Origin of the sequence: Collinsella sp. LCP19S3_B7 (assembly GCF_052121795.1) — a bacterium.
GTDB lineage: Bacteria > Actinomycetota > Coriobacteriia > Coriobacteriales > Coriobacteriaceae > Collinsella.
Genome location: NZ_JBQKDO010000010.1, coordinates 1 through 93,692, shown reverse-complemented (window position 1 = coordinate 93,692; position 93,692 = coordinate 1). Strand labels below are relative to the sequence as shown.

Annotated in this window: 88 protein-coding genes and 1 tRNA gene; 74 read left to right on the top strand and 15 right to left on the bottom strand. The window is 60.8% G+C overall.

The features are described 5' to 3' along the window. Positions 1-263: 263 nt before the first annotated feature. The 11 genes from glf to aroF all read right to left on the bottom strand — a co-directional run bounded on the left by glf (position 264) and on the right by aroF (position 11,709). Positions 264-1,388 carry a UDP-galactopyranose mutase gene (gene glf, locus ACTQW0_RS05910; protein WP_441567307.1) on the bottom strand — a complete coding sequence of 375 codons (1,125 nt, stop codon included), beginning with the start codon at positions 1,386-1,388 and terminating at the stop codon, positions 264-266. A 153-nt stretch (positions 1,389-1,541) separates the two neighbouring features. Further along, a complete protein-coding gene (locus ACTQW0_RS05905; protein ID WP_441567305.1) occupies positions 1,542-2,423 on the bottom strand; it encodes a hypothetical protein in 882 nt (293 codons plus the stop codon). Between the two features lie 119 nt (positions 2,424-2,542). Then, positions 2,543-2,992 (bottom strand): DUF4869 domain-containing protein, encoded by a 450-nt coding sequence (locus ACTQW0_RS05900; protein ID WP_427748113.1) that lies wholly within the window; start codon positions 2,990-2,992, stop codon positions 2,543-2,545. Between the two features lie 129 nt (positions 2,993-3,121). Beyond that, the gene (gene aroQ / locus ACTQW0_RS05895; RefSeq protein WP_154516148.1) at positions 3,122-3,559 is read right to left on the bottom strand and encodes a type II 3-dehydroquinate dehydratase; all 438 of its coding nucleotides are present in this window, start codon (positions 3,557-3,559) and stop codon (positions 3,122-3,124) included. 100 nt (positions 3,560-3,659) lie between these two features. Further along, positions 3,660-4,898 (bottom strand): shikimate kinase, encoded by a 1,239-nt coding sequence (locus tag ACTQW0_RS05890; RefSeq protein ID WP_441567302.1) that lies wholly within the window; start codon positions 4,896-4,898, stop codon positions 3,660-3,662. Further along, the gene (pheA, locus tag ACTQW0_RS05885; protein WP_441567300.1) at positions 4,899-6,044 is read right to left on the bottom strand and encodes a prephenate dehydratase; all 1,146 of its coding nucleotides are present in this window, start codon (positions 6,042-6,044) and stop codon (positions 4,899-4,901) included. It lies immediately after the preceding gene. 169 nt (positions 6,045-6,213) lie between these two features. Continuing rightward, on the bottom strand, positions 6,214-7,311 hold the full coding sequence (gene aroC, locus ACTQW0_RS05880) for a chorismate synthase (protein ID WP_441567298.1): 1,098 nt from the start codon (positions 7,309-7,311) through the stop codon (positions 6,214-6,216). Between the two features lies 1 nt (position 7,312). Then, positions 7,313-8,632 carry a 3-phosphoshikimate 1-carboxyvinyltransferase gene (gene aroA / locus ACTQW0_RS05875; protein ID WP_441567296.1) on the bottom strand — a complete coding sequence of 440 codons (1,320 nt, stop codon included), beginning with the start codon at positions 8,630-8,632 and terminating at the stop codon, positions 7,313-7,315. Next, positions 8,626-9,732 (bottom strand): 3-dehydroquinate synthase, encoded by a 1,107-nt coding sequence (gene aroB, locus ACTQW0_RS05870; protein ID WP_441567294.1) that lies wholly within the window; start codon positions 9,730-9,732, stop codon positions 8,626-8,628. The genes aroA and aroB overlap by 7 nt, the downstream gene beginning before the upstream one ends. A 36-nt stretch (positions 9,733-9,768) precedes the next feature. Beyond that, positions 9,769-10,683 (bottom strand): prephenate dehydrogenase, encoded by a 915-nt coding sequence (locus ACTQW0_RS05865; protein ID WP_441559117.1) that lies wholly within the window; start codon positions 10,681-10,683, stop codon positions 9,769-9,771. A gap of 3 nt (positions 10,684-10,686) precedes the next feature. Further along, positions 10,687-11,709: a 3-deoxy-7-phosphoheptulonate synthase gene (gene aroF / locus ACTQW0_RS05860; protein ID WP_441560824.1), complete on the bottom strand. Its 1,023-nt coding sequence runs from the start codon at positions 11,707-11,709 to the stop codon at positions 10,687-10,689. Positions 11,710-11,912: 203 nt separating this feature from the next. Between aroF and ACTQW0_RS05855 the strand changes: the two genes are divergently transcribed. The 20 genes from ACTQW0_RS05855 (at position 11,913) to ACTQW0_RS05760 (ending at position 32,916) form a co-directional block, all read left to right on the top strand. Continuing rightward, a tRNA-Arg gene (locus ACTQW0_RS05855) sits at positions 11,913-11,989 on the top strand. Between the two features lie 76 nt (positions 11,990-12,065). Then, positions 12,066-14,783, top strand: coding sequence for an HAD-IC family P-type ATPase (locus tag ACTQW0_RS05850; RefSeq protein ID WP_441567292.1), 2,718 nt, complete (start codon positions 12,066-12,068; stop codon positions 14,781-14,783). Positions 14,784-14,998: 215 nt separating this feature from the next. After that, the gene (locus ACTQW0_RS05845) at positions 14,999-16,153 is read left to right on the top strand and encodes a double zinc ribbon domain-containing protein (protein ID WP_441567290.1); all 1,155 of its coding nucleotides are present in this window, start codon (positions 14,999-15,001) and stop codon (positions 16,151-16,153) included. A 105-nt stretch (positions 16,154-16,258) separates the two neighbouring features. Next, positions 16,259-16,801 (top strand): peptidylprolyl isomerase, encoded by a 543-nt coding sequence (locus ACTQW0_RS05840; RefSeq protein ID WP_154516178.1) that lies wholly within the window; start codon positions 16,259-16,261, stop codon positions 16,799-16,801. Positions 16,802-16,813: 12 nt separating this feature from the next. After that, positions 16,814-18,118 carry a tetratricopeptide repeat protein gene (locus tag ACTQW0_RS05835; RefSeq protein ID WP_441567288.1) on the top strand — a complete coding sequence of 435 codons (1,305 nt, stop codon included), beginning with the start codon at positions 16,814-16,816 and terminating at the stop codon, positions 18,116-18,118. Positions 18,119-18,245: 127 nt separating this feature from the next. After that, the gene (locus ACTQW0_RS05830; RefSeq protein ID WP_006236061.1) at positions 18,246-19,277 is read left to right on the top strand and encodes a rod shape-determining protein; all 1,032 of its coding nucleotides are present in this window, start codon (positions 18,246-18,248) and stop codon (positions 19,275-19,277) included. A 78-nt stretch (positions 19,278-19,355) separates the two neighbouring features. Then, positions 19,356-20,297 (top strand): rod shape-determining protein MreC, encoded by a 942-nt coding sequence (mreC, locus tag ACTQW0_RS05825; protein ID WP_154516181.1) that lies wholly within the window; start codon positions 19,356-19,358, stop codon positions 20,295-20,297. 12 nt (positions 20,298-20,309) lie between these two features. Continuing rightward, a complete protein-coding gene (locus ACTQW0_RS05820; protein ID WP_441559121.1) occupies positions 20,310-20,876 on the top strand; it encodes a hypothetical protein in 567 nt (188 codons plus the stop codon). A 13-nt stretch (positions 20,877-20,889) separates the two neighbouring features. After that, positions 20,890-22,959, top strand: a complete 2,070-nt coding sequence (gene mrdA, locus ACTQW0_RS05815) for a penicillin-binding protein 2 (protein ID WP_154516187.1) — start codon at positions 20,890-20,892, stop codon at positions 22,957-22,959. A 9-nt stretch (positions 22,960-22,968) separates the two neighbouring features. Continuing rightward, entirely contained in the window at positions 22,969-24,195 is a 1,227-nt protein-coding gene (locus ACTQW0_RS05810; protein ID WP_154516190.1) for an FtsW/RodA/SpoVE family cell cycle protein, read from the top strand. Positions 24,196-24,213: 18 nt separating this feature from the next. Further along, positions 24,214-25,143 carry a YcjF family protein gene (locus ACTQW0_RS05805; RefSeq protein ID WP_427726909.1) on the top strand — a complete coding sequence of 310 codons (930 nt, stop codon included), beginning with the start codon at positions 24,214-24,216 and terminating at the stop codon, positions 25,141-25,143. Positions 25,144-25,152: 9 nt separating this feature from the next. After that, positions 25,153-27,030: a TIGR03960 family B12-binding radical SAM protein gene (locus tag ACTQW0_RS05800; protein WP_441567286.1), complete on the top strand. Its 1,878-nt coding sequence runs from the start codon at positions 25,153-25,155 to the stop codon at positions 27,028-27,030. After that, the gene (locus ACTQW0_RS05795; protein ID WP_441537882.1) at positions 27,027-27,839 is read left to right on the top strand and encodes a TIGR03936 family radical SAM-associated protein; all 813 of its coding nucleotides are present in this window, start codon (positions 27,027-27,029) and stop codon (positions 27,837-27,839) included. Before ACTQW0_RS05800 ends, ACTQW0_RS05795 begins: the two co-directional genes overlap by 4 nt. A gap of 67 nt (positions 27,840-27,906) precedes the next feature. Then, positions 27,907-28,281, top strand: a complete 375-nt coding sequence (gene rplU / locus ACTQW0_RS05790) for a 50S ribosomal protein L21 (RefSeq protein ID WP_035138585.1) — start codon at positions 27,907-27,909, stop codon at positions 28,279-28,281. Positions 28,282-28,314: 33 nt separating this feature from the next. After that, positions 28,315-28,572: a 50S ribosomal protein L27 gene (gene rpmA, locus ACTQW0_RS05785; RefSeq protein ID WP_154516202.1), complete on the top strand. Its 258-nt coding sequence runs from the start codon at positions 28,315-28,317 to the stop codon at positions 28,570-28,572. An 85-nt stretch (positions 28,573-28,657) separates the two neighbouring features. Then, positions 28,658-30,124: a GTPase ObgE gene (gene obgE, locus ACTQW0_RS05780; RefSeq protein WP_441567284.1), complete on the top strand. Its 1,467-nt coding sequence runs from the start codon at positions 28,658-28,660 to the stop codon at positions 30,122-30,124. 3 nt (positions 30,125-30,127) lie between these two features. Beyond that, entirely contained in the window at positions 30,128-30,805 is a 678-nt protein-coding gene (gene nadD / locus ACTQW0_RS05775; RefSeq protein ID WP_427718693.1) for a nicotinate-nucleotide adenylyltransferase, read from the top strand. 87 nt (positions 30,806-30,892) lie between these two features. Beyond that, on the top strand, positions 30,893-31,426 hold the full coding sequence (gene yqeK / locus ACTQW0_RS05770) for a bis(5'-nucleosyl)-tetraphosphatase (symmetrical) YqeK (protein WP_427718844.1): 534 nt from the start codon (positions 30,893-30,895) through the stop codon (positions 31,424-31,426). 28 nt (positions 31,427-31,454) lie between these two features. Then, on the top strand, positions 31,455-31,910 hold the full coding sequence (rsfS, locus tag ACTQW0_RS05765; protein ID WP_154516214.1) for a ribosome silencing factor: 456 nt from the start codon (positions 31,455-31,457) through the stop codon (positions 31,908-31,910). A gap of 256 nt (positions 31,911-32,166) precedes the next feature. Beyond that, the gene (locus tag ACTQW0_RS05760; protein WP_195838550.1) at positions 32,167-32,916 is read left to right on the top strand and encodes a transposase; all 750 of its coding nucleotides are present in this window, start codon (positions 32,167-32,169) and stop codon (positions 32,914-32,916) included. Between the two features lie 228 nt (positions 32,917-33,144). On the opposite strand, the gene dinB is transcribed toward ACTQW0_RS05760, so the two are convergent. Beyond that, the gene (dinB, locus tag ACTQW0_RS05755; protein ID WP_427794791.1) at positions 33,145-34,401 is read right to left on the bottom strand and encodes a DNA polymerase IV; all 1,257 of its coding nucleotides are present in this window, start codon (positions 34,399-34,401) and stop codon (positions 33,145-33,147) included. Between the two features lie 201 nt (positions 34,402-34,602). Here dinB and rpsP point away from each other — a divergent pair, with 201 nt between their 5' ends. From rpsP to ACTQW0_RS05625, 26 genes are all read left to right on the top strand, one after another. Continuing rightward, on the top strand, positions 34,603-34,953 hold the full coding sequence (rpsP, locus tag ACTQW0_RS05750) for a 30S ribosomal protein S16 (protein ID WP_427717582.1): 351 nt from the start codon (positions 34,603-34,605) through the stop codon (positions 34,951-34,953). 42 nt (positions 34,954-34,995) lie between these two features. Continuing rightward, positions 34,996-35,241, top strand: a complete 246-nt coding sequence (locus ACTQW0_RS05745; RefSeq protein ID WP_154516529.1) for a KH domain-containing protein — start codon at positions 34,996-34,998, stop codon at positions 35,239-35,241. Positions 35,242-35,275: 34 nt separating this feature from the next. Further along, the gene (gene rimM / locus ACTQW0_RS05740) at positions 35,276-35,767 is read left to right on the top strand and encodes a ribosome maturation factor RimM (protein WP_441567313.1); all 492 of its coding nucleotides are present in this window, start codon (positions 35,276-35,278) and stop codon (positions 35,765-35,767) included. A gap of 10 nt (positions 35,768-35,777) precedes the next feature. Next, on the top strand, positions 35,778-36,536 hold the full coding sequence (gene trmD, locus ACTQW0_RS05735; protein WP_441567281.1) for a tRNA (guanosine(37)-N1)-methyltransferase TrmD: 759 nt from the start codon (positions 35,778-35,780) through the stop codon (positions 36,534-36,536). Between the two features lie 2 nt (positions 36,537-36,538). Next, positions 36,539-37,102: a signal peptidase I gene (gene lepB / locus ACTQW0_RS05730; RefSeq protein WP_441567279.1), complete on the top strand. Its 564-nt coding sequence runs from the start codon at positions 36,539-36,541 to the stop codon at positions 37,100-37,102. A gap of 59 nt (positions 37,103-37,161) precedes the next feature. Further along, positions 37,162-38,073: a glycine--tRNA ligase subunit alpha gene (locus ACTQW0_RS05725; RefSeq protein WP_006236091.1), complete on the top strand. Its 912-nt coding sequence runs from the start codon at positions 37,162-37,164 to the stop codon at positions 38,071-38,073. A gap of 3 nt (positions 38,074-38,076) precedes the next feature. Next, entirely contained in the window at positions 38,077-40,173 is a 2,097-nt protein-coding gene (gene glyS / locus ACTQW0_RS05720; protein WP_441567277.1) for a glycine--tRNA ligase subunit beta, read from the top strand. Positions 40,174-40,207: 34 nt separating this feature from the next. After that, a complete protein-coding gene (locus ACTQW0_RS05715; protein WP_154516238.1) occupies positions 40,208-41,083 on the top strand; it encodes a pyruvate, water dikinase regulatory protein in 876 nt (291 codons plus the stop codon). Between the two features lie 342 nt (positions 41,084-41,425). Further along, complete coding sequence (gene ppdK, locus ACTQW0_RS05710; protein ID WP_441559131.1) at positions 41,426-44,176, top strand: pyruvate, phosphate dikinase; 2,751 nt, start codon at positions 41,426-41,428, stop codon at positions 44,174-44,176. A gap of 209 nt (positions 44,177-44,385) precedes the next feature. Further along, complete coding sequence (rplS, locus tag ACTQW0_RS05705; RefSeq protein ID WP_117583231.1) at positions 44,386-44,727, top strand: 50S ribosomal protein L19; 342 nt, start codon at positions 44,386-44,388, stop codon at positions 44,725-44,727. A 93-nt stretch (positions 44,728-44,820) separates the two neighbouring features. Continuing rightward, the gene (locus tag ACTQW0_RS05700) at positions 44,821-45,609 is read left to right on the top strand and encodes a ribonuclease HII (protein ID WP_154516244.1); all 789 of its coding nucleotides are present in this window, start codon (positions 44,821-44,823) and stop codon (positions 45,607-45,609) included. A 188-nt stretch (positions 45,610-45,797) separates the two neighbouring features. Next, positions 45,798-46,283 carry a YraN family protein gene (locus ACTQW0_RS05695; protein WP_441015517.1) on the top strand — a complete coding sequence of 162 codons (486 nt, stop codon included), beginning with the start codon at positions 45,798-45,800 and terminating at the stop codon, positions 46,281-46,283. Continuing rightward, positions 46,283-47,806, top strand: a complete 1,524-nt coding sequence (locus ACTQW0_RS05690) for a YifB family Mg chelatase-like AAA ATPase (protein ID WP_427717565.1) — start codon at positions 46,283-46,285, stop codon at positions 47,804-47,806. The genes ACTQW0_RS05695 and ACTQW0_RS05690 overlap by 1 nt, the downstream gene beginning before the upstream one ends. Beyond that, positions 47,806-48,738, top strand: coding sequence for a DNA-processing protein DprA (locus ACTQW0_RS05685; RefSeq protein WP_441015515.1), 933 nt, complete (start codon positions 47,806-47,808; stop codon positions 48,736-48,738). The genes ACTQW0_RS05690 and ACTQW0_RS05685 overlap by 1 nt, the downstream gene beginning before the upstream one ends. Positions 48,739-48,752: 14 nt before the next feature. Then, complete coding sequence (gene trmFO, locus ACTQW0_RS05680) at positions 48,753-50,090, top strand: methylenetetrahydrofolate--tRNA-(uracil(54)-C(5))-methyltransferase (FADH(2)-oxidizing) TrmFO (RefSeq protein WP_441567276.1); 1,338 nt, start codon at positions 48,753-48,755, stop codon at positions 50,088-50,090. Then, positions 50,054-51,007 carry a tyrosine recombinase gene (locus ACTQW0_RS05675; RefSeq protein WP_441567311.1) on the top strand — a complete coding sequence of 318 codons (954 nt, stop codon included), beginning with the start codon at positions 50,054-50,056 and terminating at the stop codon, positions 51,005-51,007. Before trmFO ends, ACTQW0_RS05675 begins: the two co-directional genes overlap by 37 nt. A 230-nt stretch (positions 51,008-51,237) precedes the next feature. After that, positions 51,238-51,966 carry a 30S ribosomal protein S2 gene (gene rpsB / locus ACTQW0_RS05670; RefSeq protein WP_055285135.1) on the top strand — a complete coding sequence of 243 codons (729 nt, stop codon included), beginning with the start codon at positions 51,238-51,240 and terminating at the stop codon, positions 51,964-51,966. Between the two features lie 45 nt (positions 51,967-52,011). Continuing rightward, positions 52,012-52,881: a translation elongation factor Ts gene (gene tsf / locus ACTQW0_RS05665; RefSeq protein ID WP_022094736.1), complete on the top strand. Its 870-nt coding sequence runs from the start codon at positions 52,012-52,014 to the stop codon at positions 52,879-52,881. A 117-nt stretch (positions 52,882-52,998) separates the two neighbouring features. Continuing rightward, positions 52,999-53,721, top strand: coding sequence for a UMP kinase (gene pyrH, locus ACTQW0_RS05660; protein ID WP_427717558.1), 723 nt, complete (start codon positions 52,999-53,001; stop codon positions 53,719-53,721). A 2-nt stretch (positions 53,722-53,723) separates the two neighbouring features. After that, on the top strand, positions 53,724-54,260 hold the full coding sequence (gene frr / locus ACTQW0_RS05655) for a ribosome recycling factor (protein WP_006236112.1): 537 nt from the start codon (positions 53,724-53,726) through the stop codon (positions 54,258-54,260). A 1-nt stretch (position 54,261) separates the two neighbouring features. After that, on the top strand, positions 54,262-55,056 hold the full coding sequence (locus ACTQW0_RS05650) for an isoprenyl transferase (protein ID WP_441567274.1): 795 nt from the start codon (positions 54,262-54,264) through the stop codon (positions 55,054-55,056). A 2-nt stretch (positions 55,057-55,058) separates the two neighbouring features. After that, positions 55,059-55,958 carry a phosphatidate cytidylyltransferase gene (locus ACTQW0_RS05645; RefSeq protein ID WP_427717552.1) on the top strand — a complete coding sequence of 300 codons (900 nt, stop codon included), beginning with the start codon at positions 55,059-55,061 and terminating at the stop codon, positions 55,956-55,958. Further along, positions 55,958-57,145: a 1-deoxy-D-xylulose-5-phosphate reductoisomerase gene (gene dxr / locus ACTQW0_RS05640; RefSeq protein ID WP_441567272.1), complete on the top strand. Its 1,188-nt coding sequence runs from the start codon at positions 55,958-55,960 to the stop codon at positions 57,143-57,145. Before ACTQW0_RS05645 ends, dxr begins: the two co-directional genes overlap by 1 nt. Before the next feature lie 25 nt (positions 57,146-57,170). Continuing rightward, entirely contained in the window at positions 57,171-58,532 is a 1,362-nt protein-coding gene (locus ACTQW0_RS05635; RefSeq protein WP_441540754.1) for a M50 family metallopeptidase, read from the top strand. Positions 58,533-58,545: 13 nt separating this feature from the next. Next, positions 58,546-59,628, top strand: coding sequence for a flavodoxin-dependent (E)-4-hydroxy-3-methylbut-2-enyl-diphosphate synthase (ispG, locus tag ACTQW0_RS05630; protein ID WP_441567270.1), 1,083 nt, complete (start codon positions 58,546-58,548; stop codon positions 59,626-59,628). A gap of 12 nt (positions 59,629-59,640) precedes the next feature. Beyond that, the gene (locus tag ACTQW0_RS05625; protein WP_441567309.1) at positions 59,641-61,350 is read left to right on the top strand and encodes a proline--tRNA ligase; all 1,710 of its coding nucleotides are present in this window, start codon (positions 59,641-59,643) and stop codon (positions 61,348-61,350) included. A 173-nt stretch (positions 61,351-61,523) separates the two neighbouring features. Here the strand turns inward: ACTQW0_RS05625 and ACTQW0_RS05620 are convergent, their stop codons facing one another. Together ACTQW0_RS05620 and adhE are read right to left on the bottom strand one after the other, a co-directional pair. Continuing rightward, positions 61,524-62,288 carry a phosphotransferase gene (locus ACTQW0_RS05620; RefSeq protein WP_427717541.1) on the bottom strand — a complete coding sequence of 255 codons (765 nt, stop codon included), beginning with the start codon at positions 62,286-62,288 and terminating at the stop codon, positions 61,524-61,526. A gap of 87 nt (positions 62,289-62,375) precedes the next feature. Beyond that, a complete protein-coding gene (gene adhE / locus ACTQW0_RS05615) occupies positions 62,376-65,024 on the bottom strand; it encodes a bifunctional acetaldehyde-CoA/alcohol dehydrogenase (RefSeq protein WP_154516260.1) in 2,649 nt (882 codons plus the stop codon). A gap of 233 nt (positions 65,025-65,257) precedes the next feature. Here adhE and ACTQW0_RS05610 point away from each other — a divergent pair, with 233 nt between their 5' ends. Then, positions 65,258-65,701 (top strand): hypothetical protein, encoded by a 444-nt coding sequence (locus tag ACTQW0_RS05610; RefSeq protein ID WP_441567268.1) that lies wholly within the window; start codon positions 65,258-65,260, stop codon positions 65,699-65,701. A gap of 196 nt (positions 65,702-65,897) precedes the next feature. Here the strand turns inward: ACTQW0_RS05610 and rpmB are convergent, their stop codons facing one another. Beyond that, positions 65,898-66,086: a 50S ribosomal protein L28 gene (rpmB, locus tag ACTQW0_RS05605; RefSeq protein ID WP_022094725.1), complete on the bottom strand. Its 189-nt coding sequence runs from the start codon at positions 66,084-66,086 to the stop codon at positions 65,898-65,900. A gap of 451 nt (positions 66,087-66,537) precedes the next feature. Between rpmB and pyrR the strand changes: the two genes are divergently transcribed. The 27 genes from pyrR to ACTQW0_RS05470 all read left to right on the top strand — a co-directional run bounded on the left by pyrR (position 66,538) and on the right by ACTQW0_RS05470 (position 93,588). Then, entirely contained in the window at positions 66,538-67,122 is a 585-nt protein-coding gene (gene pyrR, locus ACTQW0_RS05600) for a bifunctional pyr operon transcriptional regulator/uracil phosphoribosyltransferase PyrR (RefSeq protein ID WP_138374176.1), read from the top strand. 4 nt (positions 67,123-67,126) lie between these two features. Further along, entirely contained in the window at positions 67,127-68,071 is a 945-nt protein-coding gene (locus ACTQW0_RS05595) for an aspartate carbamoyltransferase catalytic subunit (RefSeq protein ID WP_035138537.1), read from the top strand. Beyond that, complete coding sequence (locus tag ACTQW0_RS05590; RefSeq protein ID WP_441567266.1) at positions 68,055-69,344, top strand: dihydroorotase; 1,290 nt, start codon at positions 68,055-68,057, stop codon at positions 69,342-69,344. The genes ACTQW0_RS05595 and ACTQW0_RS05590 overlap by 17 nt, the downstream gene beginning before the upstream one ends. A gap of 116 nt (positions 69,345-69,460) precedes the next feature. Continuing rightward, positions 69,461-70,228, top strand: a complete 768-nt coding sequence (locus ACTQW0_RS05585) for a dihydroorotate dehydrogenase electron transfer subunit (RefSeq protein WP_441548282.1) — start codon at positions 69,461-69,463, stop codon at positions 70,226-70,228. Between the two features lie 14 nt (positions 70,229-70,242). Then, entirely contained in the window at positions 70,243-71,151 is a 909-nt protein-coding gene (locus ACTQW0_RS05580) for a dihydroorotate dehydrogenase (RefSeq protein ID WP_427717595.1), read from the top strand. Next, complete coding sequence (gene pyrF, locus ACTQW0_RS05575) at positions 71,145-71,861, top strand: orotidine-5'-phosphate decarboxylase (RefSeq protein WP_441547812.1); 717 nt, start codon at positions 71,145-71,147, stop codon at positions 71,859-71,861. The genes ACTQW0_RS05580 and pyrF overlap by 7 nt, the downstream gene beginning before the upstream one ends. Positions 71,862-72,101: 240 nt before the next feature. Further along, positions 72,102-72,410, top strand: a complete 309-nt coding sequence (gene mihF, locus ACTQW0_RS05570) for an integration host factor, actinobacterial type (RefSeq protein ID WP_006236130.1) — start codon at positions 72,102-72,104, stop codon at positions 72,408-72,410. Next, on the top strand, positions 72,411-72,980 hold the full coding sequence (gene gmk, locus ACTQW0_RS05565) for a guanylate kinase (RefSeq protein WP_370450596.1): 570 nt from the start codon (positions 72,411-72,413) through the stop codon (positions 72,978-72,980). Positions 72,981-72,985: 5 nt separating this feature from the next. Next, complete coding sequence (locus tag ACTQW0_RS05560) at positions 72,986-73,267, top strand: DNA-directed RNA polymerase subunit omega (RefSeq protein WP_370450597.1); 282 nt, start codon at positions 72,986-72,988, stop codon at positions 73,265-73,267. Then, complete coding sequence (gene thiI / locus ACTQW0_RS05555; RefSeq protein ID WP_441567264.1) at positions 73,268-74,512, top strand: tRNA uracil 4-sulfurtransferase ThiI; 1,245 nt, start codon at positions 73,268-73,270, stop codon at positions 74,510-74,512. Between the two features lie 214 nt (positions 74,513-74,726). Continuing rightward, positions 74,727-75,437 carry a helix-hairpin-helix domain-containing protein gene (locus ACTQW0_RS05550; RefSeq protein WP_441567262.1) on the top strand — a complete coding sequence of 237 codons (711 nt, stop codon included), beginning with the start codon at positions 74,727-74,729 and terminating at the stop codon, positions 75,435-75,437. Further along, entirely contained in the window at positions 75,434-77,737 is a 2,304-nt protein-coding gene (locus ACTQW0_RS05545) for a DNA internalization-related competence protein ComEC/Rec2 (RefSeq protein ID WP_441567260.1), read from the top strand. Before ACTQW0_RS05550 ends, ACTQW0_RS05545 begins: the two co-directional genes overlap by 4 nt. A 78-nt stretch (positions 77,738-77,815) precedes the next feature. Beyond that, positions 77,816-78,778 carry a DNA polymerase III subunit delta gene (holA, locus tag ACTQW0_RS05540; protein ID WP_441567258.1) on the top strand — a complete coding sequence of 321 codons (963 nt, stop codon included), beginning with the start codon at positions 77,816-77,818 and terminating at the stop codon, positions 78,776-78,778. Between the two features lie 133 nt (positions 78,779-78,911). Further along, entirely contained in the window at positions 78,912-79,178 is a 267-nt protein-coding gene (gene rpsT / locus ACTQW0_RS05535) for a 30S ribosomal protein S20 (protein ID WP_022094714.1), read from the top strand. Between the two features lie 96 nt (positions 79,179-79,274). Then, complete coding sequence (lepA, locus tag ACTQW0_RS05530) at positions 79,275-81,086, top strand: translation elongation factor 4 (RefSeq protein ID WP_154516289.1); 1,812 nt, start codon at positions 79,275-79,277, stop codon at positions 81,084-81,086. 4 nt (positions 81,087-81,090) lie between these two features. After that, positions 81,091-82,134, top strand: coding sequence for a tRNA dihydrouridine synthase DusB (dusB, locus tag ACTQW0_RS05525; RefSeq protein ID WP_427717514.1), 1,044 nt, complete (start codon positions 81,091-81,093; stop codon positions 82,132-82,134). A gap of 2 nt (positions 82,135-82,136) precedes the next feature. Next, positions 82,137-83,369 carry a radical SAM family heme chaperone HemW gene (gene hemW, locus ACTQW0_RS05520; protein ID WP_441567256.1) on the top strand — a complete coding sequence of 411 codons (1,233 nt, stop codon included), beginning with the start codon at positions 82,137-82,139 and terminating at the stop codon, positions 83,367-83,369. A 58-nt stretch (positions 83,370-83,427) separates the two neighbouring features. Continuing rightward, a complete protein-coding gene (locus ACTQW0_RS05515; RefSeq protein ID WP_427717509.1) occupies positions 83,428-84,531 on the top strand; it encodes a DnaJ domain-containing protein in 1,104 nt (367 codons plus the stop codon). 81 nt (positions 84,532-84,612) lie between these two features. Further along, positions 84,613-85,761 carry a molecular chaperone DnaJ gene (gene dnaJ, locus ACTQW0_RS05510; protein ID WP_441041560.1) on the top strand — a complete coding sequence of 383 codons (1,149 nt, stop codon included), beginning with the start codon at positions 84,613-84,615 and terminating at the stop codon, positions 85,759-85,761. A 9-nt stretch (positions 85,762-85,770) separates the two neighbouring features. Next, entirely contained in the window at positions 85,771-87,063 is a 1,293-nt protein-coding gene (locus tag ACTQW0_RS05505) for a MiaB/RimO family radical SAM methylthiotransferase (RefSeq protein ID WP_441056766.1), read from the top strand. Continuing rightward, complete coding sequence (locus ACTQW0_RS05500; protein ID WP_441567254.1) at positions 87,044-88,030, top strand: PhoH family protein; 987 nt, start codon at positions 87,044-87,046, stop codon at positions 88,028-88,030. The genes ACTQW0_RS05505 and ACTQW0_RS05500 overlap by 20 nt, the downstream gene beginning before the upstream one ends. Further along, positions 88,027-88,536, top strand: coding sequence for an rRNA maturation RNase YbeY (gene ybeY, locus ACTQW0_RS05495; RefSeq protein ID WP_427717500.1), 510 nt, complete (start codon positions 88,027-88,029; stop codon positions 88,534-88,536). The genes ACTQW0_RS05500 and ybeY overlap by 4 nt, the downstream gene beginning before the upstream one ends. 9 nt (positions 88,537-88,545) lie before the next feature. Continuing rightward, the gene (locus ACTQW0_RS05490) at positions 88,546-88,923 is read left to right on the top strand and encodes a diacylglycerol kinase family protein (RefSeq protein WP_427726826.1); all 378 of its coding nucleotides are present in this window, start codon (positions 88,546-88,548) and stop codon (positions 88,921-88,923) included. 12 nt (positions 88,924-88,935) lie between these two features. Continuing rightward, entirely contained in the window at positions 88,936-90,009 is a 1,074-nt protein-coding gene (gene era / locus ACTQW0_RS05485; protein WP_441567252.1) for a GTPase Era, read from the top strand. Positions 90,010-90,024: 15 nt separating this feature from the next. After that, positions 90,025-90,774 carry a DNA repair protein RecO gene (recO, locus tag ACTQW0_RS05480; protein ID WP_154516310.1) on the top strand — a complete coding sequence of 250 codons (750 nt, stop codon included), beginning with the start codon at positions 90,025-90,027 and terminating at the stop codon, positions 90,772-90,774. 138 nt (positions 90,775-90,912) lie between these two features. Further along, a complete protein-coding gene (gene rpsO, locus ACTQW0_RS05475; RefSeq protein WP_154516313.1) occupies positions 90,913-91,191 on the top strand; it encodes a 30S ribosomal protein S15 in 279 nt (92 codons plus the stop codon). A 150-nt stretch (positions 91,192-91,341) separates the two neighbouring features. After that, complete coding sequence (locus ACTQW0_RS05470; protein WP_441567250.1) at positions 91,342-93,588, top strand: polyribonucleotide nucleotidyltransferase; 2,247 nt, start codon at positions 91,342-91,344, stop codon at positions 93,586-93,588. Positions 93,589-93,692: the final 104 nt, after the last annotated feature.

Here is a 93,692-nt window from a genome sequence, read left to right as displayed (position 1 = left end):
GTGCCCCCTTCGTCGGTGATTTGTTGTTTAGTCGCTAGAAATCATATGACGGGGCGCGGGCCGTGTTCCGCTATGCGGTTGTCAATTTGCGAAAGAAATTATGCGTCACCCCGCTATGCGGTTGTCAATTTGCGAAAGAAATTATGCGTCACCATTTTGGCATCGGGGTGCGCTTGATTGCTCCACATATAAGCCCGGTACAGCATTCGCGCTGTACCGGGCATTCTGTTTGCTTATGGTCGCTAGCTAATGCGCTTTTGTTTCTACGCCTCAGTCGGCTCCACGCCCAGCTCGTTGCGGACGAGCTCGAAGGCGGCGGCGATGGCCTTGTCCATGTCGTAGTACTTGTAGCCGCCCAGGCGACCGGCGAAGATCACGTCGCCCTCCTGCGCCGCCAGCTCCTCGTACTGCTTGTATAGGGCCTCGTTCTTGGCGTCGTTGATGGGGTAGTAGGGCTCGTCGCCGGGCTTCCAGTCGGCCGGGTACTCGCGCGTGATGACGGTCTTGTCCTGCGAGCCGAACTCAAAGTGCTTGTGCTCGATGATGCGCGTGTAGGGGATCTCGCGCTCGGTGTAGTTGACCACGGCCACGCCCTGGTGGTCCTGCTCGTCGAGTGTCTCGGTCTCAAAGCGCAGACTGCGGTACTCGAGCGTGCCCAGCTTAAAGTCGTAGAACGCGTCGATGGGGCCGCAGTAGATCGTCTTGGCGGCGATATCGGGCTCGGAGGCGATCAGCTCCTTGTACTCCACGCCGCAGCGGACCTCGATCCCCTCGAGCATGTTGGAGACCATCTTGGTGTAACCGCCCATGGGGATGCCCTGGTAGCGGTCGTTGAAGTAGTTGTTGTCGTAGGTAAAGCGGCAGGGGAGGCGCTTGATGATGCTCGCGGGCAGGTCGCGGCAATCACGGCCCCACTGCTTCTCGGTGTAGCCTTTCACGAGCGTCTCGAAGATGTCGCGGCCGACGAGCGACAGCGCCTGCTCCTCAAGGTTCTGCGGCTCGCCGATGTTCTCGGCAGCCACCTGCTCGGCGATCTTGGCCTTGGCGTCTGCCGGCGTGACGACGCCCGGCCACATCTTGGCGAAGGTGTTCATGTTAAAGGGCATGTTGTACATGTTGCCGTGGAAGTTGGCGACCGGCGAGTTGACGTAGTTGTTGAACTCGGCGAAGCGGTTGACGTAGTCCCAGACATCCTTCATAGAAGTGTGGAAGATATGCGCGCCGTAGCGGTGGACCTGGATGCTCTCGACGTCCTCGGTGTAGATGTTGCCGGCGATGTGGTCGCGGCGGTCGATGACCAGGACCGACTTGCCGGCGCGCTTGGCGGCATTGGCAAAGACGGCACCCGAAAGGCCGGCACCGACGACGAGGTAATCGTAATGGGACATGGATATGCTCCTCTGTATGTCAATTGGACAGTTGCTTTTGTTTGGGGACAAACGTACCTGATGTGTTCGTTCCAGGGGTTAGTTTAGCAGACGCTCCCTCAGCAGCTCCAGTGCGTGAGCGTTGCCAGGTTTCCAAATGAACTTAAGGACTCGCTATTCTGCCCGTAGGCACTCGGGTAAGACGCTCCCGACTGCATCTATTGCTTGCGGCTTCAGGTATTGCTCATTGAGCTTTGCCTTTTTGTAGGCATAGCGAGTGTCTGCCGAGTATTTGATCAATACGTCGGTGAAGAATCGCTCCCAACTTAGGTACTTGCGGCTTTCGATATAGCTCGAAGGATCCTTGAGGATTTTTGGAATGTCGTTGTTGGGGATGAGGCCGGATTGCAGAAGCGTCCACTCAAATGATTCCGGGAGGAACAAGCGAACGTTCTTGTAAACGCGCTGTCCCAGCACCTTTTCGATGTAGGGGCCAAACGCTGCGCCGTCTCCAATGGCAAGAACGTTTTGCTCGGGGCATTCGTGAATCGTTCGTTTTAGGTTTGCTACGCCGGTAGCGGTGTAGCAGGGGATTCCCAGTCGGTTGCAAAGGGCGCTGTAGAATTGATAACCAGACTTGCTATCCTCGACAATTACGGCATCGGGATTGTCGAAACCTACGTTAAGGTCCTGATACAGCATACTTGCCGTGTGGTCATATAGCGGCTTGGTCACCGAGTAGAAGCGCCTGTCGCTCTTGCGGCCATTGATCGTCTTACTTGTGGTGTTGACCAGTTTTAGGATCTCGTCGACGCTGTAGGGGAGCTCGTTGGCGTCGCGACGAGATATCAGAACAAAATAGTTGGACGAGCCGTTGACGGCTTTGGCGAAGTCCTTTGAGTAGATAAACTCGTTACCCTCATCTAGAAAGACGATTGAATCTTCGATGATCGACAGCTCGCGCTCCCAGCGTCTGCCAGAAAGCGTTTCGCAAGGTACGTCGCAGCTGAGTGCAACGCCGCTTTCCGGTCCTCGGTCGTTGTAGTCGCGAATCATCGAGATGAGCGTCGTTTTGCCCGTGCCGCTGTTGCCGCGTATGAAGGAAATATTTCGTTTAAACGTGAGCGTGTATTTGACCTTTGCACGCTCTACGACAACGGTGTGCGTTCCCCTCATTACTCATCAACATCCAAAAAGTCATTCGTGGCACCGACAAACTCCTGCATGTTCCTGACGATGCGGCCATCGTTTTCAATGCGGATTTCAAAGTTCTTCCAGGGGAATTTCATGATGTGGTAAAGGGTCACCAGCACATCCTGTTCTTTGCCGATCTTGAGTAGCCAGCGGGCACAGTTGTCTCCGCAGGTGGATGCGTTAAACACCATATTTGGGAGATTGCGCACCAGCAGCAGCGTCTTAACGCCGCCGGACAGTTCGAGTGGAGTGATTGAGCCCAGCTGCTTGCTTACGATGTTGTGGGGACCGATGAGCTCTGATCCGTCCACGCGTTTAATAATCTGTGCGGCCATGGGGTCTTCGAACCATGAGTCCAAGTATGAGTTCCTAAAATAGGTTTCGGTATCGTAGATGGAACCGGGGTAATCCCCCAGGTGAATGCTCAGCATGTGGGTCTCCAGACGTAGTGTGACTGCAACGATTATATGCCAGTAATAAAATGCCGGCAGCAGCGAGGTCGCTACTGCCGGCGCTGGCTTTATTAGCGCGTAGTCGTGTTGATGGATTTGCTCGCGACGCTACTTTTCGAGATGCTCCCTCAGCAGCTCCAGCGCGTGCGCATAGCCCTGCAGGCCCTCGCCGGTGATGGTGGCGAAGCAAGCCAGGCGCGCATAGCTTACCTGGCGGAAGTCTTCGCGGGTCTCGACGGCGCTGATGTGTACCTCCACGGCGGGGATGGCGACGGCTTTGAGGGCGTCGAGGATGGCCACGCTCGTATGCGTGTAGGCCGCCGGGTTGATGACGATGCCGTCGACCTTGCCGTAGGCCTCCTGGATCTTGTCGACGATGCTGCCCTCGTGGTTGGACTGGAAGACCTCGACCTCGTCAAAGCCCTGTGCGGCGCCTGCTTCCTGGCAGATCTGCACTAAGCGGTCGTAGTTGTCGCTGCCGTAGATGCCCGGCTCGCGAATGCCGAGCATGTTGAGGTTGGGGCCGTTGATGACGAGTGCTTTCATGGTTGCTTCCTTTGTAGTCTGGTTGGTGAAGGGGCTTGCTGTCTGCGACGTTTGCCCAGATAAAACCTGCTAAAATAAACCTGTCCCTTTTTGGCAGGTTTTAGAGGGTGTCGAGGAGGGCGCGTGCGGTGTTGGCGGCGCAGTCGCGTGAGTCGATGATGTAGTCGGCCCAGGCGCGGTAACGCGGCATGCGCTGCTCGGCCAGCTTGTCGATGCCGTCGCGCGCAGTGATGGGGCGGCCCTTGTGGGCGAGTTCGTCGAGCTTGCGGTTGAGCATCACGATCTGGCTGTTTTGGTGCAGCAGCGGGTAGTTCTCGTCGCGTGTGACCACGCCGCCGCCGGTGGAGAGCACCAGGCCGCTGCGCTTGGAAATGTCGGCCAGCGCCGCCGTCTCCTGCTCGCGGAAGGCTGCCTCGCCGCGCTCGACGATAAAGTCGGCGCAGGGCATGCCCAGGCGCTCCTCGAGAGCACGGTCCAAGTCGATGTGCTCGCGGCCCGTGAGCTGGGCGATCTGCTCGCCCACGCGGGTCTTGCCCGAGCCCGGCATGCCGATGAGCGCGATGTTCTGCTCGCGGCGAGACAAGCGCTCCGTCACATCCAGGATGCGCTCGCGCGGTGTAATCTGGCCGGTGTAGCGCTCGACGGCCTGTGCCGCTTGGGCCACGAGCATCAGCAGGCCGCCGATGCAGGGGATGCCGCGGCGCTCGGCCTCGAGCATCAGACCCGTGCGGGCGGGATTGTAGACAATGTCGATGACACCCTCGAGCGCATCGAGCCCTTCGAGCGTGCAGGGCGCGTCGGGGCAGTGAGGGAACATGCCGGCGGGCGTGCAGTTGACGAGCAGCGCCGCGTCGGACTGCTGTGCGATGTTATCGTAGTTGACCTCGCTCGTGCGGCCGACAGGCACAACGACGGCGCCCAGGTCACCGAGCACCATGCTGGCCGTGGTGCCGGCACCACCGGTGGCGCCGAGCACGAGGGCCTTCTTTCCGGCAACCTCAACGCCCAGCTCCTCGACCAGGCACTGAAACCCAAAGTAGTCGGTATTGTCGCCGCGCAGGCGGCCGTCGGGTAGGCGCGTGATGGTGTTGACGTTGCCCATGCGCTTGGCCAGCGGACTCAGCTCGTCCAGGTAGTCCATGACGGCGCGCTTGTAGGGGATGGTCACGTTGGTACCTTCCCATTCGTCACCCGTCATAAAGGCCTCGAGATCCTCGGGCTCGCGCTCAAATCGCACGTACTCGAGCCCAGCGAGCTCTTTGTAGATGGTCGGGGTGTAGCTGTGGCCCAGCACGCGGCCCAGCACGCCGTAGGGGCGGGTTGCGGTGACATCGGTCATCTAGAGCACCTCCGTGTAGCTGCCAAAGTAAGTGAAGCTTTCGCACACGTCGTCGATCGAGTCGAGCAAGTCATCGAGGGCCTTGCTGCCAAAGGGGCAGTCCAGGTCAAAGTAGAACATAAACTCAAAGTCGTGCCCGGGGATGGGGCGGCTCTCGAGCTTGATGAGGTTGATGTTGAGCGCGTAGAAGCGCTCGAGCACGCGGTAGAGGGCACCCGGCTCATTGGCCGTGGTGATCATGAGCGAGGTACGGTTGGCGCCGGGATAGACGCGCGGCTCGCGGCAGATGACAACAAAGCGCGTGTAGTTGTTATCCGAGTCCTGGATGTTGGGCTCCAGCACCTCCAGACCGTAGAGCGCGGCACAGCTGCGCGAGGCGATAGCGGCGACATCGGTGCGACCGGAGTTGGCGACCATCTCGGCTGACATAGCAGTGTTGGGGTACTTGGTGGCGTGCAGGCTGTGGGCTTCGATAAAGCCGGCGCACTGGGCGATGGCCTGGCCATGGCTGTAGACCTCGCGCACGTCGGCGAGCTTGGTGCCGGGCTTGACGAGCAGGTTGTGATCGATCTTGAGGCGCAGCGAGCGCACGATGTGGAAGTCGAACTGGGCGAGAAGATCGTAGACGGCGTTGACCGATCCGGCAGTTGAGTTTTCGATGGGCAACACGCCAAACTCGCAAAAGCCGTCGCGCACGGCGCGCATGACGCCCTCGAAGGTCTCGAAGAACGCAATATCGGGCACATCGAAGAGTTTGCACGCGGCGATTTGGCTGTAGGCGCCCTCAACGCCCTGGCAGGCGACGGTGGCCGTCTGAGGGAAGGGCGTATCGAAGGCTACGGCCGTGGCATGGGCCTTTTGCGACACGGTGATGCCCTTGAGCTCGTTGATGTAGCGCTGCTGCTCGGCCTTGCTCATGCTCATGAGGAGGCGGAACAGGGTAATGGTCTGGGCCTCGTAGCGCTCGGGTGCTCGGCTGGCAAGGTTGTTGAGTTTGGAGCGCTCGCGGGCGGGGTCAAAGACGGCCTTGCCCATCTCGACTTTTGACTTGGCGACCTCGGTGGCAATGTCCATGCGCTCGACAAAGCTGTTGAGGAGCGTGGTATCGATGCCGTCGATGGCCTGGCGAATATCGGCAAGGTCCATGGAGACCCCTTTCGTGAATCGTTGCCTGGGGTAGTTAATTTGGGACGGGGCTTTTTTAGCTACCCTTTGACTGGTGGCGAATCGATGGGTGCCGGGGCAAATACTCACTGGCATATGGGGGTAGCTAAAAAAGCCCCGTCCCAAATTAGCTACCCTCGGGGTGGGTGGGCTAAAGCTGGGCGGCGTCTTCTAGGAGGGCGTCCCAGATGGCGAGCGCTGCGGCTGCTTCGGCTACGGGGACGGCGCGCGGGACGATGCAGGGGTCGTGGCGGCCGTGGACCGAGAGCTCCGCATTTTCCATGGCGTCCATGTCCACGGTCTGCTGCTCGCGACCGATGGAGGGCGTCGGCTTTACGGCCATCCGCCACATGACGGGCGCGCCGGTGGAAATGCCGCCCAGGATGCCGCCGGCGTTGTTGGACTCGACCGCAATCTCGCCGGTCTCGGCATCTATGCGGTACGGATCGTTGTTCTCGCTGCCGCGCATGGCGGCCACGGCAAAGCCCATACCAAACTCCACGCCCTTTACGGCGGGAATGCCAAACGCGATCTGCGCGATGCGGTTCTCGATGCCGTCGAACATGGGGTCGCCGATGCCCGCGGGGAGCCCATAGATGCCGCACTCCACGATGCCACCGATGCTATCGAGCTCATCGCGCGCGGCGAGAATTTCCTCGCGCATGCGACCGGCGGCCGCGGCATCAATACAGGGCAGGTCGTTCTCAAGAATCGCCTTGCGGTCGGCCTCGCGATAGACCATGTCGTCCATGGGCAGGTCGGAAATACCGCCGATCTGCGCGACGTGCGCCATCACCTTGATGCCGCGGGCCTCGAGCGCCTGCAGCGCAATGCCGCCGGCGATGCATAAAGGGGCCGTCAGGCGGCCGGAGAAATGTCCGCCACCGGCGACATCGTGCATGTTGTGGTATTTCAAGCGCGCCGGAAAGTCCGCATGTCCCGGACGGGGCTTGCGGCGCAACTCGGAGTAGTCCTTGGAGCGCGTGTTGGTGTTCTCGATAATCGCGGCTATGGGCGCGCCGGTGGTGTGCCCATCGACCACACCGGCAATGATGTGCGCGGCGTCGGCCTCGCGGCGCTTGGTCGCGGTCTCGTCGCGACCGGGGGCGCGACGATCGAGGAAGGCCTGCAGCTGCTCCTGGTCAACGGCGATACCTGCCGGAATGCCGTCGAGCGAGCAGCCGATGGCGGGGGAGTGCGACTGGCCGAAGATGCTCAAGTGCAAAACGTTGCCAAAGGTCGAGGACATGCTACTCCTCCTCGAGCGTGACCTTGCCGCCCAGCAGGCGGTAGTGGTCGAAGAAATCGGGATAGGACTTGTTGACGGCCTCGGCGCCGTGGATCACAACTTCGCCGGTAGCACGGCTCGCGGCGATGGCGGCCATCATGGCGATGCGGTGGTCGTTGTGCGAATCGACCTCGCCGCCGGTAAAGGCGTCGACGCCCTTGATGATGAGATCGTCGCCGGCAATGCGCACCTGCGCGCCCAGCGCGGTGAGCTCACGGGTGGTGGTAGCCAAGCGATCGGATTCCTTAATGCGTAGGCGGGCGCAATCGCGGATGAACGTGCGGCCTTGTGCCAGCGATGCCACGGCAGAGATAACGGGCACCAGGTCGGGGATGTCGTGCGCGCTCATCTCAAAGCCGGCGAGCTTATCGGACTGCACGGTGGCGGCGTTGGTGGAGCGCACGATGCGGGCGCCAAAGCGCGAGAGCGCGGCAAGCACGTTGCGGTCGCCCTGCGCGGAGCTCAGTGATACGCCTTCCACAGTGATGGGGTCGGAGCCGATGGCGCCGGCACACAGCCAAAAGGCGGCGTTGGACCAGTCGCCCTCGACAGCCACGTTGCCAGGCGTGCGGTACGAGCCGCTGCTCACGCGGAAGTTTGTGACCTCGGGCTTGCCATTCCTGGCGGGGATGCGCTCGACGTTGACCTCGATGCCAAACGCCTTCATGGCCTGGATGGTCAGGTTGATGTAGGGGCGACTCTCGATAAGGCCGGTCACCTGTACGCAGGAGGGCTGGGCCAGCAGCGGGGCCGCCAGCAGCAAGCCGGAAATGTACTGCGAGCTCACGTTGCCCGGAAGGATAAATGTGCCCGGGCGCATGCGGCCGCTCGTCTTGAGCGGAAAGCCGCCCAGGCCCTGCAGGTCGCAGCCGGCGGCGATGATCTCGTCGGAGAGCGGGGAGAGCGGGCGGGCGCCCAGACGGCCCTGGCCCACAAACGTGGCCTCTGCCCCCAGCGCGCAGGCGACGGGCAGCATAAAGCGGAGCGTGGAGCCGCTCTCGCCGCAGTCGAGCGTGCCGCCGGCAAGTGCCTTGAGCAGGCCAAACTCAATACTCTTCATAGTGGGATGGACTTGGAAGCCATCCTCGACGGTCTCGATGCGGGCGCCGAGCGCCGTAAGGCAGCGCACCGTGGCCTCGATATCGGCGCAGGTGGTGTTGCAGGTCACATGCGTCTCACCGTTGGCAAGGGCGGCGCAGATGATCAGGCGGTGCGCCATCGACTTGGATGCGATGGCGGGGACGGTGCCCTTGAGTGGGGACGGAGTGATGCGGGCTAGCATGCGGATGCGTCTCCCTTCTGGCCGAGGCCCTCGGCAATTAAAACATGGAAGGTGGAAAGCGGCGTGCGGTCGATGCTGCAGCGGCCAATGTCGTGCGGAATTACCAGGTCGATGGTGTCACCGGCGCGTTTTTTGTCGTGCAGCGCCTCGGCAAAGACGGCGTCGGCGGAAAGCTCGCAGCGGGTTTTGAGACCGTGGCGGGCGCAGAGCTCCTCGATGCGGCCGGGCAGCTCGGCGTCGCAAATGCCGTGCAGGGCTGCGGCGCGCGTGATGATGCCCATGCCGATCGACACGCAGTTGCCATGTCCCAGCTCAAAGTGCTCGCAGGCCTCGACAGCGTGTCCAGCGCTGTGTCCAAAGTTGAGCAGCTTGCGCTGGTTGGTCTCGCGCTCATCGGCGACAACCACGGCGCGCTTGATGTCGATATTGCGGGCGATGATGAGCGCCACGCGGGCCACGTCCCGGTTGAGGAGCTCCAGTGTGAGCGGGGTCTTCTCCAACTCGGTGAAAAGCTCGGGGTCGGCGATCACGGCGTGTTTGACGACCTCTCCGCAGCCGTCGGCGAACTGCTCGGGCGTGAGGGTGGCGAGACACCCCACGTCGGCAATAACAACACTCGGCTGCCAAAAGGCGCCGGCCAGGTTTTTGCCGGCAGCTAGGTCGATGGCCGTCTTGCCGCCCACCGATGAATCAACCATAGCGAGCAGGCTCGTGGGGATCTGCACAAACTTGCAGCCGCGCATGTAGGTAGCGGCCACAAAGCCGGCCACGTCGCCCACGACGCCGCCGCCGAGCGCCACGATCACGTCGGAGCGCGAAAGCTCGTGCTCGGCCACAAACTCCAAGATGTTGATGTAGGTCTCGGCGCGCTTGTGGGCCTCGCCGGCCTCGAAGGTGCAGACACTCACCGTATAGCCCGCAGCCTCCAGGCTCTGCTTAACAGGCATTTGGTAGAGCGGGCCCACGTTGGTGTCTGTCACAATGACGGCGCGCGATCCGCCGGCGGTGGCGCGGACGAGCGGGCCCGCCTGCTCCAGCAAAAACGTGCCGACGTGCACCTGGTAGGGGCGTGCGGTGTCGATATCGATGGTAATCGCCATAAGCTTTGGTCCTTTCGACCTGGCGTGATAGGTGGTCTAGTGGGTGGCCTCGTCGTCGAGCGCGCGTTTGATGCGGTCGCCCTCGGCAAGGAGGTTCTCAAGATAACGCTGGTCGCGGTCCTTGAGCGCACGGCTGTAGGCGCCGAGCGAGTCGATCAGGTGGTCGATCTCGAAGGCGAGCGCGTCGGCGTCGTCGATCATGAGCTCGGACCACATTTGCGGGTTGAGGTGCGCCACGCGGGTAAGGTCGCGGTAGCTACCGGCCGAAAAACCGTGGTGAACCTGGGCGGTCGGGCTTTTGACGTAGGCGTTTGAGACGACGTGCGCGAGCTGGCTCGTAAAGGCGATCACGCGGTCGTGTTCGGCGGCGGTGGTCACGCTGAACTTGCCAAACCCTAAGGGACGCACCATCTCGCGCACCTGGCCTAAAAGCTCCAGTTTGAGCGCATCGTCCACTGCAGGCGGCACGAGCACGAGTGGCGCGCCCTGGAACAGGTCGGCACGGGAGTGAGCGTAGCCCGAGTACTGGGTGCCCGCCATGGGGTGCGCGCCCACAAAGTAAAACCCGTACTCGCGGGCGAGTTCGAAGGCACGCTCGCACACGATGCCCTTCACGCCCACGGTGTCAATCACCACGGGTCCCATGATGGCCTCGGTATCGGTGGCGTCGGCGAGCGCTTGGGCGTGCGCCTCGAGCCACTCGATGCAGGCCTCGGGGTAACAGGCCAGCACGATGATGTCGCACTCGCCGAGCGTCTCGTCGTTGAGCTCGCCGGCGACGGTGCCCATGCTGGCGGCCGTCATGACGTCATCGTCGGGGTCCCAGGCCAGCACGCGGACGCCCGCCTGTGCATAGCCGCGGGCAAAGCTGCCGCCGATCAGACCCAGGCCTACAATGCCGGCGCATTTGGGGCCGCCCTGGTTAACGCGTGCGTTTCTCACCGTACCCATGGGCTACTCCATGGTCTCTTGGCAGACGACCTCGCGGATGGCGCGGATGCGGCGCATGGTGTCGTCAAACTGGTCGGGGGTGAGGGCCTGGGCGCCGTCGGACCATGCGCGGCTGGGCTCGTCGTGGACCTCGATCTCCAGACCGTTGGCGCCGCAGGCGGTCGCGGCGAGCGCCATGGGTTCAACGTAGCGGGTGTAGCCGGTCGCATGGCTGGGGTCGGCCACGACGGGCAGGTGCGACAGGTGGTGTAGCACCGGCACGGCGTTGAGGTCGAAGGTGTTACGGGTGCGGGTCTCGAAGGTGCGGATACCGCGCTCGCACAGGATAACGTTGTCGTTGCCCTCGCTCATGATGTACTCGGCAGCCATGAGCAGCTCGTCGATCGTGCCGGACATGCCGCGCTTGAGCAGGACCGGGGTCTTGGTCTTGCCGACCTCCTTGAGCAGGGGGAAGTTCTGCGCGTTGCGGGCGCCAATCTGCATGACGTCAATCTTCTTATCCAAGAAGACCTGCACGTCGCGCGGGTCCATGATCTCGGTGACGATCGGCATGTCGAGCTCGGCCGAGGCCTCGCATAGCAGGTCCAGGCCGGCGGGGCCCATGCCCTGGTAGGCGTAAGGGGAGGTGCGGGGCTTGTAGGCACCGCCACGCAGCATGGTGGCGCCGGCGGCCTTTACGCGGCGTGCGATGCGAATGAGGTTTTCGCCCTCGACGGAGCAGGGTCCGGCGATGACCTGGAACTGGTCGCCGCCGATCTTGATGCCGTGGCCGCAGTCGATGACGGAGTCCTCGGGGTGGAACTTGCGGTTGGCACGCTTGAACGGCTCGGAGACGCGCTGCACACGCTCGACGACGTCCATGGACTCGAGCAGGAACGGGTCGATCTTGGTCGTATCGCCCACCAGGCCGATGATGGTCTCGTTCTCGCCGCGCGATACGTCGGTTTTGAGACCCTTCTTCTCAATCCAGCTGACGATGTGGCCGATGGCCTCATCGCTGGCGCTCTGCTTTAAAATTGCAATCATGGTGTGCCTCTCACCTCGATGGATAACCCTTGCAAAAACGGCCCGCAGTGCGAGCCGTATCATATGGTGCATGAGAGTTTATACTAATTATTTCACTTTTGCGTCCTAAAGTGAGCCGTTGCGCTTCGTCTCCCACGTAATTGCAAAGCTTTTTCTATTATGTTGTTAGCTCGTGGCGCACTTGGGTATAATGCAAACCGTTCGCCCTATTAGCTCAGGGGATTAGAGCGTCTGCCTCCGGAGCAGAAGGCCGTTGGTTCGAATCCAACATGGGGCACCATCGAACGTAAGACCGTCCGAACCTCGCATGGTCCGGGCGGTTTTTCTTATACCGACGCGACGTGATAGGACGTGGTATGGCAACGACGGATATCGAGCGCGGACTTTCGACCGCCGAGGTCGAGGAGCGCATTGCCGCCGGCAAGATCAACCGCAACATGGAGCTCAAGACCAAATCGGTTCGTGAGCTTATCATCGAAAATCTCTGCACGCTGTTCAATCTGATCAACGTGGTTTTAGCGATTTTGGTCATTATGACCGGATCGTTTAAGAACCTGACGTTCCTGTTCGTGGTGTTCCTCAATACTGCCATCGGTGTTATCCAGTCCATGCGATCAAAGAAGATGGTCGACAAGCTCACACTCCTCACTTCAAAGAAGGCCATCGCGGTGCGTGATGGTGCCGAGGTTGAGCTCGACTTGGACCAGATCGTGCTCGACGACATCATTCGTCTGGGGCGCGGCGACCAGATACCTGCCGACGCCGTGGTGGTATCGGGCGAGGCGCTCGTTAACGAAAGTTTGCTGACGGGCGAGAGCGACCTTATTAAGAAGCAACCTGGTTCCGATCTCATGAGCGGCAGCTTTATAGACTCGGGCCTGTTGCGTGCCCGCGTGGTCCATGTTGGTGCGGATAACTATGTGGCCAAGATCAACAACGAGGCCAAGTACGTCAAAAAGGTCAATTCCGAGATCATGAACGCGCTCAACGCCATCGTGCGTTTTGCAAGCGTCATCATGATTCCGCTTGGTCTGGCTCTGTTCGCCTCGAGTGTAAGCGGGCTATGGGATGCAGCCGGTACGCCGGGCGATAGCGCGCTTTCGTGGTGCTTTTCCGAGCTGCTGGCCGGTCGCGTGCCTTCGTCGGCGCTACTGTCCACGGTGGGCGCTCTTTTGGGCATGATTCCGCAGGGCCTGGTGCTGCTGACCTCGTCGGTGCTTGCCATCGCCACGGTGCGCCTGGCGCGCTGCAAGGTACTCGCGCAACAGCTCTATTGCATCGAGACGCTCGCGCGCGTCGACGTGCTGTGCCTGGACAAGACAGGCACCATCACGTCGGGTCGCATGGAGGTCGAGGGCACCTATCCGTTGCCCGTTGAGGGCGTGAGCTTGGCCCCGGACGAGGCACCTGTCCCCGTCGATACTACCGTGCTCGATTTTGCGCTTGCCAATGTCGCGCGCGCGACCTCGGCTGATGCCAATGAGACCTGCCAGGCGCTGCTCAACTACTACGCCGACCGCCCGGTCGAGGTGTCCGAGCCGCTGTCGGTCATTCCGTTTTCGTCCTCCAAAAAGTGGAGCGGCGCCTCGTTTGCGCAGGGCTCCTATGTGATGGGCGCGGCGCAATTTGTGCTTTCGGAGCGTATCTTTGCGCAGGTCGAAAATCGTGTGGCCGAGCTTGCCGACACCTGCCGCGTGCTCGTGGTGGCCCGTGTGGACGGCTTTACGCCCGATGGCGATATGGTGGGCGAGGCCGAGCCCGTGGGCTTTGTGACCATTCGCGATGAGATTCGCACTTCGGCCGCCGAGACCATCGGTTACTTTAACGAGCAGGGCGTGACCCTCAACGTGATCAGTGGCGACGACCCGCGCACGGTGTCGTCGATCGCACGCGTGGTGGGCGTGCCGGGGGCGGACGCTTATGTGGACGCCACGACGCTCGATACGCCGTCCAAGATTGATGCGGCGGTGGACCGCTATCACGTCTTTGGCCGCGTGACCCCGCAGCAGAAGCGCGAGCTCGTGCAGGCGCTCAAGAGTCGCGGCCATACCGTGGCCATGACGGGCGACGGCGTCAACGATGTGCTGGCACTCAAGGAGGCGGACTGCTCCGTGGCCATGGCCGCCGGTTCCGACGCCGCACGCAACGTGGCCGAGATCGTGCTGGTCGATAACGACTTTGCCTCGATGCCCGCCGTGGTGGCCGAGGGCCGTCGCTCCATCAACAACCTGCAGCGTTCGGCCTCGCTGTTCCTGACCAAGACGCTGTTCTCGATGGGCCTGGCGGCACTGTGCATCGCGCTGCCGCCGTATCCCTTTGAGCCTATCCAGATGACGCTCATTAACTTCTTCTGCATCGGCGCGCCGGGCTTTGTGCTGGGCCTTGAGCCCAACAATGCCCGCGTGAAGGGCTCATTCTTGACCAACGTGCTCAAGCGCGCGCTGCCGGCGTCGGTTGCAGTCATTTTGGCCGCGGCGCTCGACATCTTTGTGGCGCGCGTGTTTGGCTTTAGCCAGCTCACGCTGTCGACGATGTGCCTTCTCACGTCGTGTGCGGCAAGCGTGAGCCTGATCTGGCGTATCTCGCAGCCGCTCACACCCTTGCGTGTGGTGCTCTTTGTATTTGTCGTCGTCGGCATCTTGGTGGGCGTTATCGGATTCCCCGAGCTGCTGTCTATCGCCAACTTGTCGATGGGCGAGGCAATTATCCTTCTGGTGATTGTGGTCTTTACTTGCGGCGTGTTCTTTAAACTCGCCACGATGATGGATTCGCTTAAGCCGCGTCGCCGTCATGCCGCCACTGGCTTTGGCCGCGGAGTGCGCGTTCGCTTGGGCCGCGGTGGCGGCAAGGTGAGCTCGACGGGCTCGACGGCCGAGCGTTTTGCCAAGCGCCTCGCCGCCGACATGGCCCAGCGCCGCGAAGATCGCACCGCTCGCGAGGCCGAGGCCCGAGCGCTCGAGGGCGTGGAAAAGACCCAGCCCAAGAAAAAGAAGGGCGCGGGCGTCAAGCGCTCGCGTGTGACCAAGTCCGCCCAGGGCATTAAGGTCTCGATGCCGAGCAAAAAGAAGAAGTAACCGCACCTCACAGGGTAGCTAATTTGGGACGGGGCTTTTTTAGCTACCCGGCTGATGACGTGATCTATTTGGCCGATTGGCGGCCAGGGCAGCTAAAAAAGCCCCGTCCCAAATTAGCTACCCTGCGATGTTGAATTGGTGCCCTGTGCCTTTAGGGGCGTAGCGATGTTATGCTCTAACCTCGATTGTTCGAATGATTCCGAAAAGAGGATGCCGTGATTTGCCCGCATTGTCTCAAGACCATAGAGGACGGCTCCTCGTTCTGCCCCTATTGCAATACCTATGTTGGCCCGGGCGATGGCCCCGAGCACACCGAGTTTGTGTTCTGCGAAGGCTGCGGTGCCCGTCTGTCGCCGCATGACCGTACCTGTTCCAAGTGCGGGCGCCCTGCCCCGGGCATTCTCTCCGAGGATGCGGCAGCATCCGACCTGGCTGCTGGGCGCACGGCTGGTTTTCCCCGCCTGACACAGGAGCAGATCGATACCGAGGTGCCCCATGCGCCGGCCTCTGCCGCCGCGGTACTTTCCGATGCCGCCGATCCCAATGAGACCTGCGTGCTGCCGGCTTTCGACAGGGATTTTGGCATTCCCAAGGTCGATATCCCGCTGCCGGTGTCCCTTCGTGACGACGCTCAGTCCAAAAATCAAAAACCCAAGCGCAAGGTGCATCCGGACGAGGATGCCTACCACAAGCACAAGCGCCGTATTCCCAAGCCGCTCATCGTCATCGTGTTGCTCGCTGCCGTGTGTGGCAGTGCCTATTGGTTTGTGACGTCGGACCCCATGGGCGTTATGCCGGGCTTTTACGACCAGTTTGGCCAGGCCGCCAAGACGACGTTCCCCTCGCGCCAGAAGGGCGAGGCTACCGAGGAAGAGGCCAAGTCCGACGATACCGCCGAGGTGGTCCAGGAGGAGACCGTCCTTTCCGACGACCAGCTCTATACCAAGCTCGACGGTCTGTATCAGACCATCGTGTCGTATGGCGACGATGATCAGATCGGCGAGGTTGTCGACTCGTTTAACAGCGGGTACCTGCGCACGCCGCTCTCCACGCGTCAGGAGCTGTCGCAGAGCGCTTATGCCCTGCGCGACCAGATCAAAAATACCCAAGACGAGCTCAACAACCTTAAGGTGCAAGATGATACCGTCTACGCGGAGGATATCGAGCACCTCAAGCAGCTTGCCGAGTGGATGTACGAGCGCGTCGACATGATCTGCCAGAGCTGGGATATCTCGCTGTCCATTCCCGATGGCGAGTCGCTGAGCGCACGCCAGAGTGAAATCTTGGCGCCCATCGCACAGGGCGGCAACAGCGCCCTTAACCAGTACGATGCCAATGTGAGCGCCTGGAAGCCGCAGCCGCGTTCGTAATTTGTTGCCCTCCGACGGCATAACCTGCGTGCGCAATTGATGGACGCCCGTGCTTATTGCTACAATTCGTACAAATATGCTTTAAACGCACGAGGAAGGAACCGCATGTTTGGTTTTAAGAAAGAGCTTTATACGCCCGAGTACCAGCTCGCTGGTGACGAGTGTGCGATCATCGAGACGTCGAAGGGTACGATCAAGGTCAAATTTGACGGCGAGGGCGCTCCCATCCATGTGGCGAACTTCTGCGAGCTTTCTACCATGGGCTTTTATGACGGCCTTAAGTTTCACCGCTATGTGCCCGGCTTTGTGATCCAGGGCGGCGACCCCAATACCCGCGATATGTCCGGCGCTGACGTCGCCGCCGGCCTTGAGGGCCCCGACGGTATGCCCGGAACCGGTGGCCCCGGCTACTGCATCAAGGGTGAGTTTGCCACCAACCCGCGCAACAGCCATGTGGACGGTGCGCTTGCCATGGCACGTTCTATGGATCCCGATTCCGCGGGCTCCCAGTTCTACTTCTGCCTGGGTGCCCAGCACAATCTGGATTCCGGTTACACCGTCTTTGGCACCACGGTCGAGGGCCTCGACGTGATTTCGCAGCTGCGCGCCGGCGACGAGATCGTCCATGTCGAGATCGTTCACGAGTAAAAGGGGACTTCCTTGAATAGCCAGTTGATTCAACAGGGTCGAGCCGCTTATCGTGCGGGCGACTTTTCCGCTGCCGCTCAGATGCTCGGTGCGGCAAAGACCCCCAGCGAGATCATGGGCGAGGCCGACCATCTGCGTGGCAACGCTCTGATGCACCTGGGTATGTACGCCGAGGCTGCCGAGGCGTACGCGGCTGCCCTCAACGACGGCACCTATGGAAAGCGCGGCGCGCTGCTCACCAACCGCGGCAAGGCGCTCGCTGCCGTGGGTGACTATGTGACCGCAGCCCAGGCGTTCTCCGCCGCAACGCAGGATGCTTCCTATGCTACGCCGTTTAAGGCCTATCTGGGTCTTGGCAACGCGCTGTTCCAGTCGGGCGATTTCGCCAATGCAGGCACTGCCTTCCGCCAGGCCGCCATCGATGGCGCCAATCCAGCCCCCGCGGCCGCCCTTGGCGAGCTCGGCCGCTGCTTCATCAAACTTGGCCGACCGGCGGACGCCGTGGAGACCTACCGCACCGCTATCGACTTTGCCGGTCCGCGCGATGACACGCGTGCGCTTAACGCGGGTATGGGCGAGGCACTTTCTGCCGCGGGTCGTCCTTCCGAGGCGCTCGATGCCTTTAATGCCGCCACCGCCGACGGCATCTATCAGCTCACGCCCGAGCAGGCCGATGAGCTTGCCCGCGTGCACGATTCACTTGCCGCGCTTTCGGCCCAGACCGCCATGGCCACGGCCCCGGCGCCCGCCATGGATATGACTGCTGTCGATTCGCTCGATCCCACGGGTGCCACTGGCCAGTTTATGCCCGATCCGTCCGACACGGGCTTCTTTACGCTGTCCGAGTCCGAGATGGTCCAGCAGGATCGTCAGGACCGCAAGCAGGCCAAGGTCCGTCGTCGCCATCGCCATACGGGCCTCAAGGTCTTCCTGGTTTTGCTTCTGCTGATTGTTCTTGCCGCGGGCGGTTTGGGCTTTGCCTACACGCGCGGCATGGGTATCCCCTCGCAGGAGTCCGTCATCACCGATCTGTTCCAGGCTGCCGGCGACGGTGATACCGCCAAGGCCGAGTCTTGCCTGGCCTCCAGCCTGTCCGAGGACGCCAAGGCGATGATTATCTCCTCGATCCCGCAGGGCGCCACCGTCTCCATCGAGGGCATGGATCAGTCTATGACCGAGAGCACCGCGAAGGTGAAGGCTTCGCTGTCCAAGGGCGGCGAGCAGGAATATACCGTCAAATTCGTGCGCTCCGATAACCATATCGGCTGGGCGGTATCTTCGCTCGACATCGATTTCTCGGCCGCTGACAACCAGTAGTGACCTTATGAGATTTGGCGCTGCCCGGTGCTTCACCGCAAGTGAGGTGCCGGGCTTGCGCTAGTATGATGGGCTAGTAGTTTTCCAGCAATCATCCAACACATCAGGAGTTGCGTTGTTTTCTTTGATGGACATGTTTTTCGGTAGCTATGCGGGCGATCTAGCCATCGACCTCGGCACCGCCAATACGCTTGTCTCCGTGCGCGGCAAGGGCATCGTCATTCGCGAGCCTTCCGTCGTCGCCATCGACAAAAACGATGAGCGCATTCTTGCAGTCGGTATCGAGGCCAAGCGTATGCTTGGCCGTACGCCCGGCAACATTGTGGCCGTGCGTCCTCTTAAGGATGGCGTCATCGCCGACTTCGATGTCACCGAGGCCATGCTTCGCTACTTTATCGATAAGGCTTCCGAGAAGCGCTATCCGTGGACCCCTCGTCCGCGCGTCGTCGTATGCGTTCCCTCTGGTGTCACGTCGGTCGAGAAGCGCGCCGTGTTCGAGGCTACGATTCAGGCAGGCGCTCGCCAGGCCTATCTGATCGAGGAGCCCATGGCCGCGGCTATCGGTGCTGACTTGCCTGTCGAGGAGCCGACTGGCTCCATGGTCATCGATATCGGTGGCGGCACCACCGAGGTTGCCGTTATCGCCATGGGCGGTATCGTCGTGTCGCAGTCCATCCGCATTGCCGGCGACGAGTTCGATCAGGCTATCCTCACGCATGTTCGCGATGCCTACAATTTGGCCATCGGCGAGCGCACGGCCGAGGACATTAAGATTAAGGTCGGCTCTGCCGTGCCGCTCAAGGACGAGCTCGACGTCGAGGTCAATGGCCGCGACGTGATCACGGGCCTGCCCAAGACCGTGCGCATCGAGAGCGAGGAGATTCGTCGTGCGCTCAATAAGCCGCTCGACGAGATGGCCAAGGCCGTCAAGGACGCACTCGACGCCACACCGCCCGATCTTGCCTCGGATCTTATGTACTACGGCATTCTGCTGACCGGCGGCGGAGCGCTGCTGCGCGGCCTCGACGTGCGCTTGCGCGACGAGACGGGCGTTTCGGTCAACGTGAGCCCCACGGCGCTCGACAACGTCGTAAACGGTTGCGCCCGTGTGCTCGAGGCCAACGCGTTTGACGGCGGTTTCGTCCAGACCAATGCTTAATTTCCAAAAGGTGGATTCCATTTGGCACGATCTTCGGGTTTCTCTTCAAATCTGAATACCAAACGACAATCAACGGGTATGCGCCCGTTGATTGTTTTCAGCCTGATTTCTGTGTTGCTGCTCACGTTTTACATTCGAGAGGGCGAGGCCGGGCCGATACATGCCGTGCGTTCGGGCGTCACGACAATCACCTCTCCGGTGCGTTTCGTTGGCTCGGCGGTGGCGGCGCCATTCAATGCCATCGGCAACGTGTTCTCCAACCTCACCGCTTCGCAGGAGTCGCTCGACGACCTTAAAAAGCAAAACGAGGTCCTCACTTCCAAGGTCGCGGAGCTTTCCGAGGCCCAAAAGACCGCTGAGCGCCTTGAGGGTCTTGTGGGCCTGCAGTCGACCTATAACCTCAAGTCCACTGCGGCTCGTATTGTCGGAGCCTCGGGTGACGCCTGGACGTCGACCGTCACCATCGATAAGGGTTCTGCCGACGGGCTTACCATCAACATGCCCGTGACGAGCTCGGCCGGCGTCATCGGCCAGATTATCGAGGTTTCGGCCAAGACATCGACCGTGCGCCTGATTGGCGACGAGAACTCTGGTGTGTCCGCCATGGTGCAGGACACGCGCGCACAAGGCATGCTACAGGGCCAGCCCGATGGCACGCTGCGTCTTGAGTACGTGAGCGTCGACTCCGATGTTAAGGTTGGCGATATCATCGTGACCTCGGGCATCGGTGGCGTGTTCCCCAAGGGACTGCCGCTTGGCACCGTGTCTTCGGTCGAGAAGTCGGCTAACGACGTGTACTACACCATTGTGGTGCGTGCGCAGACCACGGCCGAAAATAACGAGGAAGTGCTCGTCATCACCTCGCTCACCGATGAGCAGTCGGCTTCGGACGATGATGTGAGCTCGGCCAATAGTGCCCCGCAGGGCTCGTCGCGCGATGCTGCGACTCAGTCTAAGGACGAGAAATCGGATGATGATTCCGACACGGCCGAAGCGTCCGATTCTGGATCGAGCGAATAGGGAGGCATGTCCATGGATCTACACGAGCAGGGGACTGGCTCCCGTGCCTTTGCAATCGCCGCTATCGTCTGCGTGCTGCTGCAGGCGGGACTGGCACCGCAAATCTCCATCGCGGGCGGTCGCGTCAACTTTATGATTATTTTGGTGTGCCTGGCCGTGTTTTCGGGCGACCCTACGCGTGCCGTCGTTTGCGGCTTTTGCAGCGGTCTGTTTTACGACCTTTCCGCCGCCGTGCCGGTGGGCGTTATGTCGCTGCTGCTGACCGTGGGCAGTTTTGCTTTGGTGCACAGCGCGGCTGGTCAGACGGGCGGCTCGCCGGGCGCGCGCGGCATTACCGTGGGCGCCTTTGCGCTTGCCATCAACGTGGTCTACAGCATCATCTTGCTGTTTATGGGTCTGGAGACGAGCTTTGTGGTGGCCATCTTTGGGCACGCTCTGCCGTCCTCGATCCTGACGGGCTTGATTGCCATTCCGTTTTTGATGTCCGGCGCCGCTCCGCAGTCTGGCTATGGGTTCTCCGCGCGCGGTGGGCGTCAGACGGGCATGCGCTTTAAGCCCAAGACCCGTAAGCTCAAATAGGGGAGGCCTCAAGATGTCTTCCCAGTTGACGGTTGTTGTCGCCGGTATCGCGCTGGTCGTGGCCATTGTGGTCGCGCTGGTCATCATGCGCCGCGGCGACTCCCGCTTTACCTACGACACACAGCACGGAACGGCCCCGCGCGCCACCGAGGGCGAGGGCAATACGGCCGCCACGGCCTTCAAGGGCCGCTTCTCCATCCTCACCACGGGCGTGGGTGCCATGTTTGCCGCGCTTGCCGTTAAGCTGTGGGGCATGCAGATGGTCTCGTCGGACTACTACGACAAGCAGGCCAAGAGCAATCAGACCCGAACCGTTACCACGCCGGCCGTGCGTGGCCGCATTTTGGACCGCAACGGCGTCGCACTGGTGCAAAACCGCCCCTCGCTCGCCGTCGTCGCCTATCGCGATCTTGCCGACGACAAGGTGCTGGTGCGTCATCTTGCCAACGTGCTCGGCATGCCGTATGTCGCGGTGCTGCGCAACATCCAGGACAATTCCGAGGGCGCGCAGAGCCTGCATACGATCGCGACTGACGTGCGCCGCTCTACCGTCGCCTACATTCAGGAGCACGCCGGTGAGTTTCCCGGCGTGAAGATAGCCGAGCGCACCGAGCGCCAGTACCCGTATGGCGAGACCGCCTGCCATATTTTGGGCTATACCGGCACCATTACCTCCGAGCAGCTCGAGGCGCAGAACAAGAAGTCGTCGGACGGCAACGAAAGCGCGGCTGGCCAGATCTCGTATCAATCGGGCGATATTGTGGGTCAGGCGGGCGTAGAGATTTACTACGAAAATCTGCTGCAGGGCATTCGCGGTGAGCAGACCGTGAAAGTTGACGCCTCGGGTAACGTTACCGGTCAAGCCGGCGCCGTTCCCGCCAAGGCCGGTTCTGACATTAAGCTTACGCTCGATCTTAAGATTCAACAGGCCTGCGAGACGGCTCTGGCGAATGCCATTGAGCTTGCCAAGACTACGGGCCATAGCAATGCCGGCAACGGTGCCGTGGTGTGCCTTGACCCCAACAACGGCGAGATCCTGGGCATGGCAAGCGAACCCAAGTTTGATCCTTCTGTCTTTATCGGCGGCGTTTCCAATGACGTGTGGACCGAGCTTAACGATGACGAGGGCTCGCATCCGCTGCTCAACCGCGCCATTAGTGGCCAGTACATGTCCGCCTCGACCATCAAACCCCTCTCGGCGTTGGCTGGCCTCGAATTTGGCACGTACACTTCGAGCCAAACGACCAACTGCACGGGATATTGGACCGGCTTGGGCAAATCTTGGGGAAAGTACTGCTGGCTGCACTCCGGCCACGGCACGATGACGCTGCAGTCCGGTATCGCCAACTCCTGCGACCCCGTGTTCTACGATATGGGCAAGGCCTTTTTCTACAACGACCAGCATCCCGAAGGCTTGCAAGAGGTCTTTCGCCGTTGGGGCCTGGGCAAGACCTGCGGCATCGACCTGCCGAGTGAGGGTGCGGGCCGCATTCCCGATGCCGAGTGGAAAGAGTCGTACTTTACCGACGCCTCGGCCGAGGACCGCAAGTGGAATGCCGGCGATATGACCAACATCGCCATCGGCCAGGGCGACATTCTGGTGACACCGCTGCAGATGGCCTGCGCCTACATGGGTATTGCCAACGGCGGCAAACAGTATGTGCCGCATGTGTTCTTATCTGCTGTCTCGCGTGATGGCGACGGCGATGCCTACAAGTACAACGGCAAGGGCAAAAAGAAGCGCCTTGAGGCCCAAATTAACAACGATGCCGATCTTGCGCTGGTCCGCAACGGCATGCACGATGTGATTTACTCGGCGTCGACTTCGACCGCCGCGCACTTTAACTCCCTGACCCCTACGGTCTACGGCAAGTCTGGCACGGGCGAGAAGAGCGGCGAGGACGATTACGCGTGGTTTTGCGCCTACGCGCCGGCCGATGACCCCAAGTACGTGATCGCCACTGTCTTGGAACAGGGCGGTGGCGGCTCCGATACCGCGCTGCACGTTGTGCGCGATGTCCTCGGTGCGATTTATGACGAGCCCGACACGTCGACGGCCACGGGCGATTCCTCGGTTCGATAGGAGGTTGCGATGGACTTTTCGCCGGCGGACCTGTTCCGCTCAACCAAAACCGGCTCTCGCAGCAGCCTGGACCGCGTCAACAAGCAGATTTCCGCATCGCGCGGAACGTTTCGCCAAAAGGTGCACGTCGGCGTGCTGTTGGCGACTGTGGCGCTCGTCACCTATGGCGCCATTATTATCTGGTCCGCCTCGCAGTTTAAAGCCGACGCCTCGTTCTCGCGTCACCTGCTGGGTATCGGTATTGGCGCGGTGCTGGCGGTGCTCGTCTGGCGCACCGACCTGCGCGGCATTTCCAACTTTTCGACGGCCCTGCTCGTCATCGATCTCATCGTGATCTTCTCGCCTAAGATTCCGGGCCTGTCCTATACGGGCGGCTTGGGAATGACGGGTTGGATCAAGATTCCCGGTATCGGTTTAACATTCCAGCCCGTTGAGCTTGCCAAGCTCATCACCATCTTCTTTATGGCCACGCTTGGCTCGCAGTACAACGGGCGCATCGATACCGCTCGCGACTACATTAAGCTCTGCGGCATGCTGTCCGTTCCGTTTTTGGCCGTCGTCGCCATGGGCGATCTGGGCTCGGGTCTGGTCGTGCTGGTGTCGGGCGCCATTGTCATCTGCATGAGCGGTGCGCGCCGCGAATGGGTGCTGTCGACTTTGGCTCTGCTCGTGGGTTTGGTGGCGCTCGTCCTGGCGCTCGATTCGGTCTTCGATTCGCTGCTCGGTCACGATGTGCTCATTAAGCAGTACCAGATGAATCGTCTGACGGTCTTTATCGACCCCGACAACGCCGATTCGGACGATGCGTACAACCTGCAGCAGTCGTTGATCGCGGTCGGCTCGGGCGGTTTCTTTGGTAAGGGCTTGGGGCATGCGACGCAGTCGGCCGGGGGCTTTCTGCCCGAGTTCCATACCGACTTCGTCTTCGCCTTTTTGTCAGAGACGTTCGGCTTCTGCGGTTCCTTTTTGTTGCTGTGCCTGTACGTACTGCTCATCTTTTCGACGATTCGCGTCGCCTTTAAGTGCGAGTCTCTGTTTCTGCGCTTGTCATGTGTGGGTATTGTCGGCATGTGGGCATTCCAGACGTTCGAGAACATCGGCATGTGCATTGGCATGATGCCGATTACCGGTATTCCGCTGCCGTTCATTAGCTTTGGCTCGTCGTCGATGATGATCCAGTTGCTGACGGTGGGTATCGTACAATCCATATGGCGGCATCGTTCGGGCGCCGCGTAACCGCTGGAGGGGTTTGCCATGAAGATTCCCGTGGAAAAGCTGACCCGCGCTTTTAAAATGGGCGCGACCACCAAGAGGGATTCCGATACGCCGGTGCGCGTTTCGGTCTACCTGGATTCGACTGCCTCGCGTTTTTTGGTCGAGACGGTGCGCGATGCCTTTGTGCCGCAGACGACGTCGGGTATTGTGCGCGTTGAGCGCCTGGGTGAGGAGCGAATCGTCCCCAAGACCGATACCGACGTGGTACTGGTGCTTTCGTGCGGATCTGAGCGCCTTGAGAGTGCTGTACAGGAGCTCGTCATTGCCGGCGCGCCCGTGTGCGTGCTGGCCGAGTCCGCTGTCGAGGTGCCTTTTATCCAGGAGTCCACGCCCATGCTCGGCGTGGTAGCGGCCACCGATAAGACGTATCTGCTCGAGACACTCGCCCGCTGGATCCTGGACCGTACGGAAAAGGAGACGGCCTTTGCGGCGAACTTTGCCTTTATGCGCATCGCCGCCGCCAACCGCATCATCACCTCGTGCGCGCTTACCAATATGGCGACGGGCGCGCTGGTGTTTTTGCCGGGGGCCGATTATCCCGTTATGGCGCTGGCGCAGGTTGGCATGCTCTTTGAGCTTGCGGCTATCTTTGGGCGCGGCATTAAGCCCGAGCGCGGCTATGAGGTCGCGGGCGTGCTTGCCGGCGGCTTGGTAATGCGCGCCGTCACTCGCGCCCTGGTAAAGCAGACGCCGCATATCGGGTTTGCCGTCAAGGCGCTCTCCGCCGCCCTCGGCACCTATGGCATGGGCCGTGCGCTCGTGTCTCTCTACGAGCGCGATATCGACTACAGCCGTGCCAACGAGGTGGTTGCCGCCACGTTCTCGCGCGTCCGCGACCTGGTGACCACGGTTGCCGGCGCTACCCGTCCCATGAATCCTTTTGAGGATGCATCCGATCTCGCTGCTTAGGGGTTTCTTTTGCGCGTTCCATACCAAGACTGTTTTCATTTGATCGAGCCGCTGCTCGCGAAGGTCGAAAAGCCGAGTCGCTATATCGACCACGAGTGGGGTACGCTCTCCAAGGCCGATGCCGACTATCGTTGCTGCATGATTTACCCGGACGTGTACGAGGTCGGCCTGCCCAACCAGGGTATCGCCATCCTGTACAACATCCTTAACCAGGCCGAGGGCATCTCCTGTGAGCGCGGTTATGTGCCGTGGCCCGATATGGGCGATGCCATGCGCGAGGCCGGTATCCCGCTGCTGTCGCTCGAGGGCGCAGCGCCCGTGGCTTCGTTTGATATCGTCGGTATGCATGTGCCGCACGAGATGGCTGTGACGAACTTTCTCGAGGCGCTCGACCTCGCCGGCATTCCGCTGCTGGCGGCCGACCGCACCGAGGACGATCCCATCATCGTCGCCGGCGGACCTTCGGTTTATAACCCCGAGCCGTATGCGGCCTTCTTCGATGCCATCCTGATTGGCGAGGGTGAGGAGTCGCTGCTCGAGATCTGCCAGTTGCATCGCCGCCTGCGTGACGAGGGTGTCCCGCGCGCCCAGATTGTCGAGCGGCTCGCGAGTGTCTCCGGTACCTACGTGCCGTCGCTGTACGAGGTGCGCTATGACGAACCCTGCTCACCGCACGGCTACACCGTGCCGCGCGAGGGTAAGGACGTCCCGCCGGTGGTCTACAAGCGCGTCGTCGAGGACTTTGGCGCTACCAATCCATTGTCGCAGTCGTGCGTGCCCTATGCGCAGCTCGTTCACGATCGCCTGTCTATCGAGATCCTGCGCGGCTGCGCTCGCGGTTGCCGTTTTTGCCAGGCCGGCATGACGTATCGCCCGGTGCGCGAGCGCTCGGCAGACCAGATCGTGTCCTCGGTGATCCAGGGCCTGGAAAAGACCGGCTATGACGAGGTGTCGCTCACCTCGCTTTCGACCACCGACCACTCCTGCATCCGCGACGTGCTTGGCAGGCTCAACCGCCGCCTGGAAGATACGGGCATTCGCGTGTCCATTCCCTCGCAGCGCCTGGATTCGTTTGGCGTGGATATGGCCGAGTCGGTCGCCGGCGAAAAGAAGGGCGGCCTGACGTTTGCCCCCGAGGCCGGTAGCCAGCGCATGCGCGACATCATCAACAAGAACGTGACCGAGGAGGACGTGGACCGCGCGGCCAAGGCGGCCTTCGAGGCCGGCTGGAACCGCATGAAGCTCTACTTTATGATGGGTCTTCCCGGTGAGCGCGATGAGGATATCGTGGCCATCGCCAACCTGGCCGATCACGTGCTGGAGCTCGGCCGCTCCGTGGTACCCAAGGCGCGCCGCGGCTCCATCTCGGTGTCCATCTCGGTGTCGGTGTTTATTCCCAAGGCCGCCACGCCTTTCCAATGGTGCCCGCAGCTCGATTACGACGACGTCAAACGCCGCCAGAAGCTCCTCATTACGAGCGTTCGCAACCGTGCGGTCCGCGTGCACTACCACGATGCCGAGACCTCGCTTATCGAGGCGGCGCTGTCTCGTGCAGGCCGCGACATGACGCCGGTCATCATCGATGCCTGGCGTGCCGGTTCGCGTTTTGACGCCTGGGTGGAGCATTTCTCGCTCGATAACTGGAAGGAGGCCGCGGCCAAAAACGGCATCGACCTCAACGAGCTCGTGCACCTGCCCTACGAGCTGGACTGGCACCTGCCCTGGGAGCACGTGAGCCCCGGTTGCTCGCGCGGCTTCCTCGAGCGCGAATACCGCCGCTCGCTGGAGGGCGTCACGACTCCCGACTGCACCCGCACGTCGTGCACCGGCTGCGGAATCTGCCCCACGCTCCACGCCAAGAACGTATTGGTGGGTGATCGCGCATGAGTGAGCGCTTGACCGACAACCCCACGCTCTTTAGGCTGCGCGTTCGCTACGGCAAGCGCGACCGCCTTAAGTACCTGGGCCATTTGGAACTAATCCATACCATTGAGCGTATCGTGCGTCGCGCGGGCCTGCCCTATGCTGTGACGCAGGGCTTCTCTCCGCACATGCGCGTGGGTTTTTCCTCGGCGCTGCCCGTGGGCACGTCGTCGACCTGCGAGTGGTATGACCTGTTTATGACCGAGTTCGTCGCGCTCGACGAGGCCTTTGGGCGCCTGGCCGCGGCATCTCCGGCCGATCTGGCCCCCATCGAGGCCGCATACATCGACGTGCGCACGCCGGCGCTCACGGCCCAGCTCACGCGTCTGTCGTACCGCATTGACCTGCATCTGGACCCTGAGGCGCCGGTCGCTGTCGACGAGGTGCGTCGCGCAATCGACACGTTGCGTGCGGGCCACGGCATCGACTATGCGCGCGGCAAAAAGAGCAAGCGCCTGGACTTGGACCATACGCTCGTGGGCTACGAGCTTAAGGCAGGGGAGCGCCCGGACCATCTGGTGCTCATACTCGACACCCATGCCGACAACGAGGGCTCCATGCGTCCGGAAATTTTGCTTTCTGCTGCTGATGTTTTGTTGCAGGGCTTGACCCCGGGCGTCGATGCACCTATTGTTTCCACCGGTATGCAAGACCTCGTGACCATCTGCTCCTACGATGTCGAGCGTCAGAATCAAGCATGCGAAGACGACGAGGGCCGACTCGTCAGCCCCATACCTGTGCGAACTTGTGGATTTGCTCCACATACTCGTTGACGGGGGTATTATCGCCTGCTACTATATTCGGCTGTTGCACTAACTGATGCATGAAGGGCAAGTAAACATGTACGCAATCGTTAACACGGGCGGCAAGCAGTACAAGGTCGCCACCGACGATGTAATCACCGTCGAGAAGATCGAGGGCAATGAGGGCGACAAGGTCACCCTGCCGGTCATCTTCCTCAACGATGGTAAGAAGATCGTCACCGATCCCGACAAGCTGGCCAAGGCCAAGGTTACCGCTCAGATCGTTGAGCAGTTCAAGGGCGAGAAGCAGCTGGTCTTCAAGTTCCACAAGCGTAAGCGCTATCGTCGTCTGAAGGGTCACCGTCAGCAGCTCACCAAGCTGAAGATCGTGAAGGTTCAGGCTACCTCCCGCGCCAAGAAGGCTGTCAAGGCAGAGGCTGAGGCTGTTGCCGAGGCTCCCGTCGCCGAGTAGATTACACTCGTAACGAAAGAGTAGGTATACACAATGGCACACAAAAAAGGACTCGGTTCCTCCCGTAATGGCCGTGACTCCCGCGGTCAGCGCCTTGGCACGAAGCGCTTCGCCGGCCAGACGGTAACCACGGGCACGATTCTCGTCCGTCAGCATGGCACGCACATCCACCCGGGTGCGAACGTTGGCCGTGGCAAGGACGACACGCTGTTCGCGCTGGTCGACGGTACCGTTGAGTTCCACAAGGGTATCAAGCACAGGGTCAGCGTACGCCCGCTCGCGAACGCGTAATTCACCCTTCATAGAGCACATATGTGGGAGGCACTTGAGTTTTAGGATTCAAGGGTCTCCCTCTTTTTTGTAGGAGGCGATTCTGTTGTCACAGTTCACCGATATCAGCCGCATAAACGTTTGCGGTGGCGACGGCGGAGCCGGATGCATGTCGTTTAGGCGCGAGGCATTTGTCCCCAAGGGCGGCCCCGATGGCGGCGACGGCGGCCGTGGCGGCAATGTCCTCATCCAGGCCGATGCGCAGCTGTCTTCGCTGATCGATTACCGCTTTAAGCATCACTTCCGTGCCGAGCGCGGCACGCACGGCCAGGGCGCCCGTCGCAATGGCAAGAGCGGCGAGGACCTGATTTTGAAAGTTCCCATGGGCACCGTAGTCCGCGAGCTCGATCCCGAGACGCAGACCCCGATGTTCGAGATTGCCGACCTGGTGCACGATGGCGAGCGCGTTGTCGTGGCGCCCGGTGGGGCCGGCGGTCTGGGCAACACCCACTTTGTGACGTCGGTGCGCCGCGCGCCCGCGTTTGCCCAGCTGGGTGAGCCGGCCGAGGAGCACTGGATCGAGCTCGAGATGAAACTTATGGCCGATGCCGCGCTCGTGGGCTTTCCCTCGGTGGGCAAGTCCTCGCTCATCGCGCGTATGAGCGCCGCCCGTCCTAAGATCGCCGACTACCCGTTTACCACGCTCGTGCCCAATCTGGGCATGGTGCGTGCCGGCGAATATTCTTACGTCGTTGCCGACGTCCCCGGTCTCATCGAGGGTGCGAGTGAAGGCAAGGGCTTGGGTCACCAGTTCCTGCGCCATATTGAGCGCACTGCTTTGATCATGCACGTTGTCGATATGACGGGCGGTTTTGAGGATCGCGATCCGGTCGAGGACTATCGCATCATTAACCGTGAGCTCGAGCAGTATGGTGCCGAGCTCTCGGAGCGCCCGCAGATCGTCGTCGCCAACAAGTGCGATGCGCCGGGCACGGCCGACAAGATTGCCGACCTTAAGCGCGCGGCGCTCGACGACGGCCATATGTTTTTTGCCGTTTCTGCTGTGACGGGTGCCGGCCTCAACACCCTGATGCTTGCCGTGGGCGAGCAGGTGGCTAAGCTCCGCGCGGAGCTTGCGGTTTCCGATGAGCCGGTCGATTTGCGCGATGAGGAGTGGGAGCGTCGCCGTCTGCAGCGCGAGAAGCGCTTCCGCATTGTTGAGGAAGAGCCGGGTGCTTTCCGCGTGGTTGGTCGCGCGATCGAGCGCATGGTCATCCAAACCGACTGGGAAAACGAGGAAGCTGTCATCTACCTGCAGCATAAGTTTGCGCGCATGGGTGTCGACGACGCGCTCGAGAAGGCCGGCTGCCGTGCGGGCGACGAGGTTCGCATTTGCCAGCGCGCCTTTGACTTTGAGGGCGCCGAGGACTTCTCGGAGTTCGAGGACGAGCTCGAAGATGCTGGCGTTGAGGTTATTGACGTAGCGGCCGAGGGTGTGGACGTGGCTAATGTTACCGAGGGCTCCGAAGGCGCTACCCAAGTCGACGTTATTGAGACCCCGGAGGGCGAGTAAGCCATGTCGCTGCGCGGTGGAATCGGATTGCCAGAGCTGCCCATCAAGGATGGGCACGAGTTTCGGCTTGGCATTATGGGCGGCACCTTTGACCCGATTCATTACGGGCACTTGGTTACCGCCGAGCAGGCTCGCGAGTCGCTCGACTTGGACGCTGTGCTTTTTATGCCGGCCGGCTCTCCTGCCTTTAAGCTCGACAAACCGGTGACGCCTGCCGAGGACCGTTATGCCATGACGGTCCTCGCGACTGCCGCGAACCCGGCCTTTTTGGCAAGCCGCTTCGAGATCGATCGTGCCGGTGTCACCTATACAGCCGATACGCTGCGTGCCCTTCGCGAGTTTTACCCGCCACAGGTGAAGCTTTACTTTATTACGGGTGCCGATGCGATTATCGATATTGTGACCTGGCACAATGCTCACGAGATTGCCGAACTGGCAACCTTTATCGCTGCGACACGCCCCGGCTTTGACATCGATACGGCCCGGTCGAGGATTAAGGAATCGGGGCTGCCCTTCGATGTGCGCTATATTCAGATTCCGGCGCTGGCAATTAGCTCGACCAACATTCGCAAGCGGGTTGCCCGCGGCATGAGCGTGCGCTATCTTACGAGCGAGTCCGTGCTCGGCTATATCCGTAAACGCGGCCTGTATGCCGATCTTGGGCAAGACGATTTTGATTGACGGGGGGAAACGTTGTCGGTAGAAGATCAGTTTGAGGGCGACGAGCGTGCGCTCTTGACGCGTATCCACGAGTTGCTCGATGTGCGCATGAAGGATAAGCGTAAGCGCTACGTGCATTCGCTCGGGGTTGCCGAGACGGCGCTGCACCTAGCCGAGGTATACGGTGTCGACCGCTTTGATGCCGCTGCCGCCGGCCTGATCCATGACTGGGACAAAGTGCTCTCCGACGACGAGCTGGTCACGCGCGCTCTGCATTATGGCATTAAGATTGCCGGCTCTCCGTCTGCCGCGACGCCGCTTTTGCATGGCCCGGTTGCCGCCTATGAGCTTCCGCAGCTTTTTCCCGAGCTGTCGCCGGCGGTCTTTCAGGCTGTCGACCGTCACACCGTGGGCGCTTGCGACATGACGCCACTCGATATGGTGGTCTTTGTGGCCGATGCCATCGAACCCAACCGCCACGGCGATTATGCCCATGCGCTGCGCAAGATGGTGGGGAAGTCCTCGCTCGACGAGTTGTTCTTCTCCTGTTTTGCGCAGGGTCTGGTCTATGTGATCCAGTCCGGGCGCTATCTTTATCCCACGGCTATTACGATTTACAACCATTACGCCCAGCTGCGCTAGCTCGGGTGCGTCTAGAAAGAGGTATTCCATGGCCGATGAGACCATGACCGACGAGCAGATTCTTGAAAGTGTGGAGCACAAGAGTTTCGTGGCCACGTCCGACCGCACCGCCGCGACGCTCTCCGCCAGCGGTGTCGCCGCCGAGGATGTCGCCCGCGCTGCCGCGCAGGCCGCCTACGACAAGAAAGGCGAGGACGTTCAGGTGCTCGACCTGACTGAGCTTTCCGATGTGTGCGACTACTTTGTCCTTGCTACCGGCACCAACAACCGCCAGGTTGATTCCATCGTCGACGAGATTGAGGAGAAAGTCGCCGAGGCTTGCGGCGAGCACCCGTTTTCCATTGAGGGCCGCGAGCAGAAGACCTGGATGCTCATGGACTACGGTTCGGTTGTCGTCCACGTCTTCACTCCCGAGGCACGTGAGTTCTACCGCCTCGAAAAGCTCTGGGGTGACGCTCCCCAGCTCTCCCTGGACCTCCTCTAGTAGCTCATTTGGGCGGGGCTTCTCATTAGTTAATTTGGGACGGGGCTTTTTTAGCTACCCTCAAGTATTTCGCCGGGCAGTCGCGTTTTTCCGCAGCCGCCCGGCTTTCTTTTTGCCCAAAAGTAGCTAATTTGGGACGGGGCTTTTTTAGCTACTACCTACCGTTCGCCGAACATCGCGATTTATAGCTCCCAGTACGTTTTTTTCTACTCTGGCTCGGGTAACGTAATTGTCATCTGTAGAGGAGGGGATGCGTATGACTCGGACTGCGCGAGAAATCTCTGTATATGGTTTTTACCATGTCGTCCAAAAGGGATGTGCCGACCAACTCATATTTGAGGATGACGAAGATCGGCTCTATCTGATTCGGCTGATTGCTTCGAAATGCCAGAAGTTTAAAGTGGATGTCATCGCGTGGTGCCTTATGGATAACCATATTCATCTTCTGCTTGACGACGAGCATGTTCATCTGAGCGATTGCATGCATTCGATTACGACGGCGTATGCCATGTATTTCAACTCAAAGACAGGCAGGAAGGGGCCTGTTTTCCAGGATCGATTTAAGAGTGTGCCGATCCTCGATGATGATCAGCTGCTCAACTGCGTGAGATACATTCACGACAATCCCGCGAAGGCGAGGATTGGGACCGCTTCGCTGTATCGATGGAGCAGCTTTCGCGAGTATATGGGATATCCGGGTATCTGTAAAACGGATTGCGTTCTCGGGTTGCTTGGTGACTCTCAGAGATTTTTTGCCTTCAGCACCTCGGGTGAGCCCAATCGCTATTGCTTCCGTGACGGCGCTCATGTGAGCGACACAGATGCGCTGGAGTTTGCGCAGGCGCTTCTTAAGCCGTACGAGCCTCATCACCTTAAGGCTTTGCCAAAGGGGGCGCGCGATGCCTGCATTCGTACTTTGAAGAGCGAGGGCTTTTCGATTAAACAGATCGTCCGTCTTACGGGCATTGGACACTGCACCATACAAAAGGTCAAAGTCAAAAAATAGCTCATTTTGGACGAGGTCTGTGTTGTGACCGCGTCAGGTATGGGTTGGGTAGCTAATTTGAGACGGGGCTATTTTAGCTAACCCTACAAATCGGTTGAGTTTTATTCCGGCCCCGGGTGATTCGCTGCCAGCTGAAGGGTAGCTAAAAAAGCCCCGTCCCAAATTAGCTGCCCCGTACTACCCTGACAATCTAAAGTAGCTAAAAAAGCCCCGTCCCAAATTAGCTACTTAGTGGGAGGAGAAGCGTGATTGGCGGCCGAAGGATAGGGCGGTGTCGCCGAACTTGTCTCGGACTGCGTCGATGGCGACGGAGAGGTCACGGCGGTCGCTGGATTGGGCTCCGCGGTCGTCGACTTCGCAAAACAGGTCGGTCTGTATGCCGCCTTGATGATTGAAGTCACTCATGCCTATGCCGGCAAGGCGTACATGCATTCCTTCCTGCCAGATGTTGTCGAGCAACTCGATCGCTACCGCCACAAAGATGTTCTCGTCGTCGGTGGGATGGGGGAGTCGTCGCTGTGCCGAGCGACCGCTGCCGTACGAGTACTTAAGTTTGAGCGTCACCGTGGTGCCGGTAAGCCCCTGGCGGCGCAGGCGACGTCCGACGGATTCGCCCAATAGTGCAATCGCCGCTTCGATGTCCCCGCGCTCGGTCAAATCTTTCGCAAAGGTGCGCTCATTGCTTACCGACTTGACCTCACGCTCTTCATCGAGGCTCGTGACTTCGGAAACCTCGAGCCCCAACGCACGCTGGCGCATGCGCTCGCCGTTAACGCCAAAAATCGCAGACAGTGTGGATTCCGGTGCGCGCGACAGCTCGCCCAGCGTGTAAATCCGCATGCGGCGCAGCCGCTCCTCGGCCGAGCGCCCGATACCGCTCATGGCAGAAACAGGTAACGGCGCCAGAAAACGCTGCTCAGTTCCCGGGCGTACGACCGTAAGCCCAAACGGCTTGTCTCGCTCGCTTGCAATCTTGGCTACCGTTTTGTTGCAACCGACGCCGATGGAGCAGGTCACCCCCAGTGCCGCCACGCGATCGCTGATGCGTCGTACGACGAGCAGTGGGTCCTCGGGCGCAAAGCGGCCCGGCGTGATGTCGATAAAGGCCTCGTCGATGGACACGCGCTCAACGCGTGGTGTCTCGTCGGCAAGAATATTCATGACCTGTGCGCTGACCTCGTGGTAGCGATCGAAATGCCCGTGTGTCCAAATGGCCTGCGGACATAGGCGGCGTGCCTCGGCCGAGGGCATGGCGGAGTGCACGCCAAAGCGACGTGCCTCGTATGAGCAGGTGGAGACGACGCCGCGAGATTCGGCGTCTCCGCCCACGATAAGCGGCTTGCCGCGCCACTCGGGATGATCGAGCATCTCCACACTCGCAAAAAACGCATCGAGATCCATCAGACCCACCGCCGGACCCGTCCAGGGCGGCGGCGTGACGCCCGCAGTATCCTCATAACCGTATGTATGTTCGCATCTTTTCATGGCATGAGTATACCGCGCAGCTCATGTGGGGTGCGTGGATGTGCTTGCAAATCGCGAATTCTTGTCTAAGATATGGATTTGCCTTCGACTACACCGAAGAAGTTGGTCTCACGGACTTCACCTGCCCGCGTCGATGGCGTATTATGTTCAACTGTTTGTTTGTAGTTGCAGCCTAAAGCTGCTTGGTTGGAGGAGTTTCCTTTGGCAGTCAAGATTCGCCTTGCTCGTCACGGCGCTAAGAAGCGTCCGTACTACCGTGTCGTCGTCGCCGATTCCCGCGCCCCGCGTGACGGTCGTATCATCGAGGAGGTTGGCCGCTACAATCCGATGACCGCCCCCAAGACCATCAACCTCGATCTCGAGAAGATCGCTGACTGGCAGTCCAAGGGCGCTCAGCTCACCGACGCTGTCGCCGCCCTGGTCAAGGCCGCCAACGAGGGCGAGAAGACCGAGACCGTCGTCAAGAAGTCCAAGAAGCAGCTCGCCAAAGAGGCCGAGGCCGCTAAGGCTGCCGCTGAGGCCGCTGAGGCCGCTGAGGGCGCCGAGGAGTAAATCGTGCCTGAGGTTGACGCTGCACAGCTCGAGGGTGAGGCAATGCTCTCAGATCGCATCGCCGATCTCGTCGAATATCTCGTTGTTCAGATCGTCGACGACCCGGATTCCGTGAGCCTGGAAGTTATCGATGGCGACGATGCCTCAACTATTGAGGTTTCGGTTGCCGAGGATGACGTAGCTAAGGTCATTGGCCGTCGCGGCCGTACCATCAAGGCCATTCGCACGCTCGCCCGTGCACTGGCCGCTCGCCTCGACACTTCCGTCGAGGTAGAGGTTCTGGGCTAGGACCTTGAGGTCCCAGTACAAAAACATCGCCCGTGTGGTTAAGCCGCACGGAAGGAAGGGGGAGGTCCTCGCGCAGCCGCTGCGGGGGCTTCCTTCTGTATTGGAGCCGGGTATGCGCGTCGCCCTGACGCCACCGGCGCTCAAGCGTGACCGCTTTTGCACGGTTACATCCGTTACCGATACGGGCGATGGCGATCTGGTTTCGTTTGAGGGCATTGACGACTTGACGGCCGCCGAGGGCATCACGGGTTGTTTCGTTCTGGCGGACCGTGATGACTTTGAGCTCGATTCGCTTGACGCTGCCTATACCGACCTTATGGGTCGCGAGGTGGTTGACGAGCGCTTTGGGTCGCTCGGAACGATCGTTGAGATTATGTCGACGCCCGCCAACGACGTTTGGGTTGTCGAGGGTGATCGGTATGGCGAGGTGCTGATTCCCGTGATCGAGCAAGTTGTGCTCGATCTTCCCGATCGGGGAGCAATATCCGTCCACGTTATGGACGGCTTGATCGATATGGACGAGTAGGGAGGACAACATGCTGATCGAGACCCTTTCGGTCTTTCCCGAGATGTTTGAACCCGTCATGTCCACATCGATCTTGGGCCGTGCCCGCAAGGCCGGCCTTTTTGATTTTAAGGCGTATAACCTGCGCGACTGGACGCACGATCGCCATCGTACCGTCGATGACGAGCCGTACGGCGGCGGTCAGGGCATGCTCATGAAGGTAGAGCCTATTGCCGAGGCCATCGAGGCCATCAGCTCTGAGGGCCCCAAGCCCACCGTGGTGTTCTTTACGCCCTGCGGTGAGCCTTTTACACAGCATGTAGCCGAGCGCCTGCTCCAAAGCGAGCGCCTGCTGTTTGTGTGCAGCCGCTACGAGGGTGTCGATGAGCGCGCGTATGCCTATGCCGACGAGCGCCTGTCGATCGGCGACTATGTGCTCACGGGCGGCGAGCTGCCTGCTATGGTCGTTGCTGACGCCGTCGTGCGTCTGATTCCCGGCGCGCTTGGTGACGAGATGAGCAACGTTGACGAATCATTCTCGACCTCCGAGGACGGAGGCCTGCTCGAGTACGCGCAGTACACCCGTCCTGCCGAGTTTAACGGCGAGGGCGTGCCTCCCGTGCTTGTAAGTGGTGACCACGCCAAGGTTGACGCCTGGCGCCGCAAGAACGCCATCGAGCGCACCTGTCGCTGGCGTCCCGATCTGATCGAGACGGCGCGGCTTACGCCTAAGGAGCGTGCGTACGCGCAAGAGATTTTGGACGCTTCGTATTCGCAGAGCGAGGAGTGAGAATGGTTCCGTCGCAGCATTCCATACTAAAGGATGCGTTTGAGTGGGTCGTGGTCGTCGCGATTGCGCTCGTCGCCACCTTCTTGATTCGCTCGTTTGTGGTCGAGCCCTTTGTGGTGCCCACCGGTTCCATGGAGTCCACGATTGAGATTGGCGACCAGATCCTGGCGCAAAAGGTGACGCTTGAGCTCGGCCAGCCTGTCAAACAGGGCGATATTGTGGTGTTCCACAACCCCGATGGCACCTCTGAGCACGATGTGCTCGTCAAGCGGGTCATCGCTACGGCCGGCCAGACGGTCAACCTGCAGGACGGCAAGGTGGTCGTTGACGGCCAAGCGCTCGACGAGGACTATACGACGGGCATGAGCTGGCCACTGTCGGTCCAGGCGCCTGGTGCTCAGGTGAGCTATCCCTACACCGTCCCTGACGGGTGCGTGTGGGTGATGGGCGACAACCGCGAGAACTCAGCCGACTCACGCTACTTTGGTCCCGTCGATCGCTCTGATTTGATCGCTGTGGCGCTTGTGCGCTACTGGCCGCTCAACCGTCTGGGCGCTATCGACTAAAAACCGCTATAGTACAGTACCTAACCGTGTAATCGTTTCGACGAGGGGATATTAGAGGCATGAACGCTTCATCGCTTTCCTTCCAAGACATCATCCTGCGCCTCCAGCAGTACTGGGGCGAGCAGGGCTGCGTCATTATGCAGCCCTATGACTCCGAGGTCGGTGCCGGTACCTTCCATACCGCGACCACGCTGCGCTCGCTCGGTCCTGCCGAGTGGCGCACCTGCTATGCGCAGCCCTGCCGCCGTCCCGCCGACGGCCGCTACGGCGAGAACCCCAACCGCATGCAGCACTACTATCAGTTCCAGGTGCTCATCAAGCCCTCGCCGGTCAACGCCCAGGAGCTTTACCTGGGGTCTCTTGCCGCCATTGGCCTGGACCCCAACGACCATGACGTTCGTTTTGTCGAGGACGACTGGGAGAGCCCGACGCTCGGTGCCTGGGGCCTTGGCTGGGAGGTCTGGCTCAACGGCATGGAGGTCACGCAGTTTACGTACTTCCAGCAGGTGGGCGGCATCGAGGTCGACCCCGTGCCCGTCGAGATCACCTACGGCCTGGAGCGCATCGCCATGTACGCCCAGGGTGTCAACTCCGTCTATGACCTGGTGTGGAGCTATTTGCCCGACGGCACGCCCATGACCTACGGTGACGTGTTCCTGGAGAACGAGCGCGAGTTTAGCGCCTACAATTTTGAGGTCGCTAACGTCGAGATGATGCGTCAGAAGTTTGACGACTACGAGGCCGAGTGCCACTCCTGTCTGGAGCGCAAGCTGCCGCTGCCCGCATACGACTGCGTCATGAAGTGCAGCCATGCCTTCAACCTGCTCGATGCCCGCGGCGCCCTGTCCGCAGTCGAGCGCGCCAACTACATCCTGCGCGTCCGCGCCGTCGCCAAGGCGTGCTGCGAGGCCTATATGGCCGAGGTCGCCGGAGTTAACGAGAATGCCGACCAGGAAGGCGAGGTGGCGTAAGCCATGGCAGACGCTAAGGATTTCCTGTTTGAGATCGGTACGGAGGAAATGCCCTCCGCACCGCTGAACAATGCCGTCAAGCAGCTTGGCGATATGATCGCCAAGGGCCTCGACGAGGCCGGCCTGGCCCATGGCGAGGTCCGCGTGATCTCGAGCCCGCGTCGTCTGGCTGCGCTCGTGGCCAACGTCGCCACCGCGACCGATGAGGTCCACGAGGTCAAGCGCGGCCCTGCGGCAAACATTGCCTTCGATGCCGACGGCAACGCCACCAAGGCCGCCCAGGGCTTCGCCCGCAAGTGCGGTGTGGCTGCCGAGGACCTGATCCGTCGTGAGGATACCGACGGCCGCGAGTACGTGTTCGCCGAGAAGAACATTCCCTCCGCGCCGGCTACCCCTATTCTGACGGCCCTGTGCGAGAAGACGATCGCGGGCCTGCAGTGGCCCAACTACCGCAGTCAGCGCTGGGGCCACGAGCACGCTACGTTTGTGCGTCCGGTCCGTTGGATCTGCTGCCTTCTGGGCGAGGACGTTGTGCCCGTGACGTTTGCCGATGTGACGAGCGGCAATACCACGCGCGGACATCGCGTGCTGGGCGCCGGTGACCATGTTGTCGCCAGTCCTGCCGTCTACGAGCAGGTGCTCGAGGACGCCGGCGTGCTCTCTGCCGAGCGTCGTCGTGAGGCCATCCTTGCCGGTATTGCCGAGGTCGAGGCCGCTCGCCCTGGCTGCCATGTCGATACGCCCAAGAAGGTCTTCGAGGAGGTCATTAACCTCTGCGAGTGGCCGACGGTGCTCGTCGGTACCTTCGACGAGGAGTTCCTCAAGGTCCCGCACGAGATCATCTGCGAGTCCATGCTCACCAACCAGCGCTACTTCCCGATCTATGACGTCGAGGGCAAGCTCACGCGTGAGTTCGTGGTCGTCTCCAACAGCAAGCCCGAGAATGCCGAGCGTGTGATCGACGGCAACGAGCGCGTCGTGCGCGCCCGTCTGGACGATGCCAAGTTCTTCTACGAGGAGGACCTGAAGATCTCCCTCGACGAGTTCCGTGAGCGTCTGGCCAAGGTTGCCTTCCAGGAGAAGCTCGGCAGCGTGCTCGCCAAGTCCGAGCGCATTGAGCAGCTCGCGCTCGCTATTGCCCGCGAGGCCCATCTGGGCGCCCACCTCGCTGCCGATGCCGCTCGCGCCGCGCACCTGTGCAAGGCCGACCTGGTTTCCAACGCTGTCGTCGAGTTCACGAGCCAGCAGGGCGTGATGGGTGGCTATTACGCGACTGCGATGGGGGAGAACGACGAGGTCGCCCACGCCATTCGCGATCACTATCGTCCCCGCTTTGCCGGCGATGAGCTGCCCGAGGGCACCGCTGGCTGTATCGTGGCCTGTGCCGACAAGCTCGATACCATTGCCGGTATCTTTGCCATCGGTGAGCCCCCGACCGGCTCTTCTGACCCCTACGCGCTGCGTCGCGCCGCTATCGGCATTATCAACATCCTGCGCGATCGTCTGCCGATCGACCCCACGACGCTCATCGACTTTGCCCTTGAGCTCTATAGCGAGCAGGGCATCGAGTTCGACGCCGCCGAGGTCGCCCAGCAGGTCCGTGACTTCTTCCACGGCCGTCTGGTGAGCATGGCCCGCGACGAGAAGATTCCGGCGGATACCGTCGCCGCCGTCTCCGCGGTGCACATCATCGCTCCGTCCGTCTTCTTCGCCCGCTGCGCCGCGCTCGACGAGGCTCGTAAGAACGATGCCGAGACCTTCGACAACCTGGCTACTGCCTATGCCCGCGCCGCGCACATCTCCAAGCCCGAGCTGGGTATGGAGTATGATCGCAGTCTGATGGGTGAGGCCGAGCTCGCGCTCGCCGATGCCTCCGAGGCTGCTCAGACCGCTGTCGATGGCGCCCTTGCTGCCGAGGATTACCCGGCCGCATTTGCCGCCCTTGCCGCCCTGCGTGCCCCCATCGACCGCTTCTTCGACGAGGTTATGGTCATGGACAAGGACGAGCAGCTCCGCGATAATCGCCTTAAGCTGCTCAACCGCTTCGAGGCCGTTTTCTCTGGCATCGCCAACATCGGTGAGCTTGCCCGCAAAAAGTAAGCCAGCCTGCGCATAAGCGCAAAAGGAGCCCCGCATGGATTGCCCGGTCACCGCTCGTCCCACCGTTATCGTTATCTCCGACTCGCTCGGTGATACCGCTTGTGAGGTGGTGCTTGCGGCGTCCGGGCAATTTGATGAAGGGGCTTTTCGTCTCTTGCGCTTGCCCAAAGTGAACTCGGTGGAGCAGGTCAAGTCGTTTGTGGGCCCGCGCGTCGATGCGGACCATCGTGATATCGCCGTGTTCCACACTATCGTCGATCCGGCGCTTCGCGCCCGCGTGCTCGATTACCTGGGTATGCTGCATATTCGCTCTGTCGACCTGATCGGTCCGACCCTTGCCGTGCTGTCGTCGCTCATCGGTGTGCCGCCCAAGGGCGTTGCGGGCGTTATTCACAAAACGGATGACCGCTATTTCCACCGCATTGAGGCTATGGAGTATTTCGTTGAGCACGATGACGGGCGCGGTTGCGACGACCTTTCGGGGGCCGATATCGTGCTGCTGGGCGTGTCGCGTACGTCCAAAACGCCGCTGTCGATGTATTTGGCCTATCAGGGTTACAAGGTCGCAAACGTTCCGCTGGCGCACGGCATGGAGCCGCCGAAGTCGATTTACGAGGTCGACCCGATGCGCCTGTTCGGCCTGATTTCGACCGTTGACGTAATTTCTGAGATTCGCGACAGCCGCTTGGGCGATGACTACGCCCGCGCCGTCGCCGGCTCCTATGCCGAGCCCGAGAGTGTGCGCAGCGAGCTTGAGGAAGCCCGTGCCCTCATGAAGCGCCTAGGCTGCTTTGTGGTGCGTACCGACGGTAAGGCGATTGAGGAGAGTGCATCCGAGATCATCGGTCATTTGGAGGAAATCCAAGAAGCTCGAGCCCGTCGTGCCGCTCGCCGAGCCCAACAAAAGTAGCTAATTTGGGACGGGGCTTTTTTAGCTACCCCGGCTGAGGCCGCGAGCTTTTTGGCCGATTGCCGACGGGGTAGCTAAAAAAAGCCCCGTCCCAAATTAGCTACTTATGGTAAAGCGATTTAGCAAAGTTCTTTCAGTTAACCTGCAAGTCTCCTACACTGGTATCTTCATAAGGTAACCACCTTTATCTACCGTTTACCGTCAGTTTTACCACGTTTACCAAACCTCGCACCCTCTACGCAAGCACTTCCAATACCCGCCGTATAGTACCCTCACGGCTCGCATCCGGCGGGTCGATTCGTTACCACGGTCGTGCGCGACAGCGCATGGAAGGGGAGTATCGTGAGCGATTGCAAGAGGGTTTACCGTTTTGGAACCGACGCCCAGGGCACCTGTGTCACTGAGGGCGACAAGTCCATGAACTTCGTGCTTGGCGGCAAGGGTGCAAATCTTGCCGAGATGAGCCGCATCGGCCTGCCGGTTCCCGGTGGCTTTACCATTACCTGCCAAACCTGTGTCGAGTACTCCGGTGCCGGCAACGTGTGGCCCGAAGGCGCACTCGATGAGATCGTTGCCGCCGAGGCCGATCTCGAGGCCCGCTGCGGCAAGAAGCTTGGTGACGCATCCGACCCGCTGCTCGTGTCGGTTCGCTCGGGTGCTCCGTTCTCCATGCCCGGCATGATGGACACGGTCCTCAACTTGGGCCTTAACGACGACTCCGTTCTGGGCCTCATTGCCCAGACGCAAAACCCGCGTTTTGCCTGGGATAGCTACCGCCGCTTTATCCAGATGTTCTCCAACGTCGTTATGGGTGTCGATGCCGACTTGTTTGAGAACGCCCTGACCCAGGCTCGCTTGGTCGCCGGCGTTCGCGTCGATTCCGAGCTTTCGGCCGAGGATCTGCAGGAGCTCGTCGAGACCTTCAAGGGCATCTTCTCCGAGAACGTCGAGGCTGCCCTGTATCCCGAGCTCGAGGTTGTCGACGGCAAGCCCGTCTTCCCGCACGATCCGGAGCTCCAGCTGCGCCTTGCCATCCAGGCCGTCTTTGGCAGCTGGATGAACGAGCGCGCCTGCATCTACCGCAAACAGCATGGCATTTCCGACGAGCTCGGTACCGCCGTCAACGTCCAGGCCATGGCTTTTGGCAACAAAGGCGAGACCTCTGCGACCGGCGTCGCCTTTACGCGCAATCCGGCCGATGGCACCAAGGAGTTCTACGGTGACTTTTTGGTTAACGCCCAGGGTGAGGACGTCGTCGCCGGCATCCGCAACACTGAGCCCATCGCCGACCTCAAGACCACCCCGGGCCTCGAGTCCGCTGGTGAGGAGCTCGAGCGCGTTTTCCTGACGCTCGAGGATCATTACCGCGATATGTGCGATATCGAATTCACCATCGAGCAGGGTAAGCTCTGGATGCTCCAGACCCGCGTGGGCAAGCGTACCGCAACCGCCGCGCTGCGCATCGCCATCGAGATGGTCGAGGAGGGCCTCATCACCCGCGAGGAGGCCGTGAGTCGCATCGATCCGGCGCAGCTCGACCAGCTTCTGCATCCGCAGTTCGACTCCTCCAAGAAGTACGAGGCCCTGGCCTGCGGCCTTAACGCCAGCCCCGGCGCCGCCGTAGGCGAGGTCGTGTTCTCGAGCGACGATGCCGTCGCGCGCGCCAACGAGGGCCACAAGGTCATTCTGGTTCGCTGGGAGACCAACCCCGATGACTTGAAGGGCATGGTCGCTGCCGAGGGCATCCTTACCAGCCACGGCGGCAAGACGAGCCATGCCGCCGTTATCGCCCGCGGTATGGGTACGCCCTGCGTCTGCGGCGTTGAGCGCTTCCATATTGACGCCGCCGAGAAGGTCGTGCGCATCGAGGGCAGCGACCGCGTGCTTCACGAGGGCGACATCATCTCCATCGACGGCACTCAGGGCATTGTCGTCGATGGCGCCGTCGATCTGGTCTCCGCCGAGCTCACCGGCGATCTGGACACCATTCTGTCCTGGGCAGACGAGATTCGCCTGGACGAGACCGACGGTCACGCCAACCACGTGCGCGTCAACGCCGACAACCCCGAGGATGCCGCGCTCGCACTCGAGTTTGGCGCCGAGGCCATCGGCCTGTGCCGCACCGAGCACATGTTCCTGGGCGATCGCAAGAACATTATCCAGAGCTTTATCCTGTCCGACGACGAGGCCGTGAAGCAGCAGGCCCTGGCCGACCTGCTCAAGGTTCAGACCGAGGACTTTCTGGCGATGTTTAAGACCATGTCCGGTCGCGATGTGGTCGTTCGCCTGCTCGATCCGCCGCTGCATGAGTTCCTGGATAATCCTCGCGAGCTCGAGGTCGCCATCACCAAGAAGGAAGCCGCCGGCGCCGGCGAGGAAGAGCTTGCCACCCTGCGTGCCCGCCTGCGTCGAATCGACGGCATGGTTGAGTCCAACCCGATGCTCGGCTTGCGCGGTGTGCGCCTGTCCGTTGTCTTTGGCGATCTGCCGCTCATGCAGGTTCGCGCCGTCGCCACGGCTGCTGCCCGCCTTATCAAGGAGGGCGTCGACCCGCGCCCCGAGATCATGGTCCCGCTCGTTTCCATCACAGCCGAGCATGTCCAGACCCGCGAGGTCATCGAGCGCGTGATCGCCGAGGTATCCGCCGAGGAGGGCGTCGAGCTCAATATTCCCGTGGGCACGATGCTCGAGCTGCCGCGCGCCTGCATGGTCGCCGACGAGATCGCCCACCATGCCGACTTCTTCTGCTTTGGCACCAACGACCTCACCCAGACAACCTTCGGCTTCTCGCGCGACGACGCCGAGGCCAAGTTCATCCCGCTGTACATGCACAAGAAGATCCTGAAGGATAATCCCTTCGAGACCATCGACGCGGCGGTGCTCGAGCTGGTGCGTATGGCAGTCGAGAAGGGTCGCGCCGCCAACCCCGACATGCACTTTGGCGTGTGCGGCGAGCACGGCGGCGACCCCAAGTCCATCAAGGGCCTGTTCAACGTGGCCGATGTGGACTACGTGTCCTGCTCGCCCTATCGCGTGCCCCTCGCACGACTGGCTGCCGCCCAGGCCAAGCTCGATGCCAAGCGTTCCGCCTAGCGTTTAGTGTATAGACCCCTAGCGTAGCCCCCTTCATGCCGCCCGTCTCATTTGTGAGGCGGGCGGTTATCATGTGCGGGTTTTGTCTTTTTGTCTGCGAAAAAAATTGTTCTTGCAGCAGAAACCCGCGCGTGTATACTCGAATACGTTTGTTCAACTACGTGCCGGCCAAGGTGGTACGGCACCTCTAGAAGAGTAAGGAATTGCACATGGATTACATCCGCGCAATCGAGCGTCAGCAGATCCGCGAGGACATCCCGCAGGTCCGCGTTGCCGACAACGTCAAGGTTCACTACCGCATTAAGGAAGGCGACCGCGAGCGCATCCAGGTTTTCCAGGGTGACGTCATCCGCATGGCCGGCGCCGGTGCCCGTGAGACCTTCACCGTCCGCAAGATTTCCTTCGGTGTCGGTGTTGAGCGTACCTTCCCGCTTCACAGCCCCAAGATCGCCAAGCTCGAGGTCGTCCGTCATGGTCGCGTCCGTCGCGCCAAGCTGTACTACCTCCGCGACAAGGTGGGCAAGGCTGCTCGCATCCCCGAGAAGCGCTAAGAAGATCGCAGCGTCTGTCCACTCGTTTGGACACAAGGGTCACCTTCGGGTGGCCCTTCTTTTTATCTGATTTCCATGCAAGGAGGGCCTGGTATGGCCAATATGACGAGCTCGATTTCGGCATCGCAGGTTGCCGGCGAGCTGGCGAGTGCCACGTTCGAGGAGATTCCCGCCCTCGTGGAGCACTATCGCGAGGATCCGCGCCAGCAGGTGATCAAGGCTTGCGAACGCGCACTTAAGCGCCATGCCAAGGAACTTTCCGAGCGCGAGCGCGTCAACGGCATGTACGAGCTGATGCATGAGCTCGGCGGCGATGGCGTGGTCGTTGGTGTTGACGAGGTGGGGCGCGGCTCTGTCGCCGGCCCGTTGACGGTCTGCGCTGTCTGCCTTCCCATGGAGCCGCGCGTTTGGGGCATTAACGATTCCAAAAAGCTCACGCCTGCCCGTCGTGAGCTGCTCTCGGTGCAGATTGCCGAGGTGGCTACGGCCATTGGTTTTTGCCATATCGCGCCTGCGGACATCGATGAGATGGGCATGGCCCGCGCCATCCGCGCTGCCGTCGCGGGCGCGGTGGCCGATACGGGGCTCGAGCCCGATTGCGTGCTTATGGACGGCAACCCCTTGGGTGCCGTCCCTAACGAGCGCGATGTGGTGAAGGGCGATGCCAAAATCGCCTGCATCGCCGCTGCTTCCATTATGGCCAAGGTCACGCGTGACGAGATGATGGTCGAGTACGATGCCGAGTATCCCGAATATCATCTTGCTGAGTCAAAGGGCTATGCGAGCCCCGAGCACATTGAGGCTATTCGTAAACATGGCCTTTCTCCGTTGCATCGTGTGAGCTTCTGCGGAAATTTTTTGCAGACGGAGCGTCTTTTTTAAGGCAAATATGGAGACAGGGACTTCTGGGATTTTATAAACCAGCTGGTGGGGACCGCATGCAACGCAATTGTTGCATGCGGTCCCTTTTTTGTTTGTTTTTGGTTGGTCTTTGGTTTTCTTTTGGTACTTACCCGCAAGAAAGGCGGCCTCATGATCGGGTCAATATCGTGCGCGGGAAAGGAGACCCCATGTGCGCCGCAAGTGCAAAGAGCAAGACGCAACAGCTCAAAGAGCTTTGGGAGAGCGGGGAGATTGATTGCGCGTCGATTACGCCTGGGTTCATTAAGGGCCTCAGTCCTCGAGAACTGGGCATGCTGGGCGAGCTTATTGCAATCGATTACTTTCGCGAGCGCGGTTATGCCCTCTTGGAACAGGGCTACCGGTGTCCCGAGGGCGAGGCCGATCTGGTACTGCTTGATGAACTTGATGATGTCGTGGTGATGGCTGAGATCAAGACAAGGCGCGTCGCCCTAGATTGCAACACGCGGATCTTTCCCGAGGAGGCGGTGGACGCCCAAAAGCAGCGTCGCTACCGCCGTATCGCGAGTTGTTACCTTATGGATCACTATCCCCTTAAGGCGATTCGCTTCGACGCGGTGGGCGTTACTATCCGCGGCGGTCATATTGCGGAGATTGAGCATCAATACAACGCATTCGATTGGCAGGTATCGTGATGGCGTTTGACACCTTTGCCGTCCACGCTGCATGCATTCGTGGCGTCGAGGCGATTCCCGTCACGGTCGAGGTCTCGCTTGCCGGCGGTATTCCGGGTATCCAAATGCTTGGCATTCCAAGTATGGAGGTGATGGAGTCGCGTGGCCGCATACGCTGCGCAATGCGCTCGGCGGGATTTGAGATTCCACGAGCGGGCATTACCGTCAACTTGGCTCCGGGCGACATCCGTAAAACGGGCAGTGGTTTTGACCTGCCGATTGCCATCGCGGTACTGGCGGCCGATGGGCAGATTCCCCGCGACCATCTAGACCATTGCCTTATTGCCGGTGAGCTCGGGCTGGATGGTAGCGTGCTGCCCGTAAAAGGCGAGGTTGCGTTTCAGTTGTTGGCGCGTGATATGGGCCTGTCCTTTATTGCAGGAAGGTCGGATCAACATGTGCCGCTTGCCGGTGTGGACTGTGGCTTTATCGACCATCTGTCTCAGCTCGCCCGCGGTATGGGCGAGGCGGCTCGGCATTATCTGGATTCCGAGGGTGTCGAGGCGTCGTTTGAGCCAGAACTTGATTATGCCGATGTGCTGGGGCAGGAGGTTGCCAAGCGCGGCATTGCGCTCGCGGCGGCGGGGGAGCTCGGCCTGCTTATGATTGGCTCGCCGGGTTCGGGCAAGACCATGCTCGCACGCCGCATGACGGGTATCTTGCCCGAGCTTTCTCTCGAGGATCAGCAAGAGGCGCTGTGCATCCATTCGGTCTTGGGCGAGAACATCGATGGTTTGCTGGCGGGACACCGGCCGTTCCGTAGCCCCCACCACAGCATTTCGACTGCGGGCCTTATTGGCGGCGGACGGCCGGTGCACCCGGGCGAGATTAGCCTGGCGCACGGCGGCGTGCTCTTTTTAGACGAGCTTGCCGAGTTTCCCAACAGCGTGCTGCAGACACTCCGTCAGCCCATAGAGCGCGGCTACGTCAAGATCGTACGCGTCGATGGGGCTTTCACGTTTCCCTCGCGGTTCCAGCTGCTTGCCGCGAGCAATCCCTGTCCCTGCGGCTTTTTGGGCGATCGCGAGGTACCGTGCCGCTGCTCGGCTTCGATGGTTGAGCGCTATCGGTCTAAGCTACGTGGTCCCTTGGCCGATCGTATTGACCTTATGATTGACGTGACCCGACCCGACCCGCAGGTAATTATCGAGGGTGCCGAGGGTATGTCGTCAGCTGAACTACGTGACTATGTTGTGCGGGGTCGGGCATTTCGTGCCTGGCGTGAGTCCCGTTTGGACGATGCAGATGCCGAGGCCGAGGACGATGAGTCACGTTCCATCGACGGCGTCGTTTCGACCTTTGCGCTCGATGGGGCAGCGGAAAAGTGCGTGCTCGGCCTGTCGAGGCGCACGCATCTTACCGGTCGCGGCATCGTGCGCTTGGTGCGTATCGCGCGCACGATTGCCGATGTTGCCGAAAGTGAGCGGGTAACCCAAGACCACGTGCTCGAGGCGGCGATGTACCAGGGGAGGAGGGACCAGTAATGCCCGAGGAGACTTTTGAGCTGCATCCCGGTGATGCGTTGTATCCAGATACCGTTTTGGAGCTCTCTGATGTACCCCAGACGCTTTATGTGCGTGGCGACCCCGCCGCACTGTCGACGCCCGCGCTCTCCATCATCGGCGCTCGCAAGGCCTCGCCGTACGGCCTTGCCGTGGCAGAGCTGGCCGCGAAAGTTGCGGTCGAGGCGGGGGTGACGGTGGTCTCGGGCGGTGCGGTCGGCTGCGACCAGGCCTCGGGTTGGGCCGCGGTCAACGCTGGTGGCAGGCACGTCGTGGTGTTGGGTACGGGCGCCGACGTGGTTTACCCGCGCTCGAGTGCAGGGCTGATCGCGCGCACGATCGATACGGGCGGCGCGGTCGTGTCCATCTCGCCTTGGGGTATGGGGCCACGCAAGTTTGCCTTTCCGCGGCGTAACCGGGTGATTGCCGCGCTTTCGCAGGCGCTGTTCGTGTCGGAGGCCGGCATGCCCTCGGGCACGTTCTCGACAGCGGAGGCCGCCATGGACCTGGGGCGCGAACTGCTCGCGGTACCTGGCTCCATTTTGTCACCAGAGTCGCGTGGGACCAACTACCTCATCGCCAACGGGGCCTGCTGCATTGTTGACGAGGAGTCTATTGAGATGGCCATCTCGCGAATTTACGGCACCCTGCGCTATTCGCGTCCCGATGCGCCCGGTATCGCCGATCTGGACCCCACGCAGCAGGCCGTGATGCACGCGCTCATTGCCTCGCCGCTCAAGGTCGATGACATTGCCGCGCTCGTCTCCCTCGATGCCGTCGGCGTGCTCAAACTTCTGGGCTCACTCGAGCTCGAGGGACTCATCGAGCGCATGATGGATGGAAGGTATGCGCCCTCAAAGTTTGCGCTTCACGCTCAGACGCCCTTCGGTCACAATGGAAAGCGTGTCAATTAGAAAGGTGTTTGCAGATGCTGTTTGATCAAGTGACGGTTATCGGTGGCGGTCTGGCGGGATCGGAATGCGCGATTCAGCTGGCAGATCGCGGGTTTGCCGTAAAGCTGTGCGAGATGCGGCCGCTGGTGACCTCTCCTGCCCACCATACCGATCACTTGGCGGAGCTCGTCTGCTCCAATTCGTTTAAGTCGACCCGACCCGATTCCGCCGCCGGCCTGTTGAAGGCCGAACTCGAGCGTATGGGTTCGGTGCTGCTCGACTGCGCTCATCGCGCTGCCGTTCCCGCTGGTGGCGCCTTGGCGGTCGACCGTGTTAAATTCTCCGAGCTCGTCGAGGCCGAGGTTGCCGCCCGCTCCAATATCGAGGTCGTTCACGGCGAGGTCACCCAGATTCCCGAGGGCCATGTGGTTATCGCCGCGGGTCCCTTGTGCTCGCCGGCGTTGAGCGGGGAGGTCATGAAGCTCGTCGGTGGTGATTCCCTGGCGTTCTTTGACGCCGCGGCCCCGATTGTCGATGCCTCGACGCTCGATATGGATGTGCTGTTTTCGCAGTCGCGCTACGAGGAGCAGGGGAGTGGCGACTATCTCAATGCCCCGCTCAACAAGGAGGAGTACGAGGCCTTTATCGAGGCGCTTACCACGGCCGATCGCGTGGTGCTCAAGGACTTTGAGGGCGGGGACCTCTTCCAGGCTTGTCAGCCTGCCGAGGAGGTTGCGCGCACGGGCAAGGATGCCATCCGCTTTGGCGCTATGAAGCCCGTCGGGCTCACCGACCCGCGCACCGGTCGCCGTCCCTGGGCGGCGATTCAGCTGCGCGCCGAGAACAAGGAAAAGACCGCCTATAACCTGGTTGGTTTTCAGACCAACCTGACCTTCGGCGAGCAGAAGCGCGTTTTTCATATGGTTCCCGGTCTGGAGAATGCCGAGTTTTTCCGCTATGGCGTCATGCATCGCAATACCTTTGTCGATGCTCCCCATGTGCTCGATGGGACCTTCGCCGTGCCCGGCACGGGCGTGCGCCTTGCCGGACAGATTACCGGTACGGAGGGTTACATGGAAGCGGTCGCCACGGGTCTCCTCGCTGCGCTCAATACCTATGCCGAGGCTATCGAGGTTGCTCCTGTCGAGCTGCCGCGCGTGGGCGCTCTCGGCGCGCTCGTGGGCTATGCGACCGATCCTGCTACGGTCGGATATCAGCCCATGCATGTTAATTTTGGCCTGGTGCCTCCCCTCGAGGACGGTAAACGCCGCAGCAAACGTGATCGCTATCAGGCCTATACGGATCGCGCCCTTAAGGCCTTGGATTCCTATCTGGAATCGCGCTCCGACCTGTTTGGGGGCGATCGGTCATAGCCTTTGACCTGCACGATACCGTCGACTCGTTCATAGCCTATATTGCACGCGTCGAGGGGCTTTCTTCTAACACTGTTATCGCTTACGGCTCTCGTCTGGAGCGTTTTGCCGCTTGGTGCGAGCGTGGGGATATCGATGCACGCACGGCGGACGTACGTACCGTTCGCATGTATCTGGCGGAGCTGTCGCGCGAGCAGGTGGCGCCCAGGACGATTGCGGCGCACCTGTCTACCATTCGTTCGTTCTATCGATGGATGGCTGCCGAGGGTCTTATCGATGGAGACGCTGTCTCTGCGATTGCCTCGCCCAAGCTTCCACGCGATTTGCCCGGGGTGCTGACCACCCAGCAGGTTAAGGCACTGCTTGCAGCGCCAGACGTTTCAACGCCTGCGGGACTGCGCGATGCGGCGATGCTCGAATTGCTCTATGCATCTGGGGCTCGCATCTCTGAGCTTGCGGCACTCAATGTTGAGTCCATTGCTTGGTCCGAGCGAACGCTGCGGCTTTGGGGTAAGGGGAGCAAGGAGCGTATCGTGCCCCTGTATCGGCGTGCTCTCGATGTGACCCGTCGCTATATTGAGGAAGGAAGACCGGAGCTTCTTGCTCAGGCAAAGCGTGGCGACGGTACGAACGGTGTGCATCCGCTGTTTATCTCGGCACGCGGCAACCGTATGAGCGCCGCCATGCTTAGGCGACGGTTTCATATGTTGGCGACGCTTGCGGGTATCCCTTCCGATATCGCCCCGCATGCGATGCGCCATACTTTTGCGACCGATTTGCTCGAGGGCGGAGCGGACTTGCGCTCTGTCCAGGAGTTGCTGGGGCATGCAAGCTTGTCCACCACGCAGATTTATACGCATCTCACGCCCGATCGGCTCAAACGCGCCGTTACCCAAGCTCTTCCGCGCGGCGAGTAAGGCAGGAGAGGGGTTCTATCCAATCGATCGCGCGTCCGTGTGTGTGGTTTTGATTTCGGGTTGGCAGAAAGATGTAATCCTGCTATCATTCATCGGGTTGCTTCACGGCAACAGGTTTTTATCACGCACGCGCGGCTACTTCATACCGTGGTGCCCGGGCTTTGGTAGCACATGTCCGGGTTGGTTTTGGAGGATGACCCCGCGCGGAGGCAAACCACAGGAGGTTTAACATGGCTACCAAGATTAATATCCGCACCCTGCTCGAGGCCGGCTGCCACTTCGGTCACCAGACCCGTCGTTGGAACCCCAAGATGAAGCCGTTCATCTTCGGTGAGCGCAACGGCATCTACATCCTCGACCTCAAGCAGACCATTCTTGACGCCGACCAGGCTTACACCTTCGTCAAGAACGTTGCCAAGGGTGGCAACGTGCTGTTCGTCGGCACCAAGAAGCAGGCTCAGGAGGCCGTCAAGAACGCCGCTGAGCGCGCCAACATGCCTTACATCAACCAGCGTTGGCTCGGCGGCATGCTGACCAACTTCGTCACCATCCGCTCCCGCATCAACCGCATGGAGGAGCTCGAGGCCATGGTCGAGGACGGCCGCATGGCTGTTCTTCCCAAGAAGGAGCAGGCTGTTCTGGGTAAGGAGCTCGCTAAGCTCCAGACCAACCTCGGTGGCGCCCGCGACATGAAGGGTCTGCCCCAGGCTCTCTTCGTCATCGACACTAAGCGCGAGGAGAACGCCATCAAGGAGGCCCAGCGCCTGAACATCCCCGTCGTCGCTCTGATCGATACCAACTCCGATCCCGACGAGGTCGAGTACGGCATCCCCTGCAACGATGACGCCATCTCCGCTGTCACCCTTATGTGCGAGCTCATGGCCGACGCTTGCCTCGCCGGCTCCGGCAAGGAGCAGGTCTCCGAGGCCGAGATGGCCGCTGAGCCCAAGGCCGAGTAAATCAGTCCTAATTAAGTCTTTTTCATCTCTTTGAAAGGAACCACAATGGCCCAGATTACCGCCGCTATGGTCAAGCAGCTCCGCGAGATGACCGACTCCCCGATGATGGAGTGCAAGAAGGCTCTCGTCGAGGCTGACGGTGACATGGACGCCGCTGTTGACGTTCTGCGCAAGAACGGCCTCGCTAAGGCTGCCAAGAAGGCTGGCCGCGAGACCAACGAGGGCGCTGTCGCCGCGTTCGTCTCCGAGGATGGCAAGACCGGCGCTCTGCTCGAGCTCTCCTGCGAGACCGACTTCGTCGGCTCCAACGCCAAGTTCACCGGCTTTGCTTCCAAGGTCGCCGAGGTTGTCGCCACCACCGAGCCGGCCGATGTCGACGCTCTGCTCGAGAAGCCGATGGGCGAGGAGACCGTTTCCTCCGAGCTCACCGAGATGATTCACATCATGGGCGAGAACATGAAGATCTCCCGCTTCGCCGCCCGCAAGGCCGAGAACGGCGCTCTCGCTTCTTACATCCACATGGGTGGTAAGATCGGCGTCCTCGTCGAGTTTGCTTTCGAGAAGGCTGAGACCGCTCAGGCTGAGTCCTTCAAGACCTTTGCCCACGACGTTGCCCTTCAGGTTGCCGCTGTCGCTCCGATCTGCGCTACCCGCGATCAGGTTCCGGCCGAGACCGTCGAGCATGAGAAGCAGATTTACATGGCTCAGGCTGCCGAGTCCGGCAAGCCCGAGGCCATCCAGGAGAAGATGGCTGTTGGCCGTCTGGAGAAGTTCTACAAGCAGTCCGTGCTCACCGAGCAGGAGTTCATCAAGGACAGCTCCCTCACCATCAAGAAGTACGCCGAGCAGGTCTCCAAGGAGCTCGGCGATACCATTACCGTCGTTGCCTTCGACCGTCTGGTCCGTGGCGAGTAAATAAGCTCTTGTAGCTGGTAATGAGCAGGCTGTGGGTTTTACTCACAGCCTGCTTTTTCATGGCTCCAAGCAGAGCCTTTGCTATCATATTGAGAGTCTAATTAAAGGAGGATCGCTTTGTCCGACATCCGATATAAACGCGTGCTTCTGAAGCTTTCCGGCGAAGCACTGATGGGCGATGGCCACTATGGCATCGACCCCAAGGTTACCGACCATCTTGCCAAGCAGGTCAAGGAGCTGCTCGCCGTTGGCCATGAGGTCGGCATCGTTGTCGGCGGCGGCAATATTTTCCGCGGCATGGCTGGAGCTGCCGGCGGTATGGAGCGTGCTCAGGCCGATTACATGGGCATGCTTGCAACCGTTATGAACGCGCTCGCCCTGCAGGATGCCTTCGAGCATAACGATGTTCCTTGCCGCGTTATGAGCGCCATCCAGATGAACGAGATTTGCGAGCCCTATATTCGTCGCCGCGCCATCAATCACCTCTCCAAGGGCAATGTCGTTATCTTCGCAGCCGGCTCGGGCAATCCGTACTTTACGACTGACACCGCCGCGGCCCTTCGCGCCTGCGAGATCGGTGCGGAGATTCTGATTAAGGCCACCAAGGTCGACGGTATCTACGACAAGGATCCCGTCAAGTGCGCCGATGCCGTCCGCTTTGACAAGATCACCTATCACGAGGTGCTCGTCCGCGGCCTGCAGGTTATGGATTCCACGGCTACGGCCCTGTGCCAGGATAACCGTATGCCCATTTTGGTCCTCAACATCGATGGCGAGGACAACGTCAAGCGCGCGCTTTCGGGTGAGCCCGTCGGCACGCTCGTCTATCAGGAGGATTAAGCATGGCAGAGAACATCACCGCCCACATGGACAAGTCGCTCGAGTCCCTCAAGCATAACTTCTCCAAGGTCCGTACCGGCCGAGCCAACGCTAACATTCTGTCCGACATCACCGTCGATTATTACGGTGTTCCCACGCCGGTCACGCAGGTTGCCGCCGTAAAGACCCCCGAGGCCCACATGCTGCTCATCGAGCCGTGGGATAAGGCGCTTATCAACGCCATCGTCAAGGCCATCGGCGCTTCCGATCTGGGTATTACCCCCAACTCCGATGGCACCGTTGTTCGTCTTCCGTTCCCGGCTCCCACCGAGGAGCGCCGTCGCGAGCTCGTCAAGGAGTGCCGCGAGTACGCCGAGCAGGCCAAGGTGTCTATCCGTAACATCCGTCGCGACTTTAACAACAAGCTCGAGCGCGATGAGGAGCTCACCGAGGACGATGTCCGTCGCGAACAGGCCAAGGTGCAGAAGCATACCGACGAGTATGTCGCCAAGGTCGAGGAGCTTCTGAAGGAAAAAGAAGCCGAGGTCATGGAGATCTAAGGTGCAATACGACGAGAACAAACTGGTCGAGTACTTTGCCGACGCCCCTGCGGGCGTCGGTTTTTCCGACCTTGACCTCAATAACATTCCGCGCCATATCTCGTGCATCATGGACGGTAACGGTCGCTGGGCTACGGCGCGAGGTCTTGCCCGTACCGAGGGTCACAAGGCGGGTATCGTCTCCCTTCGTGAGATCATTACTGCCTGCGTGCGTCTGGGTGTCGACGTACTTTCCGCCTATGCGTTTTCAACCGAAAACTGGAACCGCCCGCAGCATGAGGTTAACGTCTTGATGCATCTGTTTGCCAAGACGTTTATCGATGAGCTGCCGCTTCTGAAGCGCGAAAACGTGCGTGTTGTCTTTTTGGGCGATATTTCCGCGCTGCCCAAGAAGACCCGCGACGTTTTTGAATGCGGTCTTGCCGAGTGCGCCGATCACACCGGTATGACGCTGGCGCTTGCCGTCAACTACGGCGCTCGTGCCGAGATTGCCCGTGCTGCCCGTCAGCTTGCGCTCGATGCCGCCGCCGGCAAGATCGATCCTGCTGCTATCGACGATGATATGGTTGCTTCGCACCTGTACACCGCCGGTCTTCCCGATCCCGAGCTGGTCATTCGCACCTCTGGTGAGCTTCGTCTTTCGAACTATCTGCTGTGGCAGGTGGCTTATTCCGAGTTCTATGTCACCGATACCTATTGGCCTGACTTTGATCGTTGGGGCCTTGTTGACGCCATTTTGGCCTATCAGGGCCGTGACCGTAGGTTTGGTGGACTGAGCAAGACCGAGGAGGCTTAATCGTGTCCGATCGTCCCAAGGCATCTGCTCCCAAGACGCCTGCGCGCAAAGCTGCCACTGCGGGAGCGCCTGCAGCGAAGAGCGGCACCGGTTCGTGGCTTGCGGGCTTTATTACCCGTGCCGCCGCCGGTATCGTCTACGCCGTCGTCTTTATCCTGTGCCTGGTTTTGGGTATCGTGCCCACCGCCATTTTTGTCTCTGTCATGAGCGGGCTTTGCTGCTTTGAGTTTTTCCGTATGACGAGGCTCGATGGCAAGGTCGCCAACGAGCACCTGGGCATTATTGCCGCCGTGCTCTTTCCGTTATCGGCGCTTGGCGATTCGCTTTTGCTGAACGCCCTGCTTTTTGCACTGATGCTCGCGGTGGGCATTTGGTATGTTTGGTCGCCGCGTACCCGCATCTCTGATGTGGCCGTGACGCTCATGGGTCCCATCTACACAGGCTTTATGCTGTCGGCTATTGTGCTGCTGCGCGATGCCGTGCCCGGTTTTGCCGGCGCCCTGCTTTCAGTGGGTGTTTGCGCGTCCCTTTGGGTCTCCGATTCGTTTGCCTACATCGTGGGCAGTCGTATCGGTAAACACAAGATGGTCCCCAAGATCTCTCCCAACAAGAGCTGGGAGGGCTTTGTTGGTGGCATCTTGGGCTCGGTTCTCATCTGGCTCATTTTGTGGGTGACGCATCTCTATAAGCTGAGCTTGCCCTATGCGCTGCTTTGTGGCGTGGTTGTGTCCATCCTGGGCGTTATCGGCGACCTTATCGAGTCGCGCATCAAGCGCGGTGTGGGCGTCAAGGATTCCGGTAACCTTATCCCGGGCCACGGCGGCATGCTCGATCGTAGCGATTCGCTTATCTTCGGCTGCATCACCGCGCAGCTGATGCTGATGATCGGAGGCGTGCTGTAATGTCCTTCCAGACGACGTATGGCTCCGATGGACGCCTTCGTGTTGCCATCCTGGGCTGTACGGGCTCTATCGGCACTCAGGCGCTCGATGTTTGCCGTCAGCATGCCGATCGTCTGCAGGTGACGGCGCTTTCCGTTAATTCCAGCACCTCCGAGCTCGTTGCAGCTGCCCGCGAGTTCTCGGTTCCGGCGGTTGCCGTGGCCGATGTCGCTCATGGCGATGACGCCGTGCTGCAGGAGTTGCCCGAGGGAACGGAGCTCGGCGTTGGTGCGCAAGCGGTTTGCGAGCTCGCGCGTCGCGACGATGTTGACTGCGTGCTTGTCGCTATTGTGGGCGCCGCTGGTCTCGAGGCAAGCCATGCTGCCTTGATCTCGAATAAGCGCCTTGCCCTTGCCAATAAGGAGTCGCTCGTTGTTGGCGGTGACCTGCTGATGCCGTTGGCTCAGCCCGGTCAGCTTATCCCGGTCGATTCCGAGCACTCTGCAATTTACCAGTGCTATCTGGGTGAGAATCCGCACGAGGCCCATTGTATTTGGCTTACCTGCTCGGGCGGTCCGTTCTTTGGCCGTTCGCGCGAGGAACTCGACCGTGTGACGCGCGCCGATGCCCTGGCGCACCCTACGTGGGCTATGGGTGCCAAGATCACGATTGACTCCGCTACCCTCATGAACAAGGGCCTGGAGCGTATCGAGGCGATGCACCTGTTCGGTTGCGACCTCGACTTTATCAACGTGGTCGTTCAGCGCCAGTCAAAGATTCATTCGATGGTCGAGTTTGCCGACGGCTCCGTGATGGCGCATCTCGGGGCATCTGACATGCGCATTCCCATCCAGTTTGCCTTCTCGTATCCCGAGCGCTGGGATACTCCGGCTCCGCGCATCAATTTCCGCGAGTTGGGTCAGCTTACCTTTGATGCGGCCAACATGGATACGTTCCGCTGCCTGGCGCTGGCCGAGCGTGCGGGCAAGACGGGCGGCACCATGCCGTGCGTGCTCAATGCCGCCAACGAGGTCGCCGTCGATGCCTTCTTGCATGATGGCTGCAGTTTTACCGATATCGATCGCATTGTGGAATCCTGTATGGATGCGCATGATGCGCAGACGGTCGATTCGTTTGAACAGCTTCGCGGTATTGATGCGTGGGCGCGTGAAAAGGCCGCGCAAGTGCTCGCCGCAACCCGTTTTTAACCCATAAGGATTGCTTTTTCGTTTTATGGAAACTGTTCTGAGCGTTCTCTCATCGGTCTTTTGGGGCCTGCTGATGCTTTCCGTCCTCGTGTTTTTGCACGAGGGCGGCCACTTTTTGGCGGCGCGTGCCTGCGGCGTCCGGGTGACTGAGTTCTTTTTGGGCCTGCCGTGTCGCTTTGATATCCACCATACGTCTCGTCGGATCGGCACCAAGTTTGGCGTGACCCCGCTGTTGCTGGGTGGGTATGCTGCCATCTGTGGCATGGATCCGACCGATGTTTCGTATGCCGATCGCGTGCTTGCCGCCATCTATCGCCACGGCCGTGTGACGGTGGCCGATCTTGCCGTCGAGCTTGAGCTGTCCGAGGAGGATGTGCTCGAGGCCTGTGCTTTGCTGCTGGGTTGGGGCTCCATAGCTCCTTGGTATGAAGAAGGGGAAAAGCCTTCGCCTGGTTACTATCCCACCAAGTACCAGACCCTGCCGCGTGACACGGCGGGTTATACCACCTTTGACGGCCGTCGGTTCGATCGCGAGCACGCGACTGCCGAGGGCGATGTATGGGAACTGCCGTGCGGCGAGGCCGAATTCCTTGCACGCGAGCGCTCGCACACCTATTTGGGTCAGGGCTTTGTCAAGCGTGCCTTTATGCTGCTTGCGGGCATTATCGTCAATATCCTGACGGGCTTTTTGCTCCTTATGAGCATCTATTCCATCGCGGGTGTCACGGTGCCGGTGGACACCAATGTGATCGGCCAGGTTGATGAAGGCTCGATTGCCTCCGCGGCGGGAATCGAGGATGGCGACGCGATTCTTTCGGTCGATGGAGTATCGTGCTCTACCTGGATGGACGTTTACGATGCCATTGGCAAGGCTGCCGGTAAGGACGATATCGCCATTGAGTACGAGCGTGACGGCAAGAAGCATTCGACCACGGTTGCGCTCAAAGAGGACGAACGCCTAGGTGTGTATGTCTCTACGCAGGTGGTTCGTTTAGACCCCATCACGTCGGCTCGCCTGTCGTTCTCCTATGTCGTGCAGACAGCGGAGGGCGTGATGCGCCTGCTCCAGCCGCAGCATACGATGGAGATTCTCGATCAGTCCTCTTCGATCGTGGGTATTAGCGTTATGTCCTCGCAAGCTGCTGCTGCCGGCCCTGCCACGTTCCTTTCGTTTGCCGCCCTCATTTCGTTCTCGCTTGGCTTTATGAACCTGCTGCCCATCCCGCCACTCGATGGCGGCAAGTTGGTCATCGAGATCATTCAAAAGATTGCGGGCCGCGAGCTTCCGCTCAAGGTCCAGACGATTGTGAGCTATGTGGGCATCGCGCTCTTTGCGCTGCTGTTTGTCTATATGCTTCGTTCCGACATCCTTCGATTTATTCTGTAGGGGAGTGTTTGGATTGTCTTTATCCCATCCTTTGCCTCGCGAGTTGACGCGCCCCGTGCATGTGGGCGGCGTGCAGATCGGTGGAGGCGCGCCGGTGGCGGTCCAATCCATGACCTGCACCGATACCGCTGATGCCCAGGCAACGCTTGCGCAAGTGTGCGCGTTGGCGCAGGCTGGCTGCGATATCGTGCGCGTGAGCGTGCCCACCGAGGCCGCGCTTGAGGGTTTCCGCACCATCTGTGCCGAGTCTCCGGTGCCGATCGTTGCCGATATCCACTTTAACCATAAGCTCGCCATTGGTGCCGTTGAGGCCGGTGCTGCCAAGCTGCGCATCAATCCCGGCAATATCGGCGATTGGGCCAAGGTTGACGCGGTAATCGATGCTGCGGGTGCCGCGGGCTGTGCGATTCGTATCGGCGTCAATGCTGGTTCGCTTGAGCAGGATATCGCTGAGCGCGATGACCTCGCGCAGCCCGAAAAGCTCGTGATGTCGAGCGAACGTTTCGTCAAGCATTTCGAAGACCGCGGCTTTACGAACATTGTGCTTTCGGCCAAGGCCCATAGCGTGCAAACGACGCTCGACACCTATCGTGCCCTGTCGCGTGAGATTCCCCACGTTCCGCTCCACCTGGGCGTAACCGAGGCGGGTACCAAGCTGCAGGGCACCATCAAGAGCTCGGTGGGCCTTGGCATCCTGCTGTCCGAGGGAATCGGTGACACCATGCGCGTTTCGCTCACGGCCGATCCGGTTGAGGAACCGCCGGTCGCCTGGGGAATTTTGCAGTCGCTGGGCCTGCGTCGCCGCGGCCCCGAGATTGTCTCGTGCCCCACGTGCGCCCGCTGTCAGGTTAACCTGATCGCAATCGCCGAGGAAGTAACCGAGCGGCTTAAGAACTGTGCCGCGCCGCTTTCGATTGCCGTCATGGGATGCGCCGTTAATGGCCCCGGTGAGGCTTCTGATGCCGACCTGGGCGTTGCTTGCGGACGTGGTCAGGGCCTGCTCTTTTCGCACGGCCAGATCATTGGTAAAGTAGCGGAGGACCAAATTGTCGACGCGCTTATGGCCGAGGTCGACAAGCTTATTGAGGAGAAATAAATGACCCGAGCAATGTATATGTCTAAGCTGTATGCTCCGACGCTCAAAGAGGATCCGGCCGACGCTGAGCTTGCGAGCCATCGCCTGCTGCTCCGTGCCGGTATGATCCGCAAGGAGGCCGCCGGTCTCTATTCCTATCTGCCGCTCGCGTGGCGCTCGATTCGCAAGATTGAGAACATCGTGCGCGACGAGATGGACGCCGCCGGCGCCCAGGAGCTCATGATGCCCATCATGGTCGATGCCGAGCTGTGGCGCGAGTCCGGCCGTATCGATGCCTATGGCAAGGAGCTCGTGCGCTTTGATGACCGCCACGGCCGCGAGTTCGTGCTCGGCCCCACGCACGAGGAGACCGTGACTGCCCTGGTGCGCAACGAGCTGCGTTCATACAAGCAACTGCCGGTGAATCTCTATCACATCCAGGACAAGTTCCGCGACGAGTTCCGTCCCCGCTTTGGCCTGATGCGCGGTCGCGAGTTCATCATGAAAGACGCCTACAGCTTTTCTGCCACGCAGGAGAGCCTGCAGGAGGAGTACGACAAGATGAAGCAGGCGTACGCCAATATCTGCGAGCGCTGCTACATCAAGGCCCTGCCCGTCGTCGCCGATTCCGGCGAGATCGGTGGCGATACCTCCGTCGAGTTCATGGCGCTGGCAGAGGCCGGCGAGGCTTCGCTGGTCTACTGCGACGATTGTGGCTTTGCTGCCGATGACGAGGCGGCAAGCACCAAGGTCGTTGTGACCGAGGGCCCCGGCGACGGCACACTCACCAAGGTCGAGACTCCGGGTATGGGCACCATCGAGGCCGTCGCCAAGTTCTTCGGCTTCCCCGAGAACGGTACGCGCAAGTCGCTGGCTCTCATCGACGCCGAGGGCAAGCCGGTTGTGGCCATCGTTCCGGGCGATCATGAGCTCAACGACTGCAAGGCCGAGCATGTCTTTGGCAAGGGCTATCGCATGATGACCGACGAGGAGCTCCAGTCCTACGGTCTGCATAAGGGCTTTATCGGACCGGTTAACCTGCCCGAGGGCATTCGTCTGGTCTGCGACGAGAGCCTGCGCGAGTCCAAGCAGTGGGCCTGCGGTGCCAACGAAGTCGACTATCACTTTACCGGTGCCTGCCCCGAGCGCGACTTTACCGTCGACGAGTGGGCCGACCTGGTTACCGTCGTTGCCGGCGACCCTTGCCCGCACTGCGGCAAGCCGCTCTCCGCTGCTCGCGGCATCGAGGTTTCCCAGGTCTTCCAGCTGGGCACCAAGTACTCCGAGGCCATGGGTGCCACCTTTATGGACGAGGACGGCAAGGAGAAGCCGCTTGTCATGGGTTGCTACGGCGTGGGCGTGTCCCGCTCGCTCGCTGCCGTCGTGGAGCAGCACAACGACGAGCACGGTATCGTTTGGCCGGTCTCTGTTGCCCCGTACGAGGTTGCGGTGATTCCGCTCGACCCCAAGAAGGAGGAGTGCGCTACCGTTTGCGAGCAAATCGTCGAGGGTCTGTGCGCCGAGGGTATCGAGGTTGTCGTTGACGACCGTGACGAGCGTCCCGGCTTTAAGTTTGCCGACAACGACCTTATGGGCTTCCCTTATCAGGTGGTGCTCGGCAAGCGCGGCCTTAAGAACGGCACCGTCGAGCTCAAGGATCGTGCCACGGGCGAGCGCGAGGATGTGGCGATCGATGAGATTGTCGCCAAGGTCGCTGAGCTTGTGAAAGCAGCCCGTCGTTAATCGAGCCCGCTGCGTTTAGTGCACTTGTTAAGCGGCCCTGCGTCTCTCGAGGTAGAGATGCAGGGCCGCTTTTGCGTCTAAGGGACATTTGTTGCTAAAAGGAAAACCCCGCAGCCCATGCGAGCTGCGGGGTTTTCCTTTGTGCCTCCGATGCGAAATAAATCGCTCAGATATTACTGATAATCGACGACGTCGATCCAGTTCTTAAGGAACTCATCGTTCACGTTGCGCTTACGAGCGAGCTCGGAAGCGGCGACGATGCTCGTCCACTGACGCACGACCTGCATGGGCATGTCGGCGCGATCGCAGTAGAGCTCCAGGTAGGCCTCGGCCTGGTCCTTGCTGTTGAGGGCAAAGAGCAGGTAGGTGGTGGCAACGTCGGCAGCAGGGGAGCCCTGGGTGGCGTGTGCCCAGTCGCAGACGTACAGCTGGCCGTCGTCGCCAACGATGACGTTGGAGGGGTTGAAGTCGCCGTGGCAGACCTTGAACTCCTTGGTCATGCCGTCCAGACGCTCCTGAAGGTTGTAGCGCGTGGTGGCATTGAGCTGATCGAGGCTGTCGATCATGCGGGCGAACTTGTCGCGCTGACGGTTGAGCAGCGGGGAGGTGTAGCCGTGGATCTCGATCTGGAGGTCGACGAACATCTCGAGGTACTCACCAAAGCGCTGGGGCTCGGCAGCCATCTTCTCGGCAAGGGTGGTGCCCGGAACCTTCTCGGTCACGAGCGCCCAGCCGTTGGCGTTCTCGAGCTGAGAAACCTCGAGAGCCTTGGGGCTGCGGATGCCGCACTCATTGATGCGGGCAAGATTCAAAGCCTCGTTGAACACGTCGGAGACGGGCTTGGTCTCGTTAAAGACCTTGACGATCTTGTCGCCCAGGTCGTAAACGACTTTGTTGCCGCGACGGACGAGCTCGGTCTTGGATTCGGGGAGCAGCATGATTGCATCCTTTCAACGATGCGATAGAAGCAGCGGCGGGGGCGTGCGTGCGCCCGTTCACCCCCGCCGAAATAACCGTGCTAAAAACTAGCAGACGGCGTAGTCCTGGGGCTCGCGGCCATAGTAGGCGTCCAGGTAGAGCTCCTTGATCTCGCTCATGAGCGGGTAGCGCGGGTTAGCGCCGGTGCACTGGTCGTTGAATGCCTGCTCGGTCATCTCGTCGAGGGTGTCGAGGAAGTACTGCTCGTCAACACCGTAGTCGGCGATGGTCTTCTTGACACCGATGAAGTCCTTGAGCTCCTCGAGCTTCGTGATGAAGTTCTCGAAGACCTCCTTGTCGTCCTTGCCCTCGATGCCGCAGTACTTGGCCATCTCGGCGTAGTTGTGCAGCGCGTTGGGGTAAGGATACTGGGAGAACGTGCCCATCTTGACGGGAGCCTCGGCGGCGTTGTAGCGCATGACGCGAGTCAGGATGATGGCGTTGGCGATGCCGTGGGGCAGGTGATGGAAGGCACCGAGCTTGTGGGCCATGGAGTGGTTGAGGCCCAGGAAGGCGTTGGCGAAGGCCATACCGGCCATGCAGGAGGCGTTGTGCATCTCCTCGCGGGCATGCGGGTCCTTGGCGCCGTTTTCGAAGCTGGAGGGCAGGTTCTCGAAGACGAGCTTGGCAGCGCGCTCGGAGAGGCCCTTGGTGTAGTCGGAGGCCATGATGGAGACATAGGACTCGATGGCGTGGGTCATGACGTCGATGCCGGAGGCGGCGGTCAGGCCGCGCGGGGCGGTCATGCAGTTGTCGGCGTCAACGATAGCCATGTTGGGGAGCAGCGCGTAGTCGGCGAGCGGCCACTTGATGCCGGTCTCCTTGTCGGTGATGATGGCGAACGGCGTGCACTCGGAACCGGTGCCCGAAGAGGTCGGGACGGCGACGAAGTAGGCCTTCTTGCCCATCTCGGGGAAGGTGAAGATACGCTTGCGGATGTCCATGAAGTCCATGGCCATGTCCTCAAACTTGCACTCGGGGTGCTCGTACATCATCCACATGATCTTGCCGGCGTCCATAGCGGAGCCACCGCCGACGGCGATGATGACGTCCGGCTCAAAGAGAGCCATCTGCTTGGCGCCGCGACGTGCGCACTGCAGCGACGGATCGGGCTCGACGTCGTAGAAGCAGTCGTGGGCGATGCCCATCTCGTCGAGCTTGGCCTCGATGGCGCGGGTGTTGCCATTCTTGAAGAGGAACTGGTCGGTGACGATAAAGGCGCGCTTCTTGCCCATGACGCTGCCCAGCTCGTCGAGAGCGACGGGCGTGGAACCCTTCTTGAAGTAGACCTTCTCGGGAGCGCGGAACCACAGCATGTTCTCACGGCGCTCGGCCACAGTCTTAACGTTGATCAAGTGCTTCACCCCAACGTTCTCGGAGACGGAGTTGCCGCCCCAGGAGCCGCAGCCCAGGGTCAGAGACGGCTTCATGCCAAAGTTGTACAGGTCACCGATGCCGCCGTGCGAGGACGGGGTGTTGATGACGATACGGCAGGCCTTCATGACATGCTCGAACAGGCTGATCTTCTCGGCCTGGGCGGGATGCACGTACAGAGAGGCGGTGTGGCCCGGGCCACCGGCGAGTACCAGGTGCTCGGCCTTGTCGACGGCCTCCTGGAAGTCCTTGGCGTGATACATGGCCAGGACAGGGGAGAGCTTCTCGTGGGAGAACTCCTCCTTGGCGGGGTCGGTGGAGGTGACCTCGGCAATCAGGATCTTGGTCTTGGCGGGAACCTCGATACCGGCGAGCTCGGCGATCTTGGCGGCAGCCATGCCGGGGATGCGGTGATCGAGAGCGCCGTTCTTGAACATGGCGCCGCGCAGGGCCTCCATCTCGGCACCCTGCTTGACGAAGTAGCAGCCGCGCTTCTGGAATTCGGCCTTAACCTGGTCATAGATGGTGTCGATGACGGTCACGGACTGCTCGGAGGCGCAGATCATGCCGTTGTCGAAGGTCTTGGAGTGGATGATGGAGTTGACGGCGAGCAGCACGTCGGCGGTGTCGTCGATGACGACCGGGGTGTTACCGGCGCCAACGCCCAGGGCGGGCTTGCCCGAGGAGTAGGCGGCCTTGACCATGCCCGGGCCACCGGTGGCGAGGATGATGTCGACATCGCGCATGACCATGTTGGTCAGCTCGATGGAGGGGACATCGACCCAGCCGATGATGCCCTCGGGGGCGCCGGCCTTGACGGCGGCGTCAAGCACGAGCTTGGCGGCGGCGATGGTGCACTTGGCGGCAGCCGGGTGCGGGGAGATGATGATGGCGTTGCGGGTCTTCAGGCTGATCAGCGTCTTGAAGATCGCGGTGGAGGTGGGGTTGGTCGTCGGGATGACGGCGCCCACGATGCCGATGGGCTCAGCGATCTTGGTGATGCCGTAGGCCTCGTCGCGCTCAATGACACCACAGGTCTTGGTGTTCTTGTAAGCGTTGTAGATGTACTCTGCGGCGTAGTGGTTCTTGATGACCTTGTCCTCAAGAACGCCGCGACCGGTCTCCTCGATGGCCATCTTCGCCAGCGGGATACGAGCCTTGTTGGCGGCCATGGCGGCCTCGTAGAAGATCTTGTCGACCTGCTCCTGCGTGTACGTAGCAAAAAGCGCCTGGGCCTCTCGCATCTGAGCGAGTTTAGCCTCAAGCGCCTCTACGTTGTCCACAATTGCGGGAGTAGTGTTTTCCGGTGACTTTTTCACCATTTGTGTCTCCTTGCGATCGGAGATTTACCCTACGTGTTGCATGATAGCAAGAAATTATTCGGCGAACGGTAAGATTCCCGTAAAAGGCACACTAAAACGCTTCAATCTACTGAAGCGTTTTAATTAAAAATATCAGCCTGGCATCGGCCCGCTCATTGGGGACAGACTTATATGAGTGCTTTCACTCATTTGGGACAGACATAGTTTTGCCATTTCGCTGTTCTGGACCTGTTATGGCGGTGCAGCTGCTCGATTATATTCATCTCAATCCTGTGAAAGGTTCGCTCGACTCACTCGAGGCGTACCGTTGGTCAAGCTTCAAGGCATATCAGCTGGGCTACGATCCCTTTGACATTTGTGATGCGGCCCCTATGCTCGATATTGTCGGAGGCTCCCGTTGCTATTGCGAGCATCTCAAGGAAGTTGCCGAGCGCATCTGGTCGGTGGAGGCTCTTCCACGCCGCCGGATCCCCGATGAGGAGGCCCTTTCCGTTGCGCGCGAAGTCCTGCCGAGCATAGATCCTACGCTGCTTAAGGCCCTGCCACGCCCCGAACGCGATGCCTGCCTGCTGAGGCTCCGGCAGGCACATCTCACGGTCAAGCAAATTGCCCGTATCACCGGTATCGGCGCTACAAGTGTGACCAAGGCCACTGCGGGCTGGAAGGAAGCTACGTGAGGCAGGGGCCGGAGCTAGTCGGGGCGCCGCAGACACGCATCATGTCTGTCCCCAATGAGTGAAAACACCCATGTAAGTCTGTCCCCAATGAGTGCAAAAAGGCGCCCTCCACAAGAGAGGACGCCTTTGGTAAGTTCTATGTGAACGCGAGGTCTTTGACCCGGAGAGTCCGAGGTACTTGTTGGTAAGACCTTATTTAGGAGCGCGCAACCTTGCCAGACTTAAGGCAGGTGGAGCAAACGTTCATCTTGCGACGGTGACCATCGACGACGACGTAGACGCGCTGGATGTTGGGGCGGAACTTACGGTTGGTGACGCGGTGAGAGTGGCTGATGGAGCGACCGGCAACGGGGTGCTTACCGCAAACTTCGCAAACTTTGGACATAACTGACCCTCCTTGGGCGACAAACGAACATGTCGCGTTAACAAACAAGCCTGAACTATAGCACAGAAGCAGCTCCCTGTGCGTAATCTACACAGAGATATTTCTCTTATGGCGATAGTGCCCACGCTACGGCCCTGGACGTAGATCCGATTTGCGTGTAGCAGAGGGGATTATGCCAGCTCGCATCGACGTTTTCAAGCTTGTCCCGCAAATATATATAGGTTTATGGAGCGTTGAGTCCGTTTGCGGATTGCTCCGTATTAATGCTCGCAATTAAGCTCGGGGTTGGCTACACTATCCCTTGACCATTAAAGGGGTACGAGATACCCACATGGATTTATATTGCTGCCATAGAGCAGTCCTTCCTGTGGGTGTCTGGTCCGCTTTGAGCGGTCGGGCATCTATTTTTTTTGACTGTATCAGCAGTCAAGACATGTGAGGAAGGAGATCGATGGGCACGACTTCCCCCAAGGCGGTCATCATGGACGAGACCGCCGTCAACCGAGCGATGACCCGCATCGCGCACGAGATTCTCGAGCGCAACGAGGGCTGTGAAGACCTCGCTCTGGTCGGCATCGTCACGCGCGGCGACCTTCTGGCAAAGAAGCTCGCCGAGGCGATCAAGGAGATCGAGGGTGTTGACGTTCCGCTCGGCAGCCTGGACATCAGCTTCTATCGCGATGACTATGCGACTAACTTCGCTCCCGCGATCCACGCTACCAACATTCCCTTCAGCGTCGACGGCAAGCGCGTCGTTTTGGTGGACGACATCCTGTACACGGGCCGCACCATCCGCGCCGCTCTGGACGCCGTTATGGACCTGGGCCGTCCGAGCCGCATCGAGCTGGCAGTTCTCGTTGACCGCGGTCACCGCGAGCTCCCTATCTCGCCGGACTTTGTCGGCAAGAACGTTCCCTCGTCGCACGAGGAGAACGTGCACCTATATATGAAGGAAGTCGACGGCCGTACCGCTGTCGAGATCAACGACGTCGCGCCGGGTTCCCACGTGGGCTCCGCGCCGCTGGGAGGTGAGTAGTACCGTGGCGTTCAATCATAAGCATCTGATCGACATTACCGAGTACTCCGAAGAGGACATCAAGCTCATCCTCGAGACCGCCAAGGCGTTCTCCGAGGTCAACGAGCGTGCCATCAAGAAGGTCCCCACGCTCAAGGGCAAGACCATCGTCAATATGTTCAACGAGCCCTCGACGCGTACCCGCAGCTCCTTCGAGCTCGCCGAGAAGCGTCTTTCGGCCGACAGTCTCAACTTTGGCGGCTCCTCGACCTCCACGGTCAAGGGCGAGAGCCTCGTCGATACCGTCGAGACGCTCAACGCCTACAAGATCGACTGCATCGTCGTGCGCGACAAACATGCCGGTGCTCCCTACATCGTCACGCAGAATTCGCCCGCGAGTGTTATCTGCGCCGGTGACGGTAAGCACAATCACCCCACGCAGGCTCTGCTCGACCTGTACACCATCTGGGAGCACAAGGGTGACTTCCACGGTCTGAAAGTCGCCGTCGTCGGCGACATCGCCCACTCCCGCGTCTGCGGCTCGCTGATCCCCGCGTTGAAGATCATGGGCTGCGAGACCTACGCCGTCGCCCCCGGCACGCTGCTGCCGCCGGCGCCCGAAGTTCTGGGCTGCGACCACGTGACGAGCGACCTCGATTCCGTCCTGCCCGAGCTGGACGTCGTCTACATGCTGCGCGTACAGCAGGAGCGCCTCGAGGGTGCCCCGTTCCCGACCATTCGCGAGTACCACAAGCTCTTCGGCTTGACCAAGGACCGTGAGAAGCTCATGAAGCCCGACGCGATCATTTGCCACCCGGGCCCCATCAACCGCGGCGTCGAGTTCGACTCCTATATGGCCGACCACCCGCAACGCTCCGTCATCCTGGAGCAGGTCTACGCCGGTATCTGCGTGCGTATGGCTATCCTGTATCTGCTGCTTGGAGGTGCCGATAATGGCCTTGCTTCTTAAGAATGCCCACGTCGTCGATCCGTCCGTCGAGCTTGACGGGGTCGTTGACGTCCTGATCGACGGCGACAAGATCGCCGAGGTCGGCGAGAACCTCGCCGTCGAGGGAGCCGAGGTCCGCGACCTTTCCGGTAAGTACCTTGTCCCTGGCCTGGTGGACATGCACGTTCACCTGCGCGAGCCCGGCTACGAGGTTAAAGAGGACATCGAGAGCGGCACCCGCGCAGCTGCCAAGGGCGGCTTCACTGGCGTGTGCGCCATGCCCAACACCGACCCCGTTACCGATAACGGTACCGTTGTTGAGTTCGTCAAGTCCCGCGCTGCCGAGGTCGGCCACTGCCGCGTCTATCCTTCTGGCGCCATGACCCGCGGTCTTAAGGGCGAGGCTATGTCCGAGATGGGCGATATGGTCGCCCACGGCGCCGTCGCCTTCACCGACGACGGTCGCGGCGTGCAGGGTGCAGGCATGCTCCGTCGCTGCATGGATTACGGCAAGATGTTCGGCAAGGTCTTCATGAGCCATTGCCAGGACGAGGACCTGGTCGGCCACGGCCAGATCAACGAGGGCAAGGTTTCGACTCGTCTGGCCCTCGAGGGCTGGCCGGCTGCCGGCGAGGAGCTCCAGATCGCCCGCGACATCGAGATCGCCAAACTGACCGGTGCCAAGCTGCACATCCAGCACATCTCCACCGCCCATGGCCTGGAGCTCGTGCGTGCCGGCAAGGCCGCTGGCGTTCAGGTTACCTGCGAGGCCACCCCGCATCACATGTTCCTGACCGAGAACGACCTGGACGAGACCTACAACACCTCGCTCAAGGTTAACCCGCCGCTGCGTACCGACGAGGATGCCGAGGCCATCCGCCAGGGTGTCATCGACGGCACCGTCGACGTCATCGTCACCGATCACGCTCCCCACACGCCGTGGGAGAAAGCCCGTGAGTTCGAGCTCGCGCCCTTTGGCATGATCGGCCTCGAGACCTCGCTGTCGCTCGTGCTCACCGAGCTGGTCAACACGGGCAAGATGGGTATGGGCCGCATGGTCGAGCTCATGGCTATTAAGCCGCGTGAGATCCTGGGCCTTGATCAGGTTCAGGTCAAGGCGGGCTCTGTTGCCGACCTGACCGTCTTCGACGCGTCTGTCACCTGGACGGTCGGCGAGGACGGTTACGAGTCGCGCGCCGAGAACTCCGGTTTTGCCGGCCGCACGCTCACCGGTCGTGCCACCGATGTGTTTGTCGGCGGTAAACAGACGCTTGCCGACGGCTGCATCTGCTAGCATAGCCTTATCGCTTTTGTGCGCGGTGCCCTTGCGGTGCCGCGCTTTCTGTTCGTTTGGTCCATGCAACTGCATGGGGGATTGGAGCGTCTATGCCCACACCTTCCACTGCACGCATGCACGACTTCGAGGTCGTCTCGAACCAGGAGATCGCCGACGGCATCTTCTCGCTCGTTATTTCGGCCCCCAAGCTTGCAAGTGCGCTCAAGCCCGGTCAGTTTGTGAACATCGCCGTGCCCGGCGATGCCTCTTCGCTGCTTCGCGTGCCCTTGAGCTTCTATCGCTCTGACGCCGAGGCCGGTACCGTCGAGCTGTGGTACGCCGTCGTGGGCGACGACACCCGTCGTCTGTCGCAGATGGGCCCCGGCTCCAAGTCCAACCTGTTGGGCCCTGGCGGCCGCGGCTGGCTGGTACCCGAGGGCACCAGGAAGGCGCTGCTCGTGGCGGGCGGCATCGGTGTTCCGCCCGTGCTGTGCCTCGCTGGCATGCTTGCCGAGCAGGGCGTGGCCGTTGACGTGTGCCTGGGTTTTGGCACCGCGTCCAAGGTCGTGGGCGTCGATGAGTTCCGCGCGCTGGGAGCCACGGTCAACGTGTGCACCGACGACGGCTCGTTGGGTACGCACGGCTTATGCACCGATCCTGCCGCTGAGCTGCTCGGCAAGGGCGGTTACGACTACGTCGCCAGCTGTGGTCCCGCCCCTATGATGAAGAAAGTCGCCGCCGCTGCCGCCGAGGCCGGCGCGTACTGCGAGGTGTCGCTCGAGCGTATGATGAGCTGCGGCTTTGGTGCCTGCAACACCTGCAATGTCGAGACGGTCGACGGTATGAAGGGTGCCTGCATGTGCGGCCCCGTGTTTGATGCTTCCAAGGTGGTGGTCTTCTAGTGGGTACCGTGAACATGTCCGTCGATTTCGGCGGCGTCAAGATGCAGAACCCCATCAACACCGCAGCCGGTACCTTTGGCTACGGTTGGCAGTTCCAGAACTTCTTTGATGTCTCCCAGCTGGGTGCCATCACCACCAAGGGTTGCGCTGCCGAGCCCTGGCCCGGCAATCCCGCACCCCGCATGGCCGAGATCCCCGGCGGCATGATCAATTCCGTGGGCCTGCAGAACCCCGGTGTGGCCGCTTTCGCCCGCGAGTCCGGTCCGTGGCTCGAGCAGCTCTCCAAGGACGGTTGCCAGGTCATCTGCCAGGTTGCCGGTCACTCCGTTGATGAGTTCGTGCGCGCGCTCGAGATGTATGTCGAGCTGTGCCCCTGGGCTGCCGGCTATGAGATCAACGTGAGCTGCCCCAACATTGCCGCCGGCGGTGCCGCCATGGGCTCCACGCCCGAGGGCGCCTCTTCCGTTATGGCTGCCTGCCGCAAGGTGACCGATAAGCCGCTGTTCGTTAAGATGGCTCCGGTCAACGTCGCCGAGATCGCCCGCGCCCTCGAGGCTGCCGGCGCCGACGGCCTTTCGGTCATCAACTCCATCCAGGGCATGGCCATTGACGTGCACACCCGCAAGTCCCGTGTGGCCAAGCCCAAGGGCGGCCTTTCGGGCCCGCTGTGCCACCACATCGCCGTGCGCATGGTCTGGGAGGTCGCCCAGGCCGTCGATATCCCCATCAACGGTGTCGGCGGTGTCATGACCGGCGAGGATGCGGCTGAGTTTATCCTGGCCGGCGCCACCTGCGTGTCGGTCGGCATGGCCAACTTCGTCGACCCGTGTGCTTCGCTTAAGATCGCGCACGAGCTCGAGGCCTGGGCGGAGTCCCAGGGCGTAAAGGACATCAACGAGCTGGTAGGTGCGTTCGAATGCTAGAGACCGATGCCCGCGACCGTGTTATCGTCGCCCTCGACTGCGACCGCGAGCGCGCACTCGAGCTCGCCCATGAGCTTTCGGGCCATGCCGTCTGGCTCAAGGTGGGCATGACGCTCTATTACGCCGAGGGTCCCGAGATCGTCAAGACGTTCAAGGATTTGGGCTTTAAGGTCTTCCTCGACCTCAAGTTCCATGACATTCCGCATCAGGTGCGCGGTGCCGCTCGCTCGGCCTCGCTTGCCGGTGCCGACCTGCTCTCGGTCCACGGCTTGGGTTCGGGCGCCATGCTCGCTGCCTGCCGCGAGGGTGCCGAGGAGGCGCGCGAGGACCGCGCCAAGCTTGTCGCCATCACCGTACTTACGAGCATGAATCAGGACGCGCTGGCGGAGATCGGCGTCGAGTCGCCCGTGGCCGAGGAGGCCGCTCGCCTGGCAAAGCTCGCTCAGGCCAACGGCATCGACGGTATCGTGTGCTCGCCGATGGAGGCTCACGACATGCGTGAGCTGCTCGGCCCCGACGCGCTGATCGTGACTCCGGGTGTGCGTCCGGTGGGTGCCGCCCTGGGCGATCAATCCCGTGTGGCGACACCTTCCCAGGCTATCGAGCGCGGTGCGAGCCACATCGTGGTGGGCCGTCCTATTACCGGCTCCGACGATCCGGTTGCGGCCTTTGACGCCATCGTCGCCGAGCTGGTCGAAAACGTCGCGTAAAAGATTCCCTCAAGTCACCACTTTTGGGTCTTATTAGCACAAATTAGCCCTTGTGCCTGCGAAAACTTTCCCATCCTTTGTGTGGAATCACAGGTCAGGGGCTCAACTTTGACCTCCGTATATTGCACTTTTCGCAGGTATCGTCTAACCTATGGAGCCGTCGATTGGGCATTTAGTGCGTTTGACGTGCTAAAATGTCAATTATTGCATCAGATATAACCCAACTATTTGGAGGTTCGAATGGCACTCCCTCAGCTTACCGACGAGCAGCGTAAGCAGGCTCTTGAGAAGGCTGCCGCCGCACGTCACGCCCGCGCTGAGCTTCGCGAGCAGATCAAGAAGGGCGAGAAGTCTCTCGAGTCCGTGCTCAACTCCGATGACCCCATCGCTTCCCGCATGAAGGTTTCCACCCTCATCGAGTCTCTGCCCGGTTATGGCAAGGCCAAGGCCGCCAAGATCATGGAGGAGCTCGGCATCTCCGCTACCCGTCGCGTCCAGGGCCTCGGCGTCCGTCAGCGCGAGCAGCTCCTCGAGCAGCTGACCAAATAAGTGAGCGCTCAGGATTCAAAGCTCTTTGTGATTTCTGGACCGTCAGGTGCAGGTAAGGGCACGCTCGTCACTCGTGTGCGCGAGCGCCGCTCGAACCTGGGCCTGACGGTTTCGGCTACCACGCGAGCGCCACGTAAAGGTGAGGTCGACGGCGTCAACTACTTTTTCCTGACGCGCGAGGAGTTCGACCGCCGCGTGGCAAACGGTGAGTTTGTTGAATGGGCCGAGGTCCACGGTAACTGCTACGGTACGTTGGTGAGCGAGGTCGCATCCAAGCTCGCCTCTGGCTCGTCTCTGATTTTGGAGATTGATGTCCAGGGTGCCCTGCAGGTCAAGGAGCGTTTCCCCGAGGCCGTGTTGATCTTTATCAAGCCGCCTTCGCTTGAGGTGTTACGCGATCGCCTGGTCGGTCGCGGTACCGAGACGCCCGAGACGATCGAGCTGCGTATGGCAAACGCCGCCGATGAACTTGCCCTTGCCGACCGCTACGACGACGTCGTGGTGAATGACGATCTCGACCGCGCGACCGATGAGCTCGTTCGCGTTCTCGATATGCATGAAAGGATCTGAGGTCCGTGTCCGTTGTAAAGCCTTGTATTGACGATCTTCTGGAGAAGACCGATCACAACCGCTTCCTGCTCGCCTCGCTTGCCTCCAAGCGCGCCTGCGACATTAACAGCATGCTGCGCGGCCAGCACAACCGCGTGCTTGCCGTTCAGGATGTCGATGACATTACCATTGGCCTCTCCGGCGCCGATACCATCTCGATGGCTATGGACGAGATTGTCGACGGCGATATCTCCTATGACGAGGCTCGTTACAAGAAGGCGCTCGGCCATAAGGTTGCTGAAGCCTAAATGGCAGCTCGCGTCTGCCTGGTCCACTATCACGAGGTTGGACTGAAGGGCAAGAACCGCGCACATTTTGAGCATATCCTCATGGATAACATCAAGGCGGCCTTGGCCGCCTTTTCCGTGAATGCCGTGTCTCGAATTTCCGGTTATATCCTCGTGACCTTTAACGAGCATCAGGCCGACGAGGCGGCGCGTGTCATTCGCACCGTCCCCGGCGTTGCCCGCGTGTCCCTGGCATATCACACCAACCGCGACCCGCAGGAGTACTGCGCCGCCGCCGTGAAGGCGCTGCGCGAGTTTGGTCCCTTCGATTCGTTTAAGGTGCATGCCAAACGCTCTAACACCGACTACGAGCTCACCTCGATTGATATCAATCGTCAGGTTGGCGAGGTGCTGTGCGAGGCCTTCCCCGATAAAAAGGTCCAGATGCACGACCCCGACGCGATGGTGCACGTACTGGTGGTCCAGGGTAGCGTTTACGTGTATGCGCGCTCCGAGCGCGGCGTGGGCGGTCTGCCGGTGGGTTCCGCCGGCAAGGTTGTGACGCTTCTGTCGTCGGGCATCGATTCTCCGGTGGCGACCTGGATGCTCGCGCGTCGCGGCGCGGTGTGCGTGCCGGTACATTTCTCCGGTCGTCCGCAGACACCCGATACGAGCGAGTATTTGGTGCAGGACATTATCCGTGCGCTTGCGCCGGGCGTCCAGATCGGCCGCCTGTACGTGGTGCCGTTTGGCGATTGCCAGCGTGAGATTTCCGTCACCTGCCCCAGCAACCTGCGCGTGATCATGTATCGCCGCATTATGTATTCGGTTGCCGAGCGTATTGCGCATATCGAGGGCGCCAAGGCTGTCGTGACCGGTGAATCGCTCGGTCAGGTTGCCTCCCAGACGCTCGAGAACATTATGGCCGTCAACGAGGCCGTCAAGATCCCCGTGTTCCGCCCGCTGATCGGTTCGGACAAGCAGGAGATCATCGCGCGTGCCGAGGAAATCGGTACCTTCGATATCTCGACCGAGGCTGCTCCCGATTGCTGCACGCTCTTTATGCCGCGCCGCCCCGAGACGCACGCAAAACTCGATGCCGTGCATGAGGCGTGGGAGCTGTTCGATCACGAGGAGATGATTGAGCGCTTGCTCAAACAGACCGAGTACATCGACTTCGAGAGCAACACGTACAAGGCCCCTAAGACTTTAAAACGTAAACATCCTCAGCTTGCTCCACGTGAGATTTACCAAGATCACGAATAATGTTGTGTATAGACCGGCGGTGCATTTGCATCGTCGGTCTTAATCTACCTGGGCATTAGGCGATAAACGGTTCATTTGTCGACTTGTATCTGAATAAATGGACACTATCCTGCAAGGTTTTGGTCAGCTTTTGGTTTGACTTCGATAACCGGTGTGGGCGTGCGGAGGCTACGGCGCTCGTTTCCTGACACGATGGTGTTGGGAGGTGTTTGCTATGGCGCAACGCGAGCAACACGAACGGGTTAAACGGATGGACCGCTGGGCAGAAAAGCTGCTCGGCCATAAGGCGATGGTCGTGGCGATTCTGATTGTCATTGCCGCCGCGAGCGGCTTGGCGATGGCAAGTTTTGGTAGCCGCTCCAGCGGCGTGTCGTTTGAGCGTAGTGATGAGGCGGGCGCCTCGGATGTGCGCGGGGCCGGGGATGGGTTACCTGATGATGCCGATGAGTCGTCTGCCAAGAGTTCTTCTGCTGCTGAGGTGTACGTCGATGTCGATGGCGCCGTTGCGAGGCCTGGCGTGTACCGGCTCAAAGACGGAGCGCGGGTGTCCCAAGCGATCGATGCCGCCGGAGGGCTTACGGCTGAGGCGGATGTGACAGGGCTTAATCGTGCGTCCAAGATCACAGATGGTCAAAAGATCTATGTTCCGATGGTGGGGGAGCAACAAGCGGCTGCGGCGGTCGGCGGGGTCGAAAGCGGTGCTGCCATGACTGCTGGTGCGGGGTCTTCGTCGGGGCTTGTGAATATCAATACGGCAAGTGCGGCGGAACTGCAGACGCTTTCGGGCATCGGGCCTTCTATGGCCCAGTCGATTATCGATGAGCGGACTCAAAACGGGGCCTTTGCCTCGGTCGATGACCTCATGCGCGTATCGGGGATCGGTGAGAAAAAGCTCGCCAAAATTAAAGATTGCATCTGCGTATGAGTGTGTCCGAGCGCGAGCATGTGATGCCGCCGCGGCCCCTGATGCCGTGGACGATGGCCCTTTGTTCTGGCTTGTGTGCGAGCTGCGGCCTGGTACTTAACGTGGCAGCCGATTTGCTGCTGGGAGAGCGGGCAGCGCCCGTCACATTGCTTATGGCCATTCCCGTTGCGTCTGCCGCGTGCATCGTATTGGCTCGGTTTTGTATGCGTCTTGTGCGGTGGAGGCGATGGCTGTATGCCGCGGCCCTCGGCCTCCTGGCGGGAGCGGTCGTGTCCGCGGGTTGGGCGATAGGGGCGCTGCGTGCTTCGACGGCACTGGATAATCGAGCTGCGAGCAGTCTTGAGTTTGTTGTACAGGGCGACCCATCCATCAATGACGGGACGTACTCCTATACCTGTGATTCATATGCGGGTGGAAAGCGCTTGGGCGAGATACGGCTGTCGTGTGATCGTGAGCTCGGCGCCGGTTCGCATGTGCAAGCTATCGGTCGAATGTCGCGTTTTGAGAATGATGCGTATGGGCGCTCACGCGTGCTTCGGGGCGAGCTTCGAAAAGTTAAGGTCATCCGGTTGGTATCGGTTGACGAGGGCTTTCCGGGGCCGTTGCCCTGGCTGCGAAACGAGCTCCTTGCCACTATCGCGCCCGAGACCGATCCGGCGCGCTCGCTCATTGCCGGCGTTGTCTGCGGACGCTCCTCCGAGCTGCGTGCTCAGCCGGCGGGCGATTTGTTTTCGGTAACGGGCACCGCACATCTTATCGCCGTCTCGGGCAGCCATCTTGCCATCGTTGGGTTTGTGATTGAGAGCGCCCTGCAAAAGACTCGCCTCTCTCGTGGGCTGCAGAGGGGGCTGTTGGTGCTGGCCCTCGCTGCCTATGCCGTCTTTACGGGCGCTTCGCCCTCGGCCGTGCGCGCGTGCTGTATGGTGGCGGTGACGCTTGTCGTCAACGGCGCCGGACGTCGTCGGCATGGCCTTTCGGCTCTATTTTTGACCATGACAATCTTTATGTTGCTGCGGCCGACAGTATTGTTCGAGATGGGTTTTCAGCTATCGTGCGCCAGTGTTTTTGCCATCCTTTGTTTTTGCCCCTACGCTACCTACGCCTTGGGCGAGCTGGGCGTGCCATCGGGGGTTGCCAGTATTTTGTCCGTCACGCTGTGCTCGCAGCTCGCGACACTTCCCGTAACCATTCCCGCATTTGGGATGTTTTCGCTCATTGCCCCGCTTGCCAATGCCGTGATCGGTCCGGTGATAAGCGTGCTGCTCGCATCTTCGGTTGTGCTGGTGCCTTGCTCGCTTGTGCCGCTCTTGCGGCACGGGGCGCTTGTGGTGCCCATGGCTATCGCTCGCTGTGCCCTGTTCTTTGAGCAGCTCTTTGCTGCCGTTCCGGGCGCATCCGTAAGCGTGCCGCCCGATACGCCCTTGGTATACGTGGTGCCTTTTTCGCTGGTGGTCCTCTTGGTCTTGTGGCCACGCCCCAGCGCGCGGCCCATGGCAGTGGGGCTGCTGTGTTTGATGCTTGCGGCGGGCGTTCCGTATGTCTATTGGGATCGATGTGCGCCGCCTTCGGTGACAGTCCTTGATGTTGGCCAGGCCGATGCGATTCTGGTTCGTCAGGGTGGCGCCGTGGCGCTCGTCGACTGTGGGCTCGACGCGCGCGTGGTGTCGGCGTTGGTTCGCAATAACGTCCACCATATCGACGCCGTCTTCGTGACGCATTGGGATGAAGACCATTGGGGCGGTCTTCCCGACGTACTCGATCGGTTTTCGGTGGGAACCATTGCGGTTGCGGCGGATGCGCTGGGCAGCGCGCCTGCTGAGGTCCTGAATCGCCCAAGCGTCACGTATCGGCAGGTGGCTCGCGGAGACACAGTCGATATCGGCGCATTTCGGGCTCGTGTGATGTGGCCGTTTGATACGGTTGACGGTGAGGGCAATGAGGACTCGCTTGTCTTGCTGCTCTCCTATGCTCAGGAAGGCAAAAGCCTGCGTATGCTCCTCACTGGTGATGCCGAGCTCGATCAGGAGCGCGAGTTTGTACAGGAGGTGGGTGATATCGATGTGCTCAAGCTGGGCCATCACGGCTCAAAAGATTCTGTCGATACAGACCTGCTGGAAACCCTTAAGCCCGAGCTCTCTATTGCGAGCGCGGGCGAGGGCAACCGCTACGGCCATCCATCCGATGCCTGCATCGATGCCGTTAGCGATGCGGGCGGCGCGTTCGCATGCACTATCGAGAGAGGCGACATTACCGTCTCGCCGACTGCGGCCGGTTTTGCCATGCGATGTCAGCGACCGTGATGCTGCCGTTGGCGCGGGACCAACCCGTGGGATAGAATGGCACGGTACGAACAGGAGAGCCTGCGGGAGGGGAGCGCGATGTCTGAAACCGGTCTGCTGCCGGCATATCTGATCGTCGGTACCGACGGAGTCAAGCGCGACCACGCCGTCTCGCGTATGAAAGCACGTCTGGATAAGTCGGGTATGGTCGAGTTCAACCTCGACGAGCGCGACATGACCAAGGACCCCGATATCGAGTCCATTATCGGATCGCTCAACACTTTTCCCATGGGCAGCGAGTTTCGCTTGGTAATCCTTGACGGCTGCTCAAAGCTCGCCAAGGCGGTCTCGGAGCCGCTTGTCGAGTATTTAGCGAGTCCAAGCCCCACAACGGTCTGTCTCATCATCGCCGATTCGCTTGCCAAGAACACGCGCCTGTATAAAGCGATCGCCAAGATCGACAAGAAGGCCGTGATCGATTGCTCCGGCACCAAGCGCTGGGAGCTACCGCGCCGCGTGCAGCAGATGGCGACGCAGCACGGCAAGTCGATCTCGACGGCGGCCGCCGAGGAACTCGTCTCGCGTTCGGGTGAAAACACTCGCATGCTCGATAACGACTTGGCCAAGCTTGCCCAGATGGTCGATGCGCCGCAAATTGAGCTTGCCGATGTGGAACGCTGGATCGTGCGCACGGCCGAAGTTCAGCCCTGGGATTTTCTCAACGCGGTCTCGGCTCGTGATATGCGCCGCTCGCTTGAGCTCTTTGGGCTGCTACCCGCCAAGAGCTATGTGTGGACCTACACGCTGCTGTGCGGACGCATTCGCGAGCTTATCGTCGCCAAGGCGCTCGATGCGCGTGGGCAGGGTCGCGAGCTTGCCGCGACGCTCAAGCTTCAACCCTGGCAGGTTAAGAATCACCTGACCTGGGCACGCCGCTTTTCGATGGCGGAGCTCGTCGCGGCGCTCGAGGGCGCGGTCGATGTTGAGCTCGCTCTTAAGGGTTCGGCCGATTCTCAGAACGCGCTTTTGCTCTGGATTACGAACATCTTGAGAAAATCGTGATGATAGCTGTCTATTTGACAAATTCGTTCTATCCCTTTGAGGGGGAGCGTGCTATAGTAGGCGCTTGCATGACCTCACCGTGTCTCAGAGGTGTCATACATTTTTTGCAAGGAACTCGAAAGGAACTCCAGAAGTGGCAAACATCAAGTCTCAGAAGAAGCGTATCCGCACCAATGAGGCAGCTCGCATGCGTAACAAGGCTGTCAAGTCCGAGCTCAAGACGCTGACCAAGCATGTCCAGTCCGCCGTCGCCGAGGGCGACGCCGAGAAGGCCCAGGCTGCCCTCAAGACCGTCACCAAGCGTCTCGACATGGCTGCCGCCAAGCATGTTATCCACAAGAACCAGGCTTCCAACCGCAAGTCCGGTCTTGCCAAGCTCGTGAACAGCATCAACGCCTAAGTTGTAAATTTCACACCACACAGATTACGCGCATAAATGGAGCCTGTTTTATGGAACAGGCTCCATTTTTTGTACCGCTCGGGTAAGATAGTCCGCATGAATACTTCAATTGACATTTCCCACATCCGCAACTTCTCGATCGTTGCGCACATCGACCATGGCAAGTCCACGATCAGTGATCGCATCCTCGAGCTCACCCATACCGTCGACGAGCGCGACATGGAATCGCAGCTGCTCGACACCATGGATATCGAGCGCGAGCGCGGCATCACGATCAAGTCCAATGCCGTTCGCGTTTCCTATGACGCCGACGATGGCGAGACGTATCAGTTCAACCTGATCGATACGCCGGGCCACGTGGACTTTACCTATGAGGTCTCGCGTTCGCTTGCCGCTTGCGAGGGTGCGGTGCTCGTCGTCGACGCCACGCAGGGCGTCGAGGCGCAGACCGTCTCCAACGCGACGCTCGCCATGAACGCCAACCTGGATATCGTGCCCGCTATCAACAAGATCGATTTGCCGTCGGCACACCCCGACGAGGTTAAGACCGAGATCGAGGATGACCTGGCGATTCCTGCCGACGATGCCGTGTGCGTATCGGGCAAGACCGGCGAGGGCATCCATGATCTGCTGGAGTCCATCGTCTTTTTGATCTCACCGCCCAAGGGCGATGCGACGGCGCCGCTCAAGGCGCTCATCCTGGATTCGTATTTTGACGAGTACCGCGGCGTCGTCGCCACGGTCCGCGTCTTTGACGGCTCCATCAAGAAGGGCGATACCCTTCGCATGATGCAGGCCGAGGGCGACTTTTTGGTCGATGGCGTGGGCGTCAAGCGTCCCGCCGAGACTCCGGTCGACGCGCTGACGGTCGGTGAGGTGGGCTACGTGGTCACGGGCCTGAAGGACCCTGAGGCCGTTCGCGTGGGCGATACCCTTACGTGGGCGTCGAATCCCTGCCCTGAGCCGCTTCCCGGTTACCGTGAGGCCAAGCCCATGGTCTATACGGGCTTGTTCCCGATCGACAACAAGGATTATGAGAACCTGCGCGACGCTCTCGATAAGCTGCATGTCAACGACCCGTCGTTGGTGTGGGAGCCCGAGACCTCGGTGGCGCTCGGCTTTGGCTTCCGCGTTGGCTTCTTGGGCCTGCTGCATATGGAGGTCGTCAAGGAGCGTCTGGAGCGCGAGTTCAACCTGGACCTCATCGCCACGAGCCCTTCGGTGGACTACCACGTCTACAAGACCGACGGCGAGATGATTGATGTCCGCAGCCCGCAGGATCTGCCCGAGGCTACGCGCATCGAGCGCATTGAGGAGCCCTACCTCAAGGCCAAGATTATCTGCCCGCCCGAGTATACGGGAGCCGTCATGCAGCTCGCTATCGAGCACCGCGGCATTACGACCGACATGATCCACCTCACGAGCAAATCGGTCGAGATGCGCTTCGACATGCCGCTCGCCGAACTCATCCTGGACTTCTTTGACCAGCTCAAGAGCCGCACCAAGGGCTATGCGTCGCTCGATTATGAGTTCAACGAGTATCGTCCCTCCGAGCTCGTCAAGCTCGATATCCTGCTTTCGGGCGACGAGGTGGACGCGCTTTCGTTTATCGTGCACAAGGACAAGGCCTATGGGCTGGCCCGCGGGTTGTGCGACAAGCTTAAGGAAATTATTCCGCGCCAGCTGTTCGAGGTGCCCATTCAGGGTGCCATCGGCAACAAGATCATTGCCCGCTCGACCGTCAAGGCGCGCCGCAAGGACGTTTTGGCCAAGTGCTATGGCGGCGATATCTCGCGTAAGCGCAAGCTGCTCGAGAAGCAGAAAGAGGGCAAGAAGCGCATGAAGGCCATCGGTTCGGTCGAGGTCCCGCAAGAGGCCTTTATGGCGATCCTCAAGGTGGACGAGTAGTTCCATGGCGCTTTCCGAATACAGTACGCGGCTGCTGGGTGCCTATGCCGAGCAGCCGTTCCTTATGGCTCCCATGGCCGGCGTGACCGATCCCGCCTATCGCATCATGTGCCGCCGCCGCGGCGCCAATCTTGCCTATAGCGAGATGGTGAGCGTGGCGGGCCTTGCCTATGCCAGCAATAAGACGTGGCGCCTGGTGCTGCCGGCAGACGAGGAGCGGCAGATCTGCGTGCAGCTCTTTGGCTCCAAGCCCGATCAATTTGCGAGCGCCGTCGCTGCCGTCGAGGAGCGTGTGGGCGATCGCCTGTCGCTGATCGATATCAACATGGCCTGCCCGGCTCGCAAGGTCGTCACCAAAGGGGAGGGTTCGGCGCTCATGCGCACGCCCGAGCTGGCCGAGAAGATCGTCGAGGCGGCGGTGGGCGCGGCGCACGTGCCCGTGACCGTTAAGATCCGCAAAGGCTTTTACGCCGAAGATCGCAATGCCGCGACGTTTGCCCAGATGCTCGAGGGGGCGGGCGCCGCTGCTGTGGCGGTGCATGGTCGCTGTGCCACGCAGCTCTATACGGGTCAGGCCGATTGGTCGGTCGTCGATGAGGTGGCCGATGCCGTCGAGATTCCCGTTATCGGTTCGGGCGACGTGTTCTCGGCCGAGGATGCCGCGGAGCATCTGCGCAACTCGGGTGCCAGCGCGGTGTTTATCGCACGCGGTATCTACGGTAATCCCTGGGTCTTTGGTGATGCTCGCGCCCTTGCGCTCAATGGCGTACCGGTGCCGGTGCGCAGCTCTGTCGAGCGCCTGGACGCCCTGCGCGAGCATCTCACGCTGACGCATGAGCTTCTGCCGCTCATGTCGCGTGCCCGTACGTATGCAAGCTGGTATCTAAAGGGCATGCCCCATGCTGCAGCCTGGCGTGCCCAGGTGGTGCGTTGCTCCACATATGAGGAGTTCATGGCATTGGTCGATGATATCGAGCGCGATGTGGTGGCCTGCGAGGCCGCACTTGCCGCTGGCGAGTCGGTGCCCGCTCATCCGCTGGAGGCCTAACGGTGGCCGTTACCGCGCTGTACGTGCATGTGCCGTTTTGCGCTCAAAAGTGTCGGTACTGCGACTTTGACTCACGCAGTTTTGCTCCGTGCGACCTGAGCGCAGCGCTCGATGCCTATTTTGAGCAGCTGTATGCGCGCCTTGATGCCTTTGGAGACACCGGGGCGCTTGCACAGGTCCGCACCGTCTATGTTGGCGGCGGCACACCGTCGCTGGCGGGAGAGCGTCTGGTGGAGCTTGCCCGGCGTATTTGCATGTGGTGCAAGCCCGTTGAGTTTACCTGCGAGGCTAATCCTGAGTCGCTGACCGCCGAGCTTGCCGCTGCGCTTGCCAAGGTTGGTGTCACACGCGTCTCTCTGGGCGTGCAAACGCTCGATAATGCCGAACTTACCGCCATCGGCCGTATTCACGATGCCGATCGGGCGCTCGCTGCCATCACGACGGTTAAGGACGCTGGGCTCGATGTGTCGTGCGACCTTATGTGCGGCCTTCCCGGGCAGACCGCAGCGAGTTGGAAGCGCACGCTCGATGGCGTGTTGGCAGCGGCGCCGCAACATGTGTCGGTGTACCCCCTCACGCTCGAGGAAGGCACGCCGCTCTACCGCATGGCGTTCTGCGACGAGTCGCTCGAGCCCGACGAGGATTTTCAGGCTGCGTGCATGGAAGCGGCGCGCGATCGTCTGGGCGCGGCCGGCTATCACCCGTATGAGGTGGCAAGCTATGCACTCGACGGACATGAGTGCTCGCATAACATCGCCTATTGGACCGGACGGGGCTATCTGGGCCTGGGTCGCTCTGCCGCGGGCATGCTCGACGCCGAGGATTTCGATCGCTTGGCCGGGCTTTATCCCGACGTGCCCGCTCGCGGCGATGCGTATCGCGTGCGTCTGGTGCAACGCGACGATGCCGCGACGACGTTTGATGCCGAGTATCTGTCACAGCGCGAGGCGGCGGCGGAGGATTTGATGCTCGCCTGCCGCATGACGCGTGGCATTGGGCCCGACCTGTTGGTTCGCTCGGCAAGCGTGATTCCTGCAGGCGAGCTGGCGGCGTCCTGTGACCGTGCGCTCGCGTTGGGCCTTGCCGCCTGGGTACCCCTTGATGTCGAGGGGCATGCGGGGCGCATCACCTCAAAAGATGTTGTAGCAGGTCGCGCCCGCGCCCGTTTAGCGCCCACCCACTTGGGCTGGCTCGATGGAAATATGCTGTTCGAGCTGTTTTGGGGTCTAGCTTAGGCCGCTCGGGTAGAATTACCGCAATATATACGCTGCTGTGAGCAGGAGGTTGCCGCGCATGGCGACGATGAACGAAAAAGATTACTACGAGATCTTGGGTGTCTCCAAGGACGCCACCTCGCGTGATATCCAGAAGGCCTTTCAGCAAAAGGCCCGCAAGCTCCATCCGGACGTCAACAAAGAGCCGGATGCCGAGGAAAAGTTTAAAGAGGTTTCCGAGGCCTATGCCGTGCTTTCGGACGAGCAGAAGCGTGCGCGCTATGATGCCATGCGCTCGGGCAATCCCTTCGCCGGCGCTCCTTCTGCTTCGCCCTATGGCGGCGGCTACGCCGGCAGCGCAGGCTATGGCAATCCCTTTGAGGGCGGCTTTCCCTTTGGTGGCGCCTGGGGCCAGCAGCGTCGCAGCCAGGCTGCCTATAATCCCGAGAACGGCGCCAACGTGGTCGTCGATATTAAGCTCGACGCCAAGGAGGCCAAGGGCGGTGCCCGCAAGACCGTCCGCTATACGCGCTTCGATACCTGTGGTCATTGCGGGGGCTCGGGCTCTGTCTCGTCCGAGCATGCACATACCTGTCCGAGCTGCGGCGGTCGCGGCCACATCGACGTCGACCTGTCCTTCCTGTTTGGTGCCGGCACGTTCCAGTCGGTCTGCCCCGAGTGCGGCGGTTCCGGTAAGGTCGTCGCCGACCCCTGCCCCGATTGCGGTGGCAGCGGGCGGACCCGTGTGACCTCCGAGCAGACGATTGAGTTTCCCGCCGGCACGCATGATGGCGACGAGGTCCATATTGACGGCATGGGTCACGCCGGCACCAACGGTGCCTCGGGCGGCGATTTGGTCGGGCGCGCCCATGTCGAGGCCGAACGCCTGGAGGGCAAAGCTCGTACCGGTTTTTACCTGATGGGCATCGTGGCGCCTTTTTTGGTGCTGTCGGCCATCTCGGGCGTGTTCTCGGCCTTTGCCATGATGTGCTTTGTTCCGTTTGCCATGGGCTTGTTCATGGTGCTCTCGGACGGCGTGCTTCACCGCAGCCTGCTGTGGTGGAAGCGCGGCGCGATGCAGTTTGCCAACGGTTTTGCCAACGGATTTATGTTTGCTCTCGTGTCGGTTTGGTTTGCGAGCTGCTCGCAACGTGCCATGCTTTCGCCCTACGCAATGCAATAACATCAAACCCTTTGTTTGCGGTCGGCCCAGCTTGGGTATAGGACGCACTGTGACAATAATGAAAGTCGGAAGGATTCGGTCGTGTCGGAAAATAGGGATTACTACGAGGTACTTGGCGTCGACAAGGATGCCGACGCGCGGACGATTAAGCGCGCGTTTCTAAAGAAGGCCCGTATCGTACACCCGGACGTTTCGGACGACCCCGATGCCGAGGCCAAGTTCAAAGAGCTCAACGAGGCATATTCCGTTCTTTCCGACGAGCAGAAGCGTGCAAACTACGATCGCTACGGTTCGCCCGACGGCCCCGGTGGCTCCGGCTATGTCGACATTAACGATATCTTTGGCGGCATGGGCATGGACGACCTCTTTTCGTCGTTCTTTGGCGGCGGCGCCGGCGGTGGCGCCCGAAATCGCCGCGAGCGTCGTCGCGGCCGCGATATGGCCATCTCCCTTTCGGTGACCCTTGAGGAGGCGGCGCTCGGTTGCAAAAAGACGATCAGCTATGACCGCCTTGCCCCCTGCGAGGATTGCAATGGCACCGGTAGGGCCGAGGGTGCGGCCGAAAAGCAGTGCAGCCGTTGCCACGGCACGGGCTATGTCACAACGGTCCAGCGCTCGTTCCTGGGTCAGGTTCAGTCCTCTTCGCCCTGCCCCGACTGCCATGGCGAGGGCACGGTCATCGACCATCCCTGCGAGACCTGCGACGGTCAGGGCCGCACGCCTTCGCACGAAAAGATCGACATCGATATCCCCGCCGGCGTCTCGACCGGTCGCCAGCTGCGCGTGAGCGGCTTTGGCGAGGCAGGCCTTCGTGGTGAGCCCTCGGGCGACCTGATCGTCAACGTGCGCGTCGCCGATCACGAGCGTTTTAAACGCAACGGCGACGACCTGTACCTCGTGAGCGATATCTCGATTGCGCAGGCTGCGCTCGGCTGCGAGATTAAGGTTGAGGGCATTTTACCCGACGAGGTCGTCAAGGTGTGCGTCCCCGCCGGTACGCAGTACGGCGACACCGTGAGTGTCAACAACTACGGTATGCCCCGTATCGGCGGTGGCGGCTCGCGTGGACGCTTGATCGTTCAGCTGCGCGTGCTCGTCCCCACGAACCTTTCCGCCAAGCAGCGCGAGCTGCTCGAGGCTTTCGCCGCCGAGTCGGGCGACGATGTCGCTTCCGGCAAGAAATCGGTGACCGATCGCATTAAGAGCGCTCTCGACGACATCCTCGATTAAGGAGCCCGCGTGCTCGCACCTCATATCTCTGTTGTCAACCTCGGCTGCCGTGTCAACCGGGTTGAGTCCGACCGCATCACTGCCGATCTTATGCGCCTGGGTTTTGCAATGGTGGAGCCTCAGGATGCGGAGCTGATCGTCATTAACACCTGTGCCGTTACGGGCGAGGCCGAGGCCAAGACCCGTAAGGCCGTCCGCCATGCGCTGGCTCATCCAAAAGAGCCCTATGTGGTCGTGACCGGGTGCGTTGTCAATTTGCACCCCGAGGAGCTTCTGGAGCTTTCGGACCGCGTGATCGCGGAGCCGTCTAAGATCGATGTCGCCGAACGCGTCTGCGAGGTGCTGGGCGTTGAGTCCGATAGCGTGGCCGCCTGTAGCGACGGCGATGTGGTCGACGCGCTCGGTCGCTCGCGTCTGGGTGTGAAGATCCAGGACGGCTGCAACCATCGTTGCACCTATTGCATTGTGTGGAAGGCCCGCGGCCCCGAGCGCTCCGTGCCGGTCGAGTCTGTGCTCGAACAAGTTCGTGAGGCTCAGGAGGCCGGCGTGCCCGAGGTGGTGCTGACGGGCGTGAACCTGGGCGCCTACGATGGCAAGAGTGCGACCGACGAACACGTCGAGATCGATGAGCTGCTCGAGGCCATCATGGAGCGTACGTCTATTCCGCATGTGCGCATTTCCTCGGTCGAGCCCATGGATATCTCCGAGCCCCTGCTTAAGGTCATGGCGCGCTATCCGCAGCGCATCGCCCCGTTTTTGCACCTGCCCGTGCAGTCTGGCTGCACGGCGACCCTGCATCGCATGGGCCGTCCCTATAGCGCCGAGGCATTTGAGGAGACGGTGCGTATGATTCGTGCCAACTTGCCCCAGGCGTCCCTTTCGTGCGACGTCATCGTCGGTTTTCCCGGCGAGACGAACGAGGAATTTGAGGAGTCGCTGGCGTTGTGCCGTCGCGTGGGCTTTTCGCGCATGCATGTCTTCCGCTATAGCAAGCGTCCCGGTACCCTTGCTGCCGATATGCCCGACCAGGTGCCGCCCGAGGTTATGGCTGAGCGCAGCCGTCGTATGCGAGCCGCGGCGCAGGAACTCGCCATTGCCGACGCCCGCCGTCGCGTGGGCACCGTCGAGCGTGCCGTGCTCGAGTATGGCGACAACCTGACGCTCGGTTCGTTCCATCATGCCCGTCTTGACGATACCTGCGGACTCACAGCCCCGTGCCTGCTCGATGTTGCTATCATCGGAGTCGATGATTCCGGCTTGGTCCATGCACGCAGGGAGGTTCATGGAAGCCTCGAAGATTAGACTTACCGTTCCCGATGGAATTGATCCCTCGCGCGTTTTGGGTGCCGGCGACGGCGTCCTTCGTGCGCTCGAGAGCTTGGTTCGCGTCCACGTGGTCGCCCGTGGCGACCGTATCGCCGTGTGCGGTGACCCGGACGAGGTCGAGCTCGTGGCGCGCTTTTTCGAGCATGCTTTTCGCGAGGCTGCCGCCGGACGGACGCTGTCTGTCGACGATGTCTCTCGCTGCCTGGCCGTCTTGCGCGACGGTGAGTACGGGGCTACGTCGCTTCGCGATGATGTGCTGCTTTCGTATCGCGGTCGTGCCATTCGCCCCAAGACGCTCGGTCAAAAGCGCTATGTGGATGCCATCCGCTCGCATACCATCACGTTTGGCTTGGGTCCTGCCGGTACCGGTAAGACCTATCTGGCCATGGCACTTGCCGTTGCCGCGCTCAAGCGTCACGAGGTGGGCCGTCTGATCTTGACGCGTCCGGTTGTCGAGGCGGGGGAGAACTTGGGCTTTTTGCCCGGTACCCTCGAGGAAAAGATCGATCCCTACATGCGTCCGCTCTACGACGCCCTTTTTGACATGATGGATCGCGAGCGCACCGATGAGCTTATGGAGCGTGGCGTGATCGAGATCGCCCCGCTTGCCTACATGCGCGGTCGTACGCTGAGCGATGCCTTCGTGGTGCTCGACGAGGCTCAAAATACCACGCCCGAGCAGATGAAGATGTTCCTGACGCGCTTGGGCTTTAACTCCAAGTTTGTGATTACCGGTGACCTGAGCCAGCGTGACTTGGTAGGTCGTCGCGGCGGTCTTGCCGACGTTGAGCAGATTTTGGGTCGTGTCGACGATGTCGCGTTTTCGCACCTCGAGCGTGCCGACGTGGTGCGTCACGCCTTGGTGGGGCGAATCGTCGAGGCATATGATGCTTATGATGACGTGCGCGAGAAACGCGTGCGCGACCGAAAGGAGTCCCGTTGAGTGTATTGATCAGCAACGATGCCGAGCTCGATACGCTGCTTGACGCGCAGGAGGTAGAGCACATCTGCGAGGTCGTGCTGGCTGCCGAGGGCGTTGAGCGAAAAGTCGAGATTTCCCTTTCGTATGTCGATGAGGATGAGATGCACGAGCTCAACCACGAGTGGCGCGGTATCGACCGTACCACCGATGTCCTCTCGTTTGAATGCGACTCGGCCTTTGACGAGGATATCCCAGCCGACGAGACGCTCGAGCTCGGCGATATCATCTTGGCCCCGCAGGTCATTGCCCGTCAGGCCCCCGGCTTTGGCAATAGCCCTGCCGATGAGTGCCGCCTGATGCTCGTGCATGGCATGTTGCATTTACTGGGCTACGATCATATCGAGGACGACGAGGCCGAGGTCATGGAGGCCCGCGAGGACGCCATCCTACGCGATCTGGCGCTCGAGCGCGGCGAGGACCCCAAGCTGGTTCACGTCGGCCCCATCACCAACCATGCCCACGACTAGGAGCCGTCTATGATTCCCGGATCGAACAAGGACCATCCGTCCTTTTTAAAGTCGTTCTCCTACGCCATGGAGGGCTTCGTTACCGCCGTCAAGACCGAGCGCAACATTAAGGTCATGCTCGTGGCGGGTGTGTGCACTGTCATTGCCGGCTGCATCGTGGGGCTCGACATTGCCGAGTGGGCTACGATTATCATTTGCTGCGGCCTGGTGATTCACGGCGAGCTGTGCAACACCGCCATGGAGGCGATTGTCGATTTGGCGACCCAGGAGTTCCATCCGCTGGCAAAGCGTGCAAAGGATATCGCCGCCGCCTCCGTATACGTTCTTTCCATCACCGCCGCGATTGTGGGCTTGTTGGTATTTGCCCACGCGCTCGGCTTTATTTAGAAAGGGATTTTCATGTCCGACAATATGCAGCCTATCGATGAAACGCTGGACGACGAGCCCCTGGATGCTGTGGATGCCGAAGCGACTGAGGCTTGCGAGGTCGAGGAGTTCGACCCGTTTGAGGGCATGAGTGACGAGGAGCTCGACGCCCTGTGCGACGAGGACGACAGCCTCGCGGGCTTTGGCGACGTTGAGCCCGGTTTCCGCAGCGGCTTCGTGGCCCTGGTCGGCCGCCCCAACGCCGGTAAGTCCACGCTGCTCAACGCCTGCTATGGCAAAAAGGTCGCCATCACCTCGCCGGTGGCCCAGACGACCCGCCGTCGCATGCGCGCCGTCGTCAATCGCCCCGGCTACCAGCTGGTTTTTGTCGATACCCCGGGTATTCACAAACCCAAGGACGGTCTGGGGTCCGAGCTCAACAAGAGCGCGCTGTTCGAGCTAAACGATGTCGATGTCGTCGCGTTTTTGATTGATGCCACCAAACCGATCGGCAGGGGAGACGCCTGGGTTGCCGAGCGCGTCAGATGCGCCCGTTCCAAGAAGGTCCTGGTGCTCACCAAGGCCGATGAAGCCGATCCCGCACAGGTCATGGAGCAGCTTAAGGCCGCCCACGAGCTCATGGAATATGACGATGAGATCGTGACGTCGTCGGTCAAGAACTTTAACGTCGATGCCTTCATCGAGACCGTTGCGCACTTTTTGCCCGAGGGCCCGCGTTGGTTCCCCGAGGACATGGGTACCGACGCTTCCGACGAGACGCTCGTTGCCGAGTTTGTGCGCGAGAAGGTCTTGCGCCGCACCCGTGATGAGATTCCGCACTCCGTTGGCGTAATCTGCGATGCGCTCGAGCAGACCAAGAAGGTGCTGCGCGTGCATGCCACCATTTACGTCGAGCGCGAGGGCCAAAAGGGCATCATCATCGGTAAGGGCGGCGAGATGATCAAGCATATCGGCATCGACGCCCGTCGCGATCTTGAGCGCATCTTTGGCACGCAGGTCTTTTTGGAGCTGGATGTGAAGGTAAAGGCCGGCTGGCGTGACGACGAGGCCCAGCTTCGCCGTTTTGGCTACAACGCCGAGGACTAAGGGCGCGCGGCGCTCATGGCAGGCTCACGGACATATCGCACAAAGGTACTCGTCCTCGATAAGACCAAGCTCAAGGAGACCGATCTGATCTTGACGATGCTTGATGAGCGGGGTCGGCAGGTCCGTGCCGTGGCAAAGGGCGCGCGCAAACCCGGCGGGCGCCTGGCGGCGCGCTGCGAGCTGTTCTGTACCGTCGATATGCTGCTCGCGCACGGACGGTCGCTCGACGTGGTTTCCCAGGCCGAGCTTATGGAGGCGCCGCTCGGCGCCGCGCCCGATTACGAGACGACCTGCGCCGCAAGCGCGATCGCCGAGGTCGCGCGCGTGTGCTCGTTCGAGGACGCCGAGGACCCGTTTACCTTTGCCATTACGCAGCGAGCACTTGCCCTGGTGGGCAGCAGGCTCGACACGGCACATATGGACCTGCTTGTGGCGGCATATGTCTTTAAGCTGCTGTCGCACGTTGGCTATCGACCCGATTTTTCGGCCTGCGTACTGTGCGGAGACCCCATGCTGTCGTATTTTTCGCCCCAGGCGGGCGGGCTCATGTGCGGGTCGTGCGCGTCGAGCGTTCCGGGTGCCGAGCTGGTGTCGACCGGCGAGGTCGCATGGCTGCGCGCCCTCATGTCCATGACCTTCGATGCGCTCATGGCCGAGAGGGTCGATCCCCATACTGCCGCCTTTTTGCTGGGGCTTTCGCATGTTTGGGCTGCGACGCACACCGATCAGCGTCTTCGCGCGATGGAATTCATGTTGGGTCGGTGATGATGGGCATACGCGGTCCGCTTGTGGTAACATACCGACCTGTTGGTACCTCGACCTTGGATGCTCGCTCCACCGGCGGCTTCCCAGTCCGAGGCGAATAGAGTCGCCCGCGGGCGACGCGAAACGAAAGGTGAAACAATGACTGTTTCCAAAGAGCGCAAGGCGGAGCTGACTGCCCAGTTCGGTAACACCCCGGTCGACACCGGCAACCCCAAGGTTCAGGTCGCCATCCTGACTGAGCGCATCAAGGAGCTGACCGAGCACATGAAGTCCCACCAGAAGGACTTCCACACCCGTCGTGGTCTGCTCATGCTCGTCGGTCGCCGTCGTCGTCTTCTCTCCTACATCAAGAAGAACGACGTCGTCGAGTATCGTGAGCTCATCAAGGCTCTGGGCATCCGCGACAATATCCAGTAAGGATTTGTACATGCTAAGAGCGTCCTGCGCAGCGGGGCGCTCTTTTTGTGTAAGGGCGTGAACAATCACGCTCTGAAGCGTGGCGGGGGCAGGGGGCCCGCGTCACATGAGAAGCCCGCAGGCAAGGGGCCTGCGGGGTAAAGGAGAACAATGACACTCGTATCCAAGACCTTTGAGCTGTACGGCAAGACCTACACCTTTGAGTCGGGCGAGCTTGCCAAGCAGGCCACCGGCGCCTGTCTGGTCAAGCAGGGCGATACCACGATGCTCGACACCGTGGTCGTCTCCAAGGAGCGCAAGAACTACGACTTCTTTCCGCTGACCGTCGACTTCAACGAGAAGATGTACGCTGCCGGCCGTATTCCGGGTGGCTACCTCAAGCGCGAGGGCCGTCCCAGCGAGAAGGCCACGCTCACGGCCCGCATGATCGATCGTCCTATTCGCCCGAGCTTCCCGGACGGCTTCCGCAACGAGGTGCACATCGTCGCCACCTCGCTCGTCGCCGACCAGGTCAACCCCTTCGACGTCATCAACGTCATGGGTGCCTCCCTGGCCATGACGCTCGGCGGCGTGCCCTTCGAGGGCCCGCTTGCGTGCGTGCGCATCGGCCGCAACGTGGAGACCGGCGAGTTTATCGTCAACCCCACCTATGAGGAGCGCGAGAACTCCGATCTGGACCTGGAGCTGGGCGGCTCTGCCGACTTCATCTCGATGGTCGAGGCCGGCGCCGATGAGATCTCCGAGGACGATATGCTCGCCGCCATGAAGTTTGGCCAGGAGGCCCTCGCTGCCTTCTGCCGGGCTCAGGACGAGTTCGTTGCCGAGTGGGAGCAGGTCAACGGCGCTATCGTCAAGAAGGAGTACCCGCTCGACCAGCCCGTCGAGGAGGTCCAGGAGCGCATCTTCGCCCACTACGACGAGATGGCAGCCGCCCTTCGCGACGCCGACAAGCTCTCCCGTATCGGCAAGGTCGAGGCTCTGAAGGAGTCCATCCGTGCCGAGTTCACCGAGGAGGAGCAGGCCGCTTGGGAGCGCGAGATCCCCGTGGCACTCAAGAAGCTCGAGAAGAAGGCCATGCGCACCATGGTCGTCGAGACCGGTGAGCGCGTCGACGGCCGTGCCGCCGATGAGATTCGCCCCATTATGGTGAAGGACAACTACCTGCCGCTCGTTCATGGCTCCGGCCTGTTCCAGCGCGGCCAGACCCAGGTGCTCTCCGTCCTGTCGCTCGGCATGCTCAACGAGGGCCAGCGTCTGGATACCATCGAGCCCACCGAGGGCAAGCGCTACATGCACCACTACAACTTCCCGCCGTTCTGCACCGGCGAGACCGGCCGCATGGGTAGCCCCAAGCGCCGCGAGATCGGCCACGGCAACCTGGCCGAGCGCGCCCTGCTTCCGGTGCTCCCCGACGAGAACGAGTTCCCCTACGCCATCCGCGTGGTCTCCGAGGTCATGGAGTCCAACGGCTCCTCTTCGATGGCTTCGACCTGCGGCTCCACGCTCGCCCTTATGGATGGCGGCGTGCCCATTAAGCGCCCGGTCTCCGGTATCGCCATGGGCCTGATCCAGGAGGAGGGCAAGACCGTGGTCCTGTCCGACATCCAGGGTCTCGAGGACTTCCTGGGCGATATGGACTTTAAGGTCACCGGCACCACCGAGGGCATTACCGCTCTGCAGATGGACAACAAGGCCACCGGCCTTACCTTTGACATCCTGGCCCGCGCCCTGCAGCAGGCCAAGGAGGGTCGCGCCTTCATCCTGCAGAAGATGCTCGATGTGATCCCCGAGCCGCGCCACACCACGCGCAGCACCGCTCCGCGCATCGTCTCCATCCAGGTTCCGACCGACAAGATCCGCGACGTCATCGGTTCCGGCGGTAAGGTCATCCGCGGCATCCAAGACGAGACCGGTGCTTTGGTCGACATCCAGGAGGACGGCACTGTCTTTGTCGGCGGCACCGGCGAGTCCGTCGACCAGGCTGTCGAGCGCATTAAGCTCATCATCAAGGTTCCCGAGCCGGGCGAGGAGTACACCGGTCGCGTGGTTTCCATCCAGCCCTTCGGCGCCTTTGTCAACCTGCTGCCCGGTAAGGACGGCCTGCTGCACATTTCCCGCGTCGCCAAGGGCCGCGTGGAGAAGGTCGAGGATGTCCTCAACGTGGGCGACGAGGTTAAGGTCGTCGTCATCGAGGTCGACGATCGCGGCAAGATCTCGCTCGATCGTCTTGATAAGCCCGAGGCTCCGGCTCGTGCCGAGGGTGCCTCCGAGGACGACGGTGAGCACTTCCAGCGCCGTGAGCGTCCGCGTCGCGAGCGCTCCGAGCGCAGCGACCGTCCGCGTCGTCCCGGCGACAACGGAGGCCGCAAGCCCCGCCGTCACCACGACGCCGAGTAACAGCTACACATAAGCGGCTCAACAAGGGCGACTCTGGACAGGGGTCGCCCTTTTGCTATTCCCGGCGGGGTCCGCGGGTAAAGTTTCCTGCTCTACAGTCCTGC

Coding starts and splice junctions, on each gene's coding strand:
- rplS (WP_117583231.1), top strand. CDS start 44,386: ATGGATTACATCCGCGCAATCGAGCGTCAGCAGATCCGCGAGGACATC.
- ACTQW0_RS05610 (WP_441567268.1), top strand. CDS start 65,258: ATGGCGGTGCAGCTGCTCGATTATATTCATCTCAATCCTGTGAAAGGT.
- adhE (WP_154516260.1), bottom strand. CDS start 65,024: ATGGTGAAAAAGTCACCGGAAAACACTACTCCCGCAATTGTGGACAAC.
- ACTQW0_RS05840 (WP_154516178.1), top strand. CDS start 16,259: ATGTTTGGTTTTAAGAAAGAGCTTTATACGCCCGAGTACCAGCTCGCT.
- frr (WP_006236112.1), top strand. CDS start 53,724: ATGGCAGAGAACATCACCGCCCACATGGACAAGTCGCTCGAGTCCCTC.
- glf (WP_441567307.1), bottom strand. CDS start 1,388: ATGTCCCATTACGATTACCTCGTCGTCGGTGCCGGCCTTTCGGGTGCC.
- ACTQW0_RS05890 (WP_441567302.1), bottom strand. CDS start 4,898: ATGACCGATGTCACCGCAACCCGCCCCTACGGCGTGCTGGGCCGCGTG.
- ACTQW0_RS05580 (WP_427717595.1), top strand. CDS start 70,243: ATGTCCGTCGATTTCGGCGGCGTCAAGATGCAGAACCCCATCAACACC.
- recO (WP_154516310.1), top strand. CDS start 90,025: ATGGCAGGCTCACGGACATATCGCACAAAGGTACTCGTCCTCGATAAG.
- rplU (WP_035138585.1), top strand. CDS start 27,907: ATGTACGCAATCGTTAACACGGGCGGCAAGCAGTACAAGGTCGCCACC.
- ACTQW0_RS05760 (WP_195838550.1), top strand. CDS start 32,167: ATGACTCGGACTGCGCGAGAAATCTCTGTATATGGTTTTTACCATGTC.
- ACTQW0_RS05490 (WP_427726826.1), top strand. CDS start 88,546: ATGATTCCCGGATCGAACAAGGACCATCCGTCCTTTTTAAAGTCGTTC.
- ACTQW0_RS05725 (WP_006236091.1), top strand. CDS start 37,162: ATGAACGCTTCATCGCTTTCCTTCCAAGACATCATCCTGCGCCTCCAG.
- ACTQW0_RS05620 (WP_427717541.1), bottom strand. CDS start 62,288: ATGCTGCTCCCCGAATCCAAGACCGAGCTCGTCCGTCGCGGCAACAAA.
- ACTQW0_RS05900 (WP_427748113.1), bottom strand. CDS start 2,992: ATGCTGAGCATTCACCTGGGGGATTACCCCGGTTCCATCTACGATACC.
- mrdA (WP_154516187.1), top strand. CDS start 20,890: ATGTCTTCCCAGTTGACGGTTGTTGTCGCCGGTATCGCGCTGGTCGTG.
- aroF (WP_441560824.1), bottom strand. CDS start 11,709: ATGATTGCAATTTTAAAGCAGAGCGCCAGCGATGAGGCCATCGGCCAC.
- ACTQW0_RS05685 (WP_441015515.1), top strand. CDS start 47,806: ATGCCCGAGGAGACTTTTGAGCTGCATCCCGGTGATGCGTTGTATCCA.
- ACTQW0_RS05470 (WP_441567250.1), top strand. CDS start 91,342: ATGACACTCGTATCCAAGACCTTTGAGCTGTACGGCAAGACCTACACC.
- ACTQW0_RS05545 (WP_441567260.1), top strand. CDS start 75,434: ATGAGTGTGTCCGAGCGCGAGCATGTGATGCCGCCGCGGCCCCTGATG.
- pyrF (WP_441547812.1), top strand. CDS start 71,145: ATGCTAGAGACCGATGCCCGCGACCGTGTTATCGTCGCCCTCGACTGC.
- tsf (WP_022094736.1), top strand. CDS start 52,012: ATGGCCCAGATTACCGCCGCTATGGTCAAGCAGCTCCGCGAGATGACC.
- era (WP_441567252.1), top strand. CDS start 88,936: ATGTCCGACAATATGCAGCCTATCGATGAAACGCTGGACGACGAGCCC.
- rpmA (WP_154516202.1), top strand. CDS start 28,315: ATGGCACACAAAAAAGGACTCGGTTCCTCCCGTAATGGCCGTGACTCC.
- pheA (WP_441567300.1), bottom strand. CDS start 6,044: ATGGACCTTGCCGATATTCGCCAGGCCATCGACGGCATCGATACCACG.
- glyS (WP_441567277.1), top strand. CDS start 38,077: ATGGCAGACGCTAAGGATTTCCTGTTTGAGATCGGTACGGAGGAAATG.
- ACTQW0_RS05850 (WP_441567292.1), top strand. CDS start 12,066: ATGGCAACGACGGATATCGAGCGCGGACTTTCGACCGCCGAGGTCGAG.
- rpsB (WP_055285135.1), top strand. CDS start 51,238: ATGGCTACCAAGATTAATATCCGCACCCTGCTCGAGGCCGGCTGCCAC.
- ACTQW0_RS05500 (WP_441567254.1), top strand. CDS start 87,044: ATGGAAGCCTCGAAGATTAGACTTACCGTTCCCGATGGAATTGATCCC.
- lepB (WP_441567279.1), top strand. CDS start 36,539: ATGGTTCCGTCGCAGCATTCCATACTAAAGGATGCGTTTGAGTGGGTC.
- ACTQW0_RS05905 (WP_441567305.1), bottom strand. CDS start 2,423: ATGATTCGCGACTACAACGACCGAGGACCGGAAAGCGGCGTTGCACTC.
- ACTQW0_RS05810 (WP_154516190.1), top strand. CDS start 22,969: ATGGACTTTTCGCCGGCGGACCTGTTCCGCTCAACCAAAACCGGCTCT.
- ACTQW0_RS05625 (WP_441567309.1), top strand. CDS start 59,641: ATGTATATGTCTAAGCTGTATGCTCCGACGCTCAAAGAGGATCCGGCC.
- rpsO (WP_154516313.1), top strand. CDS start 90,913: ATGACTGTTTCCAAAGAGCGCAAGGCGGAGCTGACTGCCCAGTTCGGT.
- aroB (WP_441567294.1), bottom strand. CDS start 9,732: ATGGCGATTACCATCGATATCGACACCGCACGCCCCTACCAGGTGCAC.
- ACTQW0_RS05550 (WP_441567262.1), top strand. CDS start 74,727: ATGGCGCAACGCGAGCAACACGAACGGGTTAAACGGATGGACCGCTGG.
- lepA (WP_154516289.1), top strand. CDS start 79,275: ATGAATACTTCAATTGACATTTCCCACATCCGCAACTTCTCGATCGTT.
- aroC (WP_441567298.1), bottom strand. CDS start 7,311: ATGTCCTCGACCTTTGGCAACGTTTTGCACTTGAGCATCTTCGGCCAG.
- ACTQW0_RS05865 (WP_441559117.1), bottom strand. CDS start 10,683: ATGGGTACGGTGAGAAACGCACGCGTTAACCAGGGCGGCCCCAAATGC.
- ACTQW0_RS05805 (WP_427726909.1), top strand. CDS start 24,214: ATGAAGATTCCCGTGGAAAAGCTGACCCGCGCTTTTAAAATGGGCGCG.
- thiI (WP_441567264.1), top strand. CDS start 73,268: ATGGCAGCTCGCGTCTGCCTGGTCCACTATCACGAGGTTGGACTGAAG.
- dxr (WP_441567272.1), top strand. CDS start 55,958: ATGTCCTTCCAGACGACGTATGGCTCCGATGGACGCCTTCGTGTTGCC.
- ACTQW0_RS05715 (WP_154516238.1), top strand. CDS start 40,208: ATGGATTGCCCGGTCACCGCTCGTCCCACCGTTATCGTTATCTCCGAC.
- ACTQW0_RS05635 (WP_441540754.1), top strand. CDS start 57,171: ATGGAAACTGTTCTGAGCGTTCTCTCATCGGTCTTTTGGGGCCTGCTG.
- ACTQW0_RS05700 (WP_154516244.1), top strand. CDS start 44,821: ATGGCCAATATGACGAGCTCGATTTCGGCATCGCAGGTTGCCGGCGAG.
- ACTQW0_RS05795 (WP_441537882.1), top strand. CDS start 27,027: ATGAGTGAGCGCTTGACCGACAACCCCACGCTCTTTAGGCTGCGCGTT.
- pyrR (WP_138374176.1), top strand. CDS start 66,538: ATGGGCACGACTTCCCCCAAGGCGGTCATCATGGACGAGACCGCCGTC.
- ACTQW0_RS05830 (WP_006236061.1), top strand. CDS start 18,246: ATGGACATGTTTTTCGGTAGCTATGCGGGCGATCTAGCCATCGACCTC.
- holA (WP_441567258.1), top strand. CDS start 77,816: ATGTCTGAAACCGGTCTGCTGCCGGCATATCTGATCGTCGGTACCGAC.
- aroQ (WP_154516148.1), bottom strand. CDS start 3,559: ATGAAAGCACTCGTCATCAACGGCCCCAACCTCAACATGCTCGGCATT.
- nadD (WP_427718693.1), top strand. CDS start 30,128: ATGTCGCTGCGCGGTGGAATCGGATTGCCAGAGCTGCCCATCAAGGAT.
- rpmB (WP_022094725.1), bottom strand. CDS start 66,086: ATGTCCAAAGTTTGCGAAGTTTGCGGTAAGCACCCCGTTGCCGGTCGC.
- trmD (WP_441567281.1), top strand. CDS start 35,778: ATGCTGATCGAGACCCTTTCGGTCTTTCCCGAGATGTTTGAACCCGTC.
- ACTQW0_RS05820 (WP_441559121.1), top strand. CDS start 20,310: ATGGATCTACACGAGCAGGGGACTGGCTCCCGTGCCTTTGCAATCGCC.
- ACTQW0_RS05745 (WP_154516529.1), top strand. CDS start 34,996: ATGCTCTCAGATCGCATCGCCGATCTCGTCGAATATCTCGTTGTTCAG.
- ACTQW0_RS05590 (WP_441567266.1), top strand. CDS start 68,055: ATGGCCTTGCTTCTTAAGAATGCCCACGTCGTCGATCCGTCCGTCGAG.
- rsfS (WP_154516214.1), top strand. CDS start 31,455: ATGGCCGATGAGACCATGACCGACGAGCAGATTCTTGAAAGTGTGGAG.
- mreC (WP_154516181.1), top strand. CDS start 19,356: ATGCGCCCGTTGATTGTTTTCAGCCTGATTTCTGTGTTGCTGCTCACG.
- yqeK (WP_427718844.1), top strand. CDS start 30,893: ATGAAGGATAAGCGTAAGCGCTACGTGCATTCGCTCGGGGTTGCCGAG.
- aroA (WP_441567296.1), bottom strand. CDS start 8,632: ATGCTAGCCCGCATCACTCCGTCCCCACTCAAGGGCACCGTCCCCGCC.
- ACTQW0_RS05515 (WP_427717509.1), top strand. CDS start 83,428: ATGGCGACGATGAACGAAAAAGATTACTACGAGATCTTGGGTGTCTCC.
- mihF (WP_006236130.1), top strand. CDS start 72,102: ATGGCACTCCCTCAGCTTACCGACGAGCAGCGTAAGCAGGCTCTTGAG.
- dusB (WP_427717514.1), top strand. CDS start 81,091: ATGGCGCTTTCCGAATACAGTACGCGGCTGCTGGGTGCCTATGCCGAG.
- trmFO (WP_441567276.1), top strand. CDS start 48,753: ATGCTGTTTGATCAAGTGACGGTTATCGGTGGCGGTCTGGCGGGATCG.
- ACTQW0_RS05585 (WP_441548282.1), top strand. CDS start 69,461: ATGCACGACTTCGAGGTCGTCTCGAACCAGGAGATCGCCGACGGCATC.
- dinB (WP_427794791.1), bottom strand. CDS start 34,401: ATGAAAAGATGCGAACATACATACGGTTATGAGGATACTGCGGGCGTC.
- ACTQW0_RS05690 (WP_427717565.1), top strand. CDS start 46,283: ATGGCGTTTGACACCTTTGCCGTCCACGCTGCATGCATTCGTGGCGTC.
- ACTQW0_RS05695 (WP_441015517.1), top strand. CDS start 45,798: ATGTGCGCCGCAAGTGCAAAGAGCAAGACGCAACAGCTCAAAGAGCTT.